Origin of the sequence: Streptomyces sp. NPDC096079, from assembly GCF_040303145.1 — a bacterium.
Lineage (GTDB): Bacteria > Actinomycetota > Actinomycetes > Streptomycetales > Streptomycetaceae > Streptomyces.
In genome coordinates this window covers 1-115343 of sequence record NZ_JBEOST010000004.1, presented here as the reverse complement: position 1 = coordinate 115343, position 115343 = coordinate 1, and the positions used below count along the sequence as shown (strand labels likewise).

Below are 115343 nucleotides of genomic sequence, written 5' to 3'. Positions count from 1 at the left end.
GGCAGCGGCAGCGGCAGCGAGGAGGCGGCGCGATGATCGACGTGCTCGTGGTCGACGACGACACGCGGGTGGCGCGGATCAACGCCGCCTACGTCGCCAAGGTGCCCGGCTTCCAGGTCGTCGCCACCGCCCATTCGACCGCCGAAGCGCTGGCGGCCCTGGACGGGCAGCATGTGGACCTCGTGCTCCTGGACCACTACCTGCCCGACGAGAACGGACTCACGGCGGTACGGGAGGCCCGCGCCCGCGGCCACCAGTGCGACGTGATCATGGTGACGGCCGCCCGTGACGTGGCCACCGTGCAGGCGGCGATGCGCCACGGCGCGCTCCAGTACCTGGTCAAGCCCTTCAACTTCGCCGGACTGCGCGCCAAGCTGGAGGCGTACGCGACGCTCCGCCGCACCCTGGAGAGCGGCGGCGAGGCGGAGCAGGCCGAGGTGGACCGGATCTTCGGCGTCCTGTCGGCGGGCACCGTCGCCCCCGACCTGCCCAAGGGCCACTCCCCCACCACGGCCGAACTGGTCCGGCAGGTGCTCCTCGCGGCAGACGGCCCGCTCTCCACGCAGGAGATCGCCGAGCGGGCCGGAGTCAGCCGGCAGACCGCCCAGCGCTATCTCAAGCTCCTGGAGCGCACCGGCCGGGTGCGCCTCTCCCTCCGGTACGGCGAGACGGGCCGCCCCGAGCACCGGTACGCCTGGACCGGCTCACCGTCCTCCCCCTGAGGCGCCCGCCGGGGTCGTCAGGCCGCCCCCGCACCCGTCAGGGCCCGCACCTCGGTCTCGGCGTGCCGTGCCTCGTCGGGCCGCTCGGGCGAGGTGACCGTGCCGATCCATCCGGCCAGGAAGCCCAGCGGGATGGAGACCGCGCCCGGGTTCTGGAGCGGGAAGAGATGGAAGTCCACGCCCGGGAACAGCGATTCCGGGCTGCCGGACACGACCGGGGAGACCAGGACGAGCAGCACGGCGGGGATCAGCCCGCCGTACACCGACCAGACCGCGCCCCGCGTGGTGAACCTCCGCCAGAACAGCGAGTACAGCAGCACCGGCAGATTGGCGGAGGCCGCGACCGCGAAGGCCAGGCCCACGAGGAAGGCCACGTTGAGGTCGCGGGCGAGCAGTCCCAGACCGATGGCCGCCGCGCCGATCCCCGCGGCGGCGACCCGGGCCACCGCCACCTCGCTGTACTGCTTCGCGTGGGGCCGGCGCAGTGAGCTGTACAGGTCGTGGGCGACCGAGGCCGAGGACGCCAGCGTGATCCCCGCGACGACGGCGAGGATGGTCGCGAAGGCGACGGCGGCGACGACGGCGAAGAGCACCGTGCCGCCGGTGGATCCCGCGCCGCCGCCCAGATCGAGGGCGAGCAGCGGTACGGCGGTGTTCCCGGACGCGTTGGACGCGCGGACCTCGTCGGGGCCGATCAGCGCGGCCGCGCCGAAGCCGAGCACGATGGTCATCAGATAGAAGCTGCCGATCAGCCCGATGGACCAGACGACGGAGCGCCGGGCGGCGCGGGCGGTCGGCACCGTGTAGAAGCGGGACAGGATGTGCGGCAGTCCCGCTGTGCCCAGGACGAGGGCGAGGCCGAGGCTGATGAAGTCGAGGCGGGCCGTCCAGTCCCCGCCGTACCGCAGCCCGGGGGCGAGGAAGCCCAGGCCGTGCCCGCTGCGCTCGGCCGCCGTGGACAGCAGGCTGTTCACATCGCCGTGGAACCGGAGCAGGACGAGGACGGTCAGCGCGATCGTGCCCGCCATGAGCAGGACCGCCTTGACGATCTGGATCCACGTGGTGGCCCGCATGCCGCCCAGCGACACGTAGATCACCATCAACGCGCCCACGCCGATCACCGTCCACGAGCGCGCCGCCTCGCTGGAACCCCCGAGCAGCAGCGCCACGAGGCTCCCGGCCCCCACCATCTGGGCCACGAGGTACAGCACGGAGACGGCCACCGAGGAGGTCCCGGCGGCGATCCGCACCGGCCGCTCCGCCATCCGCGCGGCGACGACGTCGGCCAGGGTGAACCGCCCGCAGTTGCGGACCAGTTCGGCGACCAGCAGGAGCACGACCAGCCAGGCGACGAGGAATCCGACGGAGTACAGCATGCCGTCGTACCCGTACAGCGCGATCAGCCCGGAGATCCCGAGGAAGGAGGCCGCGGACATGTAGTCCCCGGCGATGGCGAACCCGTTCTCCAGGGGCGAGAACAGCCGCCCTCCGGCATAGAACTCCTCCGCCGAACCGTGCCGGTTCCGGCTCACCCAGGTCGTGATCCCCAGGGTCACCGCGACGAACACGCTGAACAGCACGAGCGCCAGGGTCTGGTGGTCTCCCGTCACGGCCGCCCCACCCCCCGGGTCATCTCCTGCGTGTCCCAGCGCAGCTCCAGCGCGGCCCGGTCCCTCCGCAGCCGCGCGTGACGCGCGTACGCCCAGGTCAGCAGGAACGTGGTGAGGAACTGTCCGAGTCCCGCGAGCATCGCCACGTTCACCGCCCCGACCACCGGCCGGGACATGAGACCCGGCGCGGCGGTCGCCGCCACCACATAGGCGAGGTACCAGAGGAGGAACGCCAGGGTGGCGGGGAACACGAACCGACGGTACCGAGCACGCACTTCCTGGAACGCGGGACTCCGCTGCACTTCCAGATAGATCTCCGCCGCGCTGTGGACCCGCTGCCGCGGCACCGCGTCGGGACGGCCTCCACCGGCCGCCGCCCCCTCGCCCCCACCGGAGGCCGTCGCGTCGTTCCAGGGGTCGCCGATCGCCGTCCCCGCGGCGTCGCGCCCCTCCTGTCTGTCCACCTGCTCCACCGGCCAACTCTCCTTGTCAGCGAACCGTTTCGGCCGCGTGCCCAAGGATGGACAGAGCGGGAAGATCCCGGACTCTTCTCCTCCCTCACTTCACCCCATCAGGTGACTCTCCTCCCAGGTGCCCTGACCAGACCGTGCTGATATGCGTACCGCACCGCCTGGACCCGGTCGCGCACCCCGGTCTTGGCGAAGAGGTTGTTGATGTGGGTCTTCACCGTGGCCGTCGAGATCCTCAGCCGCACGGCGATCTCCGGGTTGGACAACCCGTCCGCCACCAGCACGAGCACCTCCGTCTCCCGCTCCGTCAGCCCATCCACCCCCGGACCTGCCACAGGCCCAGGACCAGCTGCGGACCCAGGACCGGCCGCGGACCCCGGACCGGCTACAGACCCAGGACCGGCCGCGGACCCCGGACCGGCTGCGAGCGCCCCCGCAGGCCCAGGACCGCCCGCGGGCGCCGCACCACCCTCAGGCCCGGGACCGGCAGCCCCAGGACCGGCCGCAGGCCCAGGGCCGCCCACGGGCCCTGAACCAGCCGCGGCCCCTGCCAGTGCCCCCTCCCCGCTCGGTCGGGACACTCCTCCCCGACCGGACGGCCCATCCGAGCCCCTGCCGCCCCGGCTCTCCTCGTCGTCCCGTTCGATCAGGCGCTCAAGAAGCCGTCGCTGCACGGAGGGGGACAGCCCGGCCCGCCCGTCGATCACGTCGCGCACGGCCCGCCCGATCTCCTCCCCGTCGGCGTCCTTGGTCAGGTATCCGCGAGCCCCGGCCCGCAGTGCCGGGAACAGCGAATCGTCGTCGGCGTACGTCGTGAGCACCACCACCTCGGTCCCCGGGTGCCGGTCACGGATCCTGCGTGTGGCCTCCACGCCGTCGCAGCGGGGCATCCGCAGATCCATCAGGACGACGTCGGGCCCGAGCTCGGCGGTGAGCGCGACCGCCTCCTCCCCGTCCCGGGCGGACCCCACGACCTCGATCCCGGGAAGGAGACCGAGCAGCATCACGATCCCCTCGCGCACGACGGCCTGGTCGTCGGCAACGACGACCCGCACGACGCGGTCGTGGTCGGCGGCGCTCATGCCGGCACCCGCAGCCGCACCGTGAACCCCGGCCCCTCAGGCCCCGCGTCCAGGCTGCCGCCGAGCAGTTCGGCCCGCTCTCTCATGCCCAGCAACCCGTACCCCGAGCCGGACGACCCGAGTTCGTCCCCCACCCGCGTGCCGCCCGCCGCCCCTGGCGGGCCGAAGTCGCGTATCTCCAGGGAGACCTCGTCCGCCCCGTAGGCGAGCCGGATCCTGGCCCGGGCACCGGGAGCGTGCTTCCGGACGTTGGTGAGGGCCTCCTGTGCGACCCGCCGTACCGCCTGCGAGGCCTCGGCGGGCAGGTCCCGGCGCTCGCCGGTGACATCGACCTCGGCGCGGTCCCCCCGCGCCAGCTCCCGCAGATAGTCCTCGACCGGTGCCATGTCGCCCCGCAGGGCCGAGAGCGCGTGGCGGGTCTCGGCGAGCCCCTCCCTGGCCATGGAACGGGCCGAGGTCACGAGCTTGAGGATCTCCGCGCGGTCCGCCCCGGCCTCGATCTGGAGCCGTGCGACCTCCAGGTGCACCATCTGCGCGGAGAGGCTGTGGGCGAGCACGTCATGTATCTCGCGGGCGATGCGGGCCCGCTCGGCGAGCGCCGCGGAAGCGGCCTCCGCCTCCCGGGCGAGTCGCTCCTGGGCGAGCAGTTGGAACCCCGCGCCTCGCGCCTCCGCGTCCAGGCGGAGCGAGTAGCCGATGAGCAGCACGGCCGCCGTGGTGACACCGGCACCGAGGATCCCGGTCTCGTCGGCCTCCACGAACCCGGCCACCAGCGCCGCCACGGTGGCCAGCCCGGCGCGGAGCGGCAGCCGCTCCATCGCCATGACCGAGACGACGATCCATATCACCGTCGCGGGCGTCGGAGCGCCGGCCGCGTAGGCCCCCAGGCCGCAGAGCGCGATCACCGCGAGCAGGCCCAGCGAGGCCGCGAGACGGTGGTCGACGGTCGTGCGGTGGTATCGCAGCGACGCCACCACACAGAGCCCGAACCCCAGCGGAGGCAAGGGCGTGTACCAGCCTCCGAAGGCGCCCGAGGTGTAGCACCCGGCCAGCACGATGACGCTCAGGCCTGCGATCAAGGTGTGGTCGAGGATGATCCGTCCCCGTGGCACCCCGACCCGGGTGAGTGCCTCCCGGGAGGGCCAGGAGCGCCAGGTGGTCGTCTGTGCCGGGCCGCTCGACACCACAGCCCGCCCGGTCGCCGCCGCGCCTGTCCCCGCACCTGTCCCCGTATGCGCCGCGCTCGGCTTCGTGGCCGACCTCGGCAACCACGACGGCCTCGCCGACCCGCGGTCGTACCGCTCGCCCATGTCCGTCCCCCTCCGACACATCCATGCTACGGAGAGTCAACGACCGTGTGATCGGCCCGTGGGTGGAGCGTTCGGCTCCACCCACGGGTGGAGTGCGTCAGGCGTCGATGCGAGACCGGTCGAGGGTCGCCGCCGAGCCGGTGATGAACTCCTTGCGGGGCGCCACGTCGTTGCCCATGAGGAGGTCGAAGACCTGCTCCGCCGCGTCCAGGTCGCCGATGTTGATCCGGCGCAGGGTGCGGTGGCGCGGGTCCATCGTGGTCTCCGCGAGCTGGTCGGCGTCCATCTCGCCCAGACCCTTGTAGCGCTGGATGGAGTCCTTGTAGCGGACCCCCTTGCGCTGGAACTCCAGGAGGGTCTGCCGCAGCTCGTTGTCCGAGTACGTGTAGACGTACTTGTCCTGGCCCTTCTTGGGCTGGACGAGTTCGATCCGGTGCAGCGGCGGAACCGCCGCGAAGACCCGGCCGGACTCGACCATGGGCCGCATGTAGCGCTGGAAGAGCGTCAGCAGCAGACAGCGGATGTGGGCGCCGTCGACGTCGGCGTCGACCAGGAGCACGATCTTCCCGTAGCGGGCGGCGTCGATGTCGAAGGTGCGGCCCGAGCCCGCTCCTATGACCTGGATGATCGCCCCGCACTCGGCGTTCTTGAGCATGTCCGAGACGGACGACTTCTGGACGTTGAGGATCTTGCCGCGGATCGGCAGCAGGGCCTGGAACTCGCTGTTCCGGGCGAGCTTGGCCGTACCGAGGGCCGAGTCTCCCTCGACGATGAAGAGCTCGCTGCGCTCCACGTCGTCGCTGCGGCAGTCCGCGAGCTTGGCCGGGAGCGAGGAGGACTCGAGCGCGGTCTTCCTGCGCTGCGCCTCCTTGTGCTGCCGGGCCGCGATCCGGGTCCGCGCCGCGGCGACGGCCTTCTCCAGGACGGCGCGGGCCTGCGCCTTGGCGTCCCGCTTGGTGGAGGTGAGGAAGGTCTTGAGCTCCTTCGCCACCACGTTCGCCACGATCCGGCGCGCGGCGGAGGTGCCGAGGACCTCCTTGGTCTGCCCCTCGAACTGCGGCTCGGCGAGACGGACCGTCACGACGGCCGTGAGCCCCTCCAGGGCGTCGTCCTTGACGACGTCGTCCTCGGCGACGCGCAGCATCTTGGCCGAGCGCAGCACCTCGTTCACCGTCTTGGTGATCGCCTGCTCGAAGCCGGACACATGGGTGCCGCCCTTGGGGGTGGCGATGATGTTGACGAAGGACTTGACCGTGGTGTCGTAGCCGGTGCCCCAGCGCAGGGCGACGTCGACGGCGAGCTCGCGGGTGACCTCGGTCGGGGTCATGTGGCCACGCTCGTCGAGGACCGGCACGGTCTCCTTGAAGGTGCCCTGTCCGGTGAGGCGCTGGATGTCGCAGACGGCCTTGTCCTGCGCGAGGTACTCGCAGAACTCGCTGATGCCGCCGTCGAAGCGGAAGGTCTCCTCGCTCTTCCCGATGCCGGCGAGGTCCCGCTCGTCGCGGACGACGATGGTGAGGCCGGGGACGAGGAAGGCGGTCTGCCGGGCGCGCTGGTGGAGCGTCTCCAGGGAGAGCTTGGCGTCCTTGAGGAAGATCTGCCGGTCCGCCCAGTAGCGGATGCGCGTGCCGGTGCGGGTCTTGGGGACGCGCTTGCCCTTGATCAGGCCGTTGGCCGGGTCGAAGGGGCTGTCGGGGCCCTGCTCGGTGAAGATGCCGGGGACACCGCGGCGGAAGGAGATCGCGTGCGTCGCGCTGTTGCGGTCGACCTCGACGTCGAGGCGGGCCGACAGCGCGTTCACCACGGAGGCGCCGACGCCGTGCAGACCGCCGGAGGCCGCGTACGAACCGCCGCCGAACTTTCCGCCGGCGTGCAGCTTGGTCATGACGACCTCGACGCCGGAGAGGCCGGTCTTCGGTTCGACGTCGACCGGGATGCCGCGGCCGTTGTCCCGGACCTCGACGGAGGCGTCGTCGTGGAGGATGACCTCGATGTGGTCGCAATACCCGCCGAGGGCCTCGTCGACCGAGTTGTCGATGATCTCCCAGATGCAGTGCATCAGGCCGCGGCTGTCGGTGGACCCGATGTACATACCGGGGCGCTTGCGGACCGCTTCGAGCCCTTCCAGTACGAGCAGGTGCCGCGCGGTGTAGTTGGAACCGTCACGGTCTGCGGTCAGCAGCGCACTGGACGGCACGGACGTCTCGGCGGTCACGCGGTTCGCTCCTCGCTGAATTTGAAATCTGGCCCGGTGGGGTAAGGCCCGGCGTCGGTCACCGCTCAGAGGGTACCGATGCCTGGTAGAGCCGTTGTCACGCCACCCACCCCGATTCCTCATGCTAGTCCAGCCTCGCATGGATGTTCGATCCCTCGATGGGGTGACGTGAACATCACGTTCCCTTCCAGGCATGAACCATTTAGGCTCCGGGCACGTCCTCATGAACAACCGGCAACCGCCGGGGAGGGCTAACCGACACAAGCAACGCGAAATCCGTAGAGCGACGCAATACGGCTCATTCGCCGCCAACCGGCAGCAGACAGCCACCTTGGTAAGAAGTTTCAAGGAAAAGCCACGAGCGGGAACGTTTTCGGCCTGGTTGGATGTTGACCCTGGTACGACAGCTCGTCGAGCTAGAGAAGAGGCGACGTGACTACTGTTCTGACCCCCGCGAGCCCCCTGACGGCCGCTGACCGCTGCGACCGCTGCGGCGCCCAGGCATACCTGCGTGTCGTCCTGACCAGCGGAGGTGACTTGCTCTTCTGCGCCCACCACGGACGCAAGTTCGAGCCGGAACTCAAGAAGATCGCCGTTGAGATACAGGATGAGACGGACCGGCTGACGGACGTGCCGTCCCGGACGCAGGGCGAGGACCACGCCTGACGCGCCATCCACGACGAGCCCAGGGCCGGTCGCGCTGATCGGACGGCGGGCGGTCACCCCTGATTGCAGGGGGGTGGCCGCCCGTTCTCGTACGCCTCGGGTCAGAAGCGCGCCGGCAGCACCTCGGAGACCCGCGTGTAGACACCCGGGTTCTCGGCCTGCCCACAGCCGCTGCCCCAGGACACCAGGCCCACGAGAAGCCCCTTGGCCACCAGCGGCCCCCCGCTGTCACCCTGACACGCGTCCTTGCCGCCCTGCGGGTCTCCCGCGCACAGCATCGTCCCGCGCTGGTAGCGGACGCCGAAGCCGCCGGGGTACGCCCGCTCGCACGCCGAGTCCGGCAGCACCTGGACGCGCGCGGTCCGCAGCGTGGAGGCGTAGGCCCCGTTGCCGGTCGTGTCCCCCCAGCCGTACACGTCCGCTTCCGTCCCCGGCGCGTACGCCGCGTCTCCCGAGCGGGCGACGCCGATCACGTACGACTGCGGCAGCGGGCTGACGAGCGTCAGCACGGCCAGATCGCCCGCGTTGGTCGTCGGGTCGTAGTCCGGGTTGACCCAGGTGTCCGAGATCCGGACCTCCTGCCCCTCCTGCCCACTCAGCGCCGCCCGTCCCGCGATGACGACGAAGTCGCGGACCTCCCACGGCTCCCCGCCGAGCACCTCACGGCCCAGGCAGTGGGCCGCCGTGAGCACCTTGGTCGGCGCGACGATCACACCCCCGCAGAACTGCCCCGCGCGCGTACCCCCGAACCGGTCACGGCTGGACAGCGCCACGACCCAGGGCGCGTCGGTGATCTGGGTCGGGCGGCCGCCCACCACGACGCTGTCCGCGGCCACGGGACCGGCGAGGGCGAGCTGCCCGGCCGCGGCGGTGATCAGGCCCAGAGCACCCGTCAACGCTCGGGTGAGGGAACCACGCATGGAGCCTCCTGACTCTCCGGTGATGTCGGTTCACCCAGCGTCCAGCACGAGTCCGCGCCGTGCACCCCCGCAAAGCCGGAAGGCCCGGCTCCCCCTCTCGGGGAACCGGGCCCTTCCGTGTGTCGTCGCGTACCTCGTGCGGATCAGTCGAGGTAGTCGCGCAGCACCTGCGAGCGCGACGGGTGACGAAGCTTCGACATCGTCTTCGACTCGATCTGACGGATCCGCTCTCGCGTCACGCCGTAGACCTTGCCGATCTCGTCCAGCGTCTTCGGCTGGCCGTCGGTGAGGCCGAAGCGCATGGAGACGACGCCCGCCTCACGCTCGGAGAGCGTGTCGAGAACGGAGTGCAGCTGCTCCTGGAGCAGCGTGAAGCTGACCGCGTCGGCCGGCACGACCGCCTCGGAGTCCTCGATGAGGTCGCCGAACTCGCTGTCGCCGTCCTCACCCAGCGGGGTGTGGAGGGAGATCGGCTCACGGCCGTACTTCTGGACCTCGATGACCTTCTCAGGGGTCATGTCGAGCTCCTTGGCCAGCTCCTCCGGGGTGGGCTCACGGCCCAGGTCCTGGAGCATCTGGCGCTGGACGCGCGCGAGCTTGTTGATGACCTCGACCATGTGCACCGGGATACGGATGGTGCGGGCCTGGTCGGCCATGGCGCGGGTGATCGCCTGACGGATCCACCAGGTGGCGTACGTGGAGAACTTGTAGCCCTTGGTGTAGTCGAACTTCTCGACGGCGCGGATCAGACCGAGGTTGCCCTCCTGGATCAGGTCCAGGAAGAGCATGCCGCGGCCGGTGTAGCGCTTGGCCAGCGAGACCACCAGACGGAGGTTGGCCTCCAGGAGGTGGTTCTTGGCCCGGCGGCCGTCCTCGGCGATGATCTCCAGCTCGCGCTTGAGCTTCGGGGCGAGCTTGTCGGAGTTCGCGAGCTTGTCCTCGGCGAACAGACCGGCCTCGATGCGCTTGGCGAGCTCGACCTCCTGCTCGGCGTTGAGCAGCGGAACCTTGCCGATCTGCTTGAGGTAGTCCTTGACCGGGTCGGCGGTGGCACCGGCAACGGCGACCTGCTGCGCCGGAGCGTCGTCCTCGTCCTCGTCGGACAGGACGAAGCCCTTGCTCTCGCCCTCGGTCTCCTCCTCCTCACCCTTGCCGGGTGCGACGTCCTCGAGGAGCTCCTCGCCCTCGATCAGCTCGTCGGCGTCCTTCTTGGACGTGGTCTTCTTGGCCGCCGTCTTCTTGGCGACGGTCTTCTTGGCGACCGCCTTCTTGGCGACGGTCTTCTTCGCGGCCGCCTTCTTGGCGGTCGATCCGGCCTCGTCGGACGGGTCGCTGTCCTCGGCCGCGGGGGCCGTGGAGGCCGAGACGGTGGACTTCGTCACGGTCGTCCTGGCGGTGACGGTCTTGGTGGCGGTGCGCTTGGCCGGGCTCTTCGCTGCGACGCTCTTGCGGGCGCGCTTCGGCGACTCCGCTGCACTGACCATCAGCGTCACACCCTCTTCCTCGAGGATCTGATTGAGGCTGCGCAGAACATTCTTCCACTGGGTTGGCGGAATCTGGTCAGCTTCGAAGGCCCGACGCACGTCATCGCCGGCGATCTGCCCATCAGCCTTTCCCCGCTCGATGAGCGCCATCACAGACTCGGACTCGGCGATCTCCGGCGGGAGCGTACGGGATGTGCTGGCCGACACGAACAACCTCTCGGAACGATGGAAACGGCTTCCGGCCCCGCCCTGGATCGGGCTGGAGCCGACGACCGTCGACGGGGAATGTGCCGACGGCGCGGGCTGGACCGGGGAACTGCACAGCGCCTCCACGGGCTGCTGTATTCCTTCCTCGGCTGTCACCTCTTAGGTCATCGCACGGCTCGGAGGAGTGTTACGCCCAATCTTCGTGGCCCGAGTCACACCTCATGTGCCGCGAAACGCCCAGAGTGGCCGATCACTACACATTGTGCCGCCGAAACCCGGGCGCCACCCGGGGAGACCCTGCCGGGCCCCGGGTGGCGCTCGGACCCGGCGGCACGCGGTGCGTGCGCCTCCGCGCTCCCGGCCACGACTCGCGGATCAGTGTTCGCGAGGGGCGGGGACGACGCGCTCCACCTCGGGGTGGACCGTGAGCAGCTGCCGCATGGCGGACTCGGCGCCCTGGGCGTCGCCCGCGGCGAGCGCGTCCACGATCCGGGCGTGGTGCGCGAGGCAGGTCTCGCTGGGGCGGTCGCAGCCGGTGGCGGGCCCGCCGGAGACCTGGAGTGCGGCGGCGACGATGCCGGAGAGGTGCTCCAGCATGCGGTTCCCGGCGAGCTGGATGAGCAGCGAGTGGAACTCGGTGTCGGCGCGGGAGAAGGTGATGCCGTCGCCCTGGGCGAACGCGTGCCCCATGATCTCGACCATGTCGGCGAGACGCTGCTGCACGTCCTCGCGGCCGTGCCCGGCGGCGAGGCGAGCGGCGAGGGGCTCGATGGTCCAGCGGAGCTCGTTCAGCTCGCGGCGCTGGTCGTCGCGCTGCGGGCCGAAGGCGCGCCACTCGATGATGTCCGGATCGAGGAGGTTCCAGTCGCTGACGGGCCTGACCCTCGTGCCGACGTTCGGGCGGGCGCTGACGAGCCCCTTCGCCTCCAGCACGCGCAGCGACTCGCGCACGACGGTGCGTGAGACCTCGAAGCGCTGACCGATCTCCTCGGGGACGAGCGGGCGGTCCGCGCCGAGATCGCCGGAGACGATCATCTGGCCGAGCTGCTGGACGAGCTGCCCGTGCAGCCCGCGACCCCGGTTGCCGGCGGTGCGGCGGCCGACGCGGCCGAGGTCGGTGTCCACCCCCTCCCAGGCGGGCGGGCCCACGCGGCCGGCGGCGGGCGCCTCCGGGTAGGGGTAGCGGTCGAGATCGCCCGGGGCGCCGAGGCCGGTGTCGACGGGGCGGGCGGCGGTCATCATGGTGTGCGCAAGGGTACTCACGCATCCTTTGTCGGCGTTGCCTCCGTGACCCTTGAGGTCTTTGGTGAAAAGCACACGAAAGGGTGATCGGCACCCCCTACACAATTGACGATTAATCGGGCATAGTGGGCAGATTCCAAGGGAGTTGACGGCCAACCGGAATCTTCTGGTCCGGAACTGATCACCAACGGGCCCTGCGGCGAAGGCCGGTGAACAGATAGGCGCAGAGCAAGCCCGTCAACGTCAGCGAGAGCGCCACCCCCGCGGGCTGGCCAACCACCTTCAGCGCCCCCGCGAGCCACCGGTCGAGGGCCGGGGACCACTGCGGGCCGGCGAACTCGCGCAGCCTCGCCGGCAGTCCCGCCGCCGAACGGACCGACGGCCCGGTGAGCACCTTCTGCAGCAGCGGGACGAACGCCACCGGCACCGCGAGCACCGCCGCCACTCCGGCGGCAGCGGCCCGGAACACCCCGGCACCCAGCACCCCGGCCCAGGCGCAGCCGACGACGAGACCCAGCCAACTCGCGCAGAGACTCGGCCAGTTCCTCGGTACGGGGATCAACTCACCCCCGTGGACGAAGCGCAGCGCCTCCAGGTCGACAGCGACGACGAGCACCCCCAGCACCAGGGCCACGACGGCCGCCACGGCGAGCTTCGCGAGCAGCAGGCCCGGCCTGCGGGGCACGGCTCCGCGCCCCGTGGTGAGAGCGGGATAGCGGTACTCCTCACCGAAGGCGAAGGCCCCGAGCAGTCCGGCGCCGAGAGCGGCGGGGGGCAACGGGGAGAGCGCGGGCCAACCGGTCAGGACGGCCGGCAGCTCGGCCCGACCACTACGGCCCAGGAGCAGCGCGAGCGTCAGCGAGACCAGCAGGACCGCAGCGACGACGAGCGGCGTGGAGGGTACGCCCAGGAGTCGATGGAGCTCGTACCGGAGCGGTCGCAGGGGTGACCGCGCGGGCCTCCGCGCGACACCGCCCCCGTCGCCGACGGCCTCCCGCCGCCCGGCGGAGGACTGCCGCACGCCCGCCGACGCGGCGACGCGGCCCTCTGGCGTCCCGGCGCCCGTCGGCGTGGTGGCGGGCCCCGCGGGCCTTCCGGCCCCCTCGGCCCTCTCGGCCTGTCGCACCCCGTCCGCCGCCCCGCGGTCACGACCGGCGGGGGTGCCGCGTCCGCCGCCCCGCTCCTCGGCGAGCCGGTGGATCGGTACGCCGTGCCGGAACGCGGTGTCACCGACGGCCGCGCAGTCGCTGCCGTAGACCGACAGGCGGTTGCCGTCCTCGGCGACCACCTCGACCGGGCGGCGGGCGGCTCTGGCCTCCTGGGTCACGGCCGCGGCCAGCCGCGCGGCGTGCGGGGTGCGGACGACGACCCGGGGGCGCAGACGGGTGCGGGCGAAGTCGACGGCGTCCTGGTCCGCGACGAGCCGGCCGCCGTCGAGGGTGACGACGCGGTCGGCGTTGCGGGCCGCGTCCTTGGGGTCCTCCGTGGTGTACAGCACGGTTCCCCCCTCGGCGGCGTGCGCGCGCAACAGCTCGTGCAGCCATGTGCTCTCGGGTACGGAGAGACCCGCGCCCGGTTCGTCGAGCAGCAGGGTGTGGGGGGTGCCCAACAAGGCGGACGCGAGCCCGAGTCGACGGTCGGCGCCGATCGCCAGGGTCCCGATCCGCCGACGCTCCAGGCCCGTGAGGCCCAGCGTCCGCACCAGCTCCTCGGCCCGCGCGACGGGAACTCCGGTGGCGGCACAGAGCATCCGGAGCTGCCCCCGGAGCGTGCGGGAGGGATGCCCGGGGACGTCGCCGAGGAGCACACCGACCTCGCGCGGGGGGTGGGCGATGCGGTGCAGCGGGCGGCCTCGGAAGTAGGTGATCCCACGGCCGGGCTCCAGTTCGAGCATGAGCCGGAGGGCGGTGGTCTTGCCGGCGCCCCGCGACCCGAGCAGCGCGGTCACGGCACCCGGCCGCGCCTCGAAGGTCAGATCGTCCACGGCGGGCGGGCGATCGCGTCGGGGAGTGCTGGTCAGTCCGATTGCCTGGAGCATCGCTTCTCTCGCGGTAGGTGACACCGCTCCGCGGCAGGGCGGCGCTTCCGCAGCAAGATAACGCTACATTTCGGACTTTCGGTGCAGGTTGTGCGCTCAGGAGCGCCGGATGCACGCGGCCCTCAGACCTCGGGGCGCAGCATCGGCGGGTTGAGAAGGGTGGCCCCACCTGCCCGGAAGAGCTGTGCGGGGCGCCCTCCCTGACGAGTCGTCGTCCCTCCGGCCGGAACGAGGAAGCCGGGCGTGCCGGTCACCTTGCGGTGGAAGTTCCGCGGATCGAGGGACACCCCCCAGACGGCCTCGTAGACGCGTCGCAGCTCACCGACGGTGAACTCGGGCGGGCAGAAGGCCGTGGCCAGGGAGGAGTACTCGATCTTGGATCGTGCGCGCTCCACCCCGTCGGCGAGGATCCGGGCGTGATCGAAGGCGAGCGCTCCCCGAGCGTCGCCCTCGGCCGCGGCGGCCTCGTGCTCGCCGAGGAGTTCCTCGACCGGGGCCCAGCGGGCGCTGTTCGCGTCGCCGCCCGCGCGCGGCGCGGGAAGGTCCGGCGCCAGCGCCAGGTGCGCGACGCTCACCACCCGCATGCGCGGGTCGCGGTCGGGCGCCCCGTACGTCGCCAGCTGCTCCAGGTGGGCTCCGTTGGTCGGCACCGGCGGCGGGGCCGACGGATCGTGCGCGCAGAGGCCGGTCTCCTCGACCAGTTCCCGCGCGGCCGCCGTTCCGAGGTCCTCCTCCGCGTGTACGAAGCCGCCGGGCAGCGCCCAACGGCCCTGGTACGGCGCTTCTCCCCGCCGTACGACCAGGGTGCACAGCGCATGGCGCCGGACGGTGAGCACGACCAGGTCGACGGTCACGGCGAACGGCGGAAAGGCCGACGGGTCGTAGGGAGGCATGCCGCGATCATAGTCGTCTTCCTGACGATAAACACGCCCCGCGGAAGCATCGGCCGTCACTTCCTCACCGCGCCACGAGGCTTCCCGTGTCTCTGTGCCCGGCATCCCGTCACACCCCCAGTTGAAGGCCCTCTGCTGCCTGCTCGACCATACCGAGACCCAGCCTCCCGACCCGCACGGCGAAGGGCTCGCCGGCGACCACGAGCCCCGAAAGCCTGATCGCGCCGAGCGGCGCCGAGGCCAACGGTTGCACCGCCACGGACCGGCCCGACGCATCGGGTCTGATGCCCGCGAGGGCGAGCAGCGCACCGACCGCTCCGGCGGCGGCGACGGCCGCCGGCCGACATGCCGCCGGGTGCGGCACCGGACGTCCGCCGGTCGTCCGCTGCTCGCCCGCGTACATCTCGGGAAGCCGATGGGTGAAGGCCTCCGCCGCGTCGAGCAGCCCCCGCAGCAGGGAGGCGGCCTCCTTCTCGTGTCCGGCGGCGCCGAGGCCTGCCACGGCGACCGCCGTCTCGTGCACCCGGACCGCACCGGCCCGGTGCCCGAACGGGTTGTGGCCCGGTTCCTTGGTCCCGAGCCCGCGCAGTCCCCAGCCGGAGTCGAGCGCGGGCGCGCCGAGCAGACGTGCCACCTGTTCGGTCCGCGTCCGGTCCAGGAGGCCCGGTGCGTACCGGCCGCCGCCCAGCAGCCCGGTGTCGAGCAGGTGCGCGGCCCACCCGCCCAGGTACGGCCAGGTCCGGCCGTCCGACGCGCGGGCCACCGCCGGGCGGCCTCCCGCGGGGTCGTCGAGCCAGAACTCGCGCCGGAACCGCTCCCGGAGGGTCCGCGCGGTGTCCCGCAGTGCGTCTCCCCCGGGCCTCCCGCAGTCGTCGAGGAGGTCGGCACCGAGCAGGGCGGCGCGGTGCGCGTGCGCCTGGGTCTCGGCACGCCAGGGGACGGCGGGCCCGGGGTCCGGCACGAATCCGTCCGGGCCTGCCGAGCGCCGGAGCCAGTCGAGGCAGCGCTCCGCCACGGGGAGCAGGTCCTCGAGGTCCGCGGCGGGAAGCCCCCAGCGCCGGGCCTCGGCGAGCACGGCCGGGAAGGCGAGGGTGGCTTCGATGCCCGTGCACCGGGGCGGGAGGTGAGGGCCGGCGTCTCTGAGGGGTCCCTGGAGGCGGCCGGACTCCGAGCCACCGGCCGGGAGTTGGGTGCGTCCGAGTGCCCGCAGGGTGGTGGCGGCGAGCCGGGTCCCGAGGGGCAGGACCATGCGGGCCGCCCAGAGCGCCTCGGCGGTGACGGGTCCACAGCGCCAGGGGACGCCGGCCGCGAGGTAGACGTCTGCGGGGTGGGCGGGGTCGCGCTGGAGCAGAGCCCGGAGGTCCTCGACGGAGCCGCGGAGCAGCTCTCCCGGCCGCGGGTCGTCGCCCTCCGCGCGGGCTTCGGCGAGCAGGTGGCCGCCGGGCCGTCCGGAGCCCGCTCCCGAGGCGGTGGTGGGGCGGGTTCCCGACTGCCCTCGCACACGCAGCCGGATGGTGAAGTCCGCTCCGGGCGCGAGCTCCGCTTCCCACCGCAGGACTCCCGCAGCCGCCAGGGAGTCCATGGGCGGCGGGTCCGCCGTGACGGCGACGGACCGGCCGTCGCCACCGGTCCACCGCAGTCCGGTGCCGTGGACGCTGGCGGCGAGCTCCGGACCGGTCCTCCCGGACGCGACCGCGCCCAGGTCCGCGAGATCCGTGCCCAGAGCGACTTCCACGGGGAGGCGGAGGGACCGGGTTGCGGCGCTGCGCAGGGTGATCCGCTCGGTTCCGTCGGCGCTCCGCGTGCGTTCGACGGTGAGCGCGGGGTCCGGCCCGGCGTCCCCGGGGACCCGGAGGGCACCGAGGAACACCGCTCGGTCGGCGGCCGCCATGCGGCCTTGGAGCGCGACGGGTTCGCGCCCCGCGACCCGCAGGACGCAGCGGGACAGGAGCCGCCGCCCCGCTTCGTACACCCCTTCGGGTCCTTCTCCGGTGAGCTGGCCGTGCTCGGCGCAGACGGCGAGGGCGGGCAGGGCCACGCAGAAGAGCGCACCGTGCACCGAGGGGAGTTCCGCGGGACGCGAGGCGCGTGGCAGCGCGACGCCGGTGCCGGACATGTGTCCGGAGGGGGGTCCGGACGGCTGGGTGGTGGGGCGGCCGGGGGCCGGTACGGGGCTGGGAGCCATGGCGGGTGGCTGCTCTCTGTGCGAACCGGGCGGCCGGCGAGGTGTCGGCGGGACGGTCCGTGCGACTCCGCCAGAGAGCTGAACGCGCTCGCGGGTGGCCGGGTCACGGTCGTCATCGGTCACTCCTGGAGCCGCGCTGCCCGCCGGGCCGCGGGGTCCCGCTCCCCGGCCTCGCCGTCGCGGGTCCGCCGGGACGGACCCCGGCCGTCGCCCGGCGGCCGCTCCCACCGGTCTGCCGCCCCGGCTTCCTGAGGGACAGCGGGGTGCCCGGACGGCGGGCGGCGCGCATCCCGACCCGCCGGGAGGGCGCGGACGCCTCCTGCTCCGGGGCCGTGCGCGCGTCCCGCTCGCTCCTCAGGCAGGAACGGAGCGACTCCGGGTCGAGGCCCTCGTTGCAGGCCTGGTGGAGCAGCCGGGCGAAGACGTACTCGGGGTCGGCGTCGAGGGCCAGCCCGAGGGCGACCCGTGCGGTCGGCTCGTCACCCGTGGACCAGGCCGTCCAGCCCGCGAGGGTGAGGGGCGCGGCAGCGTGCTCCTGGTAGGGCGTGACACAGCGCGTGGACAGGACGCGCCAGAGGCGCAGCGCGGCGGTGCCCTCCCAGCCCTCCATCCACTCGGCGGCGCGGTCCCGGGTGACCCGGTCCTGCAGGCCGAGGACGAGAGCGGCCGCCTCCTCGATGGTGATCAGGGCGTCGTCAGCCGCGTCGAGCGCGGCAGTGGAGCTGACGGGGCGGCCCGGGAGGACGGATCGCACGGGACTCGACGCGCTCGGCGCGGCCGCCGCACCGACCCGACCGCTCGCGGCCCCGGGCCGCTGCGGGCTCCGCCTGCCCGTCGGTGGTTCGGCGAAGCGGCGGAGGATCTCGCGGGCGAGCGCCAGCGTCGCCTCGCGCACCTCCTCCCGTCCCTGCCCTTCGGCTCCTTCGAGGATCCGGGGGACGATCGAGGCGGCGGCCGTGTCGAGGGCGGTCCGCTGCTCCTCGCCCCCGGGCCCGCCGCTCGGCTTGAACCGGGCCTCCATGTCCCGCAGGGTGCCCCGCACCTGCACTCCGGCGTAGGTCGCGGCCGCCGCCATCACCGAGGTGCCGTTGAGCGCGAGCGGGGTGCCGTCGGGCGGGCAGCAGCGCTGGTCGGGGCAGCAGTACGAGAAGTAGAGCCCGTCGGTGATGCAGAGGGCCTCGTAGACGGGAATGTCGAGGGCGCCGCAGGCGGTCCGCAGGCGTTGCGCGAAGGGCCGCAGTCGCTCCATGACCCGGCGGCCCGTCTCGCCCGGCGCGGGGTCCTGGCACAGGAAGACGACGATGCCGTCGGGCCTGGCGCCGGACCGGGCGCCTCCCTCGACGAGGCACTCGGCGAGGTGGTCCGCGGTGGACGCCCATTCCTGGGGCGAGCGCGGGATCCCGAGCCTGACCCGGCCCCCGAAGCGCCCGTGCTCGCCGTGGAGGGCGACCAGGACGACGGAGTCGGTGGGGTGGAATCCCAGCACGAACGGCAGGGCGTCGGCCAGTTCCGCCGGGCCGCGCAGGGTGATCCGCTGGGTACGGGAAGGTCCACTGGATTCGTGGTGGTTCGCGTTCATGGTCAGGACGGTCTCGTGATCTCCCGAATTCCGAAACCCCTGTGGATAACTCCTGGATCGCGGCATACACGACCCGGCTGAGTTATCCACAGCTTCGGCGTCTCATTCGCGCGATGTCCGAGGCATCGGGTTGCATGGAGGCATGACCCAAGCAGCCCCGCTGGAAGACCGCGCCGCCCTCCGAGCCGCCGCCGACGCCGTGCTCGCCCGTCTCGTCTCCGACCCGACCGGCGAGGCCAGACTGCGCGAGGACCAGTGGCGTGCCATCGAGGCCCTGGTCGCCGACCGGCGCCGCGCACTCGTGGTGCAGCGGACCGGCTGGGGCAAGTCGGCCGTGTACTTCGTGGCGACCTCGCTGCTCCGCGAGCGCGGCAGCGGCCCGACCGTGATCGTCTCTCCGCTGCTCGCCCTGATGCGGAACCAGGTGGAGGCGGCGGCCCGTGCGGGCATCCGCGCCCGGACCATCAACTCCTCGAACTCGGAGGAGTGGGAGACCATCCAGCAGGAGGTCGCCTCTGGTGAGGTGGACGTCCTCCTGGTGAGCCCGGAGCGGCTCAACAACCCCGATTTCCGCGATCAGGTGCTGCCCCGCCTGGCGGCCGCCACCGGGCTGCTCGTGGTCGACGAGGCGCACTGCATCTCGGACTGGGGCCATGATTTCCGGCCCGACTACCGCCGGCTGCGGACGATGCTCGCCGACCTGCCGGCCGGTGTTCCCGTGCTCGCCACCACGGCGACGGCGAACGCCCGGGTGACGGCGGACGTGGCCGAGCAGCTCGGCACCGGCGCGGGCACGGACGCCCTCGTCCTGCGCGGGCCCCTCGACCGCGAGAGCCTGAGTCTCGGTGTGGTCGCGCTGCCAGACGCTGCCCACCGGCTGGCCTGGCTCGCCGACCACCTCGGCGAGCTGCCCGGCTCCGGCATCATCTACACCCTGACGGTCGCCGCGGCCGACGAGGTGACCGCCTACCTGCGCCAGTGCGGCCACACCGTCTCCTCGTACACCGGCCGCACGGAGAACGCCGACCGGCAGCAAGCGGAGGACGACCTCCAGGCCAACCGCGTCAAGGCGCTCGTCGCGACCTCGGCCCTCGGAATGGGCTTCGACAAGCCGGACCTGGGCTTCGTGGTGCACCTCGGGTCGCCTTCCTCCCCCATCGCGTACTACCAGCAGGTCGGCCGTGCCGGGCGCGGGGTGGAGCACGCGGAGGTGCTGCTGCTGCCCGGGAAGGAGGACGAGGCGATCTGGCGCTACTTCGCCTCGGTGGCCTTTCCGCCCGAGGAGCAGGTGCGCCGCACGATCGACGTGCTCGCGCAGGCGGGCCGGCCCATGTCCCTGCCGGCCCTCGAACCGCTGGTGGAACTGCGCAGGACCCGGCTGGAGACCATGCTCAAGGTCCTGGACGTGGACGGCGCGGTCCGGCGGGTGAAGGGCGGCTGGGAGAGCACCGGGCAGCCGTGGGTGTACGACACCGAGCGGTACGCCTGGGTGGCCCGGCAGCGGGCGGCCGAGCAGCAGGCGATGCGCGACTACGCGGCGGCCACCGGGTGCCGGATGGAGTTCCTGCGGCGCCAGCTGGACGACGAGGAGGCCACCCCGTGCGGCCGCTGCGACAACTGCGCGGGAAGCCGCTTCGACCCGAAGGTGTCCGTGGCCGCGCTGGACGCCGCCAAGGGCGAGCTGGGGCGGCCCGGCGTGGAGGTCGAGCCCCGCAAGATGTGGCCCACCGGGCTCGCCGCGGTCGGGGTCGACCTGAAGGGCCGCATTCCGGCCGGGGAGCAGTCGTTCGGCGGCCGGGCCCTGGGGCGACTCTCGGACATCGGCTGGGGCAATCGGCTCCGCCCGTTGCTCGCCGACGGCACGCAGGACGGCCCCGTGCCGGACGACGTGGTGCAGGCCGTGGTCCATGTGCTGGCAGACTGGGCCAAGGGGCCCGGGGGGTGGGCGTCCGGGGCGCCGGACGCGCCGGCCCGGCCCGCCGGTGTGGTCACGGTCGCCTCCCACCGCAAGCCGCGTCTGGTCGGTTCGCTCGGTCAGCGGATCGCTGAGATCGGCAGAATGCCCCTGCTCGGAGCGGTGGAGTACGTCCCCGAGGCGGAGGAGCTCCGGCTCTCGCGCACCAACAGCGCTCAGCGGGTCGTCGGTCTCCAGCGCACGCTGACGGTCCCTTCTGAGCTGGCCGGGCGGCTCGCGGACGCGGGCGGGCCGGTTCTCCTCGTGGACGATCTCTCGGACACCGGCTGGACGTTGGCAGTGGCGGCGCGGCTGCTGCGGCGGGCCGGAGCGGAAGGGGTGTTCCCGCTGGTGCTCGCCGTCCAGGGGTGAAACAGGAGGGGAAACGGGGAGTGAACAATGGGCAACTGGGCAGGGATATGAGTGGCATACCGACTCATTACCGTCAGCGGTCTCAATTGCTCGTTGCCGCTCGCGCACGGGCCCGCAAGAATTGGGAAACCGCCCCGCACGGCCCGTCAGCGGTCCGGAAGGACTGTGCTGTGGTGCGCCCTCACCCGACCTTGCCCGCCCAGCGGGCGCGTATCCGAAGGGAGGACCGTGACCCTCGGATTCGCTCCGCCCACAGCCGCCTCGCTCAGATCGTCGTCCGAGTCCGCCAGCCGCCTCGCTCGGATGCTCGAACCGTCCGAGTGGGCAGCGGCGGGAATCCCCTTGCTGCGCAACCCGCGCGAAGTCGTCAGCGGCCTCCACTCGCGCCATGCTCCCACGCCCTCGACGGCCGTCCTCGCCGTCTTGGACCATGAGGAACGGCTCGCCGCCAGCGCCTCGTTCGTCCGCCGCCCCGTCGCGGCGGACGGCTGGGACTTCCGCAACGCGCTGCTCGCACATCTGCGGAGGGTCATTCCGCACGACCTCCGCAGACGCACGCCCGTGCGGACCGCGGTCCTGCTGTACTGCCGCGACGGCGACGAGCGCTGGACGGAGGAGGACGGAGCCTGGATGTGGGGGCTCCGGGACGCCTGCACCCTGCACGGGCTCCGCTGCGGCGCGTACATCACGCTGACCGGCGGGGGCTGGCAGGTGCTCGGGGAGGGGCGGGGTGGTCGTCGGCCGAGCTCGGACTCGCTGCCCCTGCCGCTGAGTGAAGGACCGGCGGAGATCGGCCTGCCCGCTCCGAGAACGGCGAGCGGCGCGACCGAACCACTGCGCCGGGCCGCCGCACGCTGACACACCGCCGACCTCAAGGGGGCAACGTCTCTGGGGTCAGTGATGCCTCTGGGACCGCTGAAGGGCCGCTCATGGGGCCGCTGGGCCCCAGAGCCGCCCCGCGCTCCCTCGTCGCCGCCCCCTGCCGGTCCTCGTCCCGGCCCCTCCCGAGACCTACCGGGCCCTCCGCCAGGTCCTGGTAGGGCCCGACGGAGGAACGGCGGAGAAGCAGCCGAAGGGCGGCCGAGAAGCGCCGAAGCCGCCGTCGGTCAGACGCCGGCGCCGAAGCCGCCGTCGGTCAGACGCCGGCGCCGGATCAGCGGTCGGTCAGACGCCGACGCCGAGGAGCGCGGTGACGCGCTGCGAGTCACCGCAGACGACGAGCAGCGCGCCCGCACGGGTCATCGCCGTGGGAAGGGCCCGGGCGGCCGTCTCCTCGTCGCCGCCGTTCACGGCGACGATCACCACGGGACGGGCGGCGGCCCGTTCCACGGCGGAGGCGTCCGCGAAGAACACGTCGTCACCGGCGTCCTGTTGGGCCCAGTAGGCGTCCTCACCGAAGGACAGCTCGTGGGTCGCCCACGGGTGCGGGTCGCCGGTGGTGAGCACCAGGATCTCGCCGGGCGCGCGTCCGCTCTCCAGCAGGAGGTCCAGCGCCTCCTCGGCGGCGTCAAGCGCGCCGTCGGCGGGGGCCGGGATCAGCTGGAGCTGCGGGGTGGATCGCTGGTCGGAACGATTCTCCGGGCGCTTGGCCGGAGACTGCCCTGCACCGGGGTGCGGTGCGGCGGGCCTGGCCGGACCGGGACTGGGGCGCCCGGGGCGCGGAGAGGCCGCGGAACGCGGGCCGGGTACGGGACGGGGGGTCGACGCGGGGCGGCCGGCGGCCGCGGTGGCGCGGGGACCCTGGGCGCTCTCGTGAATCTGAGGCTCCTCGGGGATGAGAGGCATGAATGGATGTCTATCAAACGCCGCTGCGCGAAGCACCGGCGGGTGGGCACACATGTGCACCCCGGCCGCGTGGACGGCCCTCGAACAGGGCCCCGTGACCGGAAGTTCAGAAGTCGAAGCCGAGTTGGCCCCCGCTTTCCAGCGCGGCCGCCTCGGCGGAGAGGCGGACCTTTTTGAGGTGGCGCCACTGGGGCAACGCGTCCAGGTACGACCAGGAGAGTCGGTGGTACGGGGTGGGCCCCAGCTCTTCGAGCGCCGCCTTGTGGACCGGCGAAGGGTAGCCCGCGTTGGCGCCGAAGGCGTACGCGGCGTAGGGGCCGCCCTCGGCCTCCAGCTCCGCCATGAGGGCGTCGCGCCGGACCTTCGCTATGACGGAGGCGGCCGCGACGGCGACGCAGGACTGGTCGCCCTTGATCACCGTGCGGACCCGCCAGGGGGTGCCGAGGTAGTCGTGCTTGCCGTCCAGGATCACCGCGTCGGGCCGGACGGGAAGGCCTTCGAGGGCTCGGACGGCCGCGAGCCGCAGCGCCGCGGTCATGCCGAGGTCGTCGATCTCCTGCGGGGAGGCGTCGCCGAGTGCGTACGCGGTGACCCACCCTTCGAGCTCCGCGGCCAGCGCGTTCCGGCGCTTCGGGGTGAGCAGCTTGGAGTCGGTGAGCCCCTCCGGGGGGCGCCGCAGGCCGGTGACGGCCGCGCACACCGTGACGGGACCGGCCCACGCCCCGCGTCCGACCTCGTCGACCCCGGCGACGATCTTGGCGCCGGTGGTGGCTCGGAGCGACCGCTCGACAGTGTGGGTGGGTGGTTCGTACGGCATGGCGCCAGACAGGTTACGCCGCCTGACGCCACCAGCGATACCCGGATTCGCCCCGGACGCCCGGAGGCCCGCCGGGACACGCACGGAATCGCACCCTCGACCCGGCTCAGGCACGCACCAGGGGCACCATGATCCGGTCGATCACGTCGGCGATCTCACTGTCCGGCCATTCGCTTCCGCACACTTTGGATCGGTACATCATCATCGCGGGAATGACATCCAGGACGAGGTCGTCGATCGCGTCCGAACGGACCTCCCCACGCGAGATCCCACGGCGCAGCACCTCCCGGAAGAGACCCTTCGACGGCTCGACGACGCCCGTCTCGATCAACCCATGGAAGCGGGCGGAGGCCTCGGCGTCGCATTCGTGAAGCACGGCACGCAGCGCGAAGCCGGGCTTGGAGTACATGACGTCCCGGACCCGGCGGCACAGCTCGTAGAGGTCCTCGCGCACACGGCCGGTATCCGGAGCCTCGTCGAGCCTCGGCAGCCCGGCCTGGAGGGCATCCGCGACGAGGTCTTCCTTCGACGGCCACCGCCGGTACACCGCGGCTTTGCCCGTCTGCGCGCCGACCGCGACACCCTCCATCGTGAGCCCGCTCCAGCCGACACTGCTCAGCTGATCGAGCGCGGCCTCCAGGATCGCCCGCTCGAGCACCGGGCCGCGGCGTCGCAGCGCCGCCCCCTCCGGCCGGGCGGCGGCCGTGGAGCGCGAAGTAACCATCAGGATCTCTCCGTTGACGCGATTCGATTCGTCGGCAGTGCCCAGTGAACGGTTGCGTTCACTGAGGGGGACTCACTACCGTGGCGAACAGTGAACGGGTGCGTTCACTAATTCTTCCGTGGGGGATCCATAGTGACAACTTCTCCGGTGGACACACAGACCAAGGACGAGCCAGCTCGCGCCGCAGGTCGGCCGGGCATCGCCTTGACCGTCATCGCCGCCTGCCAGCTGATGGTCGTCCTCGACGCCACCATCGTGAACATCGCGCTGCCGCACATCCAGGACGCGCTCTCCTTCTCGACCACCGACCTGTCGTGGGTGCTCAGCGCCTACACGCTCACCTTCGGCGGCCTGCTGCTCCTCGGCGGCCGGGCCGGCGACATCCTGGGCCGCCGCCGGGTGTTCATGGCCGGAATCCTGCTCTTCACGTTCGCCTCGCTCCTCGGCGGCTTCGCCCAGGAGCCCTGGCAGCTGCTCGCGGCGCGCGCCCTGCAGGGCGTGGGCGGCGCGATCGCCTCGCCCACCTCGCTCGCGCTGATCACCACGACGTTCCCCGAAGGACCGGAGCGCAACCGGGCGTTCGGGGTGTTCGCGGCGGTCTCCGCCGGCGGCGGCGCGATCGGCCTCCTGGCCGGCGGGGCGCTCACGGAATGGCTCGACTGGCGCTGGGTCTTCTTCGTCAACGTGCCGATCGGCCTGCTGATCGCGTTCCTCACCCCGCGCTACATCGCGGAGTCCGAGCGCCACCCGGGACGCTTCGACATCGCGGGAGCCACGACGTCGACGCTGGGCATGGCCGCGCTGGTCTACGGCTTCATCCGGGCATCCGAGAAGGGGTGGAAGGACAGCCTGACCATCGGTTCCTTCGCCGCCGCGGTGATCCTCCTCGTGGCGTTCACCGTGGTCGAGTCGCGGGCCAAGGAGCCGATCACGCCGCTGCGCATGTTCGCGGACCGCAACCGCTCCGGCACGTACGTCATCATGCTCAGCCTGTCGGCCGCGATGTTCGGCATGTTCTTCTTCATCGTGCTGTGGGTGCAGAACGTCCTGGGCTACACCCCGGTTCAGGCCGGACTCGCCTTCCTTCCGGTGACCGTCGCCATCGGCGTCGGCGCGGGACTCGCGCAGCGACTGCTCCCGGTCCTCGGCCCCAAGCCCTTCATGGTGACCGGAGCGGCGCTCACCGGCGTCGGCCTCTTCTGGCTGACGTTCATCTCGTCGGGCAGCAGCTACGTCAGCGGGGTGCTGGGGCCGATGGTCGTCTTCGGCTTCGGCATGGGCCTCAACTTCGTGACGCTCACGCTCACGGCCGTCTCCGGAGTCGCCCAGCACGAGGCGGGCGCCGCCTCGGGTCTGCTCAACGCGACCCAGCAGGTCGGCGGGTCGCTCGGCCTCTCCATCCTGGTCACCGTCTTCGGCACGGCCAGCCGCGAGGAGGGCGAGAAGCAGCTGCCCGACTTCCTCGCGCACTCCACTCCCGAGCAGCAGGCCGAGGCCTTGAAGACGAAGGAACTGCCCGCGCCCTGGGGCCACGAGGTGCTGACCTCCGGCATCTCCTCGGCCTTCACGGCCGCCGTCGGCATGGTGCTGATCGCGCTGGTCACGGCCGTCCTGGTGATCAAGGTCCGCAAGAGCGACCTGGAAGCGCTCAGCGGCCGCGCCGAGGCGGCCGGGCCGGTGGCCTGATCACGTACCGCACCATCGGTGGCCCGATCACGTACCGCCGCATCAGTGGCCTGATCGCGTTCCGGCCCGTCGCCGGCCTGATCACGTACCCCGCCTCCGTACCCCTTGCTTGAGGGAGTACGGAGGCGGGTACGAGATCAGGCCTTTCGGTCCGGGACCCAGCCCGGCAGCTCCTCGGTCTGCCGCAGCCAGTCCTTCGGCGGCGCGCCCGCCGCCGAGGAGGCGACCACGCCGCCGGCGATGGCGCAGGTGGTGTCGACGTCCCCGCCGACCTGCGCGGTCGTCCAGAACACCCGCTCGAAGTCGCCGAGCGCCCGAGCCGCCGACCACAGGGCGAAGGGGACCGTGTCGTGCGCGCTCGTCCGGCGCCCGCTGCCGAGGACCGCGGCGACCGTGTTCGCGTCGCCGTAGTCGAGCATGTCGCGGGCCCTGCGCAGTCCCGCCCCGACCGCGCTGCGCGGGACCAGGGCGATGACCCCGTCGAGCAGTGCCTCGGGCGTCGGCGGTCCGGCGGGATCGGCGGCGATCGCGGCCGCGGCGGCGACGGCCATGGCTCCCACCACGGCCTCCCGGTGCTGGTGAGTCGTGTACGCGGAGATCTCGGCCTGGTGGGTGGCCTGCTCGGGGTCGTCGGCGTACCAGGCGCCCAGCGGCGCGATCCGCATCGCGGCGCCGTTGCCCCAGGACCCCTGTCCCTTGAAGAGCGCGGAGGCCAGTTCCCGCCAGTCGCCGCCCTCCCGGATGAGCCGGAGCATGCGGTTGACGGCCGGGCCGTAGCCCCGGTCGAAGTCGTGGTGCTCTGCGAAGGACCGGGCCAGGGCGTCCTGGTCGATCCGGTCGTGGTGGACGAGGACGGCCAGGACGGAGCAGGCCATCTCGGTGTCGTCGGTCCACTGCCAGGGGCCGGCGGGCAGCTCGCGCCGCTTCAGCAGGGGATAGTGTGCGGGTACGAAGAACTGGGAGCCCAGTGCGTCTCCCACGGACAGCCCACGCAGGCTGGCCAGGGCGCGGTCGAAGCGCCGGTCGGGTGCGGAGTCAGCGGTCATCGGTCTGCCACTCTATCCGGTGGGGCCGTACGGTTCCGGGGTACGCCAGCGTTCGAACGGTCTGTCCAGGCGGTACCGGCCGTCCTCTCCGAGCAGCAGCGTGCGGGTCTCCGCGTTGCCGGGGTTCGAGAGCGACTCGAAGTCCGCCACCGTCCAGTGGAACCAGCGCATGCAGAACAGCCGCATGGTCAGACCGTGGGTGACGAGCAGGACGTTGGGCGGGTGGTCGGGCGCCTCGAAGCTGCGGTAGAGACTCTCCAGGAACGCGCCGACGCGGTCGTACACGTCGGCGCCGGACTCGCCCTGCGCGAAGCGGTAGAAGAAGTGCCCGTACGCGTCCCGGTAGGCCTTCTGCAGGCGTACGTCCTCCCGTTCCTGCCAGTTGCCCCAGTCCTGCTCCCGGAGCCGCGGCTCCTCCCGCACCCGTATCAGCTCGGCGGGGAGCCGGAAGGCGCGGAGTGTCTCATGGGTGCGGCGGTACGGCGAGACGTAGACGCTGACCGGCTCGTCCCCGAAGAGCTCCCGCAGCCGGTCCCCCGTCCGCTCCGCCTGCCGCCACCCGGTCTCGGTCAGCCTCAGGGCGTGGTCGGGCTCGCGCTCGTACACCGTGTCATCGGCATTGCCCTCGGACTCTCCGTGCCGTACGAGAACGATGCGCCGCGGTCGTGCCATACCCCGACCCTAGAACGCCGCTCTCCGGCAGGCTCAGCCGAGGCGGCGCCCGGGGGCCATCCGGGGGAGGCGCCGGGCCGGCGCCGGCGGGCCCAGACCGTCCAGCCCGCCCCGAGGCACCGGCGGGCTCAGAGCGCCGATCCGCCCCGACGCACCGGCGGGCTCAGACCGTCCAGCCGGATTCGAGCTGCACCACGTCTCCGTTCAGCGCCGCCACGTCGGCAGCGGTACGGGCCCGCAGCCCCAGCCGCTCGATGCGCTCGACCCGGTATTTTCCGTGTTCGGCGGCCGACTGCCACATGGAGAGCACCAGGAACTCGCTGCCCGGCGCCTCGCCGAACAGGCCCCGCAGCATGCCGGGAGATCCGGCCATGGCCGGGTTCCACACCTTCTCCTGCATGAGCGCGAAGTGCTCGGCCCGGTCCTCGTGCACCCGGCAGTGCGCCACCCGCGCCACGTCGGCGTCGGCGAAGCGCGGTTCGAAGCCCGTCTTCACGTCGAAGCGATGGTCGAAGAGCTTGACCTGGATGTCCTTGAACGTACCGACCTGGGAGGCCGCCAGACGGTCGTGGGACCGCGCCATGAACGAGTCGTAGAAGGCGCGGCTCTCCCAGAACGCGAAGATGTGGGCGACGTCCGGACGACCCCGGCTCCACCCGCCGCCCTGGCCCCGGAATCCCGGCTCACCGAGCAGCCCCGCCCATTTCCGCTGCCCCCGCTCGAACCCTCGACGGTCCACCACGGTGCAGCGAATCCACTTGACCAGCACCGCGCCATCGTACGGGGCCGGGGACCGCCCCGGCAGACCTTGTCAGAGTCCCGCCCCGTGCACGCGCTCGAGCCCCGCGCGCTCCTCGTCGTCCAGTTCGATCCCGAACTCGGCCTCCAGGACGGCCGCCAACTCGGCCACGCCCACCGTGCGTTCCTCAGCGGACCCGTCCGCACGCACCGTGGAGAGCGTCTCGCGCACCAGCGCCCTGCGCGCCTCCGCTCCGGGCCACTGGGCGACGACCTGGCCGAGGAACCGTGACTGCGGGTGGCTGGAGCTGTAGTGGTTCATGACGGTGAAGTCGCCGGGGTAGAGGGTCTGCGGCGAGAACGCGTACAGATCGGCCCAGCCCTCCGCCCGCAGCGTGCGCAGCACGTGGATGCCCTCGTCCTCGACGCCGATCCCGAACGTCCAGCCGGCCTGCTCCACGCGCGCGCCGTCCCGCAGCGGCACGGGTTCCAGCGGCCCCTGCCAGCCGAAACCGGCGTCGGCGAGCCACTGTCCCCCCTCGATCGTGACGACGAGGAGCGCGTGCGTGACCGGCGGCAGCGCGGCACCCCGCGAGCGGTTGCGCGCGCCACGGCCGGCCACCTGGAAGCCGATCCGTTCGAGGGCCGCGGCGAGGAGGGAGTTCTGCTCGTAGCAGTAGCCTCCCCTGCGCCGCGCGACGAGCTTCCCCTGAAGGCTCTTCAGGTCCAGGGGCACGTCCCTGCCGAGGGCGACGTCGAGGTTCTCGAACGGGATGGCCTCCACGTGCGCGCGGTGAAGGGCCGTCAAGGTCCGCAGATCGGGAGCGAGTTCCCCGTCCCGCTCGCTGTCGTAACCGATTCGAGCCAGATATGCGTCGAGATCCAGCTCGTCACCGCTCCACACACCGCTCTCCCCCTTGAAGCGCCGGGTCCTCTGTCGTAGGCACATGACACCATGAGGAATCGGGCCACGACCACGGGCTTTTCGCGCGGGTCGACGGTACGAGGCGAGGCGTGCGCGGGGGCGTGCGCGGAGAGGGGAAGCACCATGAGCGGACTCAACAAAGGGGTGGGACGCGTCGAGGTCACGCTCAAGTGGGACCCCGCCCCGGCGGGCGCTCCGGCCCACGATCTCGATCTGGTCGCCGGGGTCTTCCCCACGGGCGACCCGCACGGCGCGCCCGCCCAGCTGGTCCACTTCGGCAGCCGTTCCCCGGACGGCACGATCACCCTGCACCGGGACAGCCGTACGGGCCAGGGATTCGGCTACGACGAGGCCATGACCCTGGAGTTGGACCGGCTGGACGCGCGGTACGAGCGGGTGGTCGTGGGCGTGGTCATACAGCAGAGCGGCGGGCGGCTGACGTTCGGCGACATAGCGAGCACGGGCATACGGGTCCGGGAGGGGTACACGGACCTGCTGGTCCATGACTTCGCGGACGTCCGCGGGGCCCGCTCGGCGACCGTCGTCGAGTTCACCCGTGACGGGGCTGACGGATGGTCGTACCGCGCGATCAGCCGCGGCTTCGACGCCGATCCGCAGGCCTTCGGCGCGCTCATGGGATCCCCCGCGTCCTGACCTCCCGACCCGGGCCCGCACATCCGAAAGGGGCGCCGACCGGTGGTCGGCGCCCCCTCACGGGCGATCCGGAGCGCTCAGCGGCTTCCGCCGCTCAGCGCCCGGGCCGGTGTCAGCTGCAGCCGCTGGTGGAGCCGCAGCCCTCGCAGATGTAGCAGGAGCCGGCTCGCTGCATCTTGGTGCCGCAGGAGAAGCACAGCGGGGCGTCGGCGCTGATGCCGAGCTGCATCTCGACGAGCTCCGCGGACGTGTGGGCCTGCTTCGGAGCCGGGACCTCGACCTTGGGGGCCGGGGCCGCGACGGCCTTCAGCTCCGGAGTGCGGGGCGCGGACTGGGCCAGGGCCTCGACGTCGACGTCCTCGTCCTCGGGCTGCTCGTACGAGCCGGTGTCGAGGTGACGCTGGCGCTCCTCGGCCGAGTGGATGCCGAGGGCGGAGCGGGTCTCGAAGGGCAGGAAGTCCAGCGCCAGGCGGCGGAAGATGTAGTCGACGATCGACTGCGCCATCCGCACGTCCGGGTCGTCCGTCATGCCGGCCGGCTCGAAGCGCATGTTGGTGAACTTCGAGACGTACGTCTCCAGCGGGACGCCGTACTGCAGGCCGACGGAGACGGCGATGGAGAAGGCGTCCATCATGCCGGCGAGGGTGGAGCCCTGCTTCGACATCTTCAGGAAGACCTCGCCGAGACCGTCGTCCGGGTAGGAGTTGGCGGTCATGTAGCCCTCGGCGCCGCCGACGGTGAAGGAGGTGGTGATCCCCGGACGGCCCTTGGGCAGACGCTTGCGGACCGGGCGGTACTCGACGACCTTCTCGACGGCCTCGCGGATCGTCGCCTCGGACTTCGCGGTGACCTCGGCCTTCTCGTCCTCCTTCTTCTTGGCGGAGAGCGGCTGGCCGACCTTGCAGTTGTCGCGGTAGATCGCGAGTGCCTTGACGCCCATCTTCCAGGCCTCGAAGTAGACCTCCTCGACGTCCTCGACCGTGGCCGTCTCCGGCAGGTTCACGGTCTTGGAGAGGGCGCCCGAGATCCACGGCTGGATGGCGGCCATCATGCGGACGTGGCCCATCGCGGAGATGGAGCGCTCGCCCATGGCGCAGTCGAAGACCTCGTAGTGCTCGGTCTTCAGGCCGGGGGCGTCGATCACGTTGCCGTGCTCGGCGATGTGGGCGACGATCGCCTCGATCTGCTCCGGCTGGTAGCCCAGGCGGCGCAGGGCCTGCGGGACGGTGCCGTTGACGATCTGCATCGAGCCGCCGCCGACGAGCTTCTTGAACTTGACCAGGGCGAGGTCGGGCTCGAGGCCGGTGGTGTCGCAGGACATCGCGAGACCGATGGTGCCGGTGGGGGCGATGACCGAGGCCTGGGCGTTGCGGAAGCCGTTCTTGGCGCCGAGGCGGATCACGTCCTGCCAGGCCTCCGTGGCGGCGGCCCAGATCGGCGAGTCCAGGTCGTCCATGCGGACGGCCTTGGTGTTCTCGTCGGCGTGCTGCTGCATGACGCGCTGGTGCGGCTCGGCGTTGAGGGCGTAGCCGTCGTACGCGCCGACGACCGCGGCGAGCTCGGCGGAGCGCTTGTACGAGGTGCCGGTCATCAGGGAGGTGATGGCACCGGCGAGGGCGCGGCCGCCGTCGGAGTCGTACGCGTGGCCGGTCGCCATCAGCAGGGCGCCGAGGTTGGCGTAGCCGATGCCGAGCTGGCGGTAGGCGCGGGTGTTCTCGCCGATCTTCTGGGTGGGGAAGTCGGCGAAGCAGATGGAGATGTCCATCGCGGTGATGACGAGCTCGACGACCTTGGCGAAGCGCTCGACGTCGAAGGACTGGCTGCCCTGGCCGTCGTCCTTGAGGAACTTCATGAGGTTCAGCGAGGCGAGGTTGCAGGACGTGTTGTCCAGGTGCATGTACTCGCTGCACGGGTTCGAGCCGTTGATGCGGCCGGACTCGGGGCAGGTGTGCCAGTGGTTGATCGTGTCGTCGTACTGGATGCCCGGGTCGGCACAGGCCCACGCGGCCTCGGCCATCTTGCGGAAGAGCGCCTTGGCGTCGACCTCCTCGATGACCTCGCCGGTCATGCGCGAGGTGAGGCCGAACTTCCCGCCGGACTCGACGGCCTTCATGAACGTGTCGTTCACGCGGACGGAGTTGTTGGCGTTCTGGTACTGGACGGACGTGATGTCGTCGCCGCCCAGGTCCATGTCGAAGCCCGCGTCACGGAGGGCGCGGATCTTCTCCTCCTCCTTGACCTTGGTCTCGATGAAGTCCTCGATGTCGGGGTGGTCGACGTCGAGGATGACCATCTTGGCCGCGCGGCGGGTGGCGCCGCCCGACTTGATCGTGCCGGCGGAGGCGTCGGCGCCGCGCATGAAGGAGACCGGGCCGGAGGCGTTGCCGCCGGAGGAGAGCAGCTCCTTGGAGGAGCGGATGCGGGAGAGGTTCAGGCCGGCGCCGGAGCCGCCCTTGAAGATCATGCCCTCTTCCTTGTACCAGTCGAGGATGGACTCCATGGAGTCGTCGACGGACAGGATGAAGCAGGCGGAGACCTGCTGGGGCTGCGGGGTGCCGACGTTGAACCAGACCGGCGAGTTGAAGCTGAAGATCTGGTGCAGGAGGGCGTAGGCCAGCTCGTGCTCGAAGATCTCGGCGTCGGCGGGCGAGGCGAAGTAGCCGTAGTCCTCGCCGGCCTTCGTGTACGTCTTCACGATCCGGTCGATGAGCTGCTTGAGACCGGTCTCGCGCTGCGGGGTGCCGACGGCCCCGCGGAAGTACTTGCTGGTGACGATGTTGACCGCGTTCACCGACCAGAAGTCGGGGAACTCGACGCCGCGCTGCTCGAAGTTGATCGAGCCGTCGCGCCAGTTGGTCATGACGACGTCACGGCGCTCCCAGGCCACCTCGTCGTACGGATGCACGCCGGGGGTGGTGTGGATGCGCTCGATACGCAGGCCCTTGCTCGCCGACTTGGATCCCTTGGTGCGGGAACCACGTGCCGGGCCGCTCGCCGTCTCTGTCATGCCGCCTCCCATATACGTGCAAAACACACTTTGGCGCCCAGATAGTCCCAGGGCACCGTCTTCTGTACGTCGTTCTGTACTGCTGCCACAGGGACCACTGGGGTCTCCCGGGGCACGTCTGCCGGGCCGCACGGCGGCCGGTCGCCGGACCGTCGAGCGGCCCGGTCCGCCGGTCAGTCGGCGGCGGTGGCGGGAACGGGGACCTCAGGGGTCACACCGGTCCCGTCGTTCTCAGCGGGAGGCCGCACGCGGAGTTCCGCGATGGCGGCCTCGAAGTCTTCGAGGCTGTCGAAAGCCTTGTACACGGACGCGAAGCGCAGGTACGCGACGAGGTCGAGCTCCTGCAGGGGGCCGAGGATGGCCAGGCCCACGTCGTGGGTGGTCAGCTCGGCGCTTCCGGTGGCGCGCACCGCCTCCTCGACCCGCTGGCCGAGCTTGGCGAGGGCGTCCTCGGTGACCGGTCGCCCCTGGCACGCCTTGCGCACGCCGGAGATGACCTTGTTACGACTGAAGGGCTCGGTGACGCCGGAGCGCTTCACCACCATGAGCGAGCAGGTCTCCACCGTCGTGAAACGACGGGAGCAGTCGGGGCACTGGCGGCGGCGTCGGATCGACGTCCCGTCGTCGGTGGTGCGACTGTCGACGACACGGCTGTCGGGGTGCCTGCAGAAGGGGCAATGCACTGGTTCCGACCCTTCTCACGGCACGACTGACGAGCCTCACCGGCCCGTCAAGGCCCTGCGAAGCGACCACCAGCATAGGCGATGCGCGCGCCCCCGGCAGACCGGGGACCACTACCCCTGGGTGGCCGATGCCATCCAACCACTAGATCTTGGGTTGGGGGCGATTCGAGGCCCACCGCGTGTCGCGGTGCGGACGCTCCCGCGGATCCATGCCTCCGGGTGCGACACTGGGACGGTGCACCGGCCATCCACGCCTCAGCCGCGAAGGCTACCGTAACGACCGATTTGGGGCGGCGGCGCGAGCGTGCTCATACACCCCCGCACATACGCACGTAAGGCAATCTGCGAATTTTCACTCGAACGTGTGTTTGGCGCAACCTTTCGAAAGCCACTACCGTTGTGCCAGCCAGGGAGACCATTCGAGAGGGGCCGACGACGTGACCACCACCGCAGACAGTGCCACCATCACCGCCCAGGACCGCTCCCAGGGCCGACTCGAGCCGGTGCACGCCATGAATGACGCAAGCATGAACGGGGAGGAGCCCGGGCGCCCCGCCCGCGCCCTCCCCGGGCGACCTCCAGGCATCCGCGCCGACAGCTCCGGACTCACCGACCGGCAGCGCAGGGTCATCGAAGTCATCCGTGACTCGGTCCAGCGGCGCGGTTACCCGCCGTCGATGCGGGAGATCGGACAGGCGGTCGGCCTCTCCAGCACGTCGTCCGTGGCGCACCAGCTCATGGCCCTGGAGCGCAAGGGCTTCCTCCGCCGTGACCCGCACCGGCCCCGCGCCTACGAGGTCCGCGGCTCCGACCAGCCGAGCACCCAGCCGACCGACACCACCGGCAAGCCGGCCGCGTCGTACGTCCCGCTGGTCGGCCGCATCGCGGCCGGTGGGCCGATCCTGGCCGAGGAGTCCGTCGAAGACGTCTTCCCCCTCCCCCGCCAGCTCGTCGGCGACGGCGAACTGTTCGTGCTCAAGGTCGTCGGCGACTCGATGATCGAGGCCGCCATCTGTGACGGCGACTGGGTCACCGTCCGCCGGCAGCCCGTCGCGGAGAACGGCGACATCGTCGCCGCCATGCTCGACGGCGAGGCCACCGTCAAGCGCTTCAAGCGCGAGGACGGCCACGTCTGGCTGCTCCCGCACAACGCGGCGTACCAGCCCATCCCCGGCGACGAGGCCACCATCCTCGGCAAGGTCGTGGCGGTGCTCCGGCGGGTGTGACACTCCCCCGCCGGCTCTGAACCGGGCCCCGGGACCCACTGCGCCGGTCCCGGGGCCCTGCCATGTCCTGAAAGCGCCGGAACCTAGACGTCGGCCGTCTTCGAAGCGGCGTCGTCAGCCGTCTTCGAAGCGGCGTCGATGGCCGCGAGTGACTTCCGCACCTGGTTGCGGTCCGTGGTGTACCAGAAGTCGGGCAACGAGGCCTTCAGATAGCTGCCGTACCGGGCGGTGGCCAGCCGCGGGTCCAGGACCGCCACCACACCCCGATCACCCGTGGCCCGCACCAGACGACCGGCACCCTGCGCCATCAGCAGCGCCGCGTGGGTCGCCGCGACGGCCATGAAGCCGTTCCCCCCGGACTCCTCCACCGCCTTCTGCCGCGCGCTCATCAGCGGGTCGTCCGGGCGCGGGAACGGGATCTTGTCCATGACGACCAGCTGACAGCTGGGCCCCGGGACGTCCACTCCCTGCCAGAGCGAGAGCGTGCCGAACAGACAGGTCTTCGGATCGGCCGCGAAGTTCTTGATCAGCTCGCCCAGGGTGTCCTCCCCCTGGAGCAGGATCGGCAGCTCCGGGACCCGGGTCCGCAGCTCCTCCGCCGCCTGCTGCGCGGCACGCATGGAGGAGAAGAGGCCGAGGGTCCGCCCGCCGGCCGCCTGCATGAGTTCGGTGAGCTCGTCGAGCATGTCGCCCCGCTCCCCGTCGCGCGCGGGGCGCGAGAGGTGCTTGGCGACGTACAGGATGCCCTGCTTCGGGTAGTCGAACGGGGAGCCGACGTCGATGCCCTTCCAGACGGGCACGTCGTCGCCCTTGGTGCCCTCGGGGGCCAGCCCGAGGGAAGCCCCGACACCGTTGAAGTCGCCGCCCAGCTTGAGCGTCGCCGAGGCGAGCACCACGGACCGCTCCGTGAAGAGCTTCTCCCGCAGCAGCCCGGAGACCGTCAGCGGCGCGACCCGCAGCGAGGCGCCGAACCGGTCGTGACGCTCGTACCAGACGACGTCGTACTCGGAACCGTGGGTGATCCGCTCCGCCACGCCGTGCACGGACTCCACGGAGGCCATGGCCTGCTTGCGCACCGCGTCCTCGTCCTGCACGGCCCGGTCCCGGGTGTTGCCCAGGGCCGTGATCACCGCGCGGGCCGCGTCCCGCAGCGCCATCAACGCGTACGCCAGGTCCTCCGGGATCTCCTCCAGGCGGCCCGGCAGCGCCAGCTCCATGACCCGCTCGAAGCCCTCCGCGGCGGTCTGCAGCTGGTCGGCCGTCTTCTCGTCCACCAGCTTCGCGGCCCGCCGTACGGCACGGTTGACCTGGCCCGGGGTGAGCTCACCGGTCGCGACGCCGGTGACCCGGGAGACCAGCTCATGGGCCTCGTCGACGATCAGCACCTCGTGCTGCGGGAGCACCGGGGCGCCCTCGATGGCGTCGATCGCGAGCAGGGCGTGATTGGTGACGACGACGTCCGCGAGCTTGGCGCGCTCGCGTGCCGCCTCGGCGAAGCACTCCGGCCCGTACGCGCACTTGCTCGCGCCCAGGCACTCCCGGGAGGAGACCGAGACCTGGGCCCAGGCCTTGTCGGAGACGCCCGGCGTGAGGTCGTCCCGGTCGCCGGTCTCCGTCTCGTCCGACCAGTCCCGCAGCCGCAGCAGGTCCTGGCCCAGCTTGCTCGTCGGCGCGGCTGCCTCGAAGGGGTCGAAGAGGCCGTCCTCCTCGTCCTGCGGGACGCCTTCGTGGAGCCGGTGCAGGCAGAGGTAGTTCGACCGGCCCTTGAGCATGGCGAACTGCGGACGGCGGCGCAGCTGCGGATGCAGCGCGTCGACCGTCCGGGGGAGGTCGCGCTCGACGAGCTGGCGCTGGAGCGCCAGGGTGGCCGTGGCCACCACCACCCGCTCGCCCTGGGCGAGTGCCGGCACGAGGTAGCCGAGCGACTTGCCCGTGCCGGTGCCGGCCTGGACGAGGAGGTGGGAGTTGTCGTCGATGGCCTCGGCCACGGCCTCGGCCATGGCGACCTGGCCGGGCCGCTCCGTGCCGCCGACGGCGGAGACGGCGGCGTGGAGGAGGTCGGGGAGGGATGGCTTCGTCATAGCCCTTCCACCCTACGGGGCGGCACTGACAGCCGGGTCACGCGAGCGCCCTCAGGCGAGCGGATTGGGGACGGTCCCGTGGACCGCGGCGTGCGGACGTTCGGGCCGGTCGCGGTATCCGTCCAGGTGCAGACGGTTCCGGTTGAGACAGAGCCGCTCGATGCGCGGGGTCAGGAGGTCGAAGAGCTCGAACCGTTCCTTCAGCTCGGGGAAGCGCGCCTGGTGCCGCAGGATCTCGGCGCGGACGTAGCCCCAGAAGTCCTCCTCGGGAACTCCGAGTTGTTCCTCGCAGAGGGGTGCCAGGTAGCGGAAGACACCGACGAAGAGCCCCGAATGGATGAACTGGATCAGGAAGCCCGGTTCCTCGGTGAGGAGGACGGCGCGGACGTCGTCGGGCAGCGCGTCGTGTTCGGGCAGCGGGTGGGCGCTGATGTTGACGTCGTCGACGAAGTCCTTGATCGCGAGGCGGACGGGGACGTCCTGGCCGTCGTAGACGACGATGGCGTTCTCGCCGTGCGGGGAGAAGACCGTGCCGTACCGGTAGAGGAAGTGCAGCAGCGGGGGCAGCAGGGCGGCGAAGAGGCGCTGGAGCCAGACGGCGGGCGCGAGTCCGGAGCGCTCGACGAGTTCGGCGACGAACGCCCTGCCGTCCGGATCGGTGTGGAGCAGGGAGGCGAGGGTGCGGGCCCGTTCGCCGGGGGGAAGGCGCAGCGGCTCGCGCCAGATCGCGCCGAGCAGTTCCTTGTACTGGTACGGGACTTCGGGCAGCCGGTCGTACAGGGGGTGCGCGACCGTGACGGAGGCGACCTCGCCGAGGAGGATCACTCCGCACTCGTCCCGCAGGAAGGGGTCGGCTTCGCGCAGGCCGTGGACCCAGGTGGTCACGGCGGGCGCGGCGAGGGTGCGTTCGGTCGGCAGTCCGCGCCAGACGAGCGTGTTGAGCACCGAGAGCGGCAGCTTGACCGTGTGCCGGTCGGGACGGCTGATGTTGAGGAAGGTACGGACGGACTGCTGCGGCAGGCGGAGGTCGCCGTCCGCGGGGAGCGGGACGACGGCTCCGGCGGCGATGGCCGGGGCGTAGAGCGGCAGCAGGATCTCGTCCCACTGCCAGGGGTGGACGGGCAGCAGGAGGTAGCTGTCGGGTTCGTGGCCACGTGCGGTGAGCTCGGCCCGGAAGGCGGCGTACGCCTCGGGGTCGAGTTCCCGCGCGTACAGCAGGGCGGGGGTGTCGAGTCCTGCGACGCCCCGGTAGGCGGCGAGGCGGTCGCTGACGGCGATCCACGGCAGCCGGGTCGCGCTGCGGGCCTCGGGCGCCCAGCGGGCGGTGTCGGTGGCGGAGAAACCGATGCGGCCCTTGTTGAGGACGAGCCAGGGGTGGCCGGTCTGGTGGCCTTCGAGCTCCGCGTAGGACAGCTCGGCGAGGCGGGCGGCGGTGAGGGCCGTGTGATCGAGGCGGGCGTCGGCGGCGAGGGTGGCGGACAGCTCGCGGATCAGATGGCCGAGGGTGGCACCGTCGAGCCGGAGGAGGCGCCTGGCCCGGACCAGGAAGTCGAGGGGGTCGGTGAGGGGGCGGCCCTCGTGGGCGACCGAGCCGGCGGTGACGCGCCAGCCGCCGTAGGCCCCGCGGCGTGCACGGAAGGTGAGGGTGGTGCCGTCGTCGAGCCGGAGGGCGTGAAGGTCCGGCTCGCCGTCGACGGGCACGGGCTCGATGATCTCCTCGTAGGCGAACTCGGAGAGGGCCTTGGCGAGGAGCCGCGAGGACGCCCTGGTCCAGGCGGCGGCGTTGATCTCGGGTGGCGCGAGCAGCTCGGGGGGTGCGAGCGGCTCGGGCGATGCGGCGGGGCCGGTGGGTTCGACCGGACCGGCGGTGGGTGCGACCGGGCCGGCGGTGGGTGCGGCCGGGCCGGCGGTGGGTGCGGCCGGGTCGGTGGATGCGGCCGGGCCGGTGGGTGGTGCGGAGTCGTGAGGTGCAGGGGACGTCGACACGAGGACTCCTCGGATTGGGAACCGCTGTGGGTCGAGCGGTGTATGTAAGACAGAGGTGTTCACAGAACGTGACGGAGGGCCCGGTCACGGATCATGAGGGCGGCTCTTTTGTCGGGGAGGTCGACTTCCGCCGCGTAGCGGAAGCCGCCGCTGAGGAAGGCGGAGACGGAGGGGGTGTTGCGGATGTCGGGTTCGGCGACGACGCGGGTGCAGCGGGGACGGTGGTCGAGGACCAGATCGGCGACGGCGCGCAGCAGTGTGGTGCCGACGCCTCGGCCCCGGTCGGTGCCGCCTCCGATCAGCAGGTGGATACCGGTGTCGTGGGGCAGCGCCGGGTAGTGCCGGGCGAGCGGGTCGAGGTCGGCCCGGTAGATCTCGAAGTAGCTCATGGGCGTGCCGTCGAGCACGCCGAGGCAGGGGACGCTGCGGCCGTCGCCCTCGAGCTGGGCTCGGACGTGATCGGCGGTGACGGTGTCGGGTCCGGCGAGCTCCCAGAAGGCGGCGACGGCGGGGTCGTTCATCCATCCGGCGAGGAGCGGCAGGTCCCGTTCGAGTCGCACGGGCACGAGCCGGAAGGCGCCGGCTGATGTGGCGGCGGGGTTCCAGGCGGCGACGGAGTCGAGCAGGTCGCCGTCGAGGAGGGCGGCGAGGTCGTCGGCCCTCAGGTCCAGGGTGTCGTCCCCGGGCGGGTCGGCCGGTGGGCGGGTGGGTGACACGGTGCCGCTCTCCTCTCGGCGGGTGTGGTCGGGGTGCGGAGCGCTGGTGGTTCGGATCAGGGGCGGAGGGGGTTGGTGACGGTGACGTAGACGGACTGGGTGTCGACGGGCCCGACGAGTTCGTCCAGACCGTGCAGGCGGGTGAGGAGATTGGCCTTGCTGCGCAGGGTCGCGGCTTCCAGGAGCCGGTGCGGAAGGGGTGAGCCCAGGCTGGTGGCGGAGGTGAGGAAGCTACGGAAGGCGGCGAGCAGGACGCGTTCGTCGGCGAGGTGCTGGGCGCCGAAGGCGCCGATCAGACCGAGGACGTTGTTGATGCCGAGGTAGTAGGCGAAACGCTCGTCGGTGACCTGGTCGGAGACGAAGGTGTCGCTGTCCTCGCCGATGCCGGGGAGCCTGCTCTCCAGCTCGCCGCGGTGGGACTCGCGGAAGTAGTAGCCCTGGTTGTCGCGGTAGCGGCCGCCGACCGGCCAGCCGTCCGGGTCCAGGAGCACCAAGGTGTTCTGCTGGTGGGCCTCCAGGGCGATGCCGGCGTGACCGTCGAGCCAGAGGACGGGGCGGACGACCTGGTCGAGGTAGCGGAGGAACCACTCGGCGGCGACGGCCGTCGTGGGGCGGCCGGTGCCGGTGGCGAGCCGTCCGATGACGTCGGCGAGCCGGGAGCGCATGGTGGTGGCTCCCGGCCACGGGCGGGGGGTCGTGAGGGAGGCGATGCAGACGGCGTCGTCGCCGGGGCCGAAGGGGTTGTGGCGGATCATGACGTCGAGGCCGGGGACGGGCTTGCCGTCCGGTGCGTCGACGGCCAGCCAGGCGGGGTCGCGGACGATGTCGAAGCCGGGGTGGGCCGCCTGCCACTCGTCGACGAGGCCGGTGCGCATCAGCCGGTGGACCTCGACGCCGCGGTGGAGTTCCTTGCGGAGGTTCTCGCGGCGGGAGTTGGTGATGCGCAGGCCGAGGGAGAGCTTGAGCATGGCCCGGGCGCCGGGGCGGTGCACGGTGCGGACGGAGGAGGTGGGATGCCAGGGGCTGCCGTGGAGCCCGAGGTCGTGGAGGAGGCCCGCGTCGACGAGGGCCCGGACGTCGGGGCGGTGCAGGAGTTCACGGGCCTGCCAGGGGTGCACGGGCAGTGGCGCCGTGCCGGCGGGGAGCGTGAGGCCTTCGGCAAGACCGGAGGCGAGTTGTTCGGCGGTGACGGGCCGGCCCTGCTCGGTCCAGGCCGAGTCGGTGGCGAGCAGGGTGTGGTCGACGGCGATCCAGTGGAGGGGGAAAGAGCCGTGGAGTTCGGGTGAGTAGAGCCGGCCTTCGGCCTCGGAGAGCCCTTCGCGGCTCTTGGGCGTGGGGTGGAGCGGGTGGCCCAGCAGCAGGGACTGTTCGGCGGTGAGGAACAGGTCGGCGTCCGGGTGCGGCTCGGGGCGGCGACGGCGCTCGGTGAGGAAGTCGGCGGTGCGGCGGGCGGAGTCGGCGACGCGCCCGACGAGGTCGGTGCCCTCGGAGCGACCGCTCTCCCGGCTGAGCAGGGCGGCCACCGTGACGGCGTCGGCGGCCGGCGCCGAGGCCGGGAGTCCTTCGAGGGTGGGGGCGCCGAAGCGGTGCCAGCCGGTGGGCGACCAGTAGCGGACGGGGACGAGGAGGGCGGTGCCGCTGGCGTCGAGGGGGACGCGCAGGGTGGAGGAGCCGGGGGCCGGGAGGTTCTTCTCCCTGACCCAGCAGCGGAGGAGGTTCTCGACGGCGGCGGCGTCGGCGGCACGCTGCGGGTCGGGGTCGTCCAGCGGATCGGGGCCACCGATCGGGCGCGGGGATCGGGGTTCGTACGGCCCGACGTGCTGGCGCGGGACGGTGGGCTGCACGGTGTCGAGCGGCTCGGGGCCGCTCTCCTCGCCTCCGAAGGGACCCGCCCCGAGCCCGTCGGCCCTGACGGCCACCGGGCGAGGCCCCGGGGCGCTCCGGTCCTCGATGCGGTGGGCTGCTTCGGGGCGGAGTACCTCGGCGCGGACGGCCTCCGTGTGGGCGGCGCCCGTGCGGAAGGCCTCCGTGTGGGTCGCTCCGGGGTGGAGGGCCTCCGCTTGGGCGGCCCCGGTGCGGAAGGCCTCCGCGTGGGTCGCTCCGGGGTGGAGGGCCTCGGGGTGGATCGGACCCGCGTGGGAGGGCTCGGGGTGGCGGGTCCCGGAGCGGTGGGGCTCTGAGTGGTGGGTCTCTGAGTGGTGGGGCGTGGGGTGGTGGAGGGGGGACGGGGGGAGAGGGGACGGGGGGAGGGGGTTGGTCGGGGTGGGGGTGGCGTTCACGGGGGGTTCCTTGGGGGTGGGGGCCGGGGCGGTCCGGGGTCAGTGGGACGGACCGGGGGCGTTCCGGGGGGCCGTGGCCCGGCGGGAGGCGGGCGGGTGGGGGGTGTGGGCCCGTTCGGCCGCGGCCAGGGCGTCGGCGAAGCGGTCGAGGACGGCGGTGGCCTGCTCGTCGGTGAGGGTGAGCGGGGGCAGGAGCCGGACCACCGCGGAGTGGCGGCCGCCGAGTTCGACGATCAGCCCGCGGGCGAGGCACTGCTGTTGGACGGCGAGGGCCAGGGCGGGGGCGGGGGGCGGGACGGGGTCGTCCGGTCCGGCCGCTTCGGGATCGACGAGTTCGACGCCGATCATCAGGCCTCGGCCGCGGACGTCGCCGACGCAGGGGTGGGCGGCGGCGAGGCCCTGGAGGCTGGCGAGGATACGGGCGCCGAGGGTGCCGGCCCGTTCGGCGAGTCCGTTCTCGCGGACGTAGGCGAGGGTGGCCGTTCCGGCGGCCATGGCGAGCTGGTTGCCGCGGAAGGTGCCGGCGTGGGCGCCGGGTTCCCAGGCGTCGAGCCCGGAGCGGTAGACGATGACCGCGAGGGGGAGGGAGCCGCCGATGGCCTTGGAGAGGACCATCACGTCGGGCACGACGCCGCTGTGCTCGACGGCCCAGAAGGCGCCGGTGCGGCCGACGCCGGTCTGGACCTCGTCGACGATCAGGGGGACGGAGCGGTCGGCGGTGATGCGGCGCATCCGGCGCATCCAGTCGTCGGGGGCGGGGATGACGCCGCCCTCGCCCTGGACCGCCTCGACGATCATTCCGGCGGGGGTGGTGACGCCGCTCTTGGGGTCGTCGAGGAGGTTCTCGGTCCAGCGGGCGGCCAGTTCGGCTCCGCGTTCGCCGCCGACGCCGAAGGGGCAGCGGTACTGCTGGGGGTAGGGCAGCCGCGTCACGCGGACGTCGGTGGCGCCTCCGGAGGCGTCGAGGGCTCCGGCCGTCATGCCGTGGTAGGCGCCGGTGAAGGCGAGGAGTCCGCTGCGTCCCGTGGCGGTCCGGACGAGCTTGAGGGCCGCTTCGACTGCGTCGGTGCCCGCCGGTCCGCAGAACTGAATGCGTGCGTCGTCGGCGAGCCGGCCGGGGAGGGTGGCGAACAGTTCGGAGGTGAAGGCGTCCTTGACGGGGGTGGCGAGGTCGAGGACGTGGAGGGGCGCTCCCGAGTCGAGGACCTTTCTGATGGCCTCCAGGACCACGGGGTGGTTGTGGCCGAGGGCGAGGGTCCCGGCGCCGGACAGGCAGTCGAGGTAGCGGCGGCCGTCGGCGCCTTCGATGGTGAGCCCTCGGGCCCGCACGGGCACGATGGGCAGGGAGCGGGCGTAGGTCCTCGCGGCGGACTCGCGCTGGGACTGGCGGCGCAGGATGCCCTCGTACTCGCCCCCTTTGTCCCCACGGTCCGCCCGGTCCCCACGGTCCACGCGGTCCGAACGGTCCGAACGGTCCACGCGGTCCGTCCGGTCGGTCCGGTCCGTCGGCCGGGTCTGCGTGCGCGCGGCCGGTGGGACGGCCGGAGCTGGTTCGGTCACGGCCACGGCTCGGTGTCCTCCCGCTGTAACAGTTGCGTTGCACATCGGGGCGTCGCGGGGCAGCCTCAAGGGCCGCTCTCGGCGCCACCGTTGTGTCCCCCGTACGTACCAACGACGGGAACTGCCGGGGATCACGGGCCGGGAGGCAGGAAGTTGGCGTGTCCCGGATCACGGCACGGCAACGGTCGGGCGGTGCCCGGAACCGTGGGCGGGGCGCGTACCGTCCCCTCCGGCACCGGCATAGTGGGGGCCGTCGGTCGTGTCCGCGAGGGCCCGGCCGCTGTTCGTCCCGGCAAGAAGCTGCACAAGTAGACGTAGTCCCAGGGGGATCACGAGATGCGATCGATTCGTCCGCTGCTGATGGCGGCATCCGCCGTCGCGGCGCTGACGCTCACCGTCACGGCCTGCGGTCCGAGCGAGGAGAACGCGGGTGGGGACAAGCCCGTCGCTCCTGTCAGCCTGGACCCGGACAAGATCAAGATTCCGGAGGACCTGAAGGACCGCCTGAAGGAACACGGGATCGACCTCGACAAGTGGCGGAACGGCGAGTGGAAGAACTGGGACCGCGACAAGTGGCTGCGTGAGGCCAAGGACTTCGTCAACCCGATCATCGAGGACCTCTGGGACCCGGACCGGATGCGCGAGGCCGAGCGGCCCGACAAGCCGGTCGAGGAGGAGGACATCTCCGGCGACAAGGGTGTCACCGACCCGACGCCCGAGCCGGTGCGGGCGAAGGACGTGGCGGCGAAGTACCACGACAACGCGCCCGAGTCCGGCAAGGTCTTCTTCGACGGCCCCGAGGGCTCGATGGTCTGCTCGGCCACGGTCGTGAAGGACCCGGCGCACCCGGGCAAGTCGAACCTGGTCTGGACGGCCGGGCACTGTGTGCACAAGGGCAAGCAGGGCGGCTGGTACCGGAACATCGCCTTCGTTCCCTCGTACAACGACGCGGCGATGGAGACCTCCGCGCTGGAGAAGGCGACGCGGGAGCAGATCGCCCCGTACGGCGTGTGGTGGGCGGACTGGGTCAAGACCTCCGACCAGTGGATCTCCGAGGGCGCGTCCACCGGTGGTGCCGGTGCTCCTTATGACTTCGCGGTCATCAAGGTGACGCCGGAGAAGGGTTCTTCGGGCAAGTCGCTGGAGGAGACGGTCGGTTCGGCGCTTCCGGTGGAGTTCAACGCCCCGGCCGTGCCGAAGATCGCGAGCATGACGGCGACGGGCTATCCGGCGGCGCCGCCGTTCGACGGGCAGAAGATGTTCCAGTGCCAGGACAAGCCGGGTCGGCTGTCGCTGAAGGCGGAGCAGCCGACGATGTACCGGATCGGCTGCACGATGACCGGTGGTTCGTCGGGTGGCGGCTGGGTCGCCAAGGGTGGTGACGGCAAGCCGGCGCTGGTGTCGAACACGTCGATCGGCCCGTCGACGGCCGGTTGGCTCGCGGGTCCGCGTTTCGGTCCGGAGGCCAAGGCGGTCTTCGACGAGGTCAGCAAGAAGTACGCCGGCCAGTAGGCACGGTGCGGAGGCGGGGCCCCGGGTCCCGCCTCCTTCCTCGTCCGGCGCGACCGGCATACTGTGCACCGCTCATGACACGTCCATGGCAACATCAACGGGGAATACATTCATGCGTTCCGTACGACTCATACCCGCCGCCCTCGGCCTGGTCACCGCGCTCGCGCTGACCGCCACGGCCTGCGGCCCGACCGAGACCCCCGCCGACGGCAAGCCCGCCACCGGCGCGAGCAGCTCGGCACCCGCCGCCGACGGCGGTGACGGGGGCGCCGACCTCACCAAGGACCTCGCCGACAAGCTGAAGAAGCACGGCGTCGACCTGGACAAGTGGAAGAACGGCGAGTGGAAGAACTGGGACCAGGAGACCTGGCTCCGTGAGGCCGAGGACTTCGTCAACCCGGTGATCGAGGGCCTCTGGGACCCCGCTCGCATGCAGTCGGCGAAGAGCCCGGACCAGACGATCACCGCTCAGGCCGGCACCGGTGGCACCGACCCGACGCCCCGGCCCGTCAAGGCCCAGCGCGAGAAGACGCCGTACCACCGGTACGCGGCTCCGGTCGGCAAGATCTTCTTCGACTCGCCGCAGGGCTCGATGGTCTGCTCCGGCACCATCGTGAAGGACCCGCGCCATCCCGGTAAGTCGAACCTGGTCTGGACGGCCGGCCACTGCGTCCACGCGGGCAAGAGGGGCGGCTGGTACCGCAACATCACCTTCGTCCCGGCCTTCAACGACCTGGGCAAGTCCCCGGCCGCGCTGCAGAACGCGCAGCCGCACGAGGTCTACCCGTACGGCCAGTTCTGGGCCGACTGGGCCGTGACCTCGGGCGAGTGGATCAACGCGGGCGGCACCAACCAGGCCTGGCCGTACGACTACGCCGTGCTGCACGTGCAGCCGGAGCGTGGCCGGAAGTCCCTGGAGGAGACCGTCGGCGTCGCGCTGCCGGTCGACTTCTCCGCGCCGACGGCCGCGCAGTCCGGGACGATGGGCGCCTGGGGCTACCCGGCGGCGCCGCCGTACAACGGCATGATCATGCACAAGTGCCTGGACCGGGCGAGCCGCATCACGACGGCTCCGGCCACGCCGACGATGTACCGGATCGGTTGCACGATGACCGGTGGATCCTCGGGCGGCGGCTGGTTCCGGGTGCTGCCGAACGGCACGACGGCGCTCGTGTCGAACACGTCGATCGGCCCGGCCGGCGGCAACGGCTGGCTCGCCGGACCTCAGCTGGGGCGCGGCGGCAAGGCCGTGCACGAGATGGTCAGCAAGAAGTTCGCCCGCTGACGGCGGGGAACTGCTGACGGCGGGGAACTGCTGACGCACCACGACAGCGCGAAGGCGCCGGTTCCTCCCCGAGGGGAGGGACCGGCGCCTTCGCCGTGTGGTCAGTGGGCCGCGGGGACGTACGGCGCGAGCAGCGCCGCCAGCTCCTCGTGGACCCGGGCCTTGAGCAGGGTGCCCTCCGGGGTGTGCTCCTCGGACTCCACCTCGCCCTCGGCGTGGACGCGCGAGACCAGACCGCCCTGCGTGTACGGCACGAGGACCTCCAGCTCGACCTCCGGGCGCGGCAGCTCGGAGTCGATGAGCGCGAGCAGCTCGTCGATGCCCTGGCCCGAGCGGGCCGAGACCACGATGGAGTGCTTCTCCATCCGCAGCAGACGCTGGAGCACCAGCGGGTCGGCCGCGTCCGCCTTGTTGACGACGACGATCTCCGGCACGTTCACCGCGCCGACGTCGCGGAAGACCTCGCGGACGGCGGCCAGCTGCTCCTCCGGGGCGGGGTGCGAGCCGTCCACCACGTGCAGGATGAGGTCGGACTCGGCGACCTCCTCCATGGTGGAGCGGAACGCCTCGACCAGGTGGTGCGGCAGGTGCCGGACGAAGCCGACGGTGTCGGCCAGGGTGTAGACCCGGCCGGTGGGCGTCTCGGCCCGGCGGACGGTCGGGTCGAGGGTGGCGAACAGGGCGTTCTCCACGAGGACGCCCGCGCCCGTGAGCCGGTTGAGCAGGGAGGACTTGCCGGCGTTGGTGTATCCGGCGATGGCGACCGAGGGCACCTTGTTGCGGCGGCGCTCCTGCCGCTTGACGTCACGGCCGGTCTTCATCTCCGCGATCTCCCGGCGCATCTTCGCCATCTTCTCGCGGATGCGGCGCCGGTCGGTCTCGATCTTGGTCTCACCGGGACCGCGGGTGGCCATGCCGCCACCGCCGCCGCCACCCATCTGACGGGACAGCGACTGACCCCAGCCACGCAGTCGCGGCAGCATGTACTGCATCTGCGCGAGGGCGACCTGCGCCTTGCCCTCTCGGGACTTGGCGTGCTGGGCGAAGATGTCGAGGATGAGGGCGGTCCGGTCGACCACCTTCACCTTGACGACGTCTTCGAGGGCGATGAGCTGGCCGGGGCTGAGTTCGCCGTCGCAGACGACGGTGTCGGCGCCGGTCTCGAGCACGATGTCGCGCAGCTCGCGGGCCTTGCCGGAGCCGATGAAGGTGGCCGGGTCCGGCTTGTCGCGGCGCTGGATCACGCCGTCGAGCACGAGGGCTCCGGCCGTCTCGGCGAGGGCGGCGAGCTCCGCGAGGGAGTTCTCCGCGTCCTGCACCGTCCCGGAGGTCCAGACGCCGACCAGCACGACGCGCTCCAGGCGCAGCTGGCGGTACTCGACCTCGGTGACGTCCTCGAGCTCGGTGGAGAGGCCGGCGACACGTCGCAGAGCCGCGCGCTCGGAGCGGTCGAACTGGTCGCCGTCCCGCTCTCCGTCGATCTCGTGGCTCCAGGCGACGTCCTCTTCCATCAGGGCATCGGCCCGAAGGCTCTCGGTACGGCTCGTCTCCGCGAAGCTCTGTTCGTCCTGGGAAGGGGAAGAAGAGGAGGTCATTGGGTCCTAACGTCGATGAGGAGATAGGTGTGTCTCTGCCGGTCACAACGCCTGCGGGCGCCGGAAGATTCCCGGTCGCGGCCGCGTCGCCGACCTGAAGATGGTGACACGGCCCCGCCGGGCCCGTCACCCGGGTTTCGACGCGGCCGCGGGCGGGGCGGTCATCCGGTTTTCGAGGCGGTCCTCGCGGGTTCGGCGGGGCGGCTGCGCCAGTCGGGGTGGCCGGGCATGGCGGGGGTCTTCGCCTCGTACAGCCAGCCGCGGAAGAAGGCGGCGAGGTCCCGGCCCGCGACCTCGCCGGCGAGGGCCGTGAAGTCGGCCGTGGTCGCGGTGCCGTCCCGGTGCTCGGTGACCCAGCGGCGCTCCAGGCGCTGGAAGGCCTCGGTGCCGATCTCCTGGCGGAGCGCGTAGAGGACGAGGGCACTGCCGTCGTACACGACGGGCCGGAAGAGGCTGATCTTGTGGTCCGGCGTGGGGGGTTCCGGCGCGGCCGGCGGTCCGCCGTCGGCCCGCCAGCCGTCGGAGGCGGCGTACGCGGCCTTCATGCGGCGCTCCAGGGACTTCCCGGCGGTGTCCTCGGCGTACAGCGCCTCGTACCAGCTGGCGTGTCCCTCGTTGAGCCACAGGTCGGACCAGGCGCGGGGCGAGACGCTGTCGCCGAACCACTGGTGGGCCAGCTCGTGGACCATCACGGAGTCGACGTACCACTCCGGGTAGGCGGGCTCGGTGAAGATGCCGCGTTCGAAGAGCGAGAGGGTCTGGGTCTCCAGCTCGAAGCCGGTGGCGGCGTCGGCGATGAGCACGCCGTACGTCTCGAAGGGGTACGGGCCGACCTGCCGTTCCATCCACTCCAGGTGGCCGGGGGTGCGGCGCAGCCAGGGCTCCATGCGCTCCTTGTCGGCGGTGGCCACCACGTCCCGTACGGGGAGCCCGTGGGGGCCGGTGCGGTGGACGACGGTGGAGCGGCCGATGGAGACCTGGGCGAGCTCCGTGGCCATGGGGTGCCGGGTGCGGTACGTCCAGGTGGTGGTGGCGCCGTGTTCGACGCGGCCTTCGGGGAGCCCGTTGGCGACGACGGTGAGCTCGCTGGGGGCGGTGACCCGGAAGGTGAACCAGGCCTTGTCGGCCGGGTGGTCGTTCGAGGGGAAGACCCGGTGGGCGGCGTCGGCCTGGTTGGCCATGGCGAGGCCGTCGCCGGTGCGGACCCAGCCGCCGGTGGCGGCGGGGCCGGTGGGGTCACTGGTGTGGGTGACGGTGATCCTGACCTCCTCGCCCGCGTCGATCGGGACGACGGGGGTGACGACGAGGTCCTCGCCGCTGGTGACGTACGCGGCGGGGATGCCGTCGACGGTGACGGCGGAGACCGTGCCGTGGGTGAAGTCGAGGTTGAGCCGCTCCAGGTCCTCGGTGGCGCGCGCGTCGATGCGGGTGACGGCGGCGAGCGGCTTGGTGTTGACCCCGGGGTAGGTGAGGTCGAGCGTGTACGCGAGGACGTCGTAGCCGGGGTTGCCGAGGTGCGGGAAGAGCGGGTCCCCGATGCCGAGCGGCGGCGGGGCGGGCAGCGTGGCGGCGACGAGCCCGGCGGAGGCGGCGACCAGGACGGCGGAGCGGAGCCATCGCGCGCGGGGCAGGGCGGTTCGGACGAGCGGCATGGGCCAGGGCCTTTCCGGAGGAATGGCCCTACGGCTACCAGTGCCGCCGCCGCGCACCGGGGCGGCGCGCGCGCCGGCCACCCGAAGGGGGTCGTCGACCCGGTCCGCGCGAGTGGCACGCACGCGCGCGCGTGCGTCGGCGGGGTCGGGCGGCGCGTGCGTCGGCGAGGTCGGGCGGCGCGTGCGTCGGCGGCGCCCGCGCCCGGGCGGTGGTGTCAGTGCAGGCCGCGGGCGTGGTGGGCGCGGCTGACGTCGTACACGCCGGGCACGTCCCGCATCGCCTTCATGAGGGCGGCGAGGCGGGCGACGTCGGGGAGGTGGAGGGTGTACGTGTGGCGGACCCGCTGCTCACTGGGCGGTTCGACGTTCGCCGAGACGACGGCGGCCCCGAAGCCGGCGATGGCCTCGGTGAGGTCGGCGAGCAGTCCGGGCCGGCCGAAGGACTCGGCGAGGAGGGTGACCCGGCCTTGGGGGGTGTCGCCCCAGCGGACGGTGACGGGCTCGCGGCCGAGGGCGCGCATGGCGTCCACGGCCGAGCATCGGGCGCGGTGGACGGTGACCGATCCGCCGCGTACCCGGAAGCCGGTGATGGCGTCGGGCGGTACGGGGGTGCAGCAGCCCGCCGGGCGGACGGCGGCGGCCTCCTCGCCGTCCAGTTCGGCGTGCAGCTCGGCGCCGGAGCGCCGGTCGGCGGGGACGCTGACCTGCGGCCGGGGGTCGCTGGGTGCGGTGGGGGGAGCGGTGCTCTCGGGGTGGGCCCGGAGCCAGCCGGTGATCGCGATCCGCGCGGCGGGGGTACGGGCGTGGTCGAGCCACTCGGGGGACGGTCCGGACACGGTGTCCTGGGCGAGCAGCAGCTGGACGGTGTCCCCGTCGCCGAGGACGGTGCTCAGGGGTGCGAGGCGGCCGTTGACGCGGGCGCCGAGGCAGGCGTGGGCCGCCTCGCCGTGCTGGGCGTACGCGGCGTCGACGCAGCTGGCGCCGGTGGGGAGGCTGATCGTGCCGGGGGCGCTGCCGTCGGCGCGGAAGACGGTGATCTCGTCGTCCTCGGCGAGGTCGGCGCGGAGCGAGGTCCAGAAGGTGTCGGGGTCGGGGGCGGCCTGCTGCCAGTCGAGGAGGCGGGAGAGCCAGCCGGGGCGGGTGGGGTCGACGCGCTCGCCTTCGTCGGTTCCCGGGGCGGTGCCGTCGGGCTCCTGGCCCACATGGGGGTTGCCGAGGGCGACGACCCCGGCCTCGGCGACCTTGTGCATGCGGTGGGTCCGGATGAGGACCTCGGCGACGGCGCCGTCGGGGGCGGCGATCGCGGTGTGCAGCGACTGGTAGAGGTTGAACTTGGGGGCCGCGATGAAGTCCTTGAACTCGGAGATCACCGGGGTGAAGCAGGTGTGGAGCTCGCCGAGGACCGCGTAGCAGTCGGCGTCCTCGCCGACGAGGACGAGGAGCCGTCCGAAGTCGCAGCCGCGCAGTTCGCCGCGCTTGAGGCGGACCCGGTGGACGGAGACGAAGTGGCGGGGGCGGACGAGGACCTCGGCGCCGATGTCCGCCTCGCGCAGGACGGCCGCGACCTGGTCGGCGACGGTGTCGAGCGCGGTCGGGGCGCCGGGGTTGTCCGCGATGAGCGCGCGGGTGGTCGCGTACTCCTCGGGGTGGAGGATCGCGAAGACCAGGTCCTCCAGCTCGCTCTTGAGGGCCTGGACGCCGAGCCGCTCGGCGAGCGGGATGAGTACGTCCCGGGTGACCTTGGCGATCCTGGCCTGTTTCTCGGGGCGCATCACGCCGAGGGTGCGCATGTTGTGGAGGCGGTCGGCGAGTTTGATCGACATGACGCGGACGTCGCTGCCGGTGGCGACGAGCATCTTGCGGAAGGTCTCGGGCTCGGCGGCGGCGCCGTAGTCGATCTTCTCGACCTTGGTGACTCCGTCGACGAGGTAGGCGACCTCGTCGCCGAACTCACGGCGCACCTGATCGAGCGTCACCTCGGTGTCCTCGACGGTGTCGTGGAGGAGGGAGGCGGTCAGGGTGGTGGTCTCGGCGCCGAGCTCGGCGAGGATGAGGGTGACCGCGAGCGGGTGCGTGATGTACGCCTCGCCGCTCTTGCGGAACTGGCCGCGGTGCGAGGACTCGGCGAGGGCGTACGCCCGGCCGAGCACCGTCAGGTCGGCCTCGGGATGGTGGGCGCGGTGTGCCTCCGCCACATGGCCGATGGCGTCCTGCAGCCGGTCACGGGGCGCCGGTCCCGCGGTGGCGCCGAGCAGGGCGGCGCGGCCGAGGCGGCGCAGGTCGATCCGGGCGCGTCCGCGTCTGCGGCCGGCCATGTCGGTGCCTGCGCTCTCGGCGGCACTCAGGGGGTTGGTGGCCTCTGCGCTCATGGGGCACCTCCGGCGGCGTCGACCGGCGGTGGGCGGGCCAGGCGTGCCCGGGGGGCCGGTGCTTGATGCTACCGACCCCACCACGTGGCGCAGTCACGCTCTCGCTCAGCGTGAATCGGATCACCCATTCGAGGGACGGCGCCGTCGTTGACAGTTTCGATTCCGCCGCGCGGGGTCAGGCTCCGGCTTCCAGCCACGTCGGGTCGATCGCGCCCTCGGCCACGATGACCGCAGGACCCGTCATGTCGATCCGGCCGTCGGGGTGCTCGGTGATGACCAGGGTCCCGCCGAGCACGTCGACGGTGTACGTGGCGGGGGTGCCGGTCTCGGCGGGGTCGACGCCGTCCCGGCGGGCGGTGGCGACGGCCACGGCGCACGCGCCGGTGCCGCAGGAGCGGGTCTCGGCGGCGCCGCGCTCGTGGACCCGCATGGCGATGTGGCGGGGGCCGCGGTCGGCGACGAACTCGATGTTGACCCCGTCCGGGTAGACGGCCGCGGGCTCGTAGGGCGGCTCGTCGTACAGGGTGCCGGCGTGGGCGAGGTCCTCGACGAAGGCGACCGCGTGCGGGTTCCCCATGTTCACGTTGCGCGCGGGCCAGCTGCGGCCGTCGACGGTGACGGTGACACCGGCCTCGGGCAGTGCGGCGCGGCCCATGGCGACGGTGACGGAGCCGTCCTTGTCCAGGTGGACGTGCTTGACGCCGCCCCGGGTGGCGACGGCGACCTCGCCGGCGGTGACGTGCCCCGCGTGCTCCAGGTAGCGGGCGAAGACCCGGACCCCGTTCCCGCACATCTCGGCGACGGAGCCGTCGGCGTTGCGGTAGTCCATGAACCACTCGGCCTCGTCGGCCAGGTGGCGCGCCTCGGGGTGGGCGGCGCTGCGCACGACGTGCAGGAGCCCGTCGCCCCCGATGCCGGCCCGCCGGTCGCAGAGCCGCGCCACGACGGCGGGCGGCAGGTCGACGGCGTTCTCCGCGTCGGGGACGATCACGAAGTCGTTCTCGGTGCCGTGGCCCTTGAGGAAGGGGAGCGGCGAGGTCTGCGTGCTGGTCACGCGATCAACTGTACGGGTCGGGTCCGACACCCGGCGCGGCGTGTCCACGGGGCGGTCGCTGCCGGCAGGCCCGGGCGCGGCTCAGCGCGGGCGGGCCCGGGGGGCGGCTCGCGCGGGCGGGCCCGGGGCGCGGCTCACGCAGGCGGGCCCGGGGCGCGGCTCACACACGCAGGCCCTGGGCCGTGGCTCACACACGCAGGCCCTGGGCCGTGGCTCACACACGCAGGCCCTGGCCCGTGGCTCATGCGGGCGGGCCCTGGGCTCGGCTCAGCGCAGGCGGGCCACGCGCCAGACCGCGAGCGCCACCAGGGCCGCGATCGTGGACAGGTACAGGGCGAGGACGCGCCAGTTCGGCCGCTCGCCCGAGCCGCGCGCCGGGAGTCCCGGCCAGGTGTAACCGACCTTGCGGGCGGCCATCATGCCCCAGCCCGCCGCGCAGGAGCTGATGAGGAGTCCGAGCATCGCGACGACCGCGCCGCCGTCTCCCGAGCCGAAGGCGAGCGGGAAGGCGAACATCAGCGAGCCGACGGCCGCCAGGCCCACGATCGGGGCGAGCTGCCAGATCCGCAGCCGGCGCTGGGGGCGGAGCTCGACCTCGACCTCGTCGGCGTCGACCTCGACGGCGGTGCCCTCGGCGTCGTCGGGACCGTCCGGGCTCAGCCCCACGGGCCCGACGGGGACGTCGTCCGTCGGATGGCCCGGTGTGTCGCCCGACGGATCCGCCGTCGGGTCACCCAGGGCCGCCTCGTGCTGTTCTCTGTCGCGAGGGCCGGCCTCCATCGCCACGCGCCCTCCCCACTCGGACTCCACTTGGTCGATCGATGCTCGATGATGGCACGCTCATGACCGCCGAAATGACGGGCAGTGCGTCCCGATGCCATCACGTGATCAGGCTGTAACCGCTCGTTCGACCAACGACAGCGCCTCCCGCGGGAGTTCCCCGCGGTGATCGTCGGCTCCGCTGAGCCAGTGCACGCGCGGGTCGCGGCGGAACCACGAATCCTGGCGGCGCGCGAAGCGCTTCGTGGCCCGCACGGTCTCGGCGCGCGCCTCCTCCTCGCTGCACTCCCCCGCCAGCGCCGCGAGGACCTGCTGGTAGCCGAGGGCGCGGGCCGCGGTGCGTCCTTCGCGCAGTCCCCGCGCCTCCAGGGCGCGCACCTCGTCGACGAGTCCGGCCTCCCACATCCGGTCCACGCGCGTGGCGATCCGCTCGTCGAGCTCGGGGCGGGCCACGTCGACGCCGATCTGGACGGTGTCGTAGACCGAGTCGTGACCCGGGAGGTTGGCGGTGAAGGGCTTGCCGGTGATCTCGATCACCTCAAGGGCCCGGACGATCCGGCGTCCGTTGCTGGGGAGGATCGCGCGGGCCGCCTCGGGGTCGGCCGCGGCAAGCCGGGCGTGCAGGACGCCGGAGCCGCGCTCCTCCAGCTCGGCCTCCAGGCGGGCCCGGACGGCGGGGTCGGTGCCGGGGAACTCCAGGGCGTCGACGGCCCCCCGTACGTACAGACCGGAACCGCCGACGAGGACCGGGGTGCGGCCGGCGGCGAGCAGCCGGTCGATCTCGGCGCGGGCCAGGCGCTGGTACTCGGCGACGCTGGCGGCCTCGGTCACGTCCCAGATGTCGAGGAGGTGGTGCGGGATGCCGCCGCGCTCCTCCGGCGTCAGCTTGGCGGTCCCGATGTCCATCCCCCGGTAGAGCTGCATCGAGTCGGCGTTGACGACCTCGCCGCCGAGCTGCTGGGCCAGGAATACACCCAGATCGGACTTTCCGGCTGCCGTGGGACCGACGACGGCGATGACCCGCGGGGCGGGAGCTGCAGTTCTCACCGTCCCAGTCTCGCAAACCTCATGCCCGGTCCCCGAACGAGCTACGTGACGGGCCCCATCCGGCTTCGTTGCCTGTTGCGAGGTTCCGACCGTCGAGCACCGCGGATTCCGGCCGTCGATCATCACGGAACCGCTCCCATCCGAGTACGCTATGGAGTGAATATGGGCGTTTTTGCAATGTTTCGCCGTAAGAAGTCGGACGCGATCGAGGCGGTCGAGACGGTCGAGACGTCCGCCGAGGAGACCGGAACCGAAGCCGGGGCGGCCGCCACGGCGGCCCCGACCGCCCTGACGGCTCCGGAGGACGGGACCGGTGACACGGATCGTGCGGACGGCGCGGAGGACGTCGAGACGGTCGAGGTGACGGCCGGGGCCGCCGCCGAGGTCGTGGAGATCCCCAAGCAGCAGTCGGCCGAGGCCGCCGCCGACAACGAGGCGGGCGAAGGCGCCCGGAAGTAGGCCCCCGGGGTCCTGGGGGCAGGAACACGGACCGCACGACACGGACACGGGCCCCCGAGGTCCGCGGAGGGAAGGTGCCCCATGGGCTTCATGGACTCGCTGAAGGCCAAGCTCGCCCCGGCCAAGGACAAGGTCGCCGATCTCGCGCAGCAGCACGGCGAGAAGATCGACCACGGTCTGGACAAGGCCGCGAAGCTGGTCGACGAGAAGACCAAGGGCAAGTACAGCGACAAGATCCAGTCCGGTACGGGCAAGGCGAAGGGCGCCATCGACCGGATCGGGCACAAGGACGACGGCACGCCCGGCAGCGGTGACACCACGCCGCCGGCCGCCTGACGGCGTCGCCCCGGCCGACAGTCCCTCCGCACGGCGGACGGCCGCGGAGCATCACGCTCCGCGGCCGTCCGCCGTTCTCGTGCCAGGGCTCCTCAGGACCAGGCCGCGACGAAGTACCCCACGCCGTACGGGGCGTCCTCGAAGAGCAGCCGGCCGTCGAGCCCGGCGCCCTCGGCGGCGCCCGCGAGGACCTGCCAGGGCGCGCGGCCGGCCACCAGCAGCTCGGACGCGAGCCCGGCGTCCAGCGCCAGCAGGGCCGCCACGTCCGCCGCGCCGAGCGCCCGCGCGGCCTCCGCGTCGAAGCCGGCGGCCCGCTCGTCCAGGTAGCCCGGCGCCTTCACCGTGCGGCAGGCGCTGCCGTCGCCCAGCACCAGGAGGGCGACCCGCGCGGCCGAGGCGGCGAGCTCACGGCCCGTCGCGGCGCACTCCTCCGCCGCCGTCGCCGCCGACACGCCCAAGCCCTCGATCGGCGCGTCGGCCCAGCCGGCGCGCGTGAGGAGCCAGGCGCCGACGGCTAGGGAGGCGGGCAGGGGACGGTCGCCGTCCGTGCCTTCCCCCAGGCGCACGTCGAGGTCGACGCCGAATCCGGCGAAGGAGCCGCGCGCACCGGCCGGGTAGACGCCCCGCGCGCCCTCGTCGGCGGGCCCGACGACGTACAGCCGGTCCGGGCGGGCGGCCGCGAGCAGCCCGACCGCGTCGGCGCAGGCCGCCCGCGCGGCGTCCAGCTCGGGGGCGGCGCCGGTCGCGACCTCGGGGAGGAGGAGGGGTGGGCAGGGGGTGACGGCTGCGGCGACAAGCATGATCGGCAGCCTACTGGGCGGGGCGGGCGGGCGTTACGGACGCGCCTGCCGGTGTTGCTGGGGGCATGCGCCCCCGCCGGTGCGACCCCGCAGGGCAAGCGCCCCGCCGGTGCGACCCCGCAGGGCAAACGCCCCGCCGATGCGGCCCCGCGGGGCATGCGCCCAGGCCGGTGCGGCCCCGCCCCTCGTCAGGGCGTGGGCGCCGTCAGTGCGCGCCGCAGGCCGGTGCGTCGGCGGCCGGGAGCGGGGCCGGGACGCCGATCTGCGGGAGGCCCAGGAGGACGCCCGTCTGCTTCGGGGCGGCCGTGCGCTTCTCCCAGGCGTCGCCCGCGCGCGTGCGGCGGACGGTGAGGACCTCGCCCTCCGCGAGCAGGTGGTGCGGCGCCGCGTAGGTGATCTCGACCGTCACCACGTCGCCGGGGCGGACCTCCTCGGCCGGCTTCGTGAAGTGGACGAGCCGGTTGTCGGGGGCGCGGCCCGAGAGGCGGTGGGTCTCGCCGTCCTTGCGGCCCTCGCCCTCCGCGACCATGACCTCCAGGGTGCGGCCGACCTGCTTCTTGTTCTCCTCCCAGGAGATCTCCTCCTGGAGGGCGACCAGACGCATGTAGCGCTCCTGGACGACCTCCTTGGGGATCTGTCCCTCCATGGTCGCGGCCGGGGTCCCGGGCCGCTTGGAGTACTGGAAGGTGAAGGCGTTCGCGAAGCGGGCCTCGCGGACGGCGTGCATGGTCTGCTCGAAGTCCTCCTCGGTCTCGCCGGGGAAGCCCACGATGATGTCGGTGGAGATGGCCGCGTGCGGGATGGCCGCGCGGACCTTCTCGATGATGCCGAGGAAACGCTCCTGCCGGTAGGAGCGGCGCATCGCCCGGAGGATGGAGTCCGAGCCGGACTGCATCGGCATGTGCAGCTGCGGCATGACGTTCGGCGTCTCGGCCATGGCCGCGATGACGTCGTCCGTGAAGTCGCGCGGGTGGGGGGAGGTGAAGCGGACGCGCTCCAGGCCCTCGATCTGCCCGCAGGCGCGCAGCAGCTTGCTGAAGGCCTCGCGGTCGCCCAGGTCGGAGCCGTACGCGTTGACGTTCTGGCCGAGCAGGGTGATCTCGGAGACGCCCTCGGCGACCAGCGCCTCGATCTCGGCGAGGATGTCGCCGGGCCGGCGGTCCTCCTCCTTGCCGCGCAGCGCGGGGACGATGCAGAAGGTGCAGGTGTTGTTGCAGCCGACGGAGATCGAGACCCACGCGGCGTAGGCGGACTCGCGGCGGGTCGGCAGCGTGGAGGGGAAGGCCTCCAGGGACTCGGCGATCTCGATCTGGGCCTCCTCCTGCACGCGGGCGCGCTCCAGGAGGACGGGCAGCTTGCCGATGTTGTGCGTGCCGAAGACCACGTCGACCCAGGGGGCCTTCTTGACGATGGTGTCGCGGTCCTTCTGGGCGAGACAGCCGCCGACGGCGATCTGCATGCCGGGGCGGGTGGTCTTCATCGGGGCGAGCCGGCCGAGGTTGCCGTAGAGCTTGTTGTCGGCGTTCTCGCGGACCGCGCAGGTGTTGAAGACGACGACGTCGGCGTCGCCGTCCGCGCCCTTGGGGGCCCGGACGTAACCCGCCTCTTCCAGCAGACCGGAGAGCCGCTCGGAGTCGTGGACGTTCATCTGGCACCCGTAGGTGCGGATCTCGTAGGTCTTGGTGCCGTCAACGCTCACTGCGGTGCTCCGGTCGCTGCTGCTCGTCATGCGTCCAAGGGTAGGCGGTCCGGGGACGGCCCCCGTCCCGCGCGGGAGCCCGGTCCGGGCCGCCGCGCCCTGCGGTTTTCCGCAGGGCGGCCGGGTGGGAAGCCTCGTACCGGGGCGGAGCTGGGATTTCTAGCGTGGAGGAGTGCCGGGGCGAGTGCCCCGGGAAGCCGCTCGCCCCTGGGAGACCCCTCGTGCTCGTCTCGCCTCCGTCCCTGCCCCTCGCCCTGGCCGGGGAGCCCGCCGACGGGTTCGCCGGCTGGGCCGCCGGGCTCGTCGACACGCTGGGCGGGCCCGGTGCGGGGCTCGCCATCGCCCTGGAGAACCTGTTCCCGCCGCTGCCCAGCGAGGTGATCCTGCCGCTGACCGGCTTCGCCGCCGGGCAGGGCGTCCTGAGTCTCGCCTCGGCGCTGTTCTGGACGACGCTGGGTTCGGTGGTCGGGGCGGTGGCGCTGTACTGGATCGGCGCGCTGTTCGGCCGGGAGCGGATGCACGCCCTCTGGGCCCGGCTGCCGCTGGTGAAGGTCTCCGATCTGGAGCGGACCGAGCGGTGGTTCGCCCGGCACGGCACCAAGGCGGTGTTCCTGGGGCGGATGGTGCCGATCTTCCGGAGTCTGATCTCCGTCCCCGCGGGCGTCGAGCGGATGCCGCTGCCCGTGTTCGTCCTGCTCACGGCGCTCGGCAGTCTGCTGTGGAACAGCGTCCTCGTGATGGCCGGTTACTGGCTCGGCGACCGCTGGGACCTGGTCGAGGGGTACGTGGGCGTGGTGTCCAAGGCCGTCCTGGTGCTCGTCCTCGTGGCCCTGGCCGCGTTCCTCGCCGTACGGCTCCGAGGACGCGGGAAGGGCGCCGCGAGGCACGGCGCCGGGCACGGGCGCGGTCGCGACGCCGCGAGGCACGAAGCCGAGGACCCGCGCGGCCGCGGTCAGCACCGACGGACCCCGTGAGAGAGGAGCGGGGCTCCGTACCGTACGGACGATTGTGTACGGGGCCGGGACCCGAACTAGGCTCCGGGACCGTGCGAGCGGACGGGGAGGAGACCGGGGCGGGCCGCCGGCTCGCCGGGGTGCTGCTCGGCTGCCTGAGCGCCCTCCTCGGCGCCCTGTTCCTCCTGGCCGCCGGAGCCCTGCTCGGCCCCTTCCTGCTGTGGCCCCGCACCCGGCCCCGCGCGCGGCGGTTCCTGATGGCCGGGGCCCGGCGGCTGGTGGCGCTGGAGCGGGGCCGCCGCTCGGTCTTCTTCGGCGACCGCTTCCCCGGCCCGTACGAGGTCCCCGACCGGCGGGTGCTGCGGTACCTCGCGGCCCGCGTCGGCACCGGGCTCGTGTCGGGGATCGTCCTCGGGCTGCTCGTCTTCGGCGAGGTCCTGGCCGTCCTGCTCGTGCGGGGCGTGGTCCGGGGCTCGCTCGGCTGGACCGAGCTCCTCGGTCAGCTGCTGCTCGGCGGCGTGCTGCTGTTCCTCGACGTCCAGGGCCTGTACGCGCTCAGCGCGCTCGACGCCCGCCTCGCGCGCGCGTGCTTCGGCCCCTCCGAGCAGGAGCTGCTGCGGCGGCGCATCGACGAGCTCGCGCTCAGCCGGGCGGCCGTGGTCCAGGCCGTGGACACCGAGCGCCGGCGGATCGAGCGCGATCTCCACGACGGCGTGCAGCAGCGGCTGGTGGCCTTGGCCATGCTGCTCGGCCGGGCCCGCCGGGGCCGGGAGCGCGACCCGGAACAGGCCGACGCACTGCTGCGGCAGGCGCACCGGGAGGCCCAGGACGTGCTGGCCGAGCTGCGGGACGTGGCCTGGCGGGTGTACCCCGCGGGCCTCGACAGCCTCGGTCTCGAAGAGGCGCTCGGCGGGGTGGCCCAGCGGTGCGGGATCCCGCTGCGCGTGCGGTTCGAGGCGGGGGACGCGCCGCTGCCCCCGGCGGTGGAGACCGCCGCGTACTTCGTGGTCTCGGAGGCGGTCACGAACGCCGCCAAACACTCCTCCGCCGCCGCGGTCTCCGTCTGCGTGACGCGGACCGGCGCGCTGCTCACCGTGCGCGTCGAGGACGACGGCCGGGGCGGCGCGGACCCGGCGGGGAGCGGACTCACCGGGTTGCGCAGCCGGGTCGCCGCGCTCGACGGGACCCTGCGTGTCGAAAGCCCCCTCGGGGGACCCACCACTCTTGTCGCGGAGCTGCCGTGCGCGTGATCCTGGCCGAGGACTCGACCCTGCTGCGGGAGGGCCTGGTGCGGCTGCTCGTCGAGGAGGGCCACGAGGTGCTGGCCGCCTTCGGCGACGCGGACGGCCTCGTCGCCGAGGTGGAGGCGCGGCGCCCGGACGTCGTGGTCGCCGACATCCGGATGCCGCCGACCCACACCGACGAGGGGCTGCGGGCCGCCGTGGAGATCCGGGAGCGGCTGCCGGAGACCGGGGTGCTCGTGCTCTCCCAGTACGTCGAGCGCAGCTATGCGGCCCGGCTGCTCGCCGCCGGCGCGGAGCGGGTCGGCTACCTGCTGAAGGACCGGGTGGCGCAGGTGGAGGAGTTCCTCGACGCGCTGGAGCGGATCCACGCGGGCGGAGCGGCGATCGACCCGGAGGTCGTGCACCAGCTCGTCGTGCGCAGCGCCCACGCCGATCCCCTGGCCCGGCTCACCCCGCGCGAGCGCGAGGTGCTCCAGGTGCTGGCCCAGGGGTACACGAACGCGGCGATCGCGCGGGAGCTGCACCTGTCGCTGAGCGCGGTGGAGAAGTATCTCAACGCCGTCTTCGACAAGCTGGAGTTGCACAGGACCGACGGCTACAGCCGCCGGATCCTGGCGGTGCTGCGCTGTCTGGAGGCCTGAGCCCGCGGGGCAAGGACCTCGCAGGCGCCGCGGGCCCGGCTTGAGCGGTAGGACCCCTAGGGGGTGTTTCGAAAGTCCTGTGCGGTGCCCGCGGTGTCCGGTGCGTGCCCTCGGCGTGCCGGACGAAAGCCCTCGTAGCGGAGCTACTTGGGTCTTTGGCCGGTGCGGCGAGGGGGCGTGCCGGACACCGCGGGTGCTGTGCGGGACTTCCGAAACACCCCCTAGCTCAGCGTGCGGGTCCGGGTCGCCTCGCGGTCGCCCGGCGCCGTCGTCCTGAGCAGGCCCTTGTCGCTGGAGCTCGCCGGTGCGGTCGCGCCCACCGGGGTGGTGGTCATGGGGCGGTCGGCGGCGCAGCGCTGCTTCTCGGCCTCGGACATGGGGCCGGTGCGCTGGAGCAGCCGGTCGGGCACGGCGCGGGAGGGCCCGTCGACGACGACGTGCAGCCGGTAGTCGTCCTTCTTGCCGACGAACCAGCCCTCGACGCGCTCGCGGCTGGGCTGCAGCTCGACCCAGCTGACCTCGCCGGGCTGGATCTGCTCGACGACGGTCCGCTGGTCGCCGCTGAACCACTGCCAGGGCCGCTGCCAGCCCTTCTCGTACGCCCGGGAGAACTGGGCGGCCATCGGCCGTTCCTTCATCCGCTTCTCGTCCTCCGCGCGGTCGCCGCTGGTGGGCAGCCGGGCCACTTCGGGGAGGGCGAGGCCGGCGTCGGCGTACGTCTGGGAGACGCTGTCGTGGCTGCGCTCGGAGTACGAGAGGAGCCGGCTGTGCTCCAGGGCGTTGCGGGTGCAGTTGACGTAGGCCTCGCCGACGACCCGCGCCTCGTCGTAGTAGCGGAAGGAGGTGCGGGTGTCCGGCTGGAACACGCAGGCGTTCTCGCCGTTGCAGGCGGCGGCCGCGTTGTGCAGGCTGCTCTCCCGTTCGTTGCCCTTGTACGCCTCCGACGTGCCGAGGCGCGTCTTGTCGACGGTCTTGTCGACGGCGGGCGGCACCTCGACCGCGCGGACGCGGGCGATCATCGGTGAACAGGTCACGTGGGTGCGGGAGTCGGTGACCCGGGAGGTGAAGGTGAGCACCGGCTCGTTCTCGCCGGCCGTGAACACGTAGGCGCGGCCGGTCCAACGGCCCTTCCCCGGGGTGCCCTTCACGCGGTCGGGGTCGCCGGCGGTGGTGACGTCCTGGACGGCGCCGCCGGAGCCGGACACCTCGTACGGCTGGCCCGCGGCGACCTGTTCGCCGGTGCACTCCTTGGAGACGGCGGGGCTGTCCTCGTAGGTCACGGTGACCCTGGCCCCGGCGCGGACCCCGCGGAGCCGCTGGCGGAGGGAGTTGCCGTCCTTCTGGAGGGCGACTCCGTGGGAGGCGTCGGTGCGGCCGGACGCCGTCGGGGAGTAGCGCTGGTTGAGGCCGGTCCAGAAGTCGATGCCGACGGTGGTGGGGCCGTCGCCCTTCATGACGGGGTCGGCGAAGTCGCCGTTGAGGACGGGGACGGTCTGCTCGGCGGGGGCGGCCGACACCGGGGTCACGGGCAGCGGGAGTCCGGCGGCGCCGAGGACGACGAGGGCGGGGAGCGTGGTGCGGTTCATGGCGGTTCTCCTCCCGGGTCAGGAAGCGGCGGCGGGCAGGACGGCGATGTGCTTCGGCTCGGCGCCCGGGGGCAGCGCGCGCGTGGCGGGGACCTCGGCGGCGGACACCCGCTTGGAGTCGTCGTCGGGAGCCGGGGTGGGCGCGGTGTTCCCCTGGGGCCGCGTGCCGCCGCAGACGCCGGCCGGGGCGGCGTACGTCTGGGCGATGAAGCTGCTGCTGGTCACCATCGAGGGGCTGTCCACGGCGATGCCGACGATCCGCTGCCCCGTCGTGGCGAAGAGGCTGCCGACCACGCGCCGCATGGCGGCGTTGGCGCCGAAGACGAGCATGTCGTGGGCGTGGACGGTGGACTTGTAGGCGGTCTCCTCGGTGTGCTCGACCGTCCAGGATTTGGAGTACGTGGCCTTGAAGGCGGCCTCGAAGGCGAGCCGCGCGGTGAGCGAGCCGGACGCGGTCGCGCCGCCGGAGACGGTGGTCTTGTTCCCGTTCGACGAGGTGGGGCCCTTGTCGAGCTGGGGCGTCTTGTGCTCCATCGAGGTCTCGTTGGCGAGGTTGGCGGTCACCTGACCGGAGGCGGCGACCGTGCCCTCGGCGGTGATCGTCCCGGAGATCTCGCCGCCGATGTTGTCGGTGGTGCCGGTCTTCAGGGTGACGGTCCGTTCGACGGCCATGTCGCTCTGGGTGCAGTTGATCACCGCGTTGCCGAGCGACCTCACGGTGGTGACGTACTCGCGGCTCAGCTTGGGGTCGATCCGGAAGGTGCAGGCGGAGCGGCTGGTCCGGCAGTGCTTCAGGACGTCGTCGACCTCGGCGGGGCGCCCGTCGGCGGTGAGGGCGCGCGGGACGGGGGGCTCGCCCGGCCCCTCCTCGGCGGCGGCGGGCGGGGCGAGCAGCATCAGGGGCGCGGCCAGGGCGAGTGCGGGCAGGAGGGCGCGGGGACGGCGCGGAGACATGACGGGGGAACCCTTCGGGGTGGCGGGTGAGGGGGAGGTCAGGAGCCGAGCAGGGAGCAGAGCTGGTCGACGGGGAAGGGGGACCGTCCCGGGTCGGTGGAGCCCTGCGGCAGCGAGCCGGGGAAGGAGGCGCAGGTCGAGGTCACGGCCTCGGCCGCGTTGTTCCCCGGCTCGGGCCGGTTGGAGGAAATGGTCTCGGTCATGTCCTCCAGGCCCTGTTCCTCGGCGGCGCCCTTGCCGCCGGTCAGCTTGTCCATGCAGGAGGAGGAGCCGGGCGGGCACTCCTTGAGCTTCTCCCCGGCCGCCTTGATGTCCTTGTCGGCCTGGGTGGCCGCCTCCTCGTTCTTCTTCTGCTTCTCCTCGATCTCCTTGGCCTCCTTGGCGTTGGCCTCCTTGTCCAGGCAGGCCTGGTCGTCGGGTTTGCACTCCTCGGCCTGGGCGACGGCGGCCGTCGGCAGGGCGAGGGCGGCGGCGAGCAGGACGGCGCCGAGGGCGCGGCGCGCCTTCCGTGCGGGCATGGGAACTCCCTTGGGACAGGGGTGAGTTGGATGGCTCGGTTGGGGACGCCAGGGGCGGACAGGGGACTGTCCTCAAGATCACCGAGCGTGCCTCGACGCTAGCCGCCGGGGCCCCGGCGCCCCGGTGCGACACACGGCGCGGCGCGCGCCGACGGGCCCGCTCACCACTTCGGCGGAGCGCACTCAGGACCGTCCCCGGAGGCCGGGCCGGGGTGTCCGCGAGTGGCCGCGCGGACCTGCCGGTCCACCCGTTCGTAGGGAATCCCGGCCGGGGGCGAGAGCGGGGACGACCCCGCGCGCCGGGGGTCCTCACTCCGCCGGACGCCGCCGTTCGGCGGCCCGTCGGATCCGGCGACGAGGACCCGCTCCGGGGGGTTCGGGGGGTGAACGCGCCCCCGGATCCCCGTCCCCGAACGGGCGTCCGTCAGACGGGTGTTTCAGCGGTTCCGGCTCGCTTCGGTGATCATTCTCGGTCAGTCTGCTCATGTGCCCGACGGCCCGTCCCGGCCGTCGCACCCGGCCGTGGGCGCCCCATGCCCAAGGGCCCGGCACGGCCTGTCCGCATGACCCGCGCCCGGCCCGCGCACGCCTCCGCCCTCCCCCGGCGGAGCCGCCGGCCGACCGGGCGCAGCGCTCCCGTATGTCCCCATCGAAGGAGAGCAGAGCCATGTCCCGTACACGCCGCAGTCCCCTGCGTACCCGCCTGCGAGGCCTGACCGTCCTCACGGCCGCGGCCGCACTCGCCGCCGTACCGACCACCCTCGCCCTCGCCAACGAGGGCAATCCGACCGTGCTGAGCTGGGGTGCCGGACGCACCGGCCAGCTCGGCAACGGCACCCTCGCCGACAGCCTCAGCCCGACCTCGGTCACCAGCCTCTTCCGCGGCGACGTCGACCAGGTCTCGGCCGGCGGCACGTCCTCGGCCGACTCGTTCGTCCTCGCCCGGACCGACAAGACGGTCAAGTCCTGGGGCCACAACTCCTCCGGCCAGCTCGGCAACGGCGGAAACACCAACCAGACCGTGCCCACCACCGTCCCGCGCCTGACGAACATCAAGGACGTCGCGGCCGGCGGGAGGCACGCCCTCGCGCTCGACACCGGCGGACAGGTGTACGCGTGGGGCGACAACGCCTACGGCCAGCTCGGCAACAACCGCACGGGCGACAGCCGTACGGTCCCCGACCGCGTCCAGGGCATGCCCAAGGTGAAGCAGATCTCGGCGGGCTGCGACTTCAGCCTCGCCCTCCTGGAGAACGGCAAGGTGTACGCGTGGGGGCGCGGCATCCACGGCCAGCTCGGCACCGGCAACCGCGCCACCAGCTCCGTGCCCCGGCAGGTCACGGGCCTGGAGAACATCGTGGAGATCGACGCCGGCTGCCACCACGCCCTCGCGCTGACCGCCGACGACACGGTGAAGTCCTGGGGCTACAACCTGTACGGCCAGCTGGGCAACTCCTCCACCAAGTCGTCCACCGTCCCGGTCGACGTGGACTGGCTGGAAGGCGTCTCGGACATCGAGGCGGGCGCGTTCCACAACTACGTGAAGACCAGCGACAGCCACGTCTGGGGCTGGGGCAACAACCAGTACGGCCAGCTCCTTGAGGGCGACGAGGCCTTCGGCGACAACATCTCCCGCACCAACCGCACCGCCCCCGTCGAGATCCCGCGCCTTGAGGGCGTCCAGCACCTCGCGGCCGGCGCCCGGCACGGCGTCGCCGTCACGGCGGACGACGTCTTCGCCTGGGGCCACAACGGCGAGGGCCAGCTCGGCAACGGCACGACGGTCGCGCGCTTCGAGTCGGTCAAGATCCTGAACGAGGGCTCCGCGATCAAGGCGGTGGCCGTCTCGCTGGGCGGCAACACGACGTACGCGTACTGAGGCCGGTGAACGGCATGACGTACACCTTCGTACGCGGTGTCGCGGCGGCCCTCGCGCTCCTGGCCCTCACGGGTCCCGCCCACGCCGCCGAGCCCCGTGATCCCTGGGTACGGGCGTGGGGGGCCAACGGCTCCGGCCAGCTCGGCAACGGCTCCGTACTCACCCAGCAGACGCCGTCGGACGTCCGGGACCTGGCCCGCGCCGATGTGCGCGAGCTCGCCGCCGGAGGCGGCGCCGACAGCAGCTCGTTCGCCGTCGCCGTACTGAACGACGGCACGGTCCGGACGTGGGGCGCGAACACCGAAGGGCAGCTCGGCAACGGCACCACCGACAACCGGCCGTTCCCCGCGGCCGTCGCCGGCCCCTCCGGGGTGTCCGACGTCGCCGCAGGGGTCCACTCCGCCTACGCCGTGCGCGGCGGACGGGTCCTCGCCTGGGGCGGCAACGCCTACGGGCAGCTCGGCGACGGCTCGACGACGGCCGCCACCCGTCCCGTCGCCGTCCAGAGCCTGAGCAAGGTCACGGACATCGCCGCGGGCTGCTACCACGCACTCGCCCTCCGTGAGGACGGCACGGTCTGGGCGTGGGGCCGGAACAACCACGGCCAGCTCGGCCTCGGCACGTCCGCCGACCGGAACACCCCCCAGCGGGTACCGGGCCTCACGGCAGTCGTGGAGGTGGCCTCGGGCTGCAACCACTCGCTCGTCCGTACGGCCGACGGCACCGTCAAGGCCTGGGGGTACAACACCAACGGACAACTCGGCAACGACAGCGTCGACGGCAGTGCGGCACCCGTCGACGTCCTGCGTCTGGCCGACGTCGCACGGATCTTCGCGGCGGGCTACCACTCCTTCGCGGTCCTCGACGGCGGAGAGGTACGCGCCTGGGGGTGGAACGGCAGGGGCCAGCTCGGCGACGGCACCACCGTCTCGCGGACCACGCCCGTCCCTGTTCCCGGGCTCACCGACGTCACCTCCCTCGCGGGCGGCTACGCCCACACCGTGGCCTCCCTCGCCGACGGCTCGGTCCTCGCCTGGGGCGAGAACTCGGTCAGCCAGCTCGGCGACGGCACCACCGCCGACTCCCCCACGCCGGTCACCGCCTTGCCTCCCGGCAGCGGCCTGGGGCACGTCGCCGCCTCCGTCGTCGCACGGTCCAGCTACGCCTACTGACCTCGAAAGGTCCCCATGAAACTCCCCGCACGCACCACCCTCCTCGCCGCACTGTCCCTCGCGGCCCTCGCCCCCACCTCCCTCCCCGCCCACGCCACCGCCACCGACCCCTGGGTCCGCGCCTGGGGCGAGAACGCCCAGGGACAGCTCGGCAACGGCAGCGTCCTCGCCCAGCAGACCCCGGCGGCCGTCACCGGCATCACCCGTGACGACGTCCGCGAGCTCTCCGCCGGCGGAGGCGGTGCCGCCGCGGCCGCCAACCCCTTCGCCGTCGCCGTCCTCAAGGACGGCACCGTGAAGAGCTGGGGCGCCAACACCACCGGCCAGCTCGGCAACGGCACCACCACCGCCCAGTCCTTCCCCGGCTCCGTCGCCGGGCTCTCCGGGGTGAGCGAGGTCTCCGCCGGTCTCAACCACGTGCTCGCCGTCAAGGGCGGCCGGGTCCTCGCCTGGGGCGCCAACGCCTCCAAGCAGCTCGGCACCGGCCAGGACACCACCAACCCCTACAAGGCCCCCGTGCCCGTGCAGAGCCTGGACAAGGTCAAGGACGTCGGGGCCGGCTGCGACTTCAGCGTGGCGCTCCGGCAGGACGGCACGGTCTGGACCTGGGGCAAGGGCGACAACGGTCGCCTGGGCACCGGGACGAACACCACCCGCGAGACCCCGCAGAAGGTCCCCGACCTCGTGGACGTCGAGTCGATCGCCGTGGGCTGCGAGCACGTCCTCGCGCTCACCGCCGACGGCGTGGTCAAGGCCTGGGGCAAGGGCGCCGAGGGCCAGCTCGGCAACGACTCCACCACGGACAGCAACAAGCCGGTGGACGTCGCCTACCTCGACGCCGTGGCGAGGATCTTCGCCACCTCCGCGTCCGGCTTCGCCGTCCTCGACGACGGCAGTCTGGCCGGCTGGGGCAAGAACACCGACAAGCAGCTCGGCGACGGTACGGCCGCCAACCGCACGACCCCCGTCGTCCTGGACGCCCTCAGGGGCGTCCAGAGCATCGCGGGCGGCGCCGACTTCACGGTGGCGGCGCTGGACGACGGCTCGGTGATCGGCTGGGGCGCGAACGCGGCGGCCCAGCTCGGCGACGGCACGACGACGACGCCCGCCGGGACCACCGTGGCGCTGCCGCCCGGCAGCGGCATCACCCAGGTCGCCACGACCATGACGGGCAAGTCCGCGTTCGCCTACTGACGCGACGCCTCCCACGGGTACGGAGGCCGACGCGGCCTCCGTACCCTGCGAGCCTGGCCAGGGGAGGCGGTGAGCTGGCAGGATCAGGCCATGCTCCCCTCGCTCTCCCGTGCCGCCCGTCGCCGTGTCCTGGCGGTCTCGGCCGCGCTGCTCGCGCTGTGCGGGGTGCTGGTCTGGTGCCTGGTTCCTTTCGGCTCCCCCGCCCCGAGCGGTTCGATCACGTTCAGTACGGGGGTCCCCACCGGCGTCTACCAGCGGTACGGGGCGCTCCTCAAGTCCGCCCTGGCGCAGGACCTGCCCGAGGTGTCGATAAAGCTCAAGGACAGCGAGGGCTCGCAGCAGAACCTGGCCCGGGTCGCGACGGGCGAGGCCGACTTCACCGTCGCCACGGCCGACGCGGTGGCCCAGTACCAGCGCGAGCGCAAGCCCGGCTTCGAGCGGCTGCGCGGCTGCGCCCGGCTCTACGACGACTACGTACAGCTCGTCGTGCGCAAGGGCTCCCCGGTGCAGACGGTGCGGGACCTGCGCGGCCTCCGGGTCGGCGTCGGCCAGGACGGCTCCGGCGTCCGGCTGATCGCCGACCGGGCCCTCGCGGCGGCCGGTCTGACCCCGGACCGGGACGTCGAGCCGGTGTCGGCGGGCATCGACACGATGCCGGAGCTCCTGGAGAAGGGGAAGCTCGACGCCTTCTTCTGGTCGGGCGGACTGCCCACCCAGGCGGTGCAGACCCTGTCCGAACGCTTCCCGATCCGGCTGATCCCGCTGGACGCGCGCCTCGTCGACCGGCTGCACGACGTCGGCGAGTCGACCCGGCACTACCGGTCGGCGGTGATCCCCGCGGACGCGTACGCGAAGGCCCAGGACGGCCGGCCCATCGAGACCCTGGCCGTGGCGAACCTGCTGGTCACCACGGTGGACGCCGACGAGGACCTGGTGGAGGGCTTCACCCGTACGGTGATCAGGAGCCGGGACGGCATCGGTCGCCAGGTCCACCCGGCCCAGCTGGTCGACCTGCGCACCGCCGTCTACACCGAACCCCTGCCCCTCCACGACGGCGCCCGCCGGTACTACCGGTCCGTGAAGCCCTGAGCCGCCGTCTCCCGCGTCCTACGGATCAGCGGGGGCGTGCCGGGGCACGGTGACCGTCACCCGCAGGCCGTGCGGATCGTTCGGGGCGAAGGTCACGCCTCCGCCGCCCGCCGTGAGCAGCACGCGCGCGATGGAGAGGCCGAGGCCCGAACCCTTGACGTTCTGGTGCCGGCCCGAGCGCCAGAAGCGGTCGCCGATCCGGCCGAGCTCCTCCTCGGTGAGCCCGGGTCCGTGGTCGGCGACGACGACGGCGACGGTCGAGCGGTCCGGGACGACCGCGACCGTGACCTCTTCCCCGGCGGGGGTGAACTTCAGCGCGTTGTCGATCACCGCGTCGAGGGCACTGGACAGGGCCACGGGGTCGGCCCAGGCGGTGACCGCCGCGCACTCCCCGGTCAGCGCGACGCCCTTGTCGTCGGCGACCGGGCGCCAGGACGCGACCCGCTCGGCGGTGAGCGCGCCGACGTCGGTGAGCCGCAGCTCGGCCGCCGCGTGCTCGGCGAGCGCCAGGTCGAGGAGGTCGTCGAGGACCTGCGCGAGGCGCTTGCCCTCGGTCCGTACCGAGGCGATCTCCTCGTTGCCCTCGGGGAGCTCCAGGGCGAGCAGCTCGATCCGCAGGAGCAGCGCGGCCAGCGGGTTGCGCAGCTGGTGCGAGGCGTCGGCGACGAAGGCGCGCTGCTGTTCGAGCGCGTCCTCGACGTTGTCGGCCATCTCGTTGAACGAGCTGGCGAGGCGCCGCAGTTCGGGTGGCCCGCCGGTGGCGGCGACGCGGGAGTTCATCCGCCCGGTGGCGATGTCGTGGGTGACGGCGTCGAGGACGCGGACCGGTCGCAGCACCCAGCCGGTGAGCCGGAAGGCGGCGCCGACGGCGAGCAGCATCGCGGCGGCCTCGCCCGCGAAGATCAGCAGCCAGCCGCGCAGGATCCGGGAGCGGAGCTGTCCGGTGGGCGAGTCGGTGACGACGACGGCGACGACGTCCCCGTCGCGGACCACCGGGGACGCGATGGTGAGCCGCGCGTCGCGCTGCCAGGGCCAGACCTGGGGCGGGTCGTGGCTGCGGCGGCCGAGCAGGGCCTCGTTGAAGGCGCGCCGGCCCTCCCCGTCGTACGGGACGACCCAGCCCTCGGGGGCGGCGGCCATCGCCCGGTTGTCGCGGTAGAAGATCCCGGCACGGATGCCGTACACGTCGTGGTAGCTGGCGAGTTCACCGCCGAGGGTGGCCTGCCGCTCGTCGGTGCCGGGGCTGCTCTCGCTGACGAACTGGGCGAGGGCGGCGAACCGCGCGGCGTCGTCGAGCCGGTCGACGACGACCCGCTGCTGCTCGGACGCGGCGAGGCTGGCGGCCAGCGGGAAGCCGAGGGCGAGCAGGACGCCGGCCATCAGCACGAGGAGCAGCGGAAGGAGTCGGGTGCGCACGTCAGGAGCCGTCCGGGAGTGTTACGCGGCGGGGGCGACCAGGCGGTAGCCGACGCCGCGCACGGTCTCGATCAGGGCGGGCATCCGCAGTTTGGAGCGCAGGGAGGCGACGTGCACCTCCAGGGTGCGGCCCGTCCCCTCCCAACTGGTGCGCCAGACCTCGCTGATGATCTGCTCACGGCGGAAGACGACGCCGGGCCGCTGGGCGAGGAGGGCGAGCAGGTCGAACTCCTTGCGGGTGAGCGGGACGCTCTCGCCGTCGACGCTGACCCGGCGGGTGGGCAGCTCGATGGTGACGGGGCCGAGCCGGAGCAGGGTGCCTTCTGCGGCGGCCCCGGCGGCCTCCTCCGCTCCGGCGTTGCGCCGGCTGACGGCGTGGATGCGGGCAAGCAGCTCACCGGGGTCGTAGGGCTTCACGACGTAGTCGTCGGCGCCGAGGTTGAGCCCGTGGATCCGGGAGCGCACGTCGCCGCGCGCGGTCACCATGATCACCGGGGTGGTGGTGAGCTTCCGGATGCGGCCGCAGACCTGGTAGCCGTCCTGGTCGGGCAGGCCGAGGTCGAGCAGGATCACTCCGTACGAGGGCCGCTCGCCCTGAGCGGTGGGCAGGACGGCCTGGAGGGCCTCCTCGCCGTTGCGCGCGTGCGTGACCGTGAAGCCGTGCTTCGCGAGGATCGCGGAGAGTGCGGCGGCGACGTGGTCGTCGTCCTCGACGAGCAGCAGTCGCATGCGTACCTCCTCCGTGAAGTCCTCGTGGCCGCCGACGGCGGCTCTCTGTGTACCAGGTGGTACCAGGGCATGAACACCGAACATGGGTGTCACAGTCAAGTGTCCCCCTGTGACGCCGCCGTTTCCGTTATGGACCCGGTACGGCACGGGGCGTCGGCTTCACGCACTGTGTCCGGTTGCAGCCGGATCGTTATCCTCAATTTCCGCTCAGATGTGATGACGGTCATCACATCGGGTCTCTAGTGTCCTCCCCAACCGAGGAGGACGGAGCAAGAGGCCGATGAGCGGAGAGTCAGTGTCCAAGAGTCCCGAGGACACCCCGCGTGCCGCGGACGACCTGGTCGTACTGTCCGACGTGAACAAGCACTTCGGCGCACTGCATGTCCTCCAGGACATCGATCTGACGATCACCCGCGGCGAGGTCGTGGTCGTCATCGGACCGTCCGGGTCCGGCAAGTCGACGCTGTGCCGCACGATCAACCGGCTGGAGAGCATCGACTCCGGCACCATCACCATCGACGGCAAGCCGCTGCCGCAGGAGGGCAAGGAGCTCGCCAGGCTGCGTTCCGACGTCGGCATGGTGTTCCAGTCCTTCAACCTCTTCGCGCACAAGACGGTGCTCGAGAACGTGATGCTGGGCCAGATCAAGGTCCGCAAGACGGAGAAGAAGGCCGCCGAGGCCAAGGCCCGGTCACTGCTCGACCGGGTCGGTGTGGGCACGCAGGCGGACAAGTACCCCGCCCAGCTCTCCGGTGGCCAGCAGCAGCGCGTGGCGATCGCCCGCGCGCTGGCGATGGACCCGAAGGTCATGCTCTTCGACGAGCCGACCTCGGCCCTGGACCCGGAGATGATCAACGAGGTCCTGGAGGTCATGCAGCAACTGGCCCGGGACGGCATGACGATGGTGGTCGTCACGCACGAGATGGGCTTCGCGCGCTCCGCCGCCAACCGGGTCGTCTTCATGGCCGACGGAAAGATCGTCGAGCAGGCGACGCCCGAGGAGTTCTTCAGCAACCCGCGCAGCGACCGGGCCAAGGACTTCCTGTCCAAAATCCTTCACCACTGAGCGGGTCGACGACCTAGTCTTCCCAACTCACGCCTACGCAAGGGACTTTCCTCCATGAAGCTTCGCAGCGTCTCCGCCGCCGCGGCCGCCGCCGCCGTCCTCGCCCTGACCGCCACCGCCTGTGGCAGCGGCTCCGACTCCGGCAGCAACGGCGACAAGATCAACATCGGCATCAAGTTCGACCAGCCGGGCCTCGGCCTGAAGACCCCGGACGGCACGTACGCCGGCTTCGACGTCGACGTCGCCAAGTACGTCGCCAAGGAGCTCGGTTACGCCGAGGACAAGATCAACTGGAAGCAGGCGCCGAGCGCCGAGCGCGAGAACCTGATCAAGAACGGCGACGTGAAGTTCGTCGTCGCCAGCTACTCGATCAACGACAAGCGCAAGAAGGAGGTCGACTTCGCGGGCCCGTACTTCCTGGCCCACCAGGACCTCCTCGTCCGCGCCGACGACACCTCGATCACCAAGGTCGACGACCTCAACTCCAAGAAGCTCTGCTCGGTGACGGGCTCGACCTCCGCGCAGAACGTCCGGGACAAGCTCGCCCCGAAGGCCGACCTCCGTCAGCTCGGCGGCTACTCCGAGTGCCTGACCGGCCTGGAGAACAAGCGCGTCGACGCTCTGACCACCGACGACTCCATCCTCGCGGGCTACGCGGCGCAGAAGGAGAACCAGGGCAAGTTCAAGCTCGTCGGCCTGAAGATGAGCGAAGAGAACTACGGCATCGGCCTGAAGAAGGGCGACGACGAGCTCCGCGGCAAGATCAACAAGGCGCTGGAGAAGATGGTCTCCGACGGCACCTGGGAGAAGCTCGTCAAGCAGCACTTCGGCCCCTCGGGCTACAAGTACGAGGCCGCGCCGGCGATCCAGAAGTAACCCGCGCCTCCGCCGCGACGGCCGCCCCGCACACCGGCGGCCGTCGCACCGGCACCGGCCGCCGTCCAAGCGGCGGCCTCCACACCGACCGACCACCAGGGGAGAGCGCGGGGCATCGTGTTCGACTTTCTTGATTCCGGGCAGTACGACCTGCTCGGCGCCTTCTGGGTGACGGCTCAGCTCGCCCTCTACTCGGCGATCGGCTCGCTGATCTGGGGTACGGCCCTGGCCGCCATGCGGGTCAGCCCGGTCCCGCTGATGCGGACCTTCGGCACCGCGTACGTCAACCTCGTCCGGAACACCCCGCTGACCGTGGTCATCGTGGCGTGTTCGCTGGGCCTGGACCAGACCCTCGGCATCACACTCGGCGCCGAGGACTCGGAGACGATCGGCTTCCGCCTCGCGATCCTCGGACTGGTCGCGTACACCGGCACGTTCGTCTGCGAGGCACTGCGCTCCGGCATCAACACCGTTCCGCCGGGCCAGGCCGAGGCCGCCCGCGCACTGGGGCTGAGCTTCACCCAGGTCCTCACCCTGGTGGTGCTCCCGCAGGCCTTCCGCGCCGTCGTGGCCCCGCTGGCCAACGTCCTCATCGCCCTGACCAAGAACACCACCGTGGCGGCTGCCATCAGCGCCGCCGAGGCCGCGTTCCTGATGAAGGAGATGATCGAGAACGAGGCCGACGCGCTCTTCGCCGTCTTCGCGATCTTCGCCTTCGGCTTCCTCGTCCTCACCCTCCCCACCGGCCTGATCCTCGGCTGGGCGGCCAAGCGACTGGCGGTGAAGCGATGAGCTCCGTCCTGTACGACACCCCCGGACCCCGTGCCAAGCGGCGCAACGTCGTCTACACGATCGGCTTCCTCGCCGTCCTCGCCCTCGTGGCCTGGTGGGTTCTCGCGGCCCTGGCCGACAAGAACCAGCTGGACGCCGACAAGTGGAGCCCGTTCGTCACCGACTCCCGGGTCTGGACGACGTACCTGCTGCCGGGCCTGGTCGAGACCCTCAAGGCCGCCGCGCTCTCCATCCTGATCGCCCTGCCGCTCGGCGCAGCCCTCGGCATCGGCCGGCTCTCGGACCACCGCTGGGTGCGGGTTCCGGTCGGTGTGGTCGTGGAGTTCTTCCGCGCCATCCCGGTGCTGCTCCTGATGATGTTCGCCAGCGCCGTGTACGCGGAGTTCACCACCGTCAGCTCCGACTTCCGCCCGCTGTACGCGGTCGTCACCGGCCTGGTGCTCTACAACGCCTCCGTCATCGCCGAGGTCGTCCGGGCCGGCGTGCTCTCCCTGCCCCGTGGCCAGGGCGACGCGGCCGTGGCGCTCGGCATGCGCAAGGGCCAGACGATGCTGTACGTCCTGCTGCCGCAGGCCGTGACCGTCATGCTCCCGGCCCTGGTCAGCCAGCTCGTCGTCATCGTGAAGGACACCGCGCTCGGCGGCGCCCTCCTCGGCTACGCGGAGCTGCTCAGCCAGAACCGGCAGATCACCGCCAACTACGGCGCCAACACCATCGCCACCTTCACGGTCATCGCGCTGATCTACATCGTGATCAACTCGATCCTCACCCATCTCGCCGGCCGCCTGGAGCGGCGTCTGCGGCAGGGCCGGAAGTCCGCCGCGGTCACCATCCCCGCCCAGGCGGACGCCGCCGAGGTGGAGACCGGGGCCACCACCGGCGCCTGACCCGACGGGGGTCCGTGACACAACAGGGGTGGGCCGGAGCGGTACTGACCGGAGGTCAGCCGCACCGCGCCCACCCCGTCGCTTGACGCGGGCACCCTCAGTGGGTTGCATACGGTCTGTGATCAACCACCGGGCTCGTGCCACACTCAGCTGTGCTGCCCTCATGACCGTCCGGCCTCCAGGAGCCGCGCCGTGGACCCGGTGATCATCGTGGGCGCGGGGCCGGTCGGCCTCGCGCTCTCCCTCGCGCTCGCCGCGCAGGACGTGCCCAGCGTCGTCCTCGACGAGAGCGCCGGCAAGGAGGAGTCCCGCCCGGCGCGCAGCGTCGTCCTGCGGGCCGACATGGCCGCGATGGTCGAGCGCCTCGGCTGCACGACCCTCCGTGACGAGGGCGTCCGCTGGATCGGCTGGCGCGGGATGCGCCGCCGCCAGGAGGTGCGCCGGCTCACCCTCGACCTGGGGCTCGGCGGCACGGAGGAGTGGTCGGAGGACCCCGACGCGCCCGCCGCCCCGGCCGCCCCGCTGCACATCCCCCAGCACGCCCTGGCCCGCGGCCTGCGCGACGCCATCACCCGGCAGAAGCTGATCCGGCTCGTCACCGACTCCCGGCTCGACACCATCGAACAGGACCGGGACGGGATCGTCGCCCACACCCGCGGTCCGGCGGGCACCTGGTGGCGCGGCAGCCACCTCGTCGGCTGCGACGGGGCCCGCTCGACCGTACGCAAACTGCTCGGCATCCGCTTCCCCGGACGCACCGCCGTGGAGCGCCACGCGGTCGCCGCGCTCCGCACCGAACTCCCGTGGCCCGGCGAGGCCCTGTTGCACCGTCAGCCGCCCTGGCGGGGCGCTGCCGAGGAGATTGCCGCGCGTCCGCTGCCCGACGGGGTGTGGCGGATCGACTGGCTGCTGCCTCCCCGCGGCGACCTGGTCACCCCGGACGCGCTGGTCGCCCGGATCCGCGAGACCCTGGCCGGCTGGTGCGAGGGCGCCACACCGCCGTACGAGCTCATCGACACCGGCGTCCACACCGTGCACCACCGGCTCGCCCGCCGCTGGCGGGTGGACCGGGTCCTCCTCGCCGGGGACGCGGCCCACCTGCTGGGCGCGGTCGGCACCCAGGGCCTCGACGAGGGGCTGCGGGACGTGGACAACCTCGCCTGGAAGCTCGCCCACGCCTGGCACCACGGCGGGTCGGAGCGGCTGCTCGACAGCTACCAGAGCGAGCGCCGGACGGCCGTCGCGACCCGGTTGCGCGCGGCGGACCAGTCCCTGCCGGTCCTGCGCGGCGGCGGAGGCCTGCGGACCTACCTGCCCGGGGCCACCCGCGGCCACGACGCCCTGCTGACCGACGGCCACCTGGGGCGCGGACCGCTCGGTGCGCCCCCGGCGTACCCCCACTCCCCCCTCGCACCCCCGTACGCCGAGGGGCAGACGCCCGTGGGCACCCCGGCCGGCGCCCCCGTCGAGGACGTCCGCGTGACCGCCCCCGACGGCTCGACCGTACGGCTCCGGGACCGGCTCGGTCAGGGCCGCCTCCTGGTCCTCCTCGTGGCCCCCGGCACCGGAGTGTGGGACCGGCGCCACTGGCGGAGCGCCGGAGTGATGCCCCGGCTGGAGGAGGCGGTCGAGGCCCTCCCGGTGCAGGCCGAGGTCCTGGTGACGGAGGCCTACCCGGGGGCTCCGGCCCACGCCGTCCTGCTCGTCCGACCCGACGGCCACCTCGTCGCCGCCTTCTCCGGGGTCCGCCCGGAGGAGCTGTACGCGGCGGCGGACGCGGCCCGCGGCGGCGGCCCGGCCACCGCGGAAGAAGCCGCGGAGGAGGCCCCCGCGGTGTCCGTGGTGAGTGACCGCACGGCGGACATGCATTGATTCCCGCAGGCGCGCATGGTGTACTCCGGAGCGTGACCGACACCGATGTGCGCCTGTGGCGGAGGGTCCACATGGACCTCGTCCGCTACGCGGGCTGCGTGTGTCGCCCGTCCTTCTGATCTCGCCCCCTTCCCCGCGCGCCCCCGCCACCGCCCGCTGACGCCCGTCCGCGTGCCGTGCGCCGTCGCGCGCCCTGTCGCGAACCTCAGGACGGTCACCCGTGCCCCAGCACGTCTCCTCCCTTCCCCCTGCCCTCTCCTCCTCCCCCTCCGCCGCCTCCCCGACCTCGGCGGAACTCCTCGACTTCGTCCGCCGTACCGCGGCCGACACCGCACTCGTCGACTCGCTGCCGCTCGACCCCGAGGGCCGTACCTGGGCACGGCTCGACGGCCCCGGCGGCAGCGAGGCCTGGCTCATCGGCTGGCCACCGGGCACCGGCACCGGCTGGCACGACCACGCCGAGTCGCTGGGCGCCTTCGCGACCGCGCGCGGGACGCTGACCGAGAACGCGCTCGCGGTCCGGCTGCCCGCGAGCGGCTGGAAGACCCTGGAACTGGCCGACGGCCTCGACCGCTCCCGGCGTCTCGCGGAGGGCACCGGCCGGGCCTTCGGCCGCCACCACGTGCACGAGGTGCTCAACGAGTCCCCGGACACCCACGCGGTGTCGGTGCACGCCTACTACCCGCCGCTCCCGCTGATCCGTCGGTTCAGCCGGGCGGGCGCGGTGCTGCGTCTGGAGCAGGTCGAGCGTCCGGAGGACTGGCAGTGAGCGAGGAACGAGTGGGCATCGACGAGCTCCTGGAGCGGGTCAGGTCGGGCCTCGACCGGATCGAGCCCCGGGCCGCCTACGAGGCGTACGAGGCGGGTGACGCGCTCCTGGTGGACACGCGCTACGCGGCGCTCCGGGAGCGGGACGGCCTGATCCCGGGCGCGCTGATCGTGGAGCGCAACGAGCTGGAGTGGCGGCTCGACCCGCTGGGCAGCCATCGCGCGGCGGAGGCGGACAGCCACGACCTGCGGGTGGTGGTGCTCTGCAACGAGGGCTACGCCTCCTCCCTCGCGGCCGAGTCCCTGCGCCGCCTGGGCCTGCACCGGGCGACGGACCTCATCGGCGGCTTCCAGGCCTGGAAGTCCGCCGGCCTCCCGGTCCTCCTCCCGACCACCCGCACCTGACGACCCACCACGCCGGGCCCGGCACCACGCCGGGTCCGGCACCACACCGAGCCCGGGGCCACCTCGGGCCCGGCACCACCTCGGGCCCGGGGCCACCTCGGGCCCGGCACCACGTCGGGCACCCCGCCCGTCGGGCCCGGCACCACCCTCTGGCCCGTCGCCACCTCCGGCCCGGCGCCGGGCTGGAGCGCCGACTGCGCCGTGTGGACGTCGCGCACGACCCGGACGCCACCTGGGGCCCGGCACCACGTCGGGCACCCCGCCCGTCGGGCCCGGCACCACCTCCGGCCCGGCGCCACTTCGGACGCCGCGCCGCCCCGGGCTACGTCGGTCCCCGCGCCCCCGCGCCGGGCCGGTGCGGGGCCACGCCCCACCGGATCGGCGGGCCGGGCGAGTCCTTCTGTCCCCCCGTGTCAGAAGGACTCGTCCAGCCCGTCGGTGTCCTCGCCCTCGGCCTCCAAGGCCTGGCGGACGACCCGCAGGGCCATGCCCTCGGGGTACCCCTTGCGGGCCAGCATCCCCGCGAGCCGTCTGAGGCGCCGGTCGCGGTCGAGGCCGCGGGTGGCGCGCAGCTTGCGGTCCACGAGCTCGCGGGCGGTGGCCTCCTCCCGCTCGGAGTCGAGCTGCTCCACCGCTTCCTGGATGAGCGTCGGCTCGACGCCCTTGGTGCGCAGCTCCCGGGCGAGCGCCCGGCGGGCGAGGCCCCGGCCGTGGTGACGGGACTCCACCCAGGCCCCCGCGAAGGCGGCGTCGTCGATGAGACCGACGTCCTCGAAGCGGGAGAGGACCTCCTCCGCCACCTCGTCGGGGATCTCCCGCTTGCGCAGCGCGTCGGCGAGCTGCTTGCGCGTACGGGGGCTTCCGGTGAGCAGGCGCAGGCAGATCGCGCGCGCCCGCTCAGCCGGATCCTGGGGTGACAGCTCCTTCTCGGCCCTCGACGAGTCGGAGCTGTCACCCGGCCATTCGATGCGCCCGGTCACCGGTTCAGCTCTTGACCGCGGTGGCCTTGGTCGCCTTCGCGGTCTTGCTCGCGGGAGCCGGGACGCTCTTTGCGGCGTCGTCCGCACCGGTGGCGTCGGCGGCGCCCGCCGCGTCCGCACCCGGCTCGGCCGACGGAGTCTCGGGCCGGACGCCGACGCCCAGCTTCTCCTTGATCTTCTTCTCGATCTCGTTGGCGAGATCGGGGTTGTCCTTCAGGAAGTTGCGGGCGTTCTCCTTGCCCTGGCCGAGCTGGTCGCCCTCGTACGTGTACCAGGCGCCCGCCTTGCGCACGAAGCCGTGCTCGACGCCCATGTCGATCAGGCCGCCCTCGCGGCTGATGCCCTGGCCGTAGAGGATGTCGAACTCGGCCTGCTTGAAGGGGGGCGCGACCTTGTTCTTGACGACCTTGACGCGGGTGCGGTTGCCGACCGCCTCCGTGCCGTCCTTGAGGGTCTCGATGCGACGGATGTCGAGGCGCACCGAGGCGTAGAACTTCAGGGCGCGGCCACCGGTCGTGGTCTCCGGCGAGCCGAACATCACGCCGATCTTCTCGCGGAGCTGGTTGATGAAGATCGCGGTGGTCTTGGACTGGTTGAGCGCGCTGGTGATCTTCCGGAGGGCCTGGCTCATCAGTCGGGCCTGGAGGCCGACGTGCGAGTCGCCCATCTCGCCCTCGATCTCCGCGCGCGGGACGAGCGCGGCGACGGAGTCGATGACGATCAGGTCGAGGGCGCCGGAGCGGACCAGCATGTCGACGATCTCGAGGGCCTGCTCACCGTTGTCCGGCTGGGACAGGATGAGGTTGTCGATGTCGACGCCGAGCTTCTTGGCGTACTCGGGGTCGAGGGCGTGCTCGGCGTCCACGAAGGCGACCTGGCCGCCGGCCTTCTGGGCGTTGGCCACGGCGTGCAGGGTCAGGGTCGTCTTACCGGAGGACTCCGGGCCGTAGATCTCCACGACGCGGCCACGCGGCAGGCCGCCGACGCCGAGGGCGACGTCGAGGGCGGTCGATCCGGTGGAGATCACCTCGATCGGCTCCTGGGTGCGGTCGCCCATGCGCATCACGGCGCCCTTGCCGAATTGGCGTTCAATCTGTGCGAGCGCGGCGTCGAGCGCCTTCTCGCGGTCGGTTCCTGCCATGGGTTCCACCCGGTTTGCTTGAGTCGATCGCTTCATGTGAAAGACGCTAACCCCTGCCACTGACAATGGGCCCCGGCGTCCCCTCCGACCTGTGGACAACCCGGCGACAAGCCCGTGATTCCAAGGGTCGGGCTTCCATGAGAATGGATGTTCGATTTTAGTGTCAAGCGCGCCACGCGGTCGCCGGAGGCCGTCGCGTGACCGAGCGTTCCGGGGCCACCGAGCGTCCCGGTCGGCCTGCGTGAGCACGGCGGGCGGGCTCGGTTCCGTCTCCAGCTGCCCCAGGTGCGTCGCCGTCCCTTCCCTAGGATCGTCCCCATGACGCTGCGACCGGTCCTGCTGTACATCGAGGCGCTCGACGACACGGCGGTCGGCCGGTTCTGGGCGGAGGCGCTCGGCTGGCACGCCTCCCGTCCCCGACCCGGCGAGACGCGGGTCGGACCCGCCGGTTCCGACCCGTGGGATCCGATCGCCCTCGGCGTCGACGTCGTCGCCGTCACCGGGCCCAAGACGACGAAGAACCGTGTGCACCTCGACCTCGCCACGACCTCCGCCGCCCACCAGGCGGAGCTGGTCGCCCGCCTCGGGGCCCTCGGCGCGACCCCCGTCGACCTGGGCCAGGGCGATGTGCCGTGGACCGTCCTCGCCGACCCGGAGGGCAACGAGTTCTGCGTCCTGGAGCCCCGGGAGGTCTACCGGGACACCGGCCCGATCGCCGCGGTGGTCGTCGACTGCGCGGACCCGCGGGCGACGGCCCGGTTCTGGGACGAGGCGCTGGACTGGCCCCTGCTCGAAGTGGCCGACGACCACGCGGTGCTGCGCTCCGCCCAGGGCGTCGGACCGTATCTGGAGCTCCTCCGCGTCCCCGGCACGAAGGCCGTGCGGGACCGCGTGGGGCTGGACCTGCTGGGCCGCCCTCGCGACGATCACGAGGCGGAGGTGGCCCGGCTCAGGACCCTCGGCGCGACCGACCTCGACGGCGGCCGGGGCGACGCCCCGTGGACGCGCATGTCCGACCCGGAGGGCCACGCGTTCCGCGTCCTCACCCACCGGACCTGACACGCGGCCGCGAGGCGACATCCGCTCCCGCGCGGCCGCGAGGTGGCGCCGCTCCCGGTCACGCCACGACCGCACCCTCCCGCCCCGGCGGCGACACGCGCCTACCGTGGACCGGCCGTCACCGGCAGGAGGTCCGGCCGCTTGGCGCGGCGGGCGTCGCCGGAGGAGCGGCCGCGCAGGCGCCGGCCGAGCCAGGGCCCCAGGAAGGAGCCGGCCCAGCGGAGTTCGGCGGCCACCGCCCTCACCCCCGTGGGGTGGTCCCACGGGGGCAGCGGCCGGGTCCAGGAGTCGTCGGATCCGGGCAGCGCGAGCGCGTGGGCGACGGCGGCGGCGATGCGCGCGTGGCCGATCGGTCCGGCGTGCAGCCGGTCGGGGCTCCACAGCCGGGGGTCGTCGACGACGGGGTGCGCGGAGGCTTCGACGACCACGACGCCGTGTCGGCGCGCGGCCTCGCGGATCCGCTCGTTGAGGGCCTCGACGCGGGGGCCGAGCGGGCGCGCGAGCGGGGTGATCCTGCGGACGCCCGGGAAGGTGAGGGTGGCCACGCGGGCCCCCTGCCCGGTCAGCGCCGCGAACATCGCCTCCAGGTGCCCGGCGGTCGCGTCCACGTCGAAGCGGGGCCTGAGCACGTCGTTGACGCCGGCGACGACCGTGGCGAGGTCCGGCCGGAGCGCGAGGGCGGGGCCGAGCTGCTCGGCGCGGACCTGTCCGGCGAGTCGGCCCCGTACGGCCAGGTTGGCGTAGCGGACGTCGGGGTGCGTGCGGGCGAGGGACTCCGCGAGGCGGTCCGCCCAGCCGCGCAGCCCGACGGTGTCGTCCCCGTCCCCGAGCCCCTCGGTCTGACTGTCCCCCAGGGCGACGTACCGCAGAAACGTGCCGTCCGACATGAACCCCGCCTTCCCCGGCCACCGACGCGCGACCTGCCCGCATCATAGTCACTTCGTTTACTAAACAACTCGACTATCACCCTCGATGGCTCCCTCGCGGCCTATCCTTCGACGCATGCCCCTCCCCCTCCGCGCCCCCGGCGCCGGCCGCCTGTCGCCCAGGGCCGCCGACGCCCTCGTGGCGGGGGTCGTCCTGCTCGTCGTCGCGGTCTGGACGCTGGTCTCCGCGCACTACACGAGCGAGCCCGCTCTCCGCACGGCGCTCGGCTGGGCGCTGATCCTGAGCGGCTGCGGAGCGCTGTACTTCCGGCGACGGCAGCCCGTCGCGGTGGCCGTGGTCACGCTGCTCGCCTGCGTCGTGTACTACCCGCTGTCGGCCCAGGACGGGCCGCTCATGATCGCGTTCGCCCTCGCGCTGTACACGACCGCCGCCGAGGGCCGGTTCGTCGCCGCCGTCGCGCTCGCGGCCGTCACGCTGCTCGCGGTCGGGTTCGGCGAGATCCGGCAGCAGCCCGGGCACCGGCAGATCGACGACACCTCGCTCGCCATGCTCGCCGGCTGGCTGATCAGCCTGGTCGCCGTGGGCCGGGCCCAGCGCACCCGGCTCGCCTACCTCCACGAGGTGGAGCAGCGGGCGCTCGCCGCGGAGCGGGAGCAGGAGGCCCGCGCCCGGCAGTCCGCGACCGAGGAGCGCCTGCGGATCGCCCGTGAGGTGCACGACGTGCTCGGCCACAGCATCTCGCTGATCAACGTCCAGTCGGGCGCGGCTCTGCACCGGCTCGGCAAGGGACCGGCTCCGGAGGCGGGGCTCGTCACGGCCACCGAGGCGCTCACGGCGGTGAAGGCGACCAGCAAGGACGCGCTGCGCGAGCTGCGGGCGACCCTCGGGGTGCTGCGCCGAGCGGACGAGGCCACGCCGACGACGCCGTCCTCGGGCCTGGCGCTCCTCGGCGACCTCGCCGCGCGCGCCCGGAGCGCCGGCCTCGACGTCCGTACGCACGTCACGGGCACGCCCGTACCGCTGCCGCCGCCCGTGGACCTGGCCGCGTACCGGATCGTGCAGGAGTCGCTGACGAACGTCACACGCCACGCGGGCGCGAGGACCGTGTCGATCACCCTGGACTGGGGTGCCGACGCGGTACGGCTGCGCATCGCCGACGACGGCGGGGGCGCGCCGGAGGGGCGGCCGTCGGGCAGCGGCATCCGGGGCATGGCCGAACGGGCCCGTGCTTTCGGCGGCGAGCTCACCGCCCGCAATGGCGACGCCGGGTTCCTGGTGGACGCCCGCCTCCCGCTGACCCCACCGACGTCGCCCGCCCCGTCCTCCGAGGCCACCGAAGCCCCCGCAGGCCCCGAAGCCACGGCCCCCACCGAGGCCACCGGCCCCACCCCGCCCGAGAGGGAATCGTGATGATCCGTGTCGTGCTCGCCGACGACCAGACCCTGGTCCGGGCCGGCTTCCGGTCGATCCTGTCCGACGAGGAGGACATCGAGGTCGTCGGTGAGGCCGGGGACGGGGAGCGGGCGATCGGGCTCGCCCGTGAACTGCGCCCCGACGTCGTCCTGATGGACATCCGGATGCCGGTGCTCGACGGCCTGGAGGCCACCCGCCGCATCACCGCCGACACCGGGCTCGAAGGGGTGCGGGTGGTCATCCTGACCACGTTCGACGCGGACGACCACGTGTACGGGGCCCTGCGCGCGGGCGCCTCGGGCTTCCTCGTCAAGGACACCGAGCCGATGGAACTGCTGCACGCGGTCCGGGTCGTGGCGCGCGGAGACGCCCTGATCTCCCCGGCCGTGACACGGCGTCTGATCGCCGAGTTCGCCGGACTCGCGGGGCGGCAGCCGGACCCGAGTCCCCGCCTGAACGCCCTCACCGAGCGGGAGCGCGAGGTGCTGGGACTGGTGGGCGCCGGACTCTCCAACGACGAGATCGCCGGCCGGCTCGTCCTCTCCCCCGCCACCGCCAAGACGCACGTCAGCCGCATCATGACCAAGCTGGCCGTGCGCGACCGGGCGCAGCTGGTGATCCTCGCGTACGAGTCCGGGATGATCACTCCGGGCTGGCTGGCCTGACACCCCTAAGGCCCGATCCGACGCGCATTGCCAGACAGGCCCTAGGGGACAGGGCTGCCGGTTCACGACTCACGGGGTACGCGCGCGTGGGCGGCCGCAACCCCGGTGGTACGCCCGGTGTCCACCCGGGGGTGACGCCGGGCCCCTGACCGTACGCCCACGCTGATCGGGTGAATCAGGACGTACTCGATCTCGCGCGGCTGCAGTTCGCCCTCACCGCGGGCGGCCACTTCCTCTTCGTCGCCCTCACCCTGGGGCTCTCGACCGTCGTGGCCGTGCTCCAGACCATGGCGACGTTCGGCCGGAATCCGCTGTACGCGCGGATGGTGCGGTTCTGGGGCCAGCTGTACGTGATCAACTACGCGGTCGGGATCGTCACCGGCCTCGTGATGGAGTTCCAGTTCGGCATGGCGTGGAGCGGGCTCACGCACGAGGCGGGCAACGTCCTGGGGGCCTCGCTCGCCGTCGAGACGATCGTGGCGTTCTTCGTCGAGTCGACCTTCCTCGGTCTGTGGATCTTCGGCTGGAACCGGCTCAACCGCTGGGCCCATCTGGCCGCGATCTGGATCGTCGTCCTGACGGGCTACCTGTCGGCGTACTGGATCCTCGTCTCCAACGGCTTCCTCAACCATCCCGTGGGCTACGCCTCCGAGGGCGGCGAGCTGGTCCTCGACGACCCGGTCGCCGTCCTCACGAACCCCTCCGCGCTGCTCGCCTTCGGGCACGTCCTGGCGGGCGCGCTGCTGACCGCCGGGTTCTTCATGGCCGGGGTGAGCGCGTACCACCTCTTCCGGCGCAGCCCGGAGTGGGAGTTCTTCGGCCGCGGTCTGCGCACCGGTGTCTTCCTGTCGGCGCCCGCGCTGATGGCCGCGGCCGTCTTCGGCGGACTGCAGTTCGGCGCGCTCACCACCTTCCAGCCCATGAAGTCGGCGGTCTTCAGCGGAAAGGCGGCCGAGATCGCCCGGATCCAGGCGGAGATGACGGACCGTTTCGGGCCGGGGGACTACGTGCCGTCGGAGGCCTGGACCAGGGGCGGCGGCCTGGTGATGCTCATCGGCTTCGCGCTGATGATGTACCTGTGCTTCGCCGGGGTGATCCTGGCCTGCTTCAAGAAGGTCGTCTTCCGGTTCCGGCTCTGGCACCTCGCCCTGATGGCGGCCGTGCCACTGCCGTACCTCGCGATGATCGGCGGCTGGGTCTTCCGGGAGTCCGGACGCCAGCCGTGGGTGGTCTACGGCCTCCTGCGGACCGAGGACGCCGTCTCCGACCTCTCGCCCGGCACCATGCGCCTCTCCCTGACCGTCTTCACCACGGTCTTCGTCCTGCTCGCCCTCCTCAACGCCTGGCTCCTCGCCCGGCACGCCCGTCGCGGCCCCGTCGAGTCCGGGCTCGGCCACGACGAACGCCCGGACGCGCGCAGCGGCGAGCACGGGGCGCCGCCGACTGATCCGGCGGACTCGCTGCCGGCTCCCCGTTACTGAACCGCCCGTTCGTCCCACCCATCGAGGAGCCCCCCGTGGAGACCCTGGCCATCGCCCTGCTCGCCCTCTTCGCCGTGGGCTGGTCCGTCCTCGCCGGGGCCGACCTCGGCACCGGCATGCTCACCCCGTGGCTCGGCCGGAACGACCGCGAGCGGCGCCTCGTCCTCGCCTCCGTCGCGCCCTTCTTCCTCGGCAACGAGGTCTGGCTGGTCGCCGCCGCCGGTGTCCTCGTCGGCTGCTTCCCCGCCCTTGAGGGGGACCTCCTGAGCGGCCAGTTCCCGGTCTTCGTGGCCCTGCTGGCCGGCTGGATCCTCCGGGACGCGGGGCTGTGGTCGCGCGGGCGTGGTCCCGGGCCCCGCTGGCGCGCGGGCTGCGACGCCGCCGTGACGTGCGGCAGCTGGGCCGTCGCGCTCTCCTGGGGGTGGCTGCTCACGGCCCTGCTGACCGGACATCCTTACGCCCCCGCGACGGGTCCCACAGCGGTGCTCGCCGCGCTCGCCGTGGCCGCGCTGTTCGCCGCGCACGGGCTCGGCTTCGCCGCGCTGCGCCTGACGGGCGTGCCGTACGAGCGGGCCCGCCGGCTCGTCGGACGCGCGGGGCGCCCGTGGCAGTCCTTCGCGCTCACCGGTGCCCTGCTCGCCGGGCTGACGCTCTGGGCGGGCACCGGGCTGCCGCTCGCCGGGCGGACGGCCTCCGCCGCCACGCTGGGCCTGCTGGTGCCTACCCTGCTGGTCGTCACGCCGCTGCTCGTGGCCGTCCAGGCGTGGATCTGGCACGCCTTCCGGCACCGGGTGACCGGCCCTTCGTACCTCTGACCGCGCGGCGGGCTCAGGCCCCGTCCGAAGAGCCCCCGTTCCCAGCGGACCCGTCCGAGGAAGCCCCCTTCTCGGAACCCTCCCCCTGCGAGGCCTCCCCCTGCGAGCCCTCCTTCTTGTGGTGCAGGGCCTTCTGCAGCCGGGCGACGACCGCCTCGCCGTACCGCCGGTGTCCGTGCACGCGCGGGTCGTCCGTCACGTCGTACCGCTTCACGTACGCGCCGAGGAAGGCCTGGAGCGTGGCGACGGCCGGGATCGCGATCAGCGCGCCGACGGCGCCCAGCAGCGCCGTGCCCGCGATGACCGAGCCGAAGGCCACCGCCGGGTGGATGTCCACGGTCTTCGAGGTGAGTTTCGGCTGGAGCATGTAGTTCTCGAACTGCTGGTAGATCACGACGAAACCCAGCACCCACAGCGCGTACCAGGGGTTGACCGTGAAGGCGATCAGCATCGGCAGGGCACCGGCCAGATAGGTGCCGATGGTCGGGATGAACTGCGAGACCAGGCCGACCCACACGGCGAGCGCCGGAGCGTACGGCACGCCCAGGATCTCGAAGAGCACGAAGTGCGCGACGCCCGAGATGAGGGCCATCAGACCGCGCGAGTAGAGGTAGCCGCCGGTCTTGTCGACGGCGATCTCCCAGGCCCGCAGGACCTCGGTCTGCCGGGCGGGCGGCAGGACGGAGCAGAGCGCGCGCCGCAGCCGGGGGCCGTCGGCCGCGAAGTAGAACGAGAACAGGAAGATCGTGAGGAGCCGGAAGAGCCCGCCGAGGACGGTGGCGGAGACGTCGAGGACGCCGGACGCGCTGTTCTGCACGTACTTCTGCAGCCAGTCGGAGCTCAGGACGCTGTCCTGGACCTCGACGCGTGACAGGTCGGTGTGGAAGTTCTGGTTGATCCAGTTGATCACCGAGTCGAGGTACTTCGGGAAGTTCTCGACCATGTCCACGATCTGGCCGGCCAGCATCGAGCCGAGGAGGACGACGAAGCCGACGCCGAAGACGGTGACGGCGAAGAAGACGAGGAAGGTGGCGAGGCCGCGGCGCATCCCGCGTGCCGCCATGCGCCCGACCGCCGGCTCGATGGCGAGGGCGAGGAAGAACGCGAGCAGGATGTTGACGAGGAGGCCGACGACCTGGTGGAAGGCCCAGTTGCCCAGCTGGAAGACGGCGTAGAGCGCGAGGGCGAGCACGAGCGCGCGGGGCAGCCAGCGCGGCATGCGCGCGGACGCCGCGGCCGGCCCGGCCGCGGCGTCCGCGGCGACGGCGGCCGGGGCCTGCGCCGGGGCCGAAACCGCCGCGTGGGCCGGAGCCGGCACCTGGGGAGCCGGGGTGCCCTTCACCTCGTCGGGCGCGTCGGGCGCGGTATCGGGCATGTCGTTCGGTTCGGTCTTGTCGGTGTCGTCAGTCGGGGCCACCCCGCCAGTCTCGCGCACCGCACGGACATTCCACCCGGGACCCCGCACATCCCCGCCGGTCACCCCAGGGTTCGCCTGCCGGTCACCGCTTGTCGGCCGGGACGTCGACGGCCGCGCAGACGGCACGCCACACGTCCTTCGCCTCCCAGCCGGCGTCCAGCGCCTCCCGTACCGTCCGCCCCCCGAGTTCCGCCATCACATGGTCACGCGCGAAGGACTCGGCGTAGGACGCACCGAAGTGGTCGGCCATCCGTTCCCAGAAAATCGTCAACCGCATGAAGCCAGTATCCCGCTCCCAAGAGTGCAGCCCGCTCCGCAGACCTTGTCACCGCGCTTTTCCGCCCTACGGTCGGAGCATGGCCGAAAACCCCCTCCCCACCCCGCCCTCGACTCCCCTGGCGCGCGCCGAGCGTTTCATCTGGCTGACGGCCCGCGTCCTGGAGCAGCACCGGTTCGCCTACCACTTCCTGCGCGGTGCACCGGACCGGGTCGAGGCGGCCCTCATGGCGTACCTCAACGAGGACGGCGGCTACGGGCACGCGCTCGAACCGGACCTGCGCGGCCCGGTGAGCCAGCCGCTGCACACCGCGCACGGGCTGCGGATCCTCGACTCCATCGGCCGCTGCGGCGGACTGCGGGTGGAGCGGATCTGCCGCTACCTCACGGAGGTGTCCACGCACGACGGGGCGCTCCCCGCGATCCATCCGTCCCAGCGCGGCTACCCGTCGGCGCCCTTCGCGCCGGTGGTCGACTCCCCGCCGAGCGCGCTGCTGTCGACCGGCCCCGTGGTCGGCGTGCTGCACCGCAACCAGGTGTGGCACGCGTGGCTGTTCCGGGCCACCGAGTTCTGCTGGTCGGCCGTGGAGTCGCTGGAGAAGGCCCATCCGTACGAGATCCAGGCCGCCGTCGCCTTCCTCGACTCGGCCCCCGACCGGGGGCGCGCGGAGGCGGCCGCCGACAAGCTGGGCCGGCTCGTCCGCGAGCGGGGGCTCGCCGTCCTGGACCCCGGCCCGCCGGAGGACCACCCGCTCGCGGACGGGTACGCGCACGGCGAGCACCACTACCCGCACGACTACGCGCGCGTGCCGGACTCGCTCGCCGGACGCTGGTTCACGGAGGAGGAGATGGCCCGCTCGCTGGACCGTCTCGCGTCCGACCAGCAGGAGGACGGCGGCTGGCCGGTCCGATCGCCCGCCTGGGCGCCCGGCTCGGCCCTGGAGTGGCGCCCGACCGCCTGGGCGCCCGGCTCCGCCCTGGAGTGGCGCCCGATCGTCACCGTGGAGGCCCTGCGCACGCTCCGGGCGCACGGCCGCGCCATCGGCTGACGCGCACGCGTGCCGAGGGTTCCCGAAGTCACCACCCCAGGGCGCGGACACCCGCCGTGACGGCCACGGCAGCGCCCACGACGACCAGGAACGGCGCGCGCAGGACGAGCGCGACGGCGGCCGCGGCGAGCCCTGCGGCCCGGGCGTCCAGGACGAGGCCGTCGCCCGCGCTGAAGGTCTGCTGCGCGGTGAGGGCGGCGAGCAGGGCGACGGGGAGCAGGGCGGCGAGCCGCTGGACGAGCGGGCGTTCGAGCGCTCCGGCGGGCACGAGCAGGCCGATCAGTTTGACGAGGTAGCACCCGGCGGCGGTGAGGGCGATCGCGATCCAGACGTTCATCGGGGGTCCTTCTGTCCGGTGCGGGCCGTGCGGCGTCCCTGGGCCCAGAGCACGGCGGGCGCGGCGAGGGCGGCGACGAGCACCGGGGCGCCGGCGGGCAGGGCGGGCAGCAGCCCGAGCATGAGCAGGACGGCGATCCCCGCGGTGGCGCGTTCGGTCGCGGACTTCAGCATGGGGGCGAGGAGGGCGAGGAAGACGGCGGGTCCGGCGGCGTCGAGCCCCCAGGCCGCGGTGTCCCCGATCGCCTCGGCGCCGAGCGCCCCGAGGAACGTGGTGAGGTTCCAGAGGACGTAGAGGGTGAGGCCGGTGACGGTGAAGCCGATCCGGGCGGCCCGCCGGTCGGGCTGGGCCAGGGAGACGGCCGCGGTCTCGTCGATCACCCAGTGCGCGGCGAGCGGCCGGACGGCCTTCGGCAGGGCGAGGAGCTGGGAGAGCCGCAGGCCGTAGAAGGCGTTGCGGGTGCCCAGGAAGAAGGCTCCGGCGGCGGCCGTGAAGGGGTTGCCGCCCGCGGCGAGCGCGCCGACCAGGGCGAACTGCGAGGCGCCGGTGAAGACGAGCAGGCTGAGGAGGCAGGTCTGGAGGAGGCTGAGGCCGGAGCCCGCCGAGGTCACGCCGAAGGCGAAGCCGGAGAGCCCGACGGCGACGCCGACGCCGAGTGCGTCGCGGACGACGGCGGCGTCGGGCTTGGCCGGGGTGTCGTCGCGTATGACGGGGGGTGCTGTCTGTTCTGCCACGTCGGAGACGCTACGGGCCGGGGAGGCCGTGGTCTTGTACGTTCTTGCGGCGGCCAGGGGCCTGCTGGTCCGGGCCGGACCCGACGGGAATGGTCAGTCAGGCCCTAAGGAGCCTGGCGTCGCCCTCCACGCGCGCGCTGGTAGGCGCCGGGCGGCACCCCGACGCTGCGGGTGAAGTGCCGGCTGAGGTGCGACTGGTCGGTGAAGCCGACGGCTGCGGCAGCCTCCGCCGGGGGCGTCCCCGCGTCGAGGAGCCGGCGGGCCCTCCGTACGCGGGCATCGGTGAGCCAGGTGTGCGGGGGCATCCCGTACGCCTCGCGGAAGGCGCGGAGCAGGGCGAACGGGCTGGTGCCGAGGTCGGCGGCGAGGCGCTCCAGGGTCGGCGGCTCGACCATCGCGGCCTCCAGGACGTCACGCGCGCGTGCCGCGTTCCGGGAGCCGGCCGACCGGGGCGGCAGCGGCGTGAGGAGCCCGCCGTGGCTGCGCAGCATCCGGGCGGTGACCAGGCGCAGGAGGCTGTCCGCGGCGAGCGCGTTGCCCTCCTCCGCGGCCCGGTGGACGCCGATGACGAGCCGGGCGGCGTACGGGTCGTCGACGACGGGCGAGGTGAAGCCGGCCGCGCCGCGCAGCCCGAACCCGTCGGCGGCGATCGACCGGACGATCTCCGCGTCCGGGTAGATCGTCCGGTAGGTCCAGCCCTCGGGCACGCCCGCGTGGCCGGTGTGGGGGGTGTCCGGGTTGACGAGGGCGATCTGGCCGGGGCCGGCCTGGACCAGCTCGTCGCGGTAGTGGAAGGCCTCGACGCCCTCGGTGATCGCGGCGAAGACGAAGGTCTCGTGGGTGTGCCGGGCGAAGGCCTTGCTGATGTAGTGGGCGTGCAGCAGGTCGACCCCGGGCAGCTCCGCGTACTGCCAGTAACGGGCCCGCTCCCCGCTCGCTCCGTCCTTCGCCGCGCCCGTCGCCATTCCCCCATTCTGCGCCCCGCCGACGCCCCACGACGATCGGGATCCGCCCAGGTCCGGACGGTTGTCAGTGGTCGGGTGCACGATGGGGGGCATGGTCAGGTCCGCGCTCGACTCGTTCTCCCCCGCGACCCGTGGTTGGTTCACCGGGGCGTTCACCGCGCCCACGGCGGCGCAGGAGGGCGCCTGGAACGCCATCGGAGCGGGCTCCGACGTGCTCGTCGTCGCACCCACCGGCTCGGGCAAGACCCTGGCGGCGTTCCTCGCCTCCCTGGACCGGCTCGCGTCCTCGCCGCCGCCGGCCGAGGCGAAGAAGCGCTGCCGTGTGCTCTACGTGTCACCGCTGAAGGCCCTCGCGGTGGACGTCGAGCGGAACCTGCGCTCGCCGCTGACCGGCATCCGCCAGGAGTCGGTGCGGCTCGGCCTGCCCGAGCCGGACGTCCGGGTCGGCATCCGGTCCGGGGACACCCCGCCGGCCGAGCGGCGGGCGCTCGCGACCCGGCCGCCGGACATCCTGATCACCACGCCCGAGTCCCTGTTCCTGATGCTGACCTCCGCCACGCGCGAGGCCCTGGCGGGTGTGGAGACGGTCATCCTCGACGAGGTCCACGCGGTCGCGGGCACGAAGCGGGGCGCACACCTGGCGCTGACCCTGGAGCGGCTGGACGAGCTGCTGCCCCGCCCGGCCCGCCGGATCGGCCTGTCGGCCACGGTCCGCCCGGTCGACGAGGTGGCCCGCTATCTCTCCCCGGGGCGGGCCGTGGAGATCGTGCAGCCGCCCTCGGGCAAGGAGTTCGACCTGTCCGTCGTCGTCCCCGTCGAGGACATGGGCGAGCTGGGGGGCTCCCCGGCCTCCGAGGGGAAGGACGGCGGGGACAAGCCGTCGATCTGGCCGCACGTCGAGGAGCGGATCGCCGACCTCGTCCAGTCCCACCGCTCCACGATCGTCTTCGCGAACTCCCGCCGGCTCGCCGAGCGCCTGTGCAACCGGCTGAACGAGATCGCGTACGAGCGGGCGACCGGCGAGCCGCTCCCCGAGGGGGCTCCCCCGGCCCAGGTCATGGCCCAGTCGGGGGCGGCGCAGGGCGCCCCGCCGCTGCTGGCCCGGGCCCACCACGGCTCGGTGTCGAAGGAGCAGCGCGCCCAGGTGGAGGAGGACCTGAAGGCGGGCCGGCTGCCCGCCGTCGTGGCCACCTCCAGCCTGGAGCTGGGCATCGACATGGGCGCGGTCGACCTGGTGGTGCAGGTCGAGTCGCCGCCGTCCGTGGCCTCCGGCCTGCAGCGGGTGGGCCGCGCGGGCCACCAGGTGGGAGCGGTCTCCACGGGCGTGGTCTTCCCCAAGTACCGGGGCGACCTCGTGCAGGCGGCCGTGGTCACCGAGCGGATGCGCTCCGGGGCCATCGAGTCCATGCGGATCCCCGCCAATCCGCTGGACGTCCTCGCGCAGCAGCTGGTCGCGATGGTCGCGCTCGACACCTGGCAGGTGGACGACCTGCTGGCGGTGGTGCGCCGCGCGGCCCCGTTCTCGTCGCTGCCGGAGTCGGCGTTCACCGGCGTGCTGGACATGCTGGCCGGCCGCTACCCCTCGGACGCCTTCGCGGAGTTGCGGCCGCGCGTGGTGTGGGACCGGGTCGCCGGGACGGTCACGGGCCGGCCGGGCGCTCAGCGGCTCGCCGTCACCTCCGGCGGCACGATCCCCGACCGCGGCCTGTTCGGTGTGTTCCTGGCGGGCTCGGACCCCAAGAAGGGCGGGGGCCGGGTCGGCGAGCTCGACGAGGAGATGGTGTACGAGTCGAGGGTCGGCGACGTCTTCACGCTCGGCACGACGTCCTGGCGGATCGAGGACATCACCCGGGACCGGGTGCTCGTCTCCCCCGCGCCCGGTGTGCCGGGCCGGCTGCCGTTCTGGAAGGGCGACCAGCTCGGCCGCCCGCTCGAACTGGGCCGTGCGGTGGGCGCGTTCCTCCGCGAGGTCGGCGCCCTCGGGGACGAGGACGCGCGCCTGCGGCTGCTCGCCGCGGGCCTGGACGCCTGGGCCGCGGAGAACGTCCTGGCGTACCTGAAGGAGCAGCGCGAGGCCTGCGGCCACGTGCCGGACGACCGGACGATCCTGGTCGAGCGCTTCCGGGACGAGCTCGGGGACTGGCGGGTCGTCATCCACTCGCCGTTCGGGGCGCAGGTGCACGCCCCCTGGGCGCTGGCGCTCGGCGCGCGGCTCGCCGAGCGGTACGGCATGGACGCGCAGGTGATGCACGCGGACGACGGCATCGTGCTGCGCCTGCCGGACGCCGACCTGATGGGCCTGGACATGGGCCTTGACCTCCTCGACCACGAGCCGGTCGACCCGGGCCGTCACCTGGACACGACGTACGACGCGGACAAGGCGCCCGTGGGCGCTGCCGACGCCCTCTTCGACAAGGGCGAGATCGGGCAGATCGTCACCGACCAGGTGGGCGGCTCCGCGCTGTTCGCCTCCCGCTTCCGGGAGTGCGCCGCCCGCGCCCTGCTGCTGCCCAAGCGCAACCCGGGCAAGCGGACCCCGCTGTGGCAGCAGCGGCAGCGTGCCGCGCAGCTCCTCCAGGTGGCGAGCGAGTTCGGATCGTTCCCGATCGTCCTGGAGGCCGTCCGCGAGTGCCTCCAGGACGTCTTCGACCTCCCGGGCCTCGAAGAGCTGATGGGGGACATCGAGTCCCGCCGCGTCCGCCTCGTCGAGGTCACCACCCCGGAGCCCTCGCCCTTCGCCCGCTCGCTGCTCTTCGGGTACGTGGCGCAGTTCCTGTACGAGGGCGACTCCCCGCTCGCGGAGCGGCGGGCGGCCGCCCTCTCCCTGGACTCCCGGCTGCTCGCGGAGCTCCTCGGCCAGGCCGAGCTGCGCGAGCTGCTCGACCCCGAGGTGCTGACCGAGCTGGAGCGGGAGCTCCAGTGGCTGACGGAGGACCGCCGGATCAAGGACGTGGAGGGCGTCGCCGACCTGCTGCGGGTCCTGGGCCCCCTGACGGACGAGGAGCTGGCCGAGCGCGGCGCGGAAGCGGGCTGGGCGCCCGAGCTCGGGGCGGCCCGCCGCGCGATCCGGGTGCGGATCGGCGGCCGGGAGCACTGGGCGGCGATCGAGGACGCGGGACGCCTGCGGGACGCCCTGGGGACGGCCCTGCCGGTCGGCGTGCCCGAGGCCTTCACCGAGCCGGTCAAGGACCCGCTGGGCGACCTGCTCGCACGGCACGCGCGCACGCACGGCCCGTTCACCTCCTCCCAGGCCGCCGCCCGCTTCGGTCTCGGCGCGGCCGTCACCGACGGCGCCCTCCAGCGCCTGGCCGCCTCGGGCCGGGTCGTCCAGGGCGAGTTCCACCCCTCGGGCATCGGCCAGGAGTGGTGCGACGCGACCGTCCTGCGCCGGCTGCGGCGCCGCTCCCTGGCGGCCCTGCGCCACGAGCTGGAGCCGGTGCCCCCGGCGGCCCTCGCCACCTTCCTGCCGCAGTGGCAGCATCTGGGAAGCAACAGCCTGCGCGGCATCGACGGCCTCGCGCGGGCGATCGAGCAGCTCCAGGGCGCCCCGGTCCCGGCCTCGGCCCTGGAGAAGCTGATCCTGCCGTCCCGGGTCCGTGACTACTCCCCGGCGCTCCTCGACGAGCTGACGACGACCGGCGAGGTCGTCTGGGCGGGCGCGGGCTCGCTCCCGGGCAAGGACGGCTGGGTCTCCCTCTACCTCGCCGACGCGGCCCCCCTGCTCCTCCCGCCGGCGCACCCCCTGGAGCCGACCGCCCTCCACGAATCGGTCCTCACGGCCCTCTCCGGCGGGTACGGCCTGTTCTTCCGGCAGATCGCCGACCAGGTCCGGGCGACCACCCACCCCGACGCCACCGATCCCCAGCTCGCGGACGCCCTGTGGGACCTGGCCTGGTCGGGCCGGCTCACGAATGACACCCTGGCCCCGCTCCGGGCGCTCCTCGGGTCGGGCCGCACGGCGGGTTCCACCGCGCACCGCGCGCGGCGCACGGTTCCGCGCGGGCGGTACGGCACGCTGACGGCCGCGGCCCGCACCGCGTCCCGCTCGGGCCCGCCGACGGTGTCGGGCCGCTGGTCCGCGCTGCCTCCGGTGGAGCCGGAGCCGACGCACCGGGCGCACGCCCTGGCCCGCACGCTCCTGGACCGGCACGGCGTGGTCACCCGTGGCGCGGTGGCCGCCGAGGGCGTGGAGGGCGGCTTCTCGGCCACGTACCGGATCCTGGCCGCCTTCGAGGACAGCGGGCAGGCCCGGCGCGGCTACGTGGTGGAGGGGCTCGGCGCGGCCCAGTTCGCGATGGACGGGGCGGTGGACCGGCTGCGTGCGGCGGCGACCGCCCGCGACCGGGGCGTGGAGGCGGCGGCGGGCCCCCATGCCCTGGTGCTCGCGGCGGCCGACCCCGCGAACGCCTACGGCGCGGCCCTGCCCTGGCCCGAGCCCCCGACCGGGGCGGGCCACAAGCCGGGCCGCAAGGCGGGGGCGATGGTGGTCCTGGTCGACGGCGAGCTCACGCTCTACATGGAGCGCGGCGGCAAGACGCTCCTCTCCTGGCCCACCGAACCGGACGATCCGGCGCTGCGCGCGGCGGCGGAGGCGCTGTCCGCGTCGGCCCGGTCGGGGACGCTGGGCACGGTCACGGTGGAGCGGATCAACGGCGGGACGTCGCTGACGTCGCCCCTGTCCCGCCCCCTGGAATCCGCCGGCTTCCTGGCCACCCCGAAGGGCCTCCGCCTCCGTCCTTGACGGCACCGTCCAGCCCACCCGCCCCGACGGGACCCGGCACAATGGAGCCGTGCCCGAAGGAGACACCGTCTGGCAGGCCGCCCACCGGCTGCACACCGCGCTCGCCGGCCGGGTCCTCACCCGCGCGGACCTCCGCGTGCCCCGGTTCGCGACCGCCGACCTCACGGGCCGGACGCTGCTCGACTTCACCCCGCGCGGCAAGCACCTCCTCGCCCGGATCGAGGGCGGGCTCACCCTCCACTCGCATCTCCGGATGGACGGCGCCTGGCGGGTGTACGCCACCGGGCAGCGCCCGCACGGCGGCCCCGAGTTCCAGATCCGCGCGATCCTCGGGAACGCCGAGTCCACGGCGTACGGCTACCGCCTCCCCGTCCTGGAGCTGATCCGTACGGCCGAGGAGTCCCGGGTCGTGGGCCATCTCGGCCCCGATCTGCTCGGCCCGGACTGGGACCCGACGGAGGCCGTGCGGCGGCTCGGCGCCGATCCGGCGCGCCCCCTCGGCGACGCGCTCCTCGACCAGCGCAACCTGGCCGGCATCGGCAACGTGTACAAGTCGGAGCTGGCCTTCCTCGCCGCCGTCACCCCCTGGCTCCCGGTCGGCGAGCTCGCCCCTGAGGTCCCGGCCCGCCTGGTCGCCACGGCCCACCGCCTGCTGGAGGCGAACAAGGACCGCCCGGACCGGCGCACGACGACCACCCGCCGCCCCGGCACCCCGCTGTACGTCTACGGCCGTGAGGGCCGCGCGTGTCTGCGCTGCGGCACCGCGATCCGCAAGGCGGAGCTGGGCGACCGGGTGACGTACTGGTGCCCGGGCTGTCAGCGGGGCCCCGACGGAAACCACCACCCGGACAATTGACGCCCCGTCAGATCTGGTCGTACGGTCCGGACATGACCACGACGAGGGCTCTTCCGGCGTACGACCTGACCGGCCGCACCGCGTTCGTCACCGGTGCGGCGAGCGGCATCGGCCGCGCCTCCGCGGCCCTCCTCGCCCAGGCGGGGGCCACCGTGCACTGCGCCGACCGCGACGAGGCGGGCCTCAAGGAGACCGCGGCCCTGATCGCCCGCGCGGGCGGCACCGCGCACACCCACCCCCTGGACGTCACCGACCGTGCCGCACTGGCCGCGGCCGTCCGGTCGGCCGGCCCCCTCCACGTCATGGCCGCCATCGCCGGGATCATGCACACGAGCACGGTCCTGGAGACCCGCGAGGAGGACCTCGACCGCGTCCTCGCCGTCAACTTCAAGGGCGTGCTCCACGCCTGCCAGGAGGCCGCCCGCTCGATGATCGCGGCCGGCGTCCCCGGCTCCATCGTCACGATGGCCTCGGGCGCGATGGACACCGCCAGCCCCGGCCTGCTCTGCTACAGCGTCACCAAGGCGGCGGTCGTCCAGCTGACGAAGACCCTGGCGACGGAGGCCGGTCCGCACGGGATCCGGGTCAACGCGATCGCGCCGGGCTGGATCCGCACCCCGATGACCGACCGCCACGAGCCGGCCGCCCAGGAGCAGGCCGAGGCCGCGATGGTCCGGCACTCACCGCTGCGCCGGGTCGGCGAGGCGGTGGACATCGCGCACGCGGTGCTGCACCTCGCCTCGGACGCCTCCGCGTTCACGACCGGTCAGATCCTCCGCCCCAACGGCGGAGTCGCGATGCCCTGGTGACGGCGCGCACGTCCACCGTCGGGGCGAGCCGCCGTCCCGACGAGGCCGCCACGTGCACCGGCAGCAGGCTCAGGCCCCAGCCGCCCGCCGCCACCGCGCCTTCGACCGGCCCGGCTTCCCCCGGCACGAGCAGCAGGCGCAGTACGGCCCACCACCAGATCCCTCCGGCCGCGAGGCCGCACGCGAGCAACGCGAGCGTCACCAGCGGAATCCGTCGCCGTACCATGGCCGCCTCCTGCGGTCGACGCTAGACCGGCAGGATCACCCTGCGGGAGGGCGCACCGGAGGCAGACCCGGCGCACACGGCCCAGTCGTACGTCCCTCCCACCATGGCACGGCATACGGGACCCCGGCATCTCAGACGAATCGGCCGCGACCGCCCGCACAGGGAAAAGCCCCGGTCAGCGCCCCACGAGGAGGCACCGACCGGGGCTCGCCCCGCTTCGGTTCAGGCGGCGACGACGTCCACCGCTTCCGCGGGCGCCTTGATGGTCACCCGCTCGGTGGGCACACCGGCCACCGACGTCACCGACACCGAATTGAGCATCGGGCGACGCACCGGTGCCGGCACCGGTTCGCTCGCCGCTGCCGACTCGGCCAGTTCGGCGAGCGACAGCTCGTCGCTCACTTCGCGCATGAGCTCGGACATCCGTACGTCCAACGCGTCGCAGATCGCGGAGAGCAGTTCGGAGGAAGCCTCCTTCTGCCCCCGCTCCACCTCGGAGAGATAGCCGAGCGAGACTCGGGCGGACGAGGAGACTTCGCGCAGAGTACGGCCCTGGCGCTGGCGCTGCCGACGCAGCACGTCACCCAGCAGGCGACGGAGCAGAATCATCGGTGGCTCCCTCCTCGGACCGCGTAGCCGCATCCTTCACGCCCCACCGTACCGCCTCGCGCTGCGGCCGTGCGGGGAGCGATGTCGTGTTCACTCAGGGCTGCAAACATCAATTCCCCCCGTTGTGTTCCGTATCCTGTGCCCGCGCATTTCCCGAGAGTTCCTCATGGAGCAGCTCCAGCACGCTCCGTACGCTCTCTCTACGGATTTCCGTACGAGCGCCGTTCAACCTCAACGACACCACTTTCCCGGCCCGCGCGCTCGTCGCGACGGGCCCGGCGACCGCCACGTAGATGGTCCCGACGGGCTGGCCGTCCTGGGGGGCGGGCCCCGCGACCCCGGTCGTCGAGATCCCCCAGTCGGCGCCGAGCCGGTCCCGTACACCGGCCGCCATCTGCAGCGCGACCTCGGGATCGACCGCTCCGCGCTCCGCGAGCAGGGCCCCGTCGACGCCGAGGAGCTCGCGCTTGAGGCCCGTGGCGTACGCCGTGACCGACCCCAGGAAGGACACCGAGGCCCCGGGCACCGCGGTGAGCTCGGCGGCCACGAGGCCACCCGTGAGCGACTCCGCTGCGGCGAGGGTCTGCTCACGCTCCGCGAGCAGCGCCAGCACCCGGGCGGCCTCGGTCATCGCGTCGCCGTCTCCGACCGTGCGGCTTCCCGTTCCGCCGCGAGGCCCTCGCGGCGCAGGACGACCGCCTGGCGGACGTAATCCAGACCGGTGACGACCGTCAGCACGACGGCCAGCGCCATCACCCAGAAGCGGAGGGTGGCCAGGCCCCCGGTGAGCATGAGGACGTACATGCCCACGGCGGTGCCCTGGGCGAGCGTCTTCATCTTGCCGCCGCGGCTGGCGGGGATGACCCCGTGCCGGATGACCCAGAACCGCATCAGGGTGATGCCGAGCTCGCGGGCGAGGATGACCGAGGTCACCCACCAGGGCAGGTCGCCGAGCGCGGACAGCGAGACCAGACCGGCCGCCATGATCGCCTTGTCGGCGATGGGGTCGGCGATCTTCCCGAAGTCGGTGACCAGGTTGTACGTACGGGCGAGGTGCCCGTCGAAGACGTCCGTGATCATGGCCACCGCGAACGCGGCCCATGCCCAGGCGCGCCACACGGGGTCGTGCCCGCCGTCCTGGAGGAGCAGCACCACGAAGCCCGGCACGAGGACGAGCCGGATCATCGTGAGGATGTTCGCGATGTTCCACAGGCTGGCCTGGTTGACGGCCGCCGTGCCCAGCTTGCCGCGGGGCGCCGGCCTACCGGTCCCGCCCGTCGCGGATGCCGGGACTCCGGTCATCTGCCCGCCTCCTCGAAAAGACACTCGGCCACGAGGTCGACGCCCTCCGTGCCGACGACCTTCGCCCTGACCATACGGCCCGGGGCCAGGTCGCTGCCCGCACCGCCGTCCGCGGGGAGCAGCAGCACCTGTCCGTCGGTCTCGGGCGCCTGGTGGGCCGCGCGGCCGATCCAGCCGCCCTTCTCGTCCTCGTCGTCCGACTCGGACTCGACGAGTACCTCCAGGGTCTCTCCGATCCGCTCCTCCGCGCGCTGCGCGGTGAGCTCCTCGGCGAGCCGGGAGAGGTGGGCGAGCCGCTCGTCGACGACGTCCTGGTCGAGCTTGTGCTCGTAGCCCGCGGCTTCGGTGCCGTCCTCGTCGGAGTATCCGAAGACGCCGATGGCGTCGAGGCGGGCGTGGGTGACGAAGCGTTCCAGCTCGGCGAAGTCCGCCTCGGTCTCGCCGGGGAAGCCGACGATGAAGTTCGACCGGGCACCGGCGGTGGGCGCCTTGGAGCGGATGGTCTCCAGCAGCTCCAGGAAGCGGTCGGTGTCGCCGAAGCGGCGCATGGCCCGCAGCACGTCGGGGGCGCTGTGCTGGAAGGACAGGTCGAAGTAGGGCACGACCTTCTCGGTCGACGTCAGGACGTCGATCAGGCCGGGGCGCATCTCGGCGGGCTGGAGGTAGCTGACGCGGACGCGCTCGATGCCGTCCACCGAGGCCAGCTCGGGCAGCAGGCTCTCCAGGAGCCGGATGTCGCCGAGGTCCTTGCCGTAGGAGGTGTTGTTCTCGGAGACCAGCATGACCTCCTTCACGCCCTGCTCGGCGAGCCAGCGCGTCTCGTTCAGCACGTCGGAGGGACGGCGCGAGACGAAGGAACCCCGGAAGGAGGGGATGGCGCAGAAGGAGCAGCGGCGGTCGCAGCCGGAGGCGAGCTTCACGGAGGCGACGGGGCTGGTGTCCAGGCGGCGGCGGAGCGGCGCGCGGGGCCCGGAGGCGGGCGCGAGGCCCTCGGGCAGGTCGCTCGGCACGTTCTCGGGGGCCTCGACCGAGCCGTGTCCCGGCAGGGCCACGGCCGCGGCGGCCTCCTGGCGCTCCACGGGCGACAGCGGCAGCAGCTTGCGCCGGTCACGCGGGGTGTGGGCCTCGACACTGCCACCGTTGAGGATGGTCTGGAGGCGGTTGGAGATGTCGGCGTAGTCGTCGAAGCCCAGGACGCCGTCGGCTTCCGGGAGGGCCTCGGCGAGCTCCTTGCCGTACCGCTCGGCCATACAGCCGACGGCGACGACGGCCTGGGTCTTGCCGTGGTCCTTCAGATCATTGGCTTCGAGCAGGGCGTCGACGGAGTCCTTCTTCGCGGCTTCGACGAATCCGCAGGTGTTGACGACGGCGACGTCCGCTTCCTCGGCGTTCTCGACGAGCTCCCAGCCGTCCGCTGCCAAGCGGCCTGCGAGCTCCTCCGAGTCCACCTCGTTACGGGCGCAGCCAAGAGTGACAAGGGCGACGGTACGGCGTTCGGGCATGGACTCAAGACTACTTCGTCCCGGCCGTTCCCCCGTCGCGCAGGGTTCACCTGCGCGACAGAGGTCACATCGCGGGCCGCGGGGCCCGCCTCGGGGCGGGGCTCAGCCGGCCTCGGGGTCGCCCTTGGTGTAGCTGAGCCGCTCGACCTGGCCGGATTCGAACTTGTCGTCGAGCTTCTTGCCGTTCACGTAGAGCTCGATCGCGCCCGCGTTGCCGAGGACGAGGTCGACGCGCTCGTCGTCCTGGAAGGTCTTGGACTCGCCCTTGAGGAGGAGCCCGTCGAAGAGGAGCTTGCCGTCGTGGGCCTTCGCCGAGATCCAGCTCTTGTCGTCGATCGCGGAGAGCTTGACCGTGACCTTGTCCTGCGGGACCGCGGCGATCGCGCTCTCGGTGGGCTTGGGCGCGGGCTTGGCCGGCTTCGGCTTGGCGGCGGAGGTCGCCTTCTCCGGGGCGGGGGCCGGGCCGCCGTCGGCCACGGTGGATCCCTTGGGGGCCTCGTTCCCGTTGAACATCGTGAAGCCGACGAAACCGACGACGGCGACGATGGCCGCGACCATCGCGGCGGTCCAGTTGGGCCTGCGCGGCTCGGGGCGGATGCGTTCCGCCTCGAAGAGCGGGGCGGCGGGGGTGGGCGCCGGGCGGCCGCCGTGCTCGGCGTCGTACTGCTCGATCAGCGGGGCCGGATCGAGCCCGACGGCGCGCGCGAGGGTACGGACGTGGCCGCGGGCGTAGACGTCGCCGCCACAGCGCGAGAAGTCGTCCTCCTCGATCGCCTGCACGATCGGAATCCGGACACGGGTGGAGGCACTGACCTCTTCGACGGTGAGACCGGCGGCGACGCGGGCCTGCTGGAGAGCGCGACCGATCGAGTCCCGGTCGTCTGCCGGGAAGGTCCGGTCGTCTTCGGGGGAGTTGCCGATGGACACGAGAGCGCCTTTCGAGCGTGTAGCCACCTGCTGGACGTTCAGTCTATGGGTGGTACGAAAGGGTGGGGCAACCGGGCGGGTGCTGTTTGTACGCCATGAGGCTGGGACATCCTTCTGTCCCTCCCTCCAACTTGACGTGCGGCCAGGGGAAACGGTTGCCCACCGTTCCCTTACGAGTGAGTCTCGGCCCGGTCTCGATCGGGTACCCGGGCCCGGGGGAGCCACACGCGCTACTCCCCCGACTCCCCCCGGATCACGGCCAGGACACCGTCCAGCTCGTCGGGCTTCACGAGTACGTCCCGCGCCTTCGAGCCCTCGCTCGGTCCGACGATGTTCCGGGACTCCATCAGGTCCATCAGCCGGCCGGCCTTCGCGAAGCCCACGCGCAGCTTGCGCTGGAGCATCGAGGTGGAGCCGAACTGCGTCGAGACGACCAGCTCGGCCGCCTGGCACAGCAGGTCGAGGTCGTCGCCGATGTCCTCGTCGATCTCCTTCTTCTGCTTGGTGCCGACGGTGACGTCGTCCCGGAAGACCGGCGTCATCTGGTCCTTGCAGTGCTGCACGACGGCCGCGACCTCGGCCTCGGTGACGAAGGCGCCCTGCATGCGGACGGGTTTGTTGGCGCCCATCGGCAGGAAGAGCCCGTCTCCCTTGCCGATGAGCTTCTCGGCGCCGGGCTGGTCGAGGATGACCCGGCTGTCGGCGAGCGAGGAGGTGGCGAAGGCGAGGCGCGAGGGCACGTTCGCCTTGATCAGACCGGTGACGACGTCCACGGACGGCCGCTGGGTGGCGAGGACGAGGTGGATGCCGGCGGCGCGGGCCAACTGGGTGATGCGGACGATCGAGTCCTCGACGTCGCGCGGCGCGACCATCATCAGGTCCGCCAGCTCGTCGACGATCACCAGGAGGTACGGGTAGGGGTTGAGCTCGCGCTCGCTGCCCTCGGGCAGCTTGATCTTGCCGTCCCGGATGGCCTGGTTGAAGTCGTCGATGTGCCGGTAGCCGAAGGCGGCCAGGTCGTCATAGCGCAGGTCCATCTCGCGCACGACCCACTGGAGGGCCTCGGCGGCCTTCTTGGGGTTGGTGATGATCGGGGTGATCAGGTGCGGGATGCCCTCGTAGGCGGTGAGCTCGACCCGCTTGGGGTCGACGAGCACCATCCGGACGTCCTCGGGGGTCGCTCTTATCATGACCGACGTGATCAGGCAGTTGATGCACGAGGACTTTCCGGAGCCCGTGGCACCGGCGACCAGCACGTGCGGCATCTTCGCCAGGTTGGCCATCACGTAGCCGCCCTCGACGTCCTTGCCGAGCGCGACGAGCATCGGGTGCTCGTCCCCGGCCGCGTCGGCCAGCCGCAGCACGTCCCCGAGGTTGACCATCTCGCGGTCGCTGTTCGGGATCTCGATGCCGACCGCGGACTTGCCGGGGATCGGCGAGATGATCCGTACGTCGGGCGAGGCCACGGCGTAGGCGATGTTCTTGGTGAGGGCCGTGATCTTCTCGACCTTCACGGCCGGGCCGAGCTCGACCTCGTACCGCGTGACCGTCGGGCCGCGCGTGAAGCCGGTGACGGCCGCGTCCACCTTGAACTCGGTGAAGACGTTGGAGAGCGCGTCGACGACGGCGTCGTTGGCCGCACTGCGGGTCTTGCCGGGACCGCCGCGCTCCAGCAGGTCGAGCGAGGGCAGGGAGTACGTGATGTCGCCGGCGAGCTGGAGCTGCTCGGCCCGGGGCGGCAGGTCGGTCGGCTCGGGCGCCGGCTTCGTCAGATCCGGTACGCCGCCGGCGGGCCGGTCCACCCCGCGGGCCGGCGGCACGGGGGCGGCCTTCCCGGGGGCGGCCTTCTCGGCGGCCGCGGCATCGGCGGAGGCGGCCAGGGCCGCGTTCCGCTCCGCGGTGACGTCCTTGGTCAGGTCGGCGACGATCGGCGAGGGCGGCATGCCGTTCAGCACGGCGCCGTCGAGCGCGGCGGCGGCCGCTGCGGCGACGTCCACCGGGTCCAGACCGGTGTCGAAGGCCTCGCGCCCGGAGGTCCGGCGGGCCGGGCGGCCACGCCGCTCCAGCATCTCCGCCTCGGCCCGGTCCACGTCGTACGGCTCCGAGGGCCCGGCCGCCCGGCGCCGGACGGGCCGCGCGGGACGCGGCCCCGCGTCCCGCCAGTCCTCCTCGTACCCCTCGGGGCCCGGCTGCTCCCCGGCCTCCGCCGGGTCGTACGGCAGTTCGACGATGCCCAGCTTCGCGCCGAGCAGCCGCAGCCGCTGCGGGATCGCGTTGACCGGGGTGGCGGTGACCACGAGCAGCCCGAAGACGGTGAGCAGCACCAGCATCGGTACGGCGAGGACCTCGCCCATCATGAAGACGAGCGGCTGGGACGCGGCCCAGCCGATGAGCCCGCCGGCGTCCTGCATGGCCGCGCTGCCGTCACCGCGCCCCGGGGAACCGCAGGCGATGTGCACCTGGCCGAGGATGCCGATGACGAGGGCGGACAGACCGATGCTGATCCGGCCGTTGGCCTCGGGCTTCTCCGGGTAGAGGATCAGCCGGATGCCGATCGCGCCGAGCAGCAGCGGTACGAGCAGGTCGAGCCGGCCGAAGGAGCCGGTGACCAGCATCTCGACGAGGTCGCCGACCGGGCCGCGCAGATTCGACCAGGTGCCGGCGGCGACGATCAGCGCGAGGCCGAGGAGGAGCAGCGCGAGCCCGTCCTTGCGGTGGGCGGGGTCGAGGCCCTTGGCGCCGCGCCCTATCCCCCGGAACATCGCCCCGATCGCATGGGCGAGGCCGAGCCAGGCGCCGCGCGCGAGCCGGTAGACGCCCCCGGTCGGGGACGGTGCGGGCCGGGGCGCGGCCTTCTTCGCGGCGGTCTTCCGCGCCGGGGCACGCTTGGCGGGCGCGGCCTTCTTGGCCGGTGTCTTCTTCGCGGGCGGTTTCGCGGGGGACTTCGCGGGCGCCGCCTTCTTCGCGGCGCCCGTCGTCCGGCCGGCGCGCGGTTTCGCGGTGCCCGCCGTGCCCTGGGAACCCTTGCCGGACGTACGTGAAGCCATGATGCCGAGGTTACCGGTGTGGAGAGCGCCTGTCCGCCTCACCCGTTCGTGTCGCCCGGGCCGGGGCGCGATGCTGACGCCGCATCACGACGGCGGCGCCGCACCGGCACGGACGATGACGGTGCGTCAGCTCTGTGCGGGCAGCGTCGGCGCGGCGCCCGTACCCGGCTCCAGGGCGTCCAGGGCCCGGCGCAGTCCGGTGAGCTTGCGCTCCAGGTGCGCGGCGGTCGCGACGGCGGCCGCGTCGGCGGAGTCGTCGTCGAGCTGCTTCGACAGCGCCTCGGCCTGCTCCTCGACCGCGGCGAGCCGCGCGGAGAGTTCGGCGAGCAGCCCGGCGGACTCCTTGCCGTGACCGCCCTCGCCGCCGCCCTCCAACTGCAGCCGCAGCAGGGCGGCCTGCTCGCGCAGCTTGCAGTTCTTCATGTAGAGCTCGACGAACACGGAGACCTTGGCCCGCAGCACCCACGGGTCGAACGGCTTGGAGATGTAGTCGACCGCCCCGGCCGCGTACCCCCGGAAGGTGTGGTGGGGGCCGTGGTTGATGGCGGTGAGGAAGATGATCGGGATGTCCCGGGTCCGCTCCCGCCGCTTGATGTGGGCGGCGGTCTCGAAACCGTCCATTCCCGGCATCTGGACGTCGAGCAGGATGACCGCGAAGTCGTCCGTCAACAGCGCCTTGAGCGCTTCCTCCCCGGACGATGCCCGCACCAGCGTCTGATCGAGCGCGGAGAGAATGGCCTCCAGCGCCAGCAGATTCTCCGGCCGGTCATCGACCAGGAGGATCTTGGCCTTCTGCACCATGCCCCGTCCTCCTCGTCCCGGCAACGGCTCTCCCCGGTCCCCCGAACCGGGGGAAGCACCGGGCGCCGCCCCAGAAGACGACTCCCTAGCGCCGTCCGTCCTTGTGCCGGTCATCGTAGCCGCACCCCGCCCGTCGCCACACCCTGTCACCGCGATGTCACTGTGCACGTACCGACAAACGCGGTGGGAGACCAGAAGGTTCCCCGTATCCCGCCCTCTCACACGCTCCTGGCGACAGTCCGTCAGCGGGCCCCGGCGGAGTCCGGGGGTCCGCGCGCGGCGCGGCCCCCCGGAGCGGGATCACTGCCCCCGCATCCACTGCTCCATGACCGACAGCAGGTGATCGGGGTCGACCGGCTTCGTCACGTAGTCCGAGGCACCGGACTCGATCGCCTTCTCCCGGTCCCCCTTCATCGCCTTCGCCGTCAGCGCGATGATCGGCAGCCCGGCGAACTGCGGCATCCGCCGGATCGCGGTGGTCGTCGCGTACCCGTCCATCTCCGGCATCATGATGTCCATCAGGACGACCGTCACGTCGTCGTGCTGCTCCAGGACCTCGATGCCCTCCCGCCCGTTCTCGGCGTAGAGCACCGCGAGCCCGTGCTGCTCCAGGACGCTCGTGAGCGCGAAGACGTTGCGGATGTCGTCGTCGACGATGAGCACCTTCTCGCCGGAGAAGCCGAAGGTGCGGCGCGGCTCGGCCTCCGGCTCCTCCCGCTCCGCCGCCGTCGGCTGGCCCGACTGCCCGGGCACCGCTCCCAGCGACCCGGTCGCCTCCGCGGCCGCCTTCCGCCGGTGCCGGAACAGCGCCCCGGCCCCGGACCGCGCCTCCGTCCGTACGGGCGGCGGGAAGTGCGGGAAGGGATGGACGGCCCCGGCCGCGCCCTCCTCCGCGCCCTGCTGCGGATCGTCCGCGTCCTGCGCGCCCTGCCCGTACCCGCCCGACGGCAGCTCCGTCGGGCTGAGCGGCAGGTAGAGCGTGAACGTCGAGCCGCGCCCCGGCTCGCTCGCGGCGAAGATCTCACCGCCCAGCAGCCGCGCGATCTCCCGGCTGATCGAGAGCCCCAGACCCGTACCGCCGTACTTCCGGCTGGTCGTGCCGTCGGCCTGCTTGAACGCCTCGAAGATCACCCGCATCTTGCTCGCCGCGATCCCGATCCCGGTGTCCGTGACCGAGAAGGCGATGAGGTCGGCCTCCGGATCGCGCAGCGAACCGGCCTCCAGGAGCTGCTCCCGGATCGACTGCGGCACGTCCGCGCCCGCCGGCCTGATCACCAGCTCCACCGCGCCCGTGTCGGTGAACTTCACCGCGTTGGACAGCAGGTTGCGCAGGACCTGGAGCAGCCGCTGCTCGTCGGTGTGGAGGGTGGCCGGCAGCTCGGGCGAGACCCGCACCGAGAAGTCCAGGCCCTTCTCCGCCGTGAGCGGGCGGAACGTCGCCTCCACGTAGTCGACGAGCTGGACGAGCGCGATACGGGTCGGGGAGACGTCCATCTTGCCCGCCTCGACCTTCGACAGGTCGAGGATGTCGTTGATCAGCTGGAGCAGGTCCGACCCGGCGCCGTGGATGGTCTCGGCGAACTCGACCTGCTTCGGCGTCAGATTGGTCTCGGCGTTGTCGGCGAGCAACTTGGCAAGGATCAGCAGCGAGTTGAGCGGTGTGCGCAGCTCGTGCGACATGTTGGCCAGGAACTCCGACTTGTACCGCATGGAGACGGCGAGCTGTTCCGCGCGCTCCTCCAGGACCTGCCGGGCCTCCTCGATCTCGGTGTTCTTCACCTCGATGTCGCGGTTCTGCCGGGCGAGCAGCTCCGCCTTCTCCTCCAGCTCCAGGTTGGAGCCCTGGAGCTCCTTCTGCCGGTGCTCCAGCTCGGCCGACCGCTCCTTGAGCTGCTCGGTCAGCTCCTGCGACTGCTGGAGCAGCACCTCGGTCTTGGTGTTGACGCTGATCGTGTTGACCGTGGTCGCGATCAGCTCGGCCAGCTGGTTGAGGAAGTCCCGCTGGATCTGCGTGAACGGCTGGAACGACGCCAGCTCGATCACACCGAGGACCTTCCCCTCGAAGAGGACCGGCAGCACGATCACGTGCGCGGGCGCGGCCTCGCCCAGCCCGGACGAGATCTTCAGATAGCCCGGCGGCACGTTGACCTGGATGGTCCGCTTCTCCTCCGCCGCCGTCCCGATCAGGGTCTCGCCCGGCCGGAACGAGGTCGGCATGGACCCCGTGGAGTATCCGTAACTCCCGCGCATGCGCAGCTCGTACGAGCCCTCGCCCTCACCGACGAGTTCGGCGTCGCTGTGGGCGGAGCCCGTCGGCATGGCCACGAAGAAGGCGCCGTGCTGCGCCGAGACCACCGGCGTCAGCTCGCTCATGATGAGCGAGGCCACGTCGTCCAGGTCCCGCCGGCCCTGCATGAGACCCGAGATGCGGGCCAGGTTGCCCTTGAGCCAGTCCTGCTCCTCGTTGGCGAGGGTGGTGTCGCGCAGGTTGGCGATCATGGTGTTGATGTTCTCCTGGAGGGCCTGGATCTCGCCCGCCGCGTCGACACCGTCGATCTTGAGGTTGAGGTCGCCGCGGGTGACCGCCGTGGCGACGGCGGCGATGGCCCGCACCTGCCGGGTCAGGTTCCCGGCCATCTCGTTCACGGACTCCGTCAGGTCCCGCCAGGTGCCGTCCACGTCACGGACCCGGGCCTGACCGCCCAGCTGCCCGTCCGTACCCACCTCGCGGGCCACCCGGGTGACCTCCTCCGCGAAGTTCGACAGCTGGTCGACCATCGTGTTGATGGTGCTCTTCAGCTCCTGGATCTCACCGCGCGCGTCGATGTCGATCTTCTTCGTGAGGTCGCCCTTGGCGATGGCGGTCGTGACGGCGGCGATCTGCCGCACCTGACCGGTGAGGTTGTCGGCCATGCCGTTCACCGAGTCCGTCAGGTCCCGCCAGGTGCCCGAGACCCCCGGCACGCGCGCCTGGCCGCCGAGGATGCCGTCGGTGCCCACCTCACGGGCCACCCGGGTCACCTCGTCGGCGAACGACGACAGCGTCGTCACCATCGTGTTGACGGTGTCGGCGAGCTCGGCGACCTCGCCGCGCGCCTCGACGGTGACCTTCTTCGTCAGATCGCCGTTGGCGACGGCCGCGGACACCCGGGAGATGTTCCGCACCTGACTGGTCAGGTTGTTGGCCATCAGGTTCACGTTGTCGCTGAGGTCCTTCCAGGTGCCGGTCACCCCGCGCACCCGGGCCTGACCGCCGAGGATGCCCTCGGTGCCCACCTCGCGGGCCACCCTCGTCACCTCGTCGGCGAAGTTCGACAGCTGGTCGACCATGGTGTTGACGGTCGTCACCAGCTCGAGGATCTCGCCCTTGGCGTCGACGGTGATCTTCTTCGACAGGTCGCCCATGGCGACCGCCGTGGTGACCTCGGCGATGTTCCGCACCTGACTGGTGAGGTTGTTCGCCATGAAGTTCACCGACTGGGTGAGGTCCTTCCAGGTGCCGGAGACCCCCTGCACCTCGGCCTGACCGCCCAGAATGCCCTCGGTGCCCACCTCGCGGGCCACCCTGGTCACCTGCTCCGCGAAGTTCGAGAGCTGGTCGACCATCGTGTTGAGGGTGTTCTTCAGCTCCAGGATCTCCCCGCGCGCGTCCACGTCGATCTTCTGCGACAGGTCACCGCGCGCCACCGCCGTGGCGACCTGCGCGATGTTGCGGACCTGGGTGGTGAGGTTGCCGGCCATGCCGTTCACCGAGTCCGTCAGATCACGCCACACGCCGGCCACGCCCGGCACCTGCGCCTGACCGCCGAGCCGCCCGTCCGTACCCACCTCGCGGGCCACCCGGGTCACCTGGTCCGCGAACGCCGACAGCTGGTCCACCATCGTGTTGATGGTGTTCTTCAGCTCCAGGATCTCCCCGCGCGCGTCCACGTCGATCTTCTGCGACAGGTCACCGCGCGCCACGGCCGTCGTCACCTGCGCGATCTGCCGCACCTGCGAGGTCAGGTTGCCGGCCATGAAGTTCACGGAGTCCGTGAGCTCCCGCCAGCGCCCGGACACCCCGTCGACCCGCGCCTGGCCGCCGAGACGGCCCTCGGTGCCCACGTCCCGGGCCATCCGGGTCACCTGGTCCGCGAAGGACGACAGCTGCGACACCATCGTGTTGACGGTGTTCTTCAGCTCCAGCATCTCGCCGGCCACGTCCACCGTGACCTTCTGCGACAGGTCACCGTTGGCCACGGCCGTCGTCACCTGCGCGATGTCCCGCACCTGCCCGGTCAGGTTGCGGAAGGCCGTGTTCACCGAGTCGGTGAGGTCCTTCCACGTCCCCGCCGCGCCCGGCACCTCGGCCTGACCGCCCAGCAGACCCTCGACGCCGACCTCCCGGGCCACCCGGGTCACCTCGGAGCCGAACGCCGACAGCTGGTCCACCATCGTGTTGACGGTGTTCTTCAGCTCCAGCATCTCGCCGGCCACGTCCACCGTGACCTTCTGCGACAGGTCACCGTTGGCCACGGCCGTCGTCACCTGCGCGATGTCCCGCACCTGCGTGGTGATGTTCCGGAACACCGTGTTGACGGAGTCCGTGAGGTCCTTCCACGTCCCCGCCGCGCCCGGCACCTGCGCCTGACCGCCCAGCAGACCCTGGGCGCCGACCTCGCCCGAGACACGGGTCACCTCGTCGGCGAACGTCCGCAGCGTCTCGGTCATCTGGTTGATCGTGTCGGCGAGCTGGGCGATCTCACCGCGCGCGGAGACCCGCACCTTCTGCGACAGGTCGCCGTTGGCGACCGCCGTCGTCACCTCGGCGATCCCCCGCACCTGGTTGGTGAGGTTCCCCGCCATCGTGTTGACGGAGTCCGTGAGGTCCTTCCACACGCCGGCGACCCCGGCCACCTCGGCCTGACCGCCGAGCTCGCCCTCCGTACCCACCTCGCGCGCGACCCGGGTCACCTCGGAGGAGAACGACGACAGCTGGTCCACCATCCGGTTGACGGTGTTCTTCAGCTCCAGCATCTCGCCGGCCACGTTCGCGGTGACCTTCTGCGAGAGATCGCCGTCCGCCACCGCCGTGGTCACCAGGGCGATGTCCCGCACCTGCGCGGTCAGCCGGTTCGCCATCGTGTTGACGGAGTCCGTGAGGTCCTTCCACGAACCGGACACCCCGCGCACCTGCGCCTGCCCGCCCAGCTTGCCGTCCGTACCCACCTCGACGGCGACCCTGGTCACCTCGGAGGCGAACACCGACAGCTGGTCGACGAGGTTGTTGGCCGTACGGGCGACCTTCAGGAACTCCCCGCGCAACGGCCGCTCGGTCCCGTCCGCACTCTCCGAACGAAGGTCCATCCGCTGGTCCAGATCGCCCTCGGCCACCGCCGAGAGCACCCGCCCCACCTCGGACACCGGCCGGGCCAGATCGTCGACGAGCGCGTTCGCGGCCTCGATCGCCGCCGCCCACGCCCCCTCACTGGCCCCCGCCTCCAGCCGCTCGGAGAGCTTGCCCTCGCGGCCGACCACCCGCCGCACCCGGGACAGCTCCCCCGTCACGTGCATCTGCCGGTCGGCGACCTCGTTGAACACGGCGGAGATCTCCGCCATGACCCCGTCACCGGACACCGTCAGTCGCCTGCGGAGGTTCCCGTCCCGCATCGACACCAGCGCGGCCAGCAACCGCTCCAGCGCCGCCGCGTCCACCTGGACCGTCCCCCCACGGGAACGCCCGCCCCTCGCGCGCGTGCCACTGCCGCCGCCGCGCCGCGCCGCCGTGCCAGACTCCACCGTGTCCCTCCCGAAAGGGGTCGACCGTACCGTTCCGGCTCTCGCCGTCAGCCTGCCCAGTGTTTCACCGTGACCGAACCAGGCGATAACAGTTCGGCAGCTTCGCACAGCGTCCCTACCCCCGAGGGACGGAATCAACGGTGACCGGCATCCGCTCGGACAGCGAAGGTAAGTAACCTGGCATCCGGCTGTCCAACCGCCCCGGTCCGCCCGGCAGGGGCGGCGTGGTGTGCGCACGACCACCGGGCAGCGGGAGGGACAGACCGAGCATGGCAGAGCCGGGCGTCGAGACGCGTACGAGGAGTGCTGTGATCACCGCGCGGGCGACTGCCAGCTTCGAGCCCGTCGGGCGGTCCGTCGCGGCCGCCCGCGCCTTCGTCCGGGACACCCTCCAGGGCTGGGGGCACCCCGAACTCGTCGACGACGCGGTCGTCCTCACCAGCGAGCTCGTCACCAACGCCGTCATCCACGCCGGCACCGCCGCCGAGGTCCTCTGCCTCCGCTCCGAGGACAGCGTCCGCGTCGAGGTCGCCGACCGCTACCCCGAGCGCGAGATCCCCGTCCAGAGCGGCCGCTCCTTCGGCAGCCCCGACCGCGAGAACGGCCGGGGCCTGCTCCTGTGCGCCGCCCTCGCCCACCGCTGGGGCGTCGACTACTCCCCCACCCGCAAGCACGTCTGGTTCCACCTCGACCTCCCCCAGCGCCCCGTCGGCACCCGGTCCGCCGGCCCCGTCCTCCCGGACGCCCTCCTCCCGGTCGCCGAGAGCCGCGTCCGCGTCGCCGTCGCCCAGATCGACCGCGGCGGCACCATCACCGCCTGGAACGAGGACGCCGGGGAACTCTTCGGGTACGCCTCCGAGCACGTCATCGGCAAACCCCTCGGCGACCTCGCCGCCTGGCCCCACACCCCCGGCATCGGCACCGGCCTCGCCGAGGCCCTCCGCCTGTCCCGCTGGGAGGGCAGCTACGGCATCCGCTGCGCCGACGGCCGCGTGATCCCCGTCTACGCCTCCCACCTCCGCGTCCGCGACGCCCAAGGCGAGCCCTCCACCGTCTGCCTCCTGGTGCGCGAGCACGAGCGCGCCGTCCTGCAGACCCCACAGCGCCCCGTCGCCGAGCCGGGCGCCGAGAGCCGCGCCGCCGACCCGTTCGAGGTCTTCATCGGCTCCCCCGCCCCCGACGACCTCGACGGCCTCCTCCAGCGCACGGTCGAACGCGCCCGCGACATGCTGGACGGCGACGCCGCCTTCCTGCTCCTCGCCACCGACGACGAGACCGAGCTGGAGGTACGGGCCACCACCGGGCTCCCGGCCGCCCGCCAGCGCTTCGCCCGCGTCCCCGTGGAGACCGGAGCCAGCCGCTACGGCTCCGCCCGCATGCCCGCCGTCCACGAGGACCTGGCAGCCGTCCCCGGCGCCGTACCCCTCCTCGAAGGCACCGGCATGCGCTCGGTCGTCACGGTCCCGCTCAAGGTCGAGGGCCGCCTCACCGGCTCCCTCGGCGTCGCCGCCGAATCCGCGAACCGCTACTCCAACGAGGAGGCCCTCCGCCTCCAGTTCGCCGCCGACCGCATCGCCCTGGCCGTCGAATCGGCCCGCCTCGGCGAACTCGAACGACTCCGCCGCGGCTCCCTCAGCTTCCTCGTCGAGGCCTCCGACCTCCTGGCCGGCACCCTCGACCGCGACCAGACCCTGGCCCTCATGGCCCAGATGACGGTCCCCACCCTCGCCACCTGGTGCGCGGTCTACACCCTCGCCGACCAGGCCTCCGACCCGTACCTCTCGTACGTGCTCCACGAGGACGAGGACCGCATCGACGGCCTGAAGGAACTGCTCTCCTCGATCGCCCCGCCCGACCCGGTGCCGACCCTCGGCGCCCGCGTCTGGTCCGCCCCGGGCGACGCCGCGCACCGCGCCGCGCTGACCGCCTCGGTCCGTGCCCTCGACCACCCGGCGAGCCCGCTCTCCTCCGGCATCGACACCACCCTGGCGACCGCGAGCACCGTCGCCGGCGAGACGGTCGTCCTGCCGCTGGTCGCCCGCAACCGGGTCATCGGCATGCTGACCCTCGGCAGGCCCTCGGAGGACCACTTCCGCCAGGAGATCCTGGAGCTCGCCGAGGACCTCTCCCGCCGGGCCGCCCTGGCCCTGGACAACGCCCGTCTGTACTCGGAGCGCGTGGCGATCAGCCAGTCCCTCCAGCGCAGCCTCCTCCCGCCCGGCCTCCCCGAGATCCCGGGCGTCGAGGTCGACGTCATCTACCGCGCGGCCGGCGAGGGCAACGAGGTGGGAGGCGACTTCTACGACGTCTTCCCCATCAGGGACGACGTCTACGGATTCGCCATCGGCGACGTGTGCGGTACGGGACCGGAGGCGGCCGCCGTCACGGGTCTCGCCCGCCACGCCCTGCGCCTCCTGGCCCGCGAGGGCTTCGGCGGCCCGGCCGTCCTGGAGCGGCTGAACGCCGCGATCCTCGACGAGGGCGCGCGCAGCCGCTTCCTGACCCTCCTCTACGGCGAGATGCGGCCGCAGCCGGACGGCTCGGCGATCCTGAAGGTCGTCTGCGCCGGCCATCCCCTCCCGTTGCGCCTCCGCCCGGACGGCACGGTGGAGCCCGCGGCCGAACCGCAGCCGCTGCTCGGCGTCATGGAGGACCTGGAGCTGTACGAGCAGACGGTCACGCTCGCCCCGGGAGACGTCCTCCTGTGCGTCACGGACGGCGTGACGGAGCGCCGCGAAGGCACCCGCATGCTGGGCGACGACGGCCTGGCCGATGTCCTCAGGACCTGTACGGGCCTGACGGCCGGGGCGGTCGCCTCCCGAGTCCTCCGCGCGGTCGAGCGCTTCGCCCAGGCTCCCGCCTCGGACGACATGGCGATCCTGGCGATGCGCCTCAGGGAGCCGGACCCCAGCTGACCCCGCCCGACCGGCGCCCCTCGCAAGGGGGCGCCGGCGTCGGGGATCGACGTCTCCGAAAACGCGAAAAGGCCCCCGCCAAGAGGCGGGAGCCTTTTCGTTTCGGAGCCCTTTAACGGAATCGAACCGTTGACCTTCTCCTTACCATGGAGACGCTCTACCGACTGAGCTAAAAGGGCGGGTGTTCGGCGGCGTCCTACTCTCCCACAGGGTCCCCCCTGCAGTACCATCGGCGCTGAAAGGCTTAGCTTCCGGGTTCGGAATGTAACCGGGCGTTTCCCTAACGCTATGACCACCGAAACTCTATGAAGATATGAACCGCCGCACCACCCAAAGGGGGGCGTGTTCGTTACTTCAGAACTAACACAGTGGACGCGAGCAACTGAGGACAAGCCCTCGGCCTATTAGTACCGGTCAGCTCCACCCATTACTGGGCTTCCACATCCG

92 protein-coding genes, 1 tRNA gene, 1 rRNA gene and 2 pseudogenes (1 of these 96 running past the window's edge) are annotated in these 115343 nt (G+C 72.5%); 37 read left to right on the top strand and 59 right to left on the bottom strand.

Translation table 11 applies throughout. The annotated features are described in order from the left end of the window. Positions 1-36, top strand: the 3' portion of a protein-coding gene (locus ABTY59_RS10980) for a sensor histidine kinase (protein WP_352018603.1). 1707 nt of this gene lie to the left of the window's left edge; 36 of the gene's 1743 nt are visible here — the last part of the coding sequence; its start codon lies beyond the left edge, outside the window; the stop codon is at positions 34-36. Beyond that, positions 33-722, top strand: coding sequence for a DUF7342 family protein (locus ABTY59_RS10975; RefSeq protein WP_352018602.1), 690 nt, complete (start codon positions 33-35; stop codon positions 720-722). The genes ABTY59_RS10980 and ABTY59_RS10975 overlap by 4 nt, the downstream gene beginning before the upstream one ends. A 17-nt stretch (positions 723-739) precedes the next feature. On the opposite strand, the gene ABTY59_RS10970 is transcribed toward ABTY59_RS10975, so the two are convergent. The 6 genes and pseudogenes from ABTY59_RS10970 to ABTY59_RS10945 all read right to left on the bottom strand — a co-directional run bounded on the left by ABTY59_RS10970 (position 740) and on the right by ABTY59_RS10945 (position 7409). Next, positions 740-2332, bottom strand: coding sequence for a monocarboxylic acid transporter (locus tag ABTY59_RS10970; RefSeq protein WP_352018601.1), 1593 nt, complete (start codon positions 2330-2332; stop codon positions 740-742). Beyond that, the gene (locus ABTY59_RS10965; RefSeq protein WP_352018600.1) at positions 2329-2805 is read right to left on the bottom strand and encodes a DUF485 domain-containing protein; all 477 of its coding nucleotides are present in this window, start codon (positions 2803-2805) and stop codon (positions 2329-2331) included. The genes ABTY59_RS10970 and ABTY59_RS10965 overlap by 4 nt, the downstream gene beginning before the upstream one ends. A 98-nt stretch (positions 2806-2903) precedes the next feature. Further along, a pseudogene (locus ABTY59_RS10960) lies at positions 2904-3119 on the bottom strand (response regulator transcription factor); the annotation flags it as partial. A gap of 318 nt (positions 3120-3437) precedes the next feature. Further along, positions 3438-3884 (bottom strand): annotated as a pseudogene (locus ABTY59_RS10955) (response regulator); the annotation flags it as partial. Continuing rightward, positions 3881-5068, bottom strand: a complete 1188-nt coding sequence (locus ABTY59_RS10950; protein WP_352018870.1) for a sensor histidine kinase — start codon at positions 5066-5068, stop codon at positions 3881-3883. The gene ABTY59_RS10950 and the pseudogene ABTY59_RS10955, both read right to left, overlap by 4 nt. A 223-nt stretch (positions 5069-5291) precedes the next feature. Then, positions 5292-7409, bottom strand: a complete 2118-nt coding sequence (locus ABTY59_RS10945; protein ID WP_352018599.1) for a DNA gyrase/topoisomerase IV subunit B — start codon at positions 7407-7409, stop codon at positions 5292-5294. Between the two features lie 432 nt (positions 7410-7841). On the opposite strand from ABTY59_RS10945, the gene ABTY59_RS10940 reads away from it, so the two are divergent. Beyond that, positions 7842-8075 (top strand): DUF7455 domain-containing protein, encoded by a 234-nt coding sequence (locus ABTY59_RS10940; protein WP_352018598.1) that lies wholly within the window; start codon positions 7842-7844, stop codon positions 8073-8075. Between the two features lie 101 nt (positions 8076-8176). On the opposite strand, the gene ABTY59_RS10935 is transcribed toward ABTY59_RS10940, so the two are convergent. The 7 genes from ABTY59_RS10935 to ABTY59_RS10905 form a co-directional block, all read right to left on the bottom strand. Beyond that, positions 8177-8995, bottom strand: a complete 819-nt coding sequence (locus ABTY59_RS10935) for a S1 family serine peptidase (protein ID WP_352018597.1) — start codon at positions 8993-8995, stop codon at positions 8177-8179. Between the two features lie 143 nt (positions 8996-9138). Then, the gene (locus ABTY59_RS10930; RefSeq protein ID WP_352018869.1) at positions 9139-10686 is read right to left on the bottom strand and encodes an RNA polymerase sigma factor; all 1548 of its coding nucleotides are present in this window, start codon (positions 10684-10686) and stop codon (positions 9139-9141) included. Positions 10687-11061: 375 nt separating this feature from the next. Beyond that, positions 11062-11949, bottom strand: coding sequence for a FadR/GntR family transcriptional regulator (locus ABTY59_RS10925; RefSeq protein ID WP_352018596.1), 888 nt, complete (start codon positions 11947-11949; stop codon positions 11062-11064). A 160-nt stretch (positions 11950-12109) separates the two neighbouring features. Beyond that, positions 12110-13966, bottom strand: coding sequence for an ATP-binding cassette domain-containing protein (locus ABTY59_RS10920; protein ID WP_352018595.1), 1857 nt, complete (start codon positions 13964-13966; stop codon positions 12110-12112). A gap of 122 nt (positions 13967-14088) precedes the next feature. After that, complete coding sequence (locus tag ABTY59_RS10915; protein WP_352018594.1) at positions 14089-14859, bottom strand: NUDIX hydrolase; 771 nt, start codon at positions 14857-14859, stop codon at positions 14089-14091. 109 nt (positions 14860-14968) lie between these two features. After that, complete coding sequence (locus ABTY59_RS10910; RefSeq protein ID WP_352018593.1) at positions 14969-17044, bottom strand: glycogen debranching N-terminal domain-containing protein; 2076 nt, start codon at positions 17042-17044, stop codon at positions 14969-14971. A gap of 112 nt (positions 17045-17156) precedes the next feature. Then, positions 17157-18623 (bottom strand): DUF4192 domain-containing protein, encoded by a 1467-nt coding sequence (locus tag ABTY59_RS10905; protein WP_352018592.1) that lies wholly within the window; start codon positions 18621-18623, stop codon positions 17157-17159. Between the two features lie 142 nt (positions 18624-18765). Between ABTY59_RS10905 and ABTY59_RS10900 the strand changes: the two genes are divergently transcribed. Both ABTY59_RS10900 and ABTY59_RS10895 read left to right on the top strand, forming a co-directional pair. Continuing rightward, a complete protein-coding gene (locus tag ABTY59_RS10900) occupies positions 18766-20949 on the top strand; it encodes a RecQ family ATP-dependent DNA helicase (protein ID WP_352018591.1) in 2184 nt (727 codons plus the stop codon). 228 nt (positions 20950-21177) lie between these two features. Further along, positions 21178-21807 (top strand): hypothetical protein, encoded by a 630-nt coding sequence (locus ABTY59_RS10895; RefSeq protein WP_352018590.1) that lies wholly within the window; start codon positions 21178-21180, stop codon positions 21805-21807. A gap of 306 nt (positions 21808-22113) precedes the next feature. Here the strand turns inward: ABTY59_RS10895 and ABTY59_RS10890 are convergent, their stop codons facing one another. The 3 genes from ABTY59_RS10890 to ABTY59_RS10880 all read right to left on the bottom strand — a co-directional run bounded on the left by ABTY59_RS10890 (position 22114) and on the right by ABTY59_RS10880 (position 24275). Further along, positions 22114-22734: a DEAD/DEAH box helicase gene (locus tag ABTY59_RS10890; RefSeq protein WP_352018589.1), complete on the bottom strand. Its 621-nt coding sequence runs from the start codon at positions 22732-22734 to the stop codon at positions 22114-22116. A 106-nt stretch (positions 22735-22840) separates the two neighbouring features. Next, complete coding sequence (gene rnhB, locus ABTY59_RS10885) at positions 22841-23551, bottom strand: ribonuclease HII (protein ID WP_352018588.1); 711 nt, start codon at positions 23549-23551, stop codon at positions 22841-22843. A gap of 106 nt (positions 23552-23657) precedes the next feature. After that, entirely contained in the window at positions 23658-24275 is a 618-nt protein-coding gene (locus ABTY59_RS10880) for a TetR/AcrR family transcriptional regulator (protein ID WP_352018587.1), read from the bottom strand. 132 nt (positions 24276-24407) lie between these two features. Between ABTY59_RS10880 and ABTY59_RS10875 the strand changes: the two genes are divergently transcribed. After that, positions 24408-25961, top strand: coding sequence for an MFS transporter (locus ABTY59_RS10875; RefSeq protein WP_403539928.1), 1554 nt, complete (start codon positions 24408-24410; stop codon positions 25959-25961). 137 nt (positions 25962-26098) lie between these two features. Here ABTY59_RS10875 and ABTY59_RS10870 read toward each other — a convergent pair whose 3' ends face one another. The 4 genes from ABTY59_RS10870 to ABTY59_RS10855 all read right to left on the bottom strand — a co-directional run bounded on the left by ABTY59_RS10870 (position 26099) and on the right by ABTY59_RS10855 (position 29366). After that, positions 26099-27007, bottom strand: coding sequence for an ADP-ribosylglycohydrolase family protein (locus ABTY59_RS10870; RefSeq protein WP_352018585.1), 909 nt, complete (start codon positions 27005-27007; stop codon positions 26099-26101). A 12-nt stretch (positions 27008-27019) separates the two neighbouring features. Next, on the bottom strand, positions 27020-27679 hold the full coding sequence (locus ABTY59_RS10865) for a histidine phosphatase family protein (RefSeq protein ID WP_352018584.1): 660 nt from the start codon (positions 27677-27679) through the stop codon (positions 27020-27022). A gap of 163 nt (positions 27680-27842) precedes the next feature. Continuing rightward, positions 27843-28448 carry a YdbC family protein gene (locus tag ABTY59_RS10860; protein ID WP_352018583.1) on the bottom strand — a complete coding sequence of 202 codons (606 nt, stop codon included), beginning with the start codon at positions 28446-28448 and terminating at the stop codon, positions 27843-27845. Between the two features lie 42 nt (positions 28449-28490). After that, complete coding sequence (locus ABTY59_RS10855) at positions 28491-29366, bottom strand: arylamine N-acetyltransferase family protein (protein WP_352018582.1); 876 nt, start codon at positions 29364-29366, stop codon at positions 28491-28493. Between the two features lie 99 nt (positions 29367-29465). On the opposite strand from ABTY59_RS10855, the gene ABTY59_RS10850 reads away from it, so the two are divergent. Next, entirely contained in the window at positions 29466-29996 is a 531-nt protein-coding gene (locus tag ABTY59_RS10850; protein WP_352018581.1) for a TerD family protein, read from the top strand. A gap of 112 nt (positions 29997-30108) precedes the next feature. On the opposite strand, the gene ABTY59_RS10845 is transcribed toward ABTY59_RS10850, so the two are convergent. Both ABTY59_RS10845 and nrdR read right to left on the bottom strand, forming a co-directional pair. Then, a complete protein-coding gene (locus tag ABTY59_RS10845) occupies positions 30109-33003 on the bottom strand; it encodes a vitamin B12-dependent ribonucleotide reductase (RefSeq protein ID WP_352018580.1) in 2895 nt (964 codons plus the stop codon). Between the two features lie 173 nt (positions 33004-33176). Then, the gene (gene nrdR / locus ABTY59_RS10840) at positions 33177-33686 is read right to left on the bottom strand and encodes a transcriptional regulator NrdR (RefSeq protein ID WP_073906277.1); all 510 of its coding nucleotides are present in this window, start codon (positions 33684-33686) and stop codon (positions 33177-33179) included. Positions 33687-34123: 437 nt separating this feature from the next. Here nrdR and lexA point away from each other — a divergent pair, with 437 nt between their 5' ends. Beyond that, entirely contained in the window at positions 34124-34912 is a 789-nt protein-coding gene (gene lexA / locus ABTY59_RS10835) for a transcriptional repressor LexA (RefSeq protein WP_015036661.1), read from the top strand. An 83-nt stretch (positions 34913-34995) separates the two neighbouring features. Here lexA and ABTY59_RS10830 read toward each other — a convergent pair whose 3' ends face one another. The 5 genes from ABTY59_RS10830 to ABTY59_RS10810 form a co-directional block, all read right to left on the bottom strand. Beyond that, a complete protein-coding gene (locus ABTY59_RS10830; RefSeq protein ID WP_352018579.1) occupies positions 34996-36993 on the bottom strand; it encodes an ATP-dependent DNA helicase in 1998 nt (665 codons plus the stop codon). A 51-nt stretch (positions 36994-37044) separates the two neighbouring features. Beyond that, the gene (locus tag ABTY59_RS10825) at positions 37045-38799 is read right to left on the bottom strand and encodes an IucA/IucC family protein (protein WP_352018868.1); all 1755 of its coding nucleotides are present in this window, start codon (positions 38797-38799) and stop codon (positions 37045-37047) included. Positions 38800-39038: 239 nt separating this feature from the next. Further along, positions 39039-39695, bottom strand: a complete 657-nt coding sequence (locus ABTY59_RS10820; RefSeq protein WP_352018578.1) for a GNAT family N-acetyltransferase — start codon at positions 39693-39695, stop codon at positions 39039-39041. A gap of 56 nt (positions 39696-39751) precedes the next feature. Further along, the gene (locus tag ABTY59_RS10815; protein WP_502995358.1) at positions 39752-41647 is read right to left on the bottom strand and encodes an IucA/IucC family protein; all 1896 of its coding nucleotides are present in this window, start codon (positions 41645-41647) and stop codon (positions 39752-39754) included. A gap of 366 nt (positions 41648-42013) precedes the next feature. Further along, positions 42014-43540 carry a diaminobutyrate--2-oxoglutarate transaminase family protein gene (locus tag ABTY59_RS10810; RefSeq protein WP_352018576.1) on the bottom strand — a complete coding sequence of 509 codons (1527 nt, stop codon included), beginning with the start codon at positions 43538-43540 and terminating at the stop codon, positions 42014-42016. Positions 43541-43870: 330 nt separating this feature from the next. On the opposite strand from ABTY59_RS10810, the gene ABTY59_RS10805 reads away from it, so the two are divergent. Further along, entirely contained in the window at positions 43871-45046 is a 1176-nt protein-coding gene (locus ABTY59_RS10805; RefSeq protein ID WP_352018575.1) for a trypsin-like serine peptidase, read from the top strand. 112 nt (positions 45047-45158) lie between these two features. Then, the gene (locus ABTY59_RS10800) at positions 45159-46331 is read left to right on the top strand and encodes a trypsin-like serine peptidase (protein ID WP_352018574.1); all 1173 of its coding nucleotides are present in this window, start codon (positions 45159-45161) and stop codon (positions 46329-46331) included. 101 nt (positions 46332-46432) lie between these two features. On the opposite strand, the gene hflX is transcribed toward ABTY59_RS10800, so the two are convergent. The 6 genes from hflX to miaA form a co-directional block, all read right to left on the bottom strand. Then, complete coding sequence (gene hflX, locus ABTY59_RS10795) at positions 46433-47926, bottom strand: GTPase HflX (RefSeq protein ID WP_352018573.1); 1494 nt, start codon at positions 47924-47926, stop codon at positions 46433-46435. Positions 47927-48087: 161 nt separating this feature from the next. Next, positions 48088-49578, bottom strand: a complete 1491-nt coding sequence (locus ABTY59_RS10790; protein WP_352018572.1) for a M1 family metallopeptidase — start codon at positions 49576-49578, stop codon at positions 48088-48090. 215 nt (positions 49579-49793) lie between these two features. Continuing rightward, positions 49794-51947 (bottom strand): RelA/SpoT family protein, encoded by a 2154-nt coding sequence (locus ABTY59_RS10785; RefSeq protein ID WP_352018571.1) that lies wholly within the window; start codon positions 51945-51947, stop codon positions 49794-49796. 175 nt (positions 51948-52122) lie between these two features. Next, positions 52123-53001 (bottom strand): diaminopimelate epimerase, encoded by an 879-nt coding sequence (gene dapF, locus ABTY59_RS10780; protein WP_352018570.1) that lies wholly within the window; start codon positions 52999-53001, stop codon positions 52123-52125. Positions 53002-53268: 267 nt separating this feature from the next. Further along, positions 53269-53781, bottom strand: a complete 513-nt coding sequence (locus ABTY59_RS10775) for a hypothetical protein (RefSeq protein ID WP_352018867.1) — start codon at positions 53779-53781, stop codon at positions 53269-53271. 108 nt (positions 53782-53889) lie between these two features. Continuing rightward, positions 53890-54828, bottom strand: coding sequence for a tRNA (adenosine(37)-N6)-dimethylallyltransferase MiaA (gene miaA / locus ABTY59_RS10770; protein ID WP_352018569.1), 939 nt, complete (start codon positions 54826-54828; stop codon positions 53890-53892). A gap of 162 nt (positions 54829-54990) precedes the next feature. Between miaA and ABTY59_RS10765 the strand changes: the two genes are divergently transcribed. Both ABTY59_RS10765 and ABTY59_RS10760 read left to right on the top strand, forming a co-directional pair. Beyond that, positions 54991-55287, top strand: coding sequence for a hypothetical protein (locus tag ABTY59_RS10765; protein ID WP_352018568.1), 297 nt, complete (start codon positions 54991-54993; stop codon positions 55285-55287). Between the two features lie 81 nt (positions 55288-55368). Further along, positions 55369-55623 (top strand): antitoxin, encoded by a 255-nt coding sequence (locus ABTY59_RS10760; protein WP_352018567.1) that lies wholly within the window; start codon positions 55369-55371, stop codon positions 55621-55623. A 92-nt stretch (positions 55624-55715) separates the two neighbouring features. Here ABTY59_RS10760 and ABTY59_RS10755 read toward each other — a convergent pair whose 3' ends face one another. Continuing rightward, positions 55716-56423, bottom strand: a complete 708-nt coding sequence (locus ABTY59_RS10755; protein WP_352018566.1) for a class III extradiol ring-cleavage dioxygenase family protein — start codon at positions 56421-56423, stop codon at positions 55716-55718. Between the two features lie 205 nt (positions 56424-56628). Continuing rightward, positions 56629-58152, bottom strand: coding sequence for a tRNA (N6-isopentenyl adenosine(37)-C2)-methylthiotransferase MiaB (gene miaB, locus ABTY59_RS10750; protein ID WP_352018565.1), 1524 nt, complete (start codon positions 58150-58152; stop codon positions 56629-56631). Positions 58153-58343: 191 nt separating this feature from the next. On the opposite strand from miaB, the gene ABTY59_RS10745 reads away from it, so the two are divergent. The 3 genes from ABTY59_RS10745 to ABTY59_RS10735 all read left to right on the top strand — a co-directional run bounded on the left by ABTY59_RS10745 (position 58344) and on the right by ABTY59_RS10735 (position 60960). After that, positions 58344-59096: a DedA family protein gene (locus ABTY59_RS10745; RefSeq protein WP_352018564.1), complete on the top strand. Its 753-nt coding sequence runs from the start codon at positions 58344-58346 to the stop codon at positions 59094-59096. A gap of 71 nt (positions 59097-59167) precedes the next feature. After that, positions 59168-60325, top strand: a complete 1158-nt coding sequence (locus ABTY59_RS10740; RefSeq protein WP_352018563.1) for a sensor histidine kinase — start codon at positions 59168-59170, stop codon at positions 60323-60325. Continuing rightward, the gene (locus tag ABTY59_RS10735; RefSeq protein ID WP_352018561.1) at positions 60316-60960 is read left to right on the top strand and encodes a response regulator transcription factor; all 645 of its coding nucleotides are present in this window, start codon (positions 60316-60318) and stop codon (positions 60958-60960) included. Before ABTY59_RS10740 ends, ABTY59_RS10735 begins: the two co-directional genes overlap by 10 nt. Before the next feature lie 221 nt (positions 60961-61181). On the opposite strand, the gene ABTY59_RS10730 is transcribed toward ABTY59_RS10735, so the two are convergent. Genes ABTY59_RS10730 through ABTY59_RS10720 form a run of 3 tightly spaced genes read right to left on the bottom strand, consistent with a single transcriptional unit; the run spans position 61182 to position 64018 of the window. Then, the gene (locus tag ABTY59_RS10730; RefSeq protein ID WP_352018560.1) at positions 61182-62546 is read right to left on the bottom strand and encodes a hypothetical protein; all 1365 of its coding nucleotides are present in this window, start codon (positions 62544-62546) and stop codon (positions 61182-61184) included. Positions 62547-62564: 18 nt separating this feature from the next. Continuing rightward, the gene (locus ABTY59_RS10725) at positions 62565-63500 is read right to left on the bottom strand and encodes a hypothetical protein (RefSeq protein WP_352018559.1); all 936 of its coding nucleotides are present in this window, start codon (positions 63498-63500) and stop codon (positions 62565-62567) included. Positions 63501-63538: 38 nt separating this feature from the next. Next, positions 63539-64018: a hypothetical protein gene (locus tag ABTY59_RS10720; RefSeq protein ID WP_352018558.1), complete on the bottom strand. Its 480-nt coding sequence runs from the start codon at positions 64016-64018 to the stop codon at positions 63539-63541. A gap of 667 nt (positions 64019-64685) precedes the next feature. Here ABTY59_RS10720 and ABTY59_RS10715 point away from each other — a divergent pair. The 4 genes from ABTY59_RS10715 (at position 64686) to ABTY59_RS10700 (ending at position 69352) form a co-directional block, all read left to right on the top strand. After that, complete coding sequence (locus ABTY59_RS10715) at positions 64686-65897, top strand: RCC1-like domain-containing protein (protein ID WP_352018557.1); 1212 nt, start codon at positions 64686-64688, stop codon at positions 65895-65897. A gap of 14 nt (positions 65898-65911) precedes the next feature. After that, complete coding sequence (locus ABTY59_RS10710) at positions 65912-67069, top strand: RCC1 domain-containing protein (protein ID WP_352018556.1); 1158 nt, start codon at positions 65912-65914, stop codon at positions 67067-67069. Positions 67070-67084: 15 nt separating this feature from the next. Next, positions 67085-68263, top strand: a complete 1179-nt coding sequence (locus ABTY59_RS10705) for an RCC1 domain-containing protein (protein ID WP_352018555.1) — start codon at positions 67085-67087, stop codon at positions 68261-68263. 90 nt (positions 68264-68353) lie between these two features. Next, the gene (locus ABTY59_RS10700) at positions 68354-69352 is read left to right on the top strand and encodes a TAXI family TRAP transporter solute-binding subunit (protein WP_352018866.1); all 999 of its coding nucleotides are present in this window, start codon (positions 68354-68356) and stop codon (positions 69350-69352) included. An 18-nt stretch (positions 69353-69370) separates the two neighbouring features. On the opposite strand, the gene ABTY59_RS10695 is transcribed toward ABTY59_RS10700, so the two are convergent. Continuing rightward, positions 69371-70768 carry a sensor histidine kinase gene (locus tag ABTY59_RS10695; RefSeq protein ID WP_352018554.1) on the bottom strand — a complete coding sequence of 466 codons (1398 nt, stop codon included), beginning with the start codon at positions 70766-70768 and terminating at the stop codon, positions 69371-69373. Positions 70769-70789: 21 nt separating this feature from the next. Next, entirely contained in the window at positions 70790-71497 is a 708-nt protein-coding gene (locus ABTY59_RS10690; protein ID WP_352018553.1) for a response regulator transcription factor, read from the bottom strand. Positions 71498-71777: 280 nt separating this feature from the next. Between ABTY59_RS10690 and ABTY59_RS10685 the strand changes: the two genes are divergently transcribed. From ABTY59_RS10685 to ABTY59_RS10650, 8 genes are all read left to right on the top strand, one after another. After that, complete coding sequence (locus ABTY59_RS10685; protein ID WP_352018552.1) at positions 71778-72563, top strand: amino acid ABC transporter ATP-binding protein; 786 nt, start codon at positions 71778-71780, stop codon at positions 72561-72563. Positions 72564-72617: 54 nt separating this feature from the next. Continuing rightward, positions 72618-73439, top strand: a complete 822-nt coding sequence (locus ABTY59_RS10680; RefSeq protein ID WP_352018551.1) for a glutamate ABC transporter substrate-binding protein — start codon at positions 72618-72620, stop codon at positions 73437-73439. Positions 73440-73556: 117 nt separating this feature from the next. Next, positions 73557-74231 (top strand): amino acid ABC transporter permease, encoded by a 675-nt coding sequence (locus ABTY59_RS10675; RefSeq protein ID WP_352018550.1) that lies wholly within the window; start codon positions 73557-73559, stop codon positions 74229-74231. After that, a complete protein-coding gene (locus ABTY59_RS10670) occupies positions 74228-75118 on the top strand; it encodes an amino acid ABC transporter permease (protein ID WP_352018549.1) in 891 nt (296 codons plus the stop codon). The genes ABTY59_RS10675 and ABTY59_RS10670 overlap by 4 nt, the downstream gene beginning before the upstream one ends. A gap of 192 nt (positions 75119-75310) precedes the next feature. Next, positions 75311-76990 (top strand): FAD-dependent monooxygenase, encoded by a 1680-nt coding sequence (locus tag ABTY59_RS10665; protein WP_352018548.1) that lies wholly within the window; start codon positions 75311-75313, stop codon positions 76988-76990. Between the two features lie 32 nt (positions 76991-77022). Then, positions 77023-77109 (top strand): putative leader peptide, encoded by an 87-nt coding sequence (locus ABTY59_RS37645; RefSeq protein ID WP_361058708.1) that lies wholly within the window; start codon positions 77023-77025, stop codon positions 77107-77109. Between the two features lie 101 nt (positions 77110-77210). After that, positions 77211-77759, top strand: coding sequence for a cupin domain-containing protein (locus ABTY59_RS10655; RefSeq protein ID WP_352018547.1), 549 nt, complete (start codon positions 77211-77213; stop codon positions 77757-77759). After that, on the top strand, positions 77756-78163 hold the full coding sequence (locus ABTY59_RS10650; protein WP_352018546.1) for a rhodanese-like domain-containing protein: 408 nt from the start codon (positions 77756-77758) through the stop codon (positions 78161-78163). Before ABTY59_RS10655 ends, ABTY59_RS10650 begins: the two co-directional genes overlap by 4 nt. A gap of 413 nt (positions 78164-78576) precedes the next feature. On the opposite strand, the gene recX is transcribed toward ABTY59_RS10650, so the two are convergent. Next, positions 78577-79143, bottom strand: a complete 567-nt coding sequence (gene recX / locus ABTY59_RS10645; RefSeq protein WP_352018545.1) for a recombination regulator RecX — start codon at positions 79141-79143, stop codon at positions 78577-78579. 4 nt (positions 79144-79147) lie between these two features. Further along, positions 79148-80284 (bottom strand): recombinase RecA, encoded by a 1137-nt coding sequence (recA, locus tag ABTY59_RS10640; protein WP_352018544.1) that lies wholly within the window; start codon positions 80282-80284, stop codon positions 79148-79150. A gap of 318 nt (positions 80285-80602) precedes the next feature. On the opposite strand from recA, the gene ABTY59_RS10635 reads away from it, so the two are divergent. Continuing rightward, positions 80603-81343: a VOC family protein gene (locus ABTY59_RS10635; RefSeq protein ID WP_352018543.1), complete on the top strand. Its 741-nt coding sequence runs from the start codon at positions 80603-80605 to the stop codon at positions 81341-81343. A 101-nt stretch (positions 81344-81444) separates the two neighbouring features. Here the strand turns inward: ABTY59_RS10635 and ABTY59_RS10630 are convergent, their stop codons facing one another. Beyond that, positions 81445-82230 (bottom strand): SGNH/GDSL hydrolase family protein, encoded by a 786-nt coding sequence (locus tag ABTY59_RS10630; protein ID WP_352018542.1) that lies wholly within the window; start codon positions 82228-82230, stop codon positions 81445-81447. A 115-nt stretch (positions 82231-82345) separates the two neighbouring features. Between ABTY59_RS10630 and ABTY59_RS10625 the strand changes: the two genes are divergently transcribed. From ABTY59_RS10625 to ABTY59_RS10610, 4 genes are all read left to right on the top strand, one after another. Continuing rightward, a complete protein-coding gene (locus tag ABTY59_RS10625) occupies positions 82346-83641 on the top strand; it encodes a sensor histidine kinase (RefSeq protein WP_352018541.1) in 1296 nt (431 codons plus the stop codon). Then, complete coding sequence (locus ABTY59_RS10620; protein ID WP_352018540.1) at positions 83641-84309, top strand: response regulator; 669 nt, start codon at positions 83641-83643, stop codon at positions 84307-84309. Before ABTY59_RS10625 ends, ABTY59_RS10620 begins: the two co-directional genes overlap by 1 nt. A 170-nt stretch (positions 84310-84479) precedes the next feature. After that, a complete protein-coding gene (locus ABTY59_RS10615) occupies positions 84480-85790 on the top strand; it encodes a cytochrome ubiquinol oxidase subunit I (RefSeq protein ID WP_352018539.1) in 1311 nt (436 codons plus the stop codon). Between the two features lie 35 nt (positions 85791-85825). Then, positions 85826-86605 carry a cytochrome d ubiquinol oxidase subunit II gene (locus ABTY59_RS10610; RefSeq protein ID WP_352018538.1) on the top strand — a complete coding sequence of 260 codons (780 nt, stop codon included), beginning with the start codon at positions 85826-85828 and terminating at the stop codon, positions 86603-86605. A 13-nt stretch (positions 86606-86618) separates the two neighbouring features. Here the strand turns inward: ABTY59_RS10610 and ABTY59_RS10605 are convergent, their stop codons facing one another. Both ABTY59_RS10605 and ABTY59_RS10600 read right to left on the bottom strand, forming a co-directional pair. Next, positions 86619-87824, bottom strand: a complete 1206-nt coding sequence (locus ABTY59_RS10605; RefSeq protein ID WP_352018864.1) for an AI-2E family transporter — start codon at positions 87822-87824, stop codon at positions 86619-86621. A 280-nt stretch (positions 87825-88104) separates the two neighbouring features. After that, positions 88105-88299, bottom strand: coding sequence for a DUF3046 domain-containing protein (locus ABTY59_RS10600; RefSeq protein WP_041662943.1), 195 nt, complete (start codon positions 88297-88299; stop codon positions 88105-88107). 79 nt (positions 88300-88378) lie between these two features. On the opposite strand from ABTY59_RS10600, the gene ABTY59_RS10595 reads away from it, so the two are divergent. Beyond that, entirely contained in the window at positions 88379-89347 is a 969-nt protein-coding gene (locus tag ABTY59_RS10595) for a hypothetical protein (protein ID WP_352018537.1), read from the top strand. 28 nt (positions 89348-89375) lie between these two features. Here the strand turns inward: ABTY59_RS10595 and ABTY59_RS10590 are convergent, their stop codons facing one another. From ABTY59_RS10590 to ABTY59_RS10580, 3 genes are all read right to left on the bottom strand, one after another. Continuing rightward, positions 89376-89684, bottom strand: a complete 309-nt coding sequence (locus ABTY59_RS10590) for an AzlD domain-containing protein (protein WP_352018536.1) — start codon at positions 89682-89684, stop codon at positions 89376-89378. Continuing rightward, a complete protein-coding gene (locus ABTY59_RS10585; RefSeq protein ID WP_352018535.1) occupies positions 89681-90418 on the bottom strand; it encodes an AzlC family ABC transporter permease in 738 nt (245 codons plus the stop codon). The genes ABTY59_RS10590 and ABTY59_RS10585 overlap by 4 nt, the downstream gene beginning before the upstream one ends. Positions 90419-90522: 104 nt before the next feature. Further along, a complete protein-coding gene (locus tag ABTY59_RS10580) occupies positions 90523-91383 on the bottom strand; it encodes an AraC family transcriptional regulator (RefSeq protein WP_352018534.1) in 861 nt (286 codons plus the stop codon). Between the two features lie 91 nt (positions 91384-91474). On the opposite strand from ABTY59_RS10580, the gene ABTY59_RS10575 reads away from it, so the two are divergent. From ABTY59_RS10575 to ABTY59_RS10565, 3 genes are read left to right on the top strand one after another with little or no spacing between them, the layout of a single operon-like run. Continuing rightward, complete coding sequence (locus ABTY59_RS10575) at positions 91475-96124, top strand: Lhr family ATP-dependent helicase (protein ID WP_352018533.1); 4650 nt, start codon at positions 91475-91477, stop codon at positions 96122-96124. A gap of 49 nt (positions 96125-96173) precedes the next feature. Continuing rightward, positions 96174-96980, top strand: a complete 807-nt coding sequence (locus ABTY59_RS10570; RefSeq protein WP_352018532.1) for a DNA-formamidopyrimidine glycosylase family protein — start codon at positions 96174-96176, stop codon at positions 96978-96980. 32 nt (positions 96981-97012) lie between these two features. Beyond that, on the top strand, positions 97013-97789 hold the full coding sequence (locus tag ABTY59_RS10565; RefSeq protein WP_352018531.1) for an SDR family NAD(P)-dependent oxidoreductase: 777 nt from the start codon (positions 97013-97015) through the stop codon (positions 97787-97789). On the opposite strand, the gene ABTY59_RS10560 is transcribed toward ABTY59_RS10565, so the two are convergent. From ABTY59_RS10560 to ABTY59_RS10520, 9 genes are all read right to left on the bottom strand, one after another. After that, the gene (locus ABTY59_RS10560) at positions 97737-98015 is read right to left on the bottom strand and encodes a hypothetical protein (protein ID WP_352018530.1); all 279 of its coding nucleotides are present in this window, start codon (positions 98013-98015) and stop codon (positions 97737-97739) included. The genes ABTY59_RS10565 and ABTY59_RS10560 overlap by 53 nt on opposite strands. Before the next feature lie 222 nt (positions 98016-98237). Further along, positions 98238-98624, bottom strand: coding sequence for a helix-turn-helix domain-containing protein (locus ABTY59_RS10555; protein ID WP_352018529.1), 387 nt, complete (start codon positions 98622-98624; stop codon positions 98238-98240). A gap of 109 nt (positions 98625-98733) precedes the next feature. After that, positions 98734-99255, bottom strand: coding sequence for a CinA family protein (locus ABTY59_RS10550; protein ID WP_352018528.1), 522 nt, complete (start codon positions 99253-99255; stop codon positions 98734-98736). Continuing rightward, complete coding sequence (gene pgsA / locus ABTY59_RS10545; protein WP_352018527.1) at positions 99252-99926, bottom strand: CDP-diacylglycerol--glycerol-3-phosphate 3-phosphatidyltransferase; 675 nt, start codon at positions 99924-99926, stop codon at positions 99252-99254. The genes ABTY59_RS10550 and pgsA overlap by 4 nt, the downstream gene beginning before the upstream one ends. Further along, entirely contained in the window at positions 99923-101428 is a 1506-nt protein-coding gene (rimO, locus tag ABTY59_RS10540) for a 30S ribosomal protein S12 methylthiotransferase RimO (RefSeq protein WP_352018526.1), read from the bottom strand. The genes pgsA and rimO overlap by 4 nt, the downstream gene beginning before the upstream one ends. Positions 101429-101530: 102 nt before the next feature. Further along, a complete protein-coding gene (locus ABTY59_RS10535) occupies positions 101531-102355 on the bottom strand; it encodes a helix-turn-helix domain-containing protein (protein WP_352018525.1) in 825 nt (274 codons plus the stop codon). A gap of 230 nt (positions 102356-102585) precedes the next feature. Further along, positions 102586-105402, bottom strand: a complete 2817-nt coding sequence (locus ABTY59_RS10530) for a DNA translocase FtsK (RefSeq protein WP_352018524.1) — start codon at positions 105400-105402, stop codon at positions 102586-102588. Between the two features lie 126 nt (positions 105403-105528). Beyond that, positions 105529-106203 carry a response regulator gene (locus ABTY59_RS10525; RefSeq protein ID WP_093873786.1) on the bottom strand — a complete coding sequence of 225 codons (675 nt, stop codon included), beginning with the start codon at positions 106201-106203 and terminating at the stop codon, positions 105529-105531. 300 nt (positions 106204-106503) lie between these two features. Further along, positions 106504-111981, bottom strand: coding sequence for a HAMP domain-containing protein (locus ABTY59_RS10520; protein ID WP_352018523.1), 5478 nt, complete (start codon positions 111979-111981; stop codon positions 106504-106506). A 269-nt stretch (positions 111982-112250) separates the two neighbouring features. Between ABTY59_RS10520 and ABTY59_RS10515 the strand changes: the two genes are divergently transcribed. Further along, positions 112251-114896 carry a SpoIIE family protein phosphatase gene (locus ABTY59_RS10515; protein ID WP_352018522.1) on the top strand — a complete coding sequence of 882 codons (2646 nt, stop codon included), beginning with the start codon at positions 112251-112253 and terminating at the stop codon, positions 114894-114896. Positions 114897-115002: 106 nt separating this feature from the next. Here the strand turns inward: ABTY59_RS10515 and ABTY59_RS10510 are convergent. Beyond that, a tRNA-Thr gene (locus ABTY59_RS10510) sits at positions 115003-115075 on the bottom strand. Positions 115076-115079: 4 nt separating this feature from the next. Continuing rightward, positions 115080-115196: ribosomal RNA gene (gene rrf / locus ABTY59_RS10505) — 5S ribosomal RNA — on the bottom strand. Positions 115197-115343: the final 147 nt, after the last annotated feature.

Coding starts and splice junctions, on each gene's coding strand:
- ABTY59_RS10975 (WP_352018602.1), top strand. CDS start 33: ATGATCGACGTGCTCGTGGTCGACGACGACACGCGGGTGGCGCGGATC.
- ABTY59_RS10935 (WP_352018597.1), bottom strand. CDS start 8,995: ATGCGTGGTTCCCTCACCCGAGCGTTGACGGGTGCTCTGGGCCTGATC.
- ABTY59_RS10920 (WP_352018595.1), bottom strand. CDS start 13,966: ATGCTCCAGGCAATCGGACTGACCAGCACTCCCCGACGCGATCGCCCG.
- ABTY59_RS10915 (WP_352018594.1), bottom strand. CDS start 14,859: ATGCCTCCCTACGACCCGTCGGCCTTTCCGCCGTTCGCCGTGACCGTC.
- ABTY59_RS10910 (WP_352018593.1), bottom strand. CDS start 17,044: ATGGCTCCCAGCCCCGTACCGGCCCCCGGCCGCCCCACCACCCAGCCG.
- ABTY59_RS10905 (WP_352018592.1), bottom strand. CDS start 18,623: ATGAACGCGAACCACCACGAATCCAGTGGACCTTCCCGTACCCAGCGG.
- ABTY59_RS10900 (WP_352018591.1), top strand. CDS start 18,766: ATGACCCAAGCAGCCCCGCTGGAAGACCGCGCCGCCCTCCGAGCCGCC.
- ABTY59_RS10890 (WP_352018589.1), bottom strand. CDS start 22,734: ATGCCTCTCATCCCCGAGGAGCCTCAGATTCACGAGAGCGCCCAGGGT.
- rnhB (WP_352018588.1), bottom strand. CDS start 23,551: ATGCCGTACGAACCACCCACCCACACTGTCGAGCGGTCGCTCCGAGCC.
- ABTY59_RS10880 (WP_352018587.1), bottom strand. CDS start 24,275: ATGGTTACTTCGCGCTCCACGGCCGCCGCCCGGCCGGAGGGGGCGGCG.
- ABTY59_RS10870 (WP_352018585.1), bottom strand. CDS start 27,007: ATGACCGCTGACTCCGCACCCGACCGGCGCTTCGACCGCGCCCTGGCC.
- ABTY59_RS10865 (WP_352018584.1), bottom strand. CDS start 27,679: ATGGCACGACCGCGGCGCATCGTTCTCGTACGGCACGGAGAGTCCGAG.
- ABTY59_RS10855 (WP_352018582.1), bottom strand. CDS start 29,366: ATGTGCCTACGACAGAGGACCCGGCGCTTCAAGGGGGAGAGCGGTGTG.
- ABTY59_RS10850 (WP_352018581.1), top strand. CDS start 29,466: ATGAGCGGACTCAACAAAGGGGTGGGACGCGTCGAGGTCACGCTCAAG.
- ABTY59_RS10845 (WP_352018580.1), bottom strand. CDS start 33,003: ATGACAGAGACGGCGAGCGGCCCGGCACGTGGTTCCCGCACCAAGGGA.
- ABTY59_RS10830 (WP_352018579.1), bottom strand. CDS start 36,993: ATGACGAAGCCATCCCTCCCCGACCTCCTCCACGCCGCCGTCTCCGCC.
- ABTY59_RS10805 (WP_352018575.1), top strand. CDS start 43,871: ATGCGATCGATTCGTCCGCTGCTGATGGCGGCATCCGCCGTCGCGGCG.
- ABTY59_RS10800 (WP_352018574.1), top strand. CDS start 45,159: ATGCGTTCCGTACGACTCATACCCGCCGCCCTCGGCCTGGTCACCGCG.
- hflX (WP_352018573.1), bottom strand. CDS start 47,926: ATGACCTCCTCTTCTTCCCCTTCCCAGGACGAACAGAGCTTCGCGGAG.
- ABTY59_RS10790 (WP_352018572.1), bottom strand. CDS start 49,578: ATGCCGCTCGTCCGAACCGCCCTGCCCCGCGCGCGATGGCTCCGCTCC.
- ABTY59_RS10785 (WP_352018571.1), bottom strand. CDS start 51,947: ATGAGCGCAGAGGCCACCAACCCCCTGAGTGCCGCCGAGAGCGCAGGC.
- ABTY59_RS10775 (WP_352018867.1), bottom strand. CDS start 53,781: ATGGAGGCCGGCCCTCGCGACAGAGAACAGCACGAGGCGGCCCTGGGT.
- ABTY59_RS10765 (WP_352018568.1), top strand. CDS start 54,991: ATGGGCGTTTTTGCAATGTTTCGCCGTAAGAAGTCGGACGCGATCGAG.
- ABTY59_RS10760 (WP_352018567.1), top strand. CDS start 55,369: ATGGGCTTCATGGACTCGCTGAAGGCCAAGCTCGCCCCGGCCAAGGAC.
- ABTY59_RS10755 (WP_352018566.1), bottom strand. CDS start 56,423: ATGCTTGTCGCCGCAGCCGTCACCCCCTGCCCACCCCTCCTCCTCCCC.
- miaB (WP_352018565.1), bottom strand. CDS start 58,152: ATGACGAGCAGCAGCGACCGGAGCACCGCAGTGAGCGTTGACGGCACC.
- ABTY59_RS10730 (WP_352018560.1), bottom strand. CDS start 62,546: ATGAACCGCACCACGCTCCCCGCCCTCGTCGTCCTCGGCGCCGCCGGA.
- ABTY59_RS10725 (WP_352018559.1), bottom strand. CDS start 63,500: ATGTCTCCGCGCCGTCCCCGCGCCCTCCTGCCCGCACTCGCCCTGGCC.
- ABTY59_RS10720 (WP_352018558.1), bottom strand. CDS start 64,018: ATGCCCGCACGGAAGGCGCGCCGCGCCCTCGGCGCCGTCCTGCTCGCC.
- ABTY59_RS10715 (WP_352018557.1), top strand. CDS start 64,686: ATGTCCCGTACACGCCGCAGTCCCCTGCGTACCCGCCTGCGAGGCCTG.
- ABTY59_RS10710 (WP_352018556.1), top strand. CDS start 65,912: ATGACGTACACCTTCGTACGCGGTGTCGCGGCGGCCCTCGCGCTCCTG.
- ABTY59_RS10705 (WP_352018555.1), top strand. CDS start 67,085: ATGAAACTCCCCGCACGCACCACCCTCCTCGCCGCACTGTCCCTCGCG.
- ABTY59_RS10700 (WP_352018866.1), top strand. CDS start 68,354: ATGCTCCCCTCGCTCTCCCGTGCCGCCCGTCGCCGTGTCCTGGCGGTC.
- ABTY59_RS10690 (WP_352018553.1), bottom strand. CDS start 71,497: ATGCGACTGCTGCTCGTCGAGGACGACGACCACGTCGCCGCCGCACTC.
- ABTY59_RS10685 (WP_352018552.1), top strand. CDS start 71,778: ATGAGCGGAGAGTCAGTGTCCAAGAGTCCCGAGGACACCCCGCGTGCC.
- ABTY59_RS10680 (WP_352018551.1), top strand. CDS start 72,618: ATGAAGCTTCGCAGCGTCTCCGCCGCCGCGGCCGCCGCCGCCGTCCTC.
- ABTY59_RS10670 (WP_352018549.1), top strand. CDS start 74,228: ATGAGCTCCGTCCTGTACGACACCCCCGGACCCCGTGCCAAGCGGCGC.
- recA (WP_352018544.1), bottom strand. CDS start 80,284: ATGGCAGGAACCGACCGCGAGAAGGCGCTCGACGCCGCGCTCGCACAG.
- ABTY59_RS10635 (WP_352018543.1), top strand. CDS start 80,603: ATGACGCTGCGACCGGTCCTGCTGTACATCGAGGCGCTCGACGACACG.
- ABTY59_RS10630 (WP_352018542.1), bottom strand. CDS start 82,230: ATGTCGGACGGCACGTTTCTGCGGTACGTCGCCCTGGGGGACAGTCAG.
- ABTY59_RS10625 (WP_352018541.1), top strand. CDS start 82,346: ATGCCCCTCCCCCTCCGCGCCCCCGGCGCCGGCCGCCTGTCGCCCAGG.
- ABTY59_RS10620 (WP_352018540.1), top strand. CDS start 83,641: ATGATCCGTGTCGTGCTCGCCGACGACCAGACCCTGGTCCGGGCCGGC.
- ABTY59_RS10605 (WP_352018864.1), bottom strand. CDS start 87,824: ATGCCGCGCTGGCTGCCCCGCGCGCTCGTGCTCGCCCTCGCGCTCTAC.
- ABTY59_RS10600 (WP_041662943.1), bottom strand. CDS start 88,299: ATGCGGTTGACGATTTTCTGGGAACGGATGGCCGACCACTTCGGTGCG.
- ABTY59_RS10595 (WP_352018537.1), top strand. CDS start 88,379: ATGGCCGAAAACCCCCTCCCCACCCCGCCCTCGACTCCCCTGGCGCGC.
- ABTY59_RS10590 (WP_352018536.1), bottom strand. CDS start 89,684: ATGAACGTCTGGATCGCGATCGCCCTCACCGCCGCCGGGTGCTACCTC.
- ABTY59_RS10580 (WP_352018534.1), bottom strand. CDS start 91,383: ATGGCGACGGGCGCGGCGAAGGACGGAGCGAGCGGGGAGCGGGCCCGT.
- ABTY59_RS10575 (WP_352018533.1), top strand. CDS start 91,475: ATGGTCAGGTCCGCGCTCGACTCGTTCTCCCCCGCGACCCGTGGTTGG.
- ABTY59_RS10565 (WP_352018531.1), top strand. CDS start 97,013: ATGACCACGACGAGGGCTCTTCCGGCGTACGACCTGACCGGCCGCACC.
- ABTY59_RS10560 (WP_352018530.1), bottom strand. CDS start 98,015: ATGGTACGGCGACGGATTCCGCTGGTGACGCTCGCGTTGCTCGCGTGC.
- ABTY59_RS10555 (WP_352018529.1), bottom strand. CDS start 98,624: ATGATTCTGCTCCGTCGCCTGCTGGGTGACGTGCTGCGTCGGCAGCGC.
- ABTY59_RS10550 (WP_352018528.1), bottom strand. CDS start 99,255: ATGACCGAGGCCGCCCGGGTGCTGGCGCTGCTCGCGGAGCGTGAGCAG.
- pgsA (WP_352018527.1), bottom strand. CDS start 99,926: ATGACCGGAGTCCCGGCATCCGCGACGGGCGGGACCGGTAGGCCGGCG.
- rimO (WP_352018526.1), bottom strand. CDS start 101,428: ATGCCCGAACGCCGTACCGTCGCCCTTGTCACTCTTGGCTGCGCCCGT.
- ABTY59_RS10530 (WP_352018524.1), bottom strand. CDS start 105,402: ATGGCTTCACGTACGTCCGGCAAGGGTTCCCAGGGCACGGCGGGCACC.
- ABTY59_RS10525 (WP_093873786.1), bottom strand. CDS start 106,203: ATGGTGCAGAAGGCCAAGATCCTCCTGGTCGATGACCGGCCGGAGAAT.
- ABTY59_RS10515 (WP_352018522.1), top strand. CDS start 112,251: ATGGCAGAGCCGGGCGTCGAGACGCGTACGAGGAGTGCTGTGATCACC.